At 69.8% G+C, this 113669-nt stretch carries 101 protein-coding genes, 1 tRNA gene and 1 riboswitch (1 of these 103 running past the window's edge); of the genes, 61 read left to right on the plus strand and 41 right to left on the minus strand.

Features of this window, described 5'->3' with window-relative positions:
- Positions 1–124: 124 nt before the first annotated feature.
- Positions 125–634 (minus strand): hypothetical protein, encoded by a 510-nt coding sequence (locus tag G9Q41_RS12140; protein WP_165633290.1) that lies wholly within the window; start codon positions 632–634, stop codon positions 125–127.
- Positions 635–1152: 518 nt separating this feature from the next.
- On the opposite strand from G9Q41_RS12140, the gene G9Q41_RS12145 reads away from it, so the two are divergent.
- The 4 genes from G9Q41_RS12145 to G9Q41_RS12160 are packed head-to-tail and all read left to right on the plus strand — an operon-like array spanning position 1153 to position 5552.
- Positions 1153–2424 carry a helix-turn-helix transcriptional regulator gene (locus G9Q41_RS12145; protein WP_165633291.1) on the plus strand — a complete coding sequence of 424 codons (1272 nt, stop codon included), beginning with the start codon at positions 1153–1155 and terminating at the stop codon, positions 2422–2424.
- A 37-nt stretch (positions 2425–2461) separates the two neighbouring features.
- Positions 2462–3199 carry a toll/interleukin-1 receptor domain-containing protein gene (locus tag G9Q41_RS12150; RefSeq protein ID WP_165633292.1) on the plus strand — a complete coding sequence of 246 codons (738 nt, stop codon included), beginning with the start codon at positions 2462–2464 and terminating at the stop codon, positions 3197–3199.
- Positions 3196–5184, plus strand: a complete 1989-nt coding sequence (locus G9Q41_RS12155) for a hypothetical protein (protein ID WP_165633293.1) — start codon at positions 3196–3198, stop codon at positions 5182–5184. The genes G9Q41_RS12150 and G9Q41_RS12155 overlap by 4 nt, the downstream gene beginning before the upstream one ends.
- Positions 5181–5552, plus strand: coding sequence for a hypothetical protein (locus tag G9Q41_RS12160; RefSeq protein ID WP_165633294.1), 372 nt, complete (start codon positions 5181–5183; stop codon positions 5550–5552). The genes G9Q41_RS12155 and G9Q41_RS12160 overlap by 4 nt, the downstream gene beginning before the upstream one ends.
- Before the next feature lie 151 nt (positions 5553–5703).
- On the opposite strand, the gene G9Q41_RS12165 is transcribed toward G9Q41_RS12160, so the two are convergent.
- Together G9Q41_RS12165 and G9Q41_RS12170 are read right to left on the minus strand one after the other, a co-directional pair.
- Complete coding sequence (locus tag G9Q41_RS12165) at positions 5704–7221, minus strand: glycerol-3-phosphate dehydrogenase/oxidase (protein ID WP_165633295.1); 1518 nt, start codon at positions 7219–7221, stop codon at positions 5704–5706.
- A 3-nt stretch (positions 7222–7224) separates the two neighbouring features.
- Positions 7225–7812 carry a TetR/AcrR family transcriptional regulator gene (locus G9Q41_RS12170; protein WP_165633296.1) on the minus strand — a complete coding sequence of 196 codons (588 nt, stop codon included), beginning with the start codon at positions 7810–7812 and terminating at the stop codon, positions 7225–7227.
- A gap of 17 nt (positions 7813–7829) precedes the next feature.
- On the opposite strand from G9Q41_RS12170, the gene G9Q41_RS12175 reads away from it, so the two are divergent.
- Positions 7830–9440, plus strand: coding sequence for an FAD-binding oxidoreductase (locus tag G9Q41_RS12175; protein WP_165633297.1), 1611 nt, complete (start codon positions 7830–7832; stop codon positions 9438–9440).
- A 93-nt stretch (positions 9441–9533) separates the two neighbouring features.
- Positions 9534–10409 (plus strand): diacylglycerol kinase, encoded by an 876-nt coding sequence (locus G9Q41_RS12180; RefSeq protein ID WP_165633298.1) that lies wholly within the window; start codon positions 9534–9536, stop codon positions 10407–10409.
- Positions 10410–10711: 302 nt separating this feature from the next.
- Here G9Q41_RS12180 and G9Q41_RS12185 read toward each other — a convergent pair whose 3' ends face one another.
- Positions 10712–10975 (minus strand): hypothetical protein, encoded by a 264-nt coding sequence (locus G9Q41_RS12185; protein ID WP_165633299.1) that lies wholly within the window; start codon positions 10973–10975, stop codon positions 10712–10714.
- Positions 10976–11176: 201 nt separating this feature from the next.
- On the opposite strand from G9Q41_RS12185, the gene G9Q41_RS12190 reads away from it, so the two are divergent.
- The 10 genes from G9Q41_RS12190 to G9Q41_RS12235 all read left to right on the plus strand — a co-directional run bounded on the left by G9Q41_RS12190 (position 11177) and on the right by G9Q41_RS12235 (position 19848).
- Complete coding sequence (locus G9Q41_RS12190) at positions 11177–11983, plus strand: helix-turn-helix transcriptional regulator (RefSeq protein WP_347567592.1); 807 nt, start codon at positions 11177–11179, stop codon at positions 11981–11983.
- The gene (locus G9Q41_RS12195) at positions 11976–12164 is read left to right on the plus strand and encodes a DUF397 domain-containing protein (RefSeq protein WP_165633301.1); all 189 of its coding nucleotides are present in this window, start codon (positions 11976–11978) and stop codon (positions 12162–12164) included. The genes G9Q41_RS12190 and G9Q41_RS12195 overlap by 8 nt, the downstream gene beginning before the upstream one ends.
- A gap of 91 nt (positions 12165–12255) precedes the next feature.
- On the plus strand, positions 12256–12660 hold the full coding sequence (locus G9Q41_RS12200) for a hypothetical protein (protein WP_165633302.1): 405 nt from the start codon (positions 12256–12258) through the stop codon (positions 12658–12660).
- Between the two features lie 2 nt (positions 12661–12662).
- Complete coding sequence (locus G9Q41_RS12205; RefSeq protein WP_165633303.1) at positions 12663–13280, plus strand: DUF3558 domain-containing protein; 618 nt, start codon at positions 12663–12665, stop codon at positions 13278–13280.
- On the plus strand, positions 13280–14719 hold the full coding sequence (locus G9Q41_RS22340; RefSeq protein WP_165633304.1) for a PPE domain-containing protein: 1440 nt from the start codon (positions 13280–13282) through the stop codon (positions 14717–14719). The genes G9Q41_RS12205 and G9Q41_RS22340 overlap by 1 nt, the downstream gene beginning before the upstream one ends.
- A 30-nt stretch (positions 14720–14749) precedes the next feature.
- A complete protein-coding gene (locus G9Q41_RS12215; RefSeq protein ID WP_165633305.1) occupies positions 14750–15568 on the plus strand; it encodes an ESX secretion-associated protein EspG in 819 nt (272 codons plus the stop codon).
- A 228-nt stretch (positions 15569–15796) separates the two neighbouring features.
- On the plus strand, positions 15797–16708 hold the full coding sequence (locus G9Q41_RS12220) for a SurA N-terminal domain-containing protein (protein WP_165633306.1): 912 nt from the start codon (positions 15797–15799) through the stop codon (positions 16706–16708).
- A 255-nt stretch (positions 16709–16963) separates the two neighbouring features.
- Complete coding sequence (locus G9Q41_RS12225) at positions 16964–17968, plus strand: MazG family protein (RefSeq protein ID WP_165633307.1); 1005 nt, start codon at positions 16964–16966, stop codon at positions 17966–17968.
- A gap of 148 nt (positions 17969–18116) precedes the next feature.
- Positions 18117–18914 carry a lytic murein transglycosylase gene (locus tag G9Q41_RS12230; RefSeq protein WP_347567579.1) on the plus strand — a complete coding sequence of 266 codons (798 nt, stop codon included), beginning with the start codon at positions 18117–18119 and terminating at the stop codon, positions 18912–18914.
- A gap of 100 nt (positions 18915–19014) precedes the next feature.
- The gene (locus G9Q41_RS12235) at positions 19015–19848 is read left to right on the plus strand and encodes a lytic murein transglycosylase (protein ID WP_165633309.1); all 834 of its coding nucleotides are present in this window, start codon (positions 19015–19017) and stop codon (positions 19846–19848) included.
- A 345-nt stretch (positions 19849–20193) separates the two neighbouring features.
- Here G9Q41_RS12235 and G9Q41_RS12240 read toward each other — a convergent pair whose 3' ends face one another.
- A complete protein-coding gene (locus tag G9Q41_RS12240; RefSeq protein WP_092526501.1) occupies positions 20194–20577 on the minus strand; it encodes a tetratricopeptide repeat protein in 384 nt (127 codons plus the stop codon).
- A gap of 260 nt (positions 20578–20837) precedes the next feature.
- Between G9Q41_RS12240 and eno the strand changes: the two genes are divergently transcribed.
- The 3 genes from eno (at position 20838) to G9Q41_RS12255 (ending at position 23188) form a co-directional block, all read left to right on the plus strand.
- Complete coding sequence (gene eno, locus G9Q41_RS12245) at positions 20838–22124, plus strand: phosphopyruvate hydratase (RefSeq protein WP_092526504.1); 1287 nt, start codon at positions 20838–20840, stop codon at positions 22122–22124.
- A 120-nt stretch (positions 22125–22244) separates the two neighbouring features.
- Complete coding sequence (locus G9Q41_RS22345) at positions 22245–22670, plus strand: septum formation initiator family protein (protein ID WP_092526507.1); 426 nt, start codon at positions 22245–22247, stop codon at positions 22668–22670.
- Entirely contained in the window at positions 22667–23188 is a 522-nt protein-coding gene (locus G9Q41_RS12255; protein ID WP_165633310.1) for a DUF501 domain-containing protein, read from the plus strand. Before G9Q41_RS22345 ends, G9Q41_RS12255 begins: the two co-directional genes overlap by 4 nt.
- A gap of 454 nt (positions 23189–23642) precedes the next feature.
- Here G9Q41_RS12255 and G9Q41_RS12260 read toward each other — a convergent pair whose 3' ends face one another.
- Entirely contained in the window at positions 23643–25307 is a 1665-nt protein-coding gene (locus G9Q41_RS12260; RefSeq protein WP_165633311.1) for an isovaleryl-CoA dehydrogenase, read from the minus strand.
- A gap of 374 nt (positions 25308–25681) precedes the next feature.
- Between G9Q41_RS12260 and G9Q41_RS12265 the strand changes: the two genes are divergently transcribed.
- The 7 genes from G9Q41_RS12265 to G9Q41_RS12295 all read left to right on the plus strand — a co-directional run bounded on the left by G9Q41_RS12265 (position 25682) and on the right by G9Q41_RS12295 (position 34019).
- Positions 25682–26875 (plus strand): lytic murein transglycosylase, encoded by a 1194-nt coding sequence (locus tag G9Q41_RS12265; protein WP_207631265.1) that lies wholly within the window; start codon positions 25682–25684, stop codon positions 26873–26875.
- A 258-nt stretch (positions 26876–27133) separates the two neighbouring features.
- Complete coding sequence (locus G9Q41_RS12270) at positions 27134–28087, plus strand: Ppx/GppA phosphatase family protein (RefSeq protein ID WP_165633312.1); 954 nt, start codon at positions 27134–27136, stop codon at positions 28085–28087.
- Between the two features lie 208 nt (positions 28088–28295).
- Entirely contained in the window at positions 28296–29951 is a 1656-nt protein-coding gene (locus tag G9Q41_RS12275; protein WP_165633313.1) for an ABC transporter substrate-binding protein, read from the plus strand.
- Between the two features lie 80 nt (positions 29952–30031).
- On the plus strand, positions 30032–30958 hold the full coding sequence (locus G9Q41_RS12280; RefSeq protein WP_092526519.1) for an ABC transporter permease: 927 nt from the start codon (positions 30032–30034) through the stop codon (positions 30956–30958).
- Entirely contained in the window at positions 30951–31958 is a 1008-nt protein-coding gene (locus G9Q41_RS12285) for an ABC transporter permease (RefSeq protein ID WP_165633314.1), read from the plus strand. The genes G9Q41_RS12280 and G9Q41_RS12285 overlap by 8 nt, the downstream gene beginning before the upstream one ends.
- Positions 31959–31972: 14 nt before the next feature.
- Positions 31973–32992 (plus strand): ABC transporter ATP-binding protein, encoded by a 1020-nt coding sequence (locus G9Q41_RS12290; protein WP_165633315.1) that lies wholly within the window; start codon positions 31973–31975, stop codon positions 32990–32992.
- Positions 32985–34019 carry a dipeptide ABC transporter ATP-binding protein gene (locus G9Q41_RS12295; RefSeq protein ID WP_165633316.1) on the plus strand — a complete coding sequence of 345 codons (1035 nt, stop codon included), beginning with the start codon at positions 32985–32987 and terminating at the stop codon, positions 34017–34019. Before G9Q41_RS12290 ends, G9Q41_RS12295 begins: the two co-directional genes overlap by 8 nt.
- Positions 34020–34442: 423 nt before the next feature.
- Here G9Q41_RS12295 and G9Q41_RS12300 read toward each other — a convergent pair whose 3' ends face one another.
- The gene (locus tag G9Q41_RS12300; RefSeq protein ID WP_165633317.1) at positions 34443–35921 is read right to left on the minus strand and encodes a peptidase S10; all 1479 of its coding nucleotides are present in this window, start codon (positions 35919–35921) and stop codon (positions 34443–34445) included.
- Positions 35922–36000: 79 nt separating this feature from the next.
- Here G9Q41_RS12300 and G9Q41_RS12305 point away from each other — a divergent pair, with 79 nt between their 5' ends.
- Genes G9Q41_RS12305 through G9Q41_RS12315 form a run of 3 tightly spaced genes read left to right on the plus strand, consistent with a single transcriptional unit; the run spans position 36001 to position 37486 of the window.
- Positions 36001–36768 carry a uracil-DNA glycosylase gene (locus tag G9Q41_RS12305; protein ID WP_165633318.1) on the plus strand — a complete coding sequence of 256 codons (768 nt, stop codon included), beginning with the start codon at positions 36001–36003 and terminating at the stop codon, positions 36766–36768.
- A gap of 32 nt (positions 36769–36800) precedes the next feature.
- On the plus strand, positions 36801–37085 hold the full coding sequence (locus tag G9Q41_RS12310) for a hypothetical protein (protein ID WP_092526536.1): 285 nt from the start codon (positions 36801–36803) through the stop codon (positions 37083–37085).
- Positions 37082–37486 carry a type II toxin-antitoxin system VapC family toxin gene (locus G9Q41_RS12315; protein WP_165633319.1) on the plus strand — a complete coding sequence of 135 codons (405 nt, stop codon included), beginning with the start codon at positions 37082–37084 and terminating at the stop codon, positions 37484–37486. Before G9Q41_RS12310 ends, G9Q41_RS12315 begins: the two co-directional genes overlap by 4 nt.
- A gap of 222 nt (positions 37487–37708) precedes the next feature.
- On the opposite strand, the gene G9Q41_RS12320 is transcribed toward G9Q41_RS12315, so the two are convergent.
- Complete coding sequence (locus G9Q41_RS12320; protein WP_165633320.1) at positions 37709–38149, minus strand: type II toxin-antitoxin system VapC family toxin; 441 nt, start codon at positions 38147–38149, stop codon at positions 37709–37711.
- 668 nt (positions 38150–38817) lie between these two features.
- Between G9Q41_RS12320 and G9Q41_RS12325 the strand changes: the two genes are divergently transcribed.
- The 5 genes from G9Q41_RS12325 to G9Q41_RS12345 all read left to right on the plus strand — a co-directional run bounded on the left by G9Q41_RS12325 (position 38818) and on the right by G9Q41_RS12345 (position 43854).
- Positions 38818–40140: an NAD(P)/FAD-dependent oxidoreductase gene (locus tag G9Q41_RS12325; RefSeq protein ID WP_092526548.1), complete on the plus strand. Its 1323-nt coding sequence runs from the start codon at positions 38818–38820 to the stop codon at positions 40138–40140.
- A gap of 308 nt (positions 40141–40448) precedes the next feature.
- Positions 40449–40522, plus strand: a tRNA-Leu gene (locus G9Q41_RS12330).
- Positions 40523–40740: 218 nt separating this feature from the next.
- Positions 40741–40920, plus strand: a riboswitch (cobalamin riboswitch).
- A 72-nt stretch (positions 40921–40992) separates the two neighbouring features.
- Positions 40993–42018 (plus strand): ABC transporter substrate-binding protein, encoded by a 1026-nt coding sequence (locus G9Q41_RS12335; protein ID WP_165633321.1) that lies wholly within the window; start codon positions 40993–40995, stop codon positions 42016–42018.
- The gene (locus G9Q41_RS12340; RefSeq protein WP_165633322.1) at positions 42015–43052 is read left to right on the plus strand and encodes an iron chelate uptake ABC transporter family permease subunit; all 1038 of its coding nucleotides are present in this window, start codon (positions 42015–42017) and stop codon (positions 43050–43052) included. The genes G9Q41_RS12335 and G9Q41_RS12340 overlap by 4 nt, the downstream gene beginning before the upstream one ends.
- Positions 43053–43074: 22 nt before the next feature.
- Positions 43075–43854, plus strand: coding sequence for an ABC transporter ATP-binding protein (locus G9Q41_RS12345; protein WP_165633323.1), 780 nt, complete (start codon positions 43075–43077; stop codon positions 43852–43854).
- A gap of 105 nt (positions 43855–43959) precedes the next feature.
- Here the strand turns inward: G9Q41_RS12345 and G9Q41_RS12350 are convergent, their stop codons facing one another.
- Positions 43960–44544: an NAD(P)H-dependent oxidoreductase gene (locus tag G9Q41_RS12350; RefSeq protein WP_165633324.1), complete on the minus strand. Its 585-nt coding sequence runs from the start codon at positions 44542–44544 to the stop codon at positions 43960–43962.
- 497 nt (positions 44545–45041) lie between these two features.
- Between G9Q41_RS12350 and yidC the strand changes: the two genes are divergently transcribed.
- Positions 45042–46235, plus strand: a complete 1194-nt coding sequence (yidC, locus tag G9Q41_RS12355; RefSeq protein ID WP_165633325.1) for a membrane protein insertase YidC — start codon at positions 45042–45044, stop codon at positions 46233–46235.
- Positions 46236–46422: 187 nt separating this feature from the next.
- On the plus strand, positions 46423–47214 hold the full coding sequence (locus G9Q41_RS12360; RefSeq protein WP_092526565.1) for a Bax inhibitor-1/YccA family protein: 792 nt from the start codon (positions 46423–46425) through the stop codon (positions 47212–47214).
- 159 nt (positions 47215–47373) lie between these two features.
- On the opposite strand, the gene G9Q41_RS12365 is transcribed toward G9Q41_RS12360, so the two are convergent.
- A complete protein-coding gene (locus G9Q41_RS12365; RefSeq protein ID WP_092526568.1) occupies positions 47374–48594 on the minus strand; it encodes an acetyl-CoA C-acetyltransferase in 1221 nt (406 codons plus the stop codon).
- Positions 48595–48999: 405 nt separating this feature from the next.
- Positions 49000–49911 carry an SGNH/GDSL hydrolase family protein gene (locus G9Q41_RS12370; protein WP_092526571.1) on the minus strand — a complete coding sequence of 304 codons (912 nt, stop codon included), beginning with the start codon at positions 49909–49911 and terminating at the stop codon, positions 49000–49002.
- A 384-nt stretch (positions 49912–50295) separates the two neighbouring features.
- Here G9Q41_RS12370 and G9Q41_RS12375 point away from each other — a divergent pair, with 384 nt between their 5' ends.
- From G9Q41_RS12375 to G9Q41_RS12390, 4 genes are all read left to right on the plus strand, one after another.
- A complete protein-coding gene (locus G9Q41_RS12375; protein WP_092526574.1) occupies positions 50296–51663 on the plus strand; it encodes a cystathionine beta-synthase in 1368 nt (455 codons plus the stop codon).
- A 95-nt stretch (positions 51664–51758) separates the two neighbouring features.
- A complete protein-coding gene (locus G9Q41_RS12380) occupies positions 51759–53126 on the plus strand; it encodes an RDD family protein (RefSeq protein ID WP_165633326.1) in 1368 nt (455 codons plus the stop codon).
- A gap of 175 nt (positions 53127–53301) precedes the next feature.
- On the plus strand, positions 53302–53952 hold the full coding sequence (locus G9Q41_RS12385; protein ID WP_092526579.1) for a hypothetical protein: 651 nt from the start codon (positions 53302–53304) through the stop codon (positions 53950–53952).
- A gap of 126 nt (positions 53953–54078) precedes the next feature.
- The gene (locus tag G9Q41_RS12390) at positions 54079–55218 is read left to right on the plus strand and encodes a cystathionine gamma-synthase (protein WP_092526582.1); all 1140 of its coding nucleotides are present in this window, start codon (positions 54079–54081) and stop codon (positions 55216–55218) included.
- 45 nt (positions 55219–55263) lie between these two features.
- On the opposite strand, the gene G9Q41_RS12395 is transcribed toward G9Q41_RS12390, so the two are convergent.
- Complete coding sequence (locus tag G9Q41_RS12395; protein WP_139186599.1) at positions 55264–55539, minus strand: hypothetical protein; 276 nt, start codon at positions 55537–55539, stop codon at positions 55264–55266.
- 155 nt (positions 55540–55694) lie between these two features.
- Positions 55695–56900 carry a 4-hydroxyphenylpyruvate dioxygenase gene (gene hppD, locus G9Q41_RS12400; protein WP_092528020.1) on the minus strand — a complete coding sequence of 402 codons (1206 nt, stop codon included), beginning with the start codon at positions 56898–56900 and terminating at the stop codon, positions 55695–55697.
- Between the two features lie 164 nt (positions 56901–57064).
- Here hppD and G9Q41_RS12405 point away from each other — a divergent pair, with 164 nt between their 5' ends.
- Positions 57065–57550, plus strand: coding sequence for an Lrp/AsnC family transcriptional regulator (locus G9Q41_RS12405; RefSeq protein WP_092526587.1), 486 nt, complete (start codon positions 57065–57067; stop codon positions 57548–57550).
- A 373-nt stretch (positions 57551–57923) separates the two neighbouring features.
- On the opposite strand, the gene greA is transcribed toward G9Q41_RS12405, so the two are convergent.
- Together greA and G9Q41_RS22350 are read right to left on the minus strand one after the other, a co-directional pair.
- Positions 57924–58412: a transcription elongation factor GreA gene (gene greA / locus G9Q41_RS12410; protein WP_347567580.1), complete on the minus strand. Its 489-nt coding sequence runs from the start codon at positions 58410–58412 to the stop codon at positions 57924–57926.
- Positions 58413–58589: 177 nt separating this feature from the next.
- A complete protein-coding gene (locus tag G9Q41_RS22350; protein WP_165633328.1) occupies positions 58590–59039 on the minus strand; it encodes a DUF4307 domain-containing protein in 450 nt (149 codons plus the stop codon).
- Between the two features lie 181 nt (positions 59040–59220).
- On the opposite strand from G9Q41_RS22350, the gene mca reads away from it, so the two are divergent.
- Complete coding sequence (gene mca / locus G9Q41_RS12420; RefSeq protein WP_092526596.1) at positions 59221–60102, plus strand: mycothiol conjugate amidase Mca; 882 nt, start codon at positions 59221–59223, stop codon at positions 60100–60102.
- Positions 60099–60632 carry a hypothetical protein gene (locus G9Q41_RS21550; RefSeq protein ID WP_207631266.1) on the plus strand — a complete coding sequence of 178 codons (534 nt, stop codon included), beginning with the start codon at positions 60099–60101 and terminating at the stop codon, positions 60630–60632. The genes mca and G9Q41_RS21550 overlap by 4 nt, the downstream gene beginning before the upstream one ends.
- Before the next feature lie 89 nt (positions 60633–60721).
- Here G9Q41_RS21550 and G9Q41_RS12430 read toward each other — a convergent pair whose 3' ends face one another.
- On the minus strand, positions 60722–63385 hold the full coding sequence (locus tag G9Q41_RS12430; protein WP_165633329.1) for a polynucleotide kinase-phosphatase: 2664 nt from the start codon (positions 63383–63385) through the stop codon (positions 60722–60724).
- Positions 63382–64779: a 3' terminal RNA ribose 2'-O-methyltransferase Hen1 gene (locus tag G9Q41_RS12435; RefSeq protein ID WP_242687405.1), complete on the minus strand. Its 1398-nt coding sequence runs from the start codon at positions 64777–64779 to the stop codon at positions 63382–63384. Before G9Q41_RS12435 ends, G9Q41_RS12430 begins: the two co-directional genes overlap by 4 nt.
- A gap of 152 nt (positions 64780–64931) precedes the next feature.
- Here G9Q41_RS12435 and G9Q41_RS12440 point away from each other — a divergent pair, with 152 nt between their 5' ends.
- Together G9Q41_RS12440 and G9Q41_RS22355 are read left to right on the plus strand one after the other, a co-directional pair.
- A complete protein-coding gene (locus G9Q41_RS12440; protein WP_165633330.1) occupies positions 64932–65981 on the plus strand; it encodes an endonuclease/exonuclease/phosphatase family protein in 1050 nt (349 codons plus the stop codon).
- A gap of 136 nt (positions 65982–66117) precedes the next feature.
- Positions 66118–68166, plus strand: coding sequence for a thioredoxin domain-containing protein (locus G9Q41_RS22355; protein WP_165633331.1), 2049 nt, complete (start codon positions 66118–66120; stop codon positions 68164–68166).
- Between the two features lie 142 nt (positions 68167–68308).
- On the opposite strand, the gene G9Q41_RS12450 is transcribed toward G9Q41_RS22355, so the two are convergent.
- Positions 68309–68986 carry a hemolysin III family protein gene (locus tag G9Q41_RS12450; RefSeq protein ID WP_165633332.1) on the minus strand — a complete coding sequence of 226 codons (678 nt, stop codon included), beginning with the start codon at positions 68984–68986 and terminating at the stop codon, positions 68309–68311.
- A gap of 153 nt (positions 68987–69139) precedes the next feature.
- Between G9Q41_RS12450 and G9Q41_RS12455 the strand changes: the two genes are divergently transcribed.
- Positions 69140–69916, plus strand: a complete 777-nt coding sequence (locus G9Q41_RS12455) for an isoprenyl transferase (protein WP_165633333.1) — start codon at positions 69140–69142, stop codon at positions 69914–69916.
- Positions 69917–70088: 172 nt separating this feature from the next.
- On the opposite strand, the gene G9Q41_RS12460 is transcribed toward G9Q41_RS12455, so the two are convergent.
- Positions 70089–70337, minus strand: a complete 249-nt coding sequence (locus G9Q41_RS12460) for a hypothetical protein (protein WP_175455157.1) — start codon at positions 70335–70337, stop codon at positions 70089–70091.
- Between the two features lie 262 nt (positions 70338–70599).
- The gene (locus G9Q41_RS12465; protein WP_017976531.1) at positions 70600–70848 is read right to left on the minus strand and encodes a hypothetical protein; all 249 of its coding nucleotides are present in this window, start codon (positions 70846–70848) and stop codon (positions 70600–70602) included.
- 272 nt (positions 70849–71120) lie between these two features.
- On the opposite strand from G9Q41_RS12465, the gene G9Q41_RS12470 reads away from it, so the two are divergent.
- Together G9Q41_RS12470 and G9Q41_RS12475 are read left to right on the plus strand one after the other, a co-directional pair.
- Positions 71121–72341: a hypothetical protein gene (locus tag G9Q41_RS12470; protein ID WP_347567581.1), complete on the plus strand. Its 1221-nt coding sequence runs from the start codon at positions 71121–71123 to the stop codon at positions 72339–72341.
- A 301-nt stretch (positions 72342–72642) separates the two neighbouring features.
- On the plus strand, positions 72643–74034 hold the full coding sequence (locus tag G9Q41_RS12475) for a PhoH family protein (protein ID WP_092526617.1): 1392 nt from the start codon (positions 72643–72645) through the stop codon (positions 74032–74034).
- Positions 74035–74062: 28 nt separating this feature from the next.
- On the opposite strand, the gene G9Q41_RS12480 is transcribed toward G9Q41_RS12475, so the two are convergent.
- The 3 genes from G9Q41_RS12480 to G9Q41_RS22360 form a co-directional block, all read right to left on the minus strand.
- Positions 74063–74311 carry a DUF397 domain-containing protein gene (locus G9Q41_RS12480; protein WP_092526620.1) on the minus strand — a complete coding sequence of 83 codons (249 nt, stop codon included), beginning with the start codon at positions 74309–74311 and terminating at the stop codon, positions 74063–74065.
- Between the two features lie 284 nt (positions 74312–74595).
- On the minus strand, positions 74596–75888 hold the full coding sequence (locus G9Q41_RS12485; protein WP_092528030.1) for an Nramp family divalent metal transporter: 1293 nt from the start codon (positions 75886–75888) through the stop codon (positions 74596–74598).
- Positions 75889–76220: 332 nt separating this feature from the next.
- A complete protein-coding gene (locus G9Q41_RS22360; protein WP_278250863.1) occupies positions 76221–76349 on the minus strand; it encodes a hypothetical protein in 129 nt (42 codons plus the stop codon).
- Positions 76350–76808: 459 nt separating this feature from the next.
- Here G9Q41_RS22360 and G9Q41_RS22715 point away from each other — a divergent pair, with 459 nt between their 5' ends.
- Complete coding sequence (locus G9Q41_RS22715) at positions 76809–77234, plus strand: hypothetical protein (protein WP_092526623.1); 426 nt, start codon at positions 76809–76811, stop codon at positions 77232–77234.
- Here the strand turns inward: G9Q41_RS22715 and G9Q41_RS12495 are convergent.
- The 5 genes from G9Q41_RS12495 to G9Q41_RS12515 form a co-directional block, all read right to left on the minus strand.
- Positions 77129–78568: a GuaB1 family IMP dehydrogenase-related protein gene (locus G9Q41_RS12495; protein WP_165633334.1), complete on the minus strand. Its 1440-nt coding sequence runs from the start codon at positions 78566–78568 to the stop codon at positions 77129–77131. The genes G9Q41_RS22715 and G9Q41_RS12495 overlap by 106 nt on opposite strands.
- Positions 78569–78673: 105 nt before the next feature.
- Positions 78674–79162, minus strand: a complete 489-nt coding sequence (locus G9Q41_RS12500) for a DUF4288 domain-containing protein (protein ID WP_092526628.1) — start codon at positions 79160–79162, stop codon at positions 78674–78676.
- Between the two features lie 106 nt (positions 79163–79268).
- Positions 79269–80792 carry a GGDEF domain-containing protein gene (locus tag G9Q41_RS12505; RefSeq protein WP_165633335.1) on the minus strand — a complete coding sequence of 508 codons (1524 nt, stop codon included), beginning with the start codon at positions 80790–80792 and terminating at the stop codon, positions 79269–79271.
- A gap of 294 nt (positions 80793–81086) precedes the next feature.
- Positions 81087–82484 (minus strand): class II fumarate hydratase, encoded by a 1398-nt coding sequence (locus G9Q41_RS12510; RefSeq protein WP_092528032.1) that lies wholly within the window; start codon positions 82482–82484, stop codon positions 81087–81089.
- A 634-nt stretch (positions 82485–83118) separates the two neighbouring features.
- Positions 83119–83940 carry a serine protease gene (locus G9Q41_RS12515; protein ID WP_092526634.1) on the minus strand — a complete coding sequence of 274 codons (822 nt, stop codon included), beginning with the start codon at positions 83938–83940 and terminating at the stop codon, positions 83119–83121.
- Positions 83941–84113: 173 nt separating this feature from the next.
- On the opposite strand from G9Q41_RS12515, the gene G9Q41_RS12520 reads away from it, so the two are divergent.
- Positions 84114–85118 (plus strand): NAD(P)/FAD-dependent oxidoreductase, encoded by a 1005-nt coding sequence (locus G9Q41_RS12520; RefSeq protein WP_092526637.1) that lies wholly within the window; start codon positions 84114–84116, stop codon positions 85116–85118.
- Between the two features lie 248 nt (positions 85119–85366).
- Here G9Q41_RS12520 and glpX read toward each other — a convergent pair whose 3' ends face one another.
- On the minus strand, positions 85367–86428 hold the full coding sequence (gene glpX, locus G9Q41_RS12525; RefSeq protein ID WP_092526640.1) for a class II fructose-bisphosphatase: 1062 nt from the start codon (positions 86426–86428) through the stop codon (positions 85367–85369).
- 219 nt (positions 86429–86647) lie between these two features.
- Between glpX and G9Q41_RS12530 the strand changes: the two genes are divergently transcribed.
- Entirely contained in the window at positions 86648–87268 is a 621-nt protein-coding gene (locus tag G9Q41_RS12530) for a DUF4245 domain-containing protein (protein WP_165633336.1), read from the plus strand.
- A 199-nt stretch (positions 87269–87467) separates the two neighbouring features.
- Here G9Q41_RS12530 and G9Q41_RS12535 read toward each other — a convergent pair whose 3' ends face one another.
- From G9Q41_RS12535 to G9Q41_RS12550, 4 genes are all read right to left on the minus strand, one after another.
- Positions 87468–87764 (minus strand): exodeoxyribonuclease VII small subunit, encoded by a 297-nt coding sequence (locus G9Q41_RS12535; RefSeq protein WP_092526648.1) that lies wholly within the window; start codon positions 87762–87764, stop codon positions 87468–87470.
- A gap of 13 nt (positions 87765–87777) precedes the next feature.
- Positions 87778–88209, minus strand: a complete 432-nt coding sequence (locus G9Q41_RS12540) for a hypothetical protein (protein WP_092526651.1) — start codon at positions 88207–88209, stop codon at positions 87778–87780.
- 117 nt (positions 88210–88326) lie between these two features.
- Positions 88327–89559, minus strand: a complete 1233-nt coding sequence (gene xseA / locus G9Q41_RS12545) for an exodeoxyribonuclease VII large subunit (protein WP_092526654.1) — start codon at positions 89557–89559, stop codon at positions 88327–88329.
- Between the two features lie 436 nt (positions 89560–89995).
- Positions 89996–90553: a lipid droplet-associated protein gene (locus tag G9Q41_RS12550; RefSeq protein ID WP_165633337.1), complete on the minus strand. Its 558-nt coding sequence runs from the start codon at positions 90551–90553 to the stop codon at positions 89996–89998.
- Positions 90554–90681: 128 nt separating this feature from the next.
- On the opposite strand from G9Q41_RS12550, the gene G9Q41_RS12555 reads away from it, so the two are divergent.
- The gene (locus G9Q41_RS12555) at positions 90682–91710 is read left to right on the plus strand and encodes a 4-hydroxy-3-methylbut-2-enyl diphosphate reductase (RefSeq protein WP_165633338.1); all 1029 of its coding nucleotides are present in this window, start codon (positions 90682–90684) and stop codon (positions 91708–91710) included.
- 131 nt (positions 91711–91841) lie between these two features.
- Here G9Q41_RS12555 and G9Q41_RS12560 read toward each other — a convergent pair whose 3' ends face one another.
- Positions 91842–92924: a DUF6542 domain-containing protein gene (locus G9Q41_RS12560; RefSeq protein ID WP_165633339.1), complete on the minus strand. Its 1083-nt coding sequence runs from the start codon at positions 92922–92924 to the stop codon at positions 91842–91844.
- 409 nt (positions 92925–93333) lie between these two features.
- Here G9Q41_RS12560 and G9Q41_RS12565 point away from each other — a divergent pair, with 409 nt between their 5' ends.
- On the plus strand, positions 93334–95976 hold the full coding sequence (locus G9Q41_RS12565) for a glycoside hydrolase family 172 protein (RefSeq protein WP_242687406.1): 2643 nt from the start codon (positions 93334–93336) through the stop codon (positions 95974–95976).
- A 106-nt stretch (positions 95977–96082) separates the two neighbouring features.
- Here the strand turns inward: G9Q41_RS12565 and G9Q41_RS12570 are convergent, their stop codons facing one another.
- Positions 96083–97078, minus strand: coding sequence for a LacI family DNA-binding transcriptional regulator (locus G9Q41_RS12570; protein ID WP_165633340.1), 996 nt, complete (start codon positions 97076–97078; stop codon positions 96083–96085).
- A 317-nt stretch (positions 97079–97395) separates the two neighbouring features.
- Between G9Q41_RS12570 and G9Q41_RS12575 the strand changes: the two genes are divergently transcribed.
- Positions 97396–98883 carry an FGGY-family carbohydrate kinase gene (locus G9Q41_RS12575; protein WP_165633341.1) on the plus strand — a complete coding sequence of 496 codons (1488 nt, stop codon included), beginning with the start codon at positions 97396–97398 and terminating at the stop codon, positions 98881–98883.
- A 115-nt stretch (positions 98884–98998) separates the two neighbouring features.
- Here G9Q41_RS12575 and G9Q41_RS12580 read toward each other — a convergent pair whose 3' ends face one another.
- Positions 98999–99928, minus strand: coding sequence for a DNA recombination protein RmuC (locus G9Q41_RS12580; protein ID WP_165633342.1), 930 nt, complete (start codon positions 99926–99928; stop codon positions 98999–99001).
- 146 nt (positions 99929–100074) lie between these two features.
- On the opposite strand from G9Q41_RS12580, the gene G9Q41_RS12585 reads away from it, so the two are divergent.
- The 3 genes from G9Q41_RS12585 to G9Q41_RS12595 all read left to right on the plus strand — a co-directional run bounded on the left by G9Q41_RS12585 (position 100075) and on the right by G9Q41_RS12595 (position 105707).
- Entirely contained in the window at positions 100075–101253 is a 1179-nt protein-coding gene (locus tag G9Q41_RS12585) for an exonuclease SbcCD subunit D (protein ID WP_165633343.1), read from the plus strand.
- Positions 101250–104201, plus strand: coding sequence for an SMC family ATPase (locus tag G9Q41_RS12590; RefSeq protein ID WP_165633344.1), 2952 nt, complete (start codon positions 101250–101252; stop codon positions 104199–104201). Before G9Q41_RS12585 ends, G9Q41_RS12590 begins: the two co-directional genes overlap by 4 nt.
- 159 nt (positions 104202–104360) lie before the next feature.
- A complete protein-coding gene (locus G9Q41_RS12595; protein WP_165633345.1) occupies positions 104361–105707 on the plus strand; it encodes a DUF2252 domain-containing protein in 1347 nt (448 codons plus the stop codon).
- A 224-nt stretch (positions 105708–105931) separates the two neighbouring features.
- Here G9Q41_RS12595 and G9Q41_RS12600 read toward each other — a convergent pair whose 3' ends face one another.
- Together G9Q41_RS12600 and G9Q41_RS12605 are read right to left on the minus strand one after the other, a co-directional pair.
- Positions 105932–106429 carry a methylated-DNA--[protein]-cysteine S-methyltransferase gene (locus G9Q41_RS12600; protein WP_165633346.1) on the minus strand — a complete coding sequence of 166 codons (498 nt, stop codon included), beginning with the start codon at positions 106427–106429 and terminating at the stop codon, positions 105932–105934.
- On the minus strand, positions 106426–107949 hold the full coding sequence (locus G9Q41_RS12605) for an AlkA N-terminal domain-containing protein (protein WP_165633347.1): 1524 nt from the start codon (positions 107947–107949) through the stop codon (positions 106426–106428). Before G9Q41_RS12605 ends, G9Q41_RS12600 begins: the two co-directional genes overlap by 4 nt.
- 179 nt (positions 107950–108128) lie before the next feature.
- On the opposite strand from G9Q41_RS12605, the gene G9Q41_RS12610 reads away from it, so the two are divergent.
- Positions 108129–108335: a hypothetical protein gene (locus G9Q41_RS12610; RefSeq protein WP_165633348.1), complete on the plus strand. Its 207-nt coding sequence runs from the start codon at positions 108129–108131 to the stop codon at positions 108333–108335.
- An 82-nt stretch (positions 108336–108417) separates the two neighbouring features.
- Positions 108418–109497 (plus strand): redox-regulated ATPase YchF, encoded by a 1080-nt coding sequence (gene ychF / locus G9Q41_RS12615; protein WP_165633349.1) that lies wholly within the window; start codon positions 108418–108420, stop codon positions 109495–109497.
- 991 nt (positions 109498–110488) lie between these two features.
- Here the strand turns inward: ychF and G9Q41_RS12620 are convergent.
- The 3 genes from G9Q41_RS12620 to G9Q41_RS12630 all read right to left on the minus strand — a co-directional run bounded on the left by G9Q41_RS12620 (position 110489) and on the right by G9Q41_RS12630 (position 112396).
- The gene (locus G9Q41_RS12620; protein WP_207631267.1) at positions 110489–111526 is read right to left on the minus strand and encodes a methyltransferase; all 1038 of its coding nucleotides are present in this window, start codon (positions 111524–111526) and stop codon (positions 110489–110491) included.
- Positions 111527–111840: 314 nt separating this feature from the next.
- Positions 111841–112032 carry a MerR family DNA-binding transcriptional regulator gene (locus G9Q41_RS12625; protein WP_092526697.1) on the minus strand — a complete coding sequence of 64 codons (192 nt, stop codon included), beginning with the start codon at positions 112030–112032 and terminating at the stop codon, positions 111841–111843.
- A gap of 172 nt (positions 112033–112204) precedes the next feature.
- Positions 112205–112396, minus strand: coding sequence for a helix-turn-helix domain-containing protein (locus G9Q41_RS12630; RefSeq protein ID WP_165633350.1), 192 nt, complete (start codon positions 112394–112396; stop codon positions 112205–112207).
- Between the two features lie 117 nt (positions 112397–112513).
- On the opposite strand from G9Q41_RS12630, the gene G9Q41_RS12635 reads away from it, so the two are divergent.
- Together G9Q41_RS12635 and G9Q41_RS12640 are read left to right on the plus strand one after the other, a co-directional pair.
- Positions 112514–112816: a hypothetical protein gene (locus G9Q41_RS12635; RefSeq protein WP_175455159.1), complete on the plus strand. Its 303-nt coding sequence runs from the start codon at positions 112514–112516 to the stop codon at positions 112814–112816.
- A gap of 144 nt (positions 112817–112960) precedes the next feature.
- A protein-coding gene (locus G9Q41_RS12640) for an AraC family transcriptional regulator (protein WP_165633351.1) crosses the window boundary here: on the plus strand, positions 112961–113669 show its 5' portion. 161 nt of this gene lie beyond the right edge of the window; 709 of the gene's 870 nt are visible here — the first part of the coding sequence; its start codon is at positions 112961–112963; the stop codon falls past the right edge of the window.

The following is a 113669-nucleotide window of genomic DNA, read 5'->3' on the forward strand; positions in this document are numbered from 1 at the left end:
GCAGTCCTGAAACATCTGCAGACCCTGCTGGCGGTCTGGACCGGCGCTTGCCCCACCTGCCACCAACCCCCGCCAGCCAGCTGGAACTTCCCTGACCAGCAACGATTACCCACTTAACAAAGCCCTAATAGTACGTGCCCTCGAAATTCACATCGGCGTAGGCGAGTGAGTCACGCGTGAGCTCCTCCAGGTTGCCGGTTCCCTGGGCGTCCACCAACTTCCGCAGCTCGACCGCGGAATCGACGGTGGGCATCGTCGTCCGGGAGACGGCGACGACCGTCGTGGCACCGTTCCGGGCGGGAACTGTCAGCAGTGTGCGGCGCAGTTTCCGGCACGGATGCTTCGCGAAGAATCCCTTCACTCGCCCGTACGAGTGATCTACGCAGGACTCGGGGTCATCCGAATCCACGGCGGTGAAAGTCGATCCGCCGTGTCGCCAGGTCGAGTGCTCATCCTCCTCGGAAGTGTTCGTTCCTGCCCCGCTTCCGACGAGCACAAGTATGCCCAGCGAAAGCACCACTGTCACGAGAGCCCCAGGCGGCCCCGAGGAAACATCGCCCGAGCCCGGGGAGGACCGGCTGTGCGGGCGCACCTCGGTGCCGTCCTTCTTGGTGTAGCGGCGTACCTGAACCATCCGTGATCCCTGATGTGCTCCGGTCGAGAATTCCGTCTGCTGTGCGGCCGTTTCCCGTTGCCGGTGTCGCCGGGCAACGGGAAACACGTTTTGGGCCCCTGTTGCTCCTCACCGGGGTTCACCACAATCCGGCGATGATCCGGATATCCCCTGAACGGGGCTTTCGCCGGACATTCCGCCGTGGAAGTCGGCTGCGGCGAGCGAAGTGGGGAGTGCGAGTAAGGGATGTGCGGTGTGTGCGTGGTTTCCCCGGGGTCTCCCACGCTCGTGTTGCCGGCGGTGTTCGAAGCGGACCGAGGTCGAGCACGGCGATCGATCGCGCTGGTCTCATCGGGTGACGATCCGCGAATCGCGCCTTTCAAGATCATTCCCTCTCCTAGCGTGCCGTTCGATGTGTCAGCGCGTTCGGTTGGCTGTGAGTTCCGCTCGCACAAGTACAGCGTGTTCGCTCGCGAGAACCGCGAACAGCGGTTGCCCGTTGTCCGTGTTCGTGGGCAACAGGAAACCGGGAGGCAGATGTGAGTGAGCAATGCAGACTGTTCGGCACGGAGCTTCGACGGGCGCGTATCGCAGCTGGGCTCTCCTTGTCCGAATTGGCCGGACGGGTGCACTACAGCAAGGGGTACCTGAGCAAGGTCGAAACCGGCCGCAAGCAACCGCTACCAGCGGTCGCGCGACTCTGCGACAACGAGCTCGGGGCCGGTGGGGAGCTGACCGAGCTGCTTCCGGAGCCCTCGTCCGAAGCGCCACCGCGATCGGAGGAGAACGGTGAGGTGTGGTTTATGGGATCCACCCGGGACGGCACGAGTTTCCGGACCGTGAATCGCCGCGGTCTGCTGGCAGCGGGGGCGGCTTCGGCCGTGTACCTCGGTTCGCGGACGAGCAGTGGCTCGGCGATGGAGGAGAGGTCGCTGGAGACCTTTCGGACGATGTTCGGCCAGTTTCGCGAGCTGGGGCAGACAACCAGCCACGCCGTGGTGCTACCCGCCCTCACCGCGCACGCGCACACCCTGCGTGATCTGGCCGCGTACGCCACTTCCCGAAACCGAGAGGGCATTCTGGCTCTCGGCTCCCGCTACGCCGAGTACGCGGGGTGGATGGCCCAGGAAGCCGGTGAGGAACGAAGAGCCCTGTGGTGGACCGACCGCGCGGTCGAGATGGCGGAGGCCGCAGGAGACCACGGCTCGGCGCACCACACGTGGGTGCGTCACGCGCTGTTCGCGCTCTACCGGAACGACGCGCGGCGGACGATCGAGTTGGCCCAGCAGGCCGGGGACAGTCGTACTCCACCCCGCCTCCGCGCGTCGGCCCTGCAACGCGAGGCGCAGGGACACGCCCTGGCCGGCGATCACGCCTCCTGCATGCGGAGCCTGGATCGTGCGCGTGAGGCGCACAGCGTCGCCGAACCGAACACCGCCCTGGCGCTGGGAACCACGAATCTGGTGGATCCCGTAGCGATGGTGACCGGTTGGTGTCTGCACGATCTCGGGCGTCCTGGTGAGGCGAGTTCGGTGCTGGACCACGAGATCCAACGTGTACCCGTGCACGCCGCGCGTTCCCGAGCCCGTTACGGGGTTCGCCGCGCCCTCTCCCACGCGGCGGCGGGCAATGTCGAGCACGCCTGCGCGATCACCGAGCGGGTGCTCGACACCGTCGACGCGGTCGAGTCGGCGACCGTGACCACCGACCTGCGGCGGCTGGATCGCACGCTCGCCCGGTTCCGCGGGAACCCTTCGGTGAAGGACCTGACCCCGCGCCTGACCCAGTCGCTGCGCGTTCGCACCGGCTGAACGAGAGAACCGATTTCCGTTGTGAAAGGAGAATTCGGTGGCGGACATCTTCGTCAACTACCGCAACGAGGACGGTCACGATGCCGCAGTCGCCGTCGAGCGGGAGCTCTCCCGGCGGTTCGGCGACGAGAAGGTCTTCCGTGCCAGCAAGTCGATTCGGCCCGGTGAGGACTTCCGTGGTGCGTTGACGCGGGGTTCCAGCGGTGCTCGGGTGCTGCTGGTGCTCATCGGCGATCGTTGGCTCTCCATGCGTGACGCGGAGGGCAACGTGCTGCTGGACAAGGAGGAAGACTGGACCCGTGCCGAGATCCTCAACGCGCTGGAGTCCGGTGCCCGGGTGATCCCGGTGATGTGCGGGCGGAGCCTGCCTCGACTCTCCGCCTCCGATCTTCCTCCTGCGCTGACGCCGCTGGCGGACTGCCAGTCGCTGCGCTACGACAGCGGGAACGCCGAGCACGATCTGGCCAAGATCGCCCACGCGCTCGTCGAACTCGTTCCGGGACTCGAGGACCGGACGGTGCGGAAGGAATCGGAGGGGATGGGGACGCACAACTCGGTCAACAACACGACCGCCGAGTGGGTGGTGCAGACCCACGAGTTCCACCAGGGAAACCGAACCAACATCGGAACTGTGCACGGGAGCGTGCACAGCGGCGACGGTACCCAGTACAACAACACTTTCAACGGTGACGGGACCAACTACGTGGCCGGGCCCAACCACGGTGGAATCAGCCAGAACTTCGGCAAGAATAGCGAACGCGAGCGTGACAATTGACCGACATCGACGAGGTATACGGTCACGTGCACACCGGATCGGGGGATCAGTTCATCGAGCCGAAGGTGGTCATGAACTTCCTGCGGGAAACCACCGAGTACATGCGCGAGAGCGGGGTGATCTCGCGAAATGACCTCGGTTGGCTCAAGCGCCTTTTCGTGCCGCCGCAAGGGTTCGGTCTCGCACGGGAACGGTTGAGCGACACCTGGACGGTGCTGCTGCACGGTCCGGTCGGAAGCGGTCGCCGCAGCGCGGCGAAGATGCTGCTGCACGAACTGTCCGACGAGACGAGTTCCTTCGCGGAGTTCACCGAGGAAGCGCTCTCCGCTGAAGCCAAGCTGTTTCCGGACAAGGTCGGTTACGGTCAACGCCTCCTGCTGGACCTCACGCGGAGTGATCCGGACACGTTGAGTGCCCGGCGCCGTGAGCTCCCGGCTCTTCGTGCTGCGCTGGACGAGCAGAAAGCCCGTCTGGTGGTCGTGTTGCCGTACGACGGGAAGGACTGGGCCGATGAGGAGCTGGCCCGGCAGTTCGTCGAGATAGCGCGGCCTTCGGGACACGTGGTACTGCGGAGGCACTTGGAGGAAGCGGGGATCGCGCTCCCCGAAGAGGAGGAGCTCGGCCCGGAGCTGCTCCAGTACTTGACCGGCCCGCTCCGCGACATCGCCAAGCTGGCGAGTCTCGTCGTGCGGGTCGAGAAGGATCATCCCGACTGGTGGGTGTCCGAATGGCTGCACGCGGCCCTGGCGGCGGTCACGGAACGTCGGGAGGAGGCCGCCGAGCAGGTGGCGCGGCACTCGGAGGCCAGGGAGCGCGCGGTGTTGTTCGCCGCCGCGATGTGTTACGAGGCTTCCGCCGACGCGATCTTCTTCGTCGCGCAGAACCTCATGGAGCTGCTGGAGCTGACCGGCCGGGAGGCGCCACGGTTGGAACAACGCGGTCATCGCAGCCAGCTCGAGGATCTCGAGGTCCGGCCGGAGCAGCACGGTGAACGCGTCGGCTTCGCTTCCTTCGCCTACGACAGGGCGCTGCGTTCCCACTTCTGGGAGAACTACCCGGATCTGCGCCCCTGGTTCTGCAAGTGCAGCGAGAACGCGGTTTTCTCCGCATGGCTCAGTCGCCGTGATCGGCGGAACCTCGTGGACCGGTACCTCGAACACGGGCTGGACACCGGGTGTGTCGAGGGAGTTATCCAGACGATCAACAGGTGGAGCGACACCGAACGGAATTCCTCTCCCGCCTACTGGATGCAGTTCGCTGACCAGGCGCTCGTCATCGGCCTCAACGATCAGCGCTATGGAACGCGGTTTCGTCGTCTCGTCTACGACTGGTCCTGTGACGAGAACCTGACCGCTCCGGTCGGACAGCTCCTGGTGCACGTCTGCACCGAGGTTATCGCCCCGGAGTTCCCCGAACAGGCGATAGTGCGACTGCACCAACGAGCCCGCCGGGAAACTGACCCCGCCGAGCCGACCGCGCGACAGGCCTTGCGCGGGATGGCCCTGGCGGACCGCGGCATGCTGCGCCGGATGATCCACAGGTTCGCCACCGAGTTCCGGGAGCCACGGTGGTGGAAAGTGGATCTGGACCTGTTCGTCGAGATGCTCGATCCGGGGTGTCTGCTCGACGACGGCGGGGCGACGAAGCCCCTTGCGGCCGAGTCGGTCGTGCGGTCGGAACTCGTGCTGAGCTGGCGCACCATGATGGACAACCGGCCGGATCTGACCTGGTCGACGGTGCGGTGGTGGTTGGAGGCGGCCGGTCGGTCACCAAGCCGGGATCTTCTGCTGTGGATCCTCGTCGAGGCGGCGGGCCACGAAATCGAGGTGCTCGGCAAGCTTCACGTGACGGCACGCGACTGGAGCCAGGTGTCCGGGGGAGATCCCGGCGTGGCCGCACGTCTGACCCAGCTGATCGATTCCTACCAGGGGATCGACGATGTGGATTACACCGTGGCTTCGAGTGCCGAGGAGGCGAGCCCATGACGAAGGAGAACCGCGTCCTGTTCACCGGCCTGGCAGTGGCCTTCGTGCTTCCGCTCGTGCTCGGCTGGTTGCTCGGCTGGCCGGCCTGGGTGACCGTTCCGCTGCTCGTGATGGTGCTGGTGGGGATCTACCGCAAGCTCGTGTACGGAACTCGCACCGTCGCTGATCAAGTGGGGGCGTTGTTGGACAAGCTCGGCCTCCACCAGGAGAACGCGGTACGCGACATGACCGCGAATCGCCTGGCCAAGTTGATCGAGGCTTCCGGCAACACCGAGGCGGCGGCCGAGGTTCGCAGTCGGTTCGACTCCCCGCGGCCGCACGGCGCGGGTGGTTTGCGACGCACTGCGCACGACGTCTTCTCGAAATGAGGTCTCGCGGTTCGCAGGAGCTCTCGAACGTGAGAGGCGGGTAGTTCGGGAGGATCGGCCGAGTACCCGCCGGACGGCCGCGCTCTGTTCGATGGTGGACACGGTTGGGTCCTCCCACTCATCCCGGGGACGTCCGGCGGGTGCTCCGCCCTCAGCTCAGCGCCTCCCGGGCAGCCGGCAGCGCGGCGGCCCGGTCGCGGGTCACCACCCCGACGCGGGTCCTGCGGTCGAGCAGGTCGTCGACGTCCAGCGCGCCCTCGTGCCGCACCGCGAAGCGCAGCTCGGCGGAGGTGACCGACAGGCCCTCGGCCACCGGTTCCGCCGCCGGATCTCCGGCGGCCTGCTCGAGCACGGCGGTGGCCTCGGTGCCGTACCGTCCGACGAGGCGGCGGGGCGCGGGAACCCGCGACAGCCGCGCCCGCGAGTCCGCCCCCACCAGCGGCAGCCGCTCGGTGCGGCACGGCCCCGCCGGAAGGCCGGAGCGCCGGACGGCCGCGTCCACCGCGTCGGCGGCCATGCGGCGGTAGGTGGTCAGCTTGCCGCCCACCACGCTGAGCACGCCGCCGCTGCCCGGCAGCACCGCGTGGCTCCGGGACAGGTCGGCGCTGCCGCCCGCACCGCCGTCCAGCAGCGGACGCAGCCCCGAGTAGGTGTCGAGCACGTCGGCCGAGCTCAGCGGTTCGGTCAGCACGGTGTTGATCGTCTCCAGCAGGAAGTCCACCTCGTGCGCCGCTGCCTCCGGAACGTCCGGCACCTGCCCCGGCGCCTCCTCGTCGGTAAGTCCGATGTGGACTCTCCCGTCGTCGGCGGGCAGCGCGAAGACGAACCGGTTGGTCGTGCCCGGCACCGGCACCGTCAGCCCCGCTGCGAGCCCGGGCAGCGACTCGGCCGCGACCACCAGGTGCGTCCCCCGGCTGGGGCGCAGCGTGAGCTCGGGGGAGATCTCATCGGCCCAAACTCCGGCCGCGTTGACCACGGCGCGGGCCCGGACGGGGACGGTCTGTCCGCCGAGCCGGTCGCGCAGCACGGCCCCCTGCCCGGTCACCTCCTCCGCGGCGCAGCGGGTGAGCACCCTGGCCCCGTGCCCGGCGGCGGTGCGCGCGACCGCGGTGACCAGCCTGGCGTCGTCGGTGAGCTGTCCGTCCCAGGCCAGCAGTCCGCCGCGCAGCCGCTCGTGCCGAACCGGCGGTGCCATGCGCAGGGTCTCGGCCGCGCCGATCCTGCGGGAACCGGGCAGCGCCGTGGAGCCGGTCCGCGCCGCGAGGCGCAGCGCGTCCCCGGCGAGGAAGCCGGCCCGCACCAGCGCGGCCCGCCGCGCGCTCGTTCCCGGGAGCAGCGGCACCAGCTGCGGCAGCGGGCGCGTCAGGTGCGGCGCGGTGGTGCGCATCAGGACACCGCGCTCCACGGCGCTCTCGTGAGCCACGCCGACGTCGCCGGAGGCCAGGTAGCGCAGTCCACCGTGGACGAGCTTGGAGCTCCACCTGCTGGTCCCGAAGGCCAGGTCGTGCTTCTCGACCAGCACCACCGACAAACCTCTGGACGCGGCGTCGAGCGCCACTCCCGTCCCGGTGATGCCGCCACCCACCACCAGCAGGTCCACCCGCCCGCCGTCGGCCAGTTCGGACAGTTCCCGCTCCCTGCGGGCTGCGTTGAGCGAGGTGTCGCGCACGGTTCACTCCTTCGCGGGGGAATCGGCGGGGCGCAGGTAGCCCTCGAGCAGCGACCGCAGCTGCTCGTCCAGGCGTTCGGCCGGCAGCTGGTCGGCCACGATGCGCGGGGAGAGCACGGCGGACTGCGTGACCAGCAGCAGCATCGCCGCGAGCTCCTCGGGATCGCCGTCGGCGATCGAGCCGTCCCGCTGGCCCTCCCGCACGGCCGCGGCGAACACCTCCAGGATCTCCCGCTGGCTGGTGCCGATCCGGTCGAAGGTGTAGGTGATCAGCAGTTCCGGGTCGGTCTCCAGAATCTTGCGCAGCAGCGGGTGCTCCCGCACGGCCGCGGCGGTGCTCACGATCCGGTCCACGCCGCGCACCCGCGCGTTGCCGCTCGTCCCGGAGTCCGCGGGCAGCAGCGCGCGGAGCTCCCGGGTCAGCAGGTCGGCCGTCAGCGAGCGCACGTCCTGCCAGCGCCGGTAGACGGTCGGCCTGCTCACCCCGGCGCGCCGGGCCACCTCGGTCAGCGTCGTGCGACGCATCCCGACGGCCAGGACGCAGTCGCGCGCCGCGTCCAGGATGGCATCTTCGTTACGACTTGACGTCATCTGTAAAACTGTAGCGCATGTCCGTACCGCACGACCGCATCCCGACCCCGGCGTGGAACGCCTGGGGCAGCGGGGAGGACGCGAGCCCGCTGGACGAGAGCCTGCGCGCGCTGCTGGAGGAGGGACTGGGGGTGCCCCGGCGCGACACTCCCCCGGTCGACGAGAGCGAGGTGCGGCTGCGGGAGTCGGAGCTGCCCGCCGAGGTGCGCTCCGAGCTCGCGGGGATCGTCGGTGCCTCGCGGGTGCGGACCGACGATCACACGCGGCTGCGGCACGCGGGCGGCAAGAGCACCCCGGACCTGCTGAGGCGCCGCTCGGGGGAGGCCGAGGTCGCCGACGCCGTCGTCTTCCCGGGCGAGCACGCGGAAGTCGAGAACGTGCTGCGCTGCTGCTCCCGCCACGGCATCGCCGTGACGGCCTTCGGCGGGGGAACCAGCGTGGTCGGCGGGGTGGAACCGCTTCGCGGTGGGTTCGCCGCCGTCGTCACCCTGGACCTCGCGCGGCTGGACGGCTTGCTGCGGTTGGACACCGAGTCCGGCACGGCGACGTTGCAGGCGGGCCTGCGCGGTCCCGAGGCCGAGGAGCTGCTCGGTGCGCACGGGTACTCGCTCGGCCACTTCCCGCAGAGCTTCGAGTACGCCACCATCGGCGGTTTCGCGGCCACCAGGTCCTCCGGGCAGGCCTCGGCCGGGTACGGGCGGTTCGACGACATGGTCGTCGACCTGAGGGCGGCCACCCCGCGCGGAACCCTCGGGCCGGGCCGGGCGCCCGCCTCGGCAGCGGGGCCGGACCTGCGGCAGCTGCTGCTCGGCTCGGAGGGGACGTTCGGGGTGATCACCGATGTGACGGTGCGGATCCACCCCGTGCCAGCCGAGAAGCACCACGAGGCGTGGTCCTTTCCCGACTTCGGCGCCGGATCGGCCGCCTTGCGCGAGCTCGCGCGGACCGGGGCGCTGCCCACTGTGGCCCGCCTGTCCGACGAGGTGGAGACCGGGCTCAACCTGTCCTCGGAGGAAGTGGGTGGCCCGGCGGCCTCGGACGGCTGCCTGCTGGTCACCACCTACGAGGGCAGCGCCGAGCACGTGGCGGCGCGGCACTCCGAGGCCGCGGAGCTGCTGTGCGCGGCCGGGGGCGCCTCGCTCGGTCCGGAGCCCGCGATCTCCTGGGAGCGGGGCCGGTTCCACGCGCCCCACCTGCGCGACGCGCTGCTGGACGTCAACGCGCTGGCCGAGACCCTGGAGACCGCGACGAGCTGGGCGAACCTGCACGCCACCCACGCCGCGGTGCGGGACGCGCTGACGGAGTCCCTGACCGAGCAGGGGACGCCGCCGCTGGTCATGTGCCACGTCTCGCACGTCTACCCGACCGGGGCCTCGCTGTACTTCACCGTGGCCTGCGCCCGCGGCCGGGAGCCCGTCGAGCAGTGGCGGCGGGCCAAGCGGGCCGCCGCCGAGGCGATCACTGCGGTCGGGGCCACGATCACGCACCACCACGCGGTCGGGCTGGACCACAGGGAGTGGATGACCGCGGAAGTCGGTGACCTCGGCGTGGAGGTGCTGCGCGCGGTCAAGTCCGCCGTGGACCCGGAAGGGGTGCTCAACCCGGGAAAGCTCGTTCCCCCGGAATGACGTTCGGCGGGGCCGGGCGGAGTCACCGCACCGGTGGTCGAGCACACCGAGCAGGTGAGGACAGGTATTGGCACGGTGAACGGGGAGCGGCCGGTGCGCGACATCTCCTTGCTCGTCAATCCGGCCTCCGGTGGGGGACGGGCGCGCGAGACGGCCCGCCGCGCGATCGACTGGTTGCGTCGTGCCGGGGCGGTCGTCGACGAGCTCGTGGGAGGCGACGCCGCCGAGTCGGCCGAGCTGGCCCGTCGAGCCGTGGCGAGCGGTACCGATGCGCTGGTGGCCTGCGGTGGTGACGGGGTCGTGAACCTCGCGCTGCGGGCGGCGGTCGGTACCACTACGCCGATCGGGCTAATCCCGGCGGGAACCGGCAATGACTACGCCCGCATGCTGGGGCTCCACGGCAGTGCCCCGGAGACGGCCGCGCGCGTGGTGCTGGACGGTGGAACCAGGGCGATCGACGCCGCGCGCTGCGGGGACCGCTGGTTCGGAACGGTGCTGGCGGGCGGGTTCGACGCCAGGGTCAACGAGCGCACCAACCGCATGTCCTGGCCGCGCGGCAAGTGGCGCTACAACCTGGCCGTGCTGGCGGAACTGGCCAGGTTGCGGCCGCTGGACTACGCGTTGGAACTGGACGGCGAGCGCAGGCGCACCCGGGCCGTGCTCGTGGCGGTGGGCAACGGTGCGAGCTACGGGGGAGGGATGCGGATCTGCCCGGACGCCGTGCCCGACGACGGGGTGCTCGACGTGACCGTGATCGGGCCGGTCACGGCCGGGCGGCTGGTCCGCGTCCTGCCGACCGTCTACAGCGGAAAGCACGTGGACCACCCCCAGGTGAGCACCTTCAGGGCCCGGAGGGTATCGGTGTCGGTTCCCGGGGTGACCGCCTACGCGGACGGGGAGCCTCTGGCCGGGACGCCGTTGGAGGTGGAGTGCGTCCCGCGCGCGGTCGACGTCCTGGTTCCCGGCTGATCCGATCGACGTCGCGGTTCGAGCCCGCCCGGTGTCGGGGCACCCGCAGCGAGAGCCCGCGAGGGGTCCGGCCACGAAACCGCCTACGCGAACCGAGTTCCCTGAAAGAGCTCCGCCTCGACGCAGGCGCTTACGAGTCTACGCAGGACGATCGACCGCGGGTTCTCTCGTGGTGCTCTCGCGAGGACGGCCCCGACGTTGTGTAGTCGCTACCCGATGTCGGGGCACCCGCAGCGAGAGCCCGCGAGAGGTTCCGCCAGGTGACCCGCCAAGCAACCGGCACCGCCGAGTCGCCAACAAACTCAGAAGTCCCAGATGACTCCGGAGCAGCCCCGCTGCTCGGCGAGCTCGCCGCAGCGGGGGCACTGCCGCTGGATCGCGGCCGTGGTCGGGACGCGGCCCGCCGGGGTCGGGAACGGCAGCCGGATCCAGTGCTGACACAGCGTCGGCACCCACTCGCCAGGCGGGTGCGCTCCGGGGATCACCTCGGTGGCGTGCCGGACGTCGGTGGACAGCCCGACGATCCAGAACACGTCGTCGCGCTCGTCGTACGGATTCGGGAACATGGTCGCCCTTTCGGATCAATTCCAGGTCAGCTCCTTACCGCGGTGAACCTAGATCGCTAAGCTGTGTCTCACGAATTTGAAACAAAGCAGCACAAAACGAACTGAGAAGGTTTTTGTTTCAGCGAGTGACACAGGCGATCCAGTGGAATCGGAGGTGAGAGTGTGAGTGGTACTGCCAAGCTGCGTCAGGTTGGAGTCGGAGTGAAACTGCGCGAACTCCGAGAAAAGAGCGGAATGACCACCCGATCGGTGGCATCTTCACTCGGGGTGTCCCCCTCCTCGGTGAATCGGACGGAGATGGGGCAGCGAATCCCCAATCGCGACGAGATGAACGCACTGTGCGCGCTGTACGGGGTGACGGGTGACGAGAAGGTGCTCCTGGTGGAGAAGGCAGCGACACCGCTGGAAAACACCGCATGGCTGGAGCTGGCATCTCGGGAGCCAGGTGAGATGACCAGCCTGACGGTCCTGGAGCGGGAGGCTCGCAGCATCAAGAACGTCGAGGTCGCGCTGATACCGGGGCTCGCTCAGACACCTGACTACTCGCGCTTGATGATGAGCACTGTCGACGTTCCTGATCAGGACCTCGACCAGCGTGTGGCGGCACGGTTGGGTAGGCAAGCGCTGCTGTCGCGGCGCTGTCCTCCCGAGGTGAGCTTCTTCGTGGACGAAGGAGCGTTGCGACGAACCTTGGGGGACACGAGGGTGATGCGCGAGCAGTTGGAGCATCTGCTGGTGGTTCAACGTCGTGACCGGGTCACGCTGCGCGTCATTCCGCTGGACGCTCGGGCACACCCCGCCATGGACGGTTCGTTCACGCTGTACGAGCTACCGGACGGCGAACTCTACGTCTTCGTGGAGTCCCGCGTCTTCGGTGTTTTCCTCACGGAACCCGCCGATGTGGACCCGTTCGTGGAAGCATGCCGGAAGCTGGAAGAACACGCGTTGGACGAGCCGGGGAGCAACGCGCTGATCGAGGAGATCGTGGAAGGACTGACCGATGAGTGACTTAGCTTGGCGCAAGAGTTCGTACAGCGGATCCGTGCACAACTGCGTGGAGGTGGCGTTGGTCTCGGACGGGGCTCTGGTGCGGGACTCCAAGGCTCCGGAGGAGGCACGTGTCGCGGTGTCGGCGGATCGGTGGCGTCGCTTCCTCGCGCAGGTCAGCGCGGGGCGCTACGACGTCTGAGGCCGTGCGAGGCGAGTTCGGTCGAACCGGGACACGGCGTGCTGATCGTCTGGCAGACTCTGCGTTGTTGGCCCCGACGAGAGGAGACAGCGTGGGAGTCGTACGCGCCTCTATGGCGATGACGGGTGACGGCATGGTGACCAAGCCCGCCGACGCGGAGCGCGCGGTCGCCTCCGGCGCTGCCAGCAGTGTCGGCTACGAGATCGATCGTGAGCAGCTGCCCGAGGCCATCGCAGATCTACGGAAGGCGCTCATGGCTCTGGAGGAGGGTGAGCGGGAAGCCATGCAGCACGAGACCATCACTCCGCCCGGTGGGGATCCGTACAGCCAGCAGGCGGTGAAGGCCATGGGGCCTAAGCTGGTGAACAACTACATGGCTTCCAACCAGCGCGACAAGGCGAACATCGAGGCGATGATCGAGAATCTCGAAGCGGCCATGCGGCGCTACGACGCCGATGACGACGAGGCCGCTCGCCGGTTCAGGGCGGAGGTGTGACGGTGCGAACCAAGCTTGCCCTGACGAGTGCCGCGCTGTCGGCGGTGGCTCTGCTGGCCGGGTGCGGTTCGGGCGCGGGCACCACGGAAACCTCGGAGCAGCCCGCTACGTCTTCCGTGGACATGCACGGTGCTCCCGAGGTGCAGAATCCGCTGGACACCGAGGCGTTCCAGCAGAAGCCGTGCTCGACGTTGAAGCCCGCGCAACTTCGAGGTCTCAAGATGGAGGACACGAAGGGAGAATCCGATGATTCGACCGGTGGTCCCTCATGTACGTGGACGGATCGATTCACAGGGCCTTCAGACTCCACCGTCCAGGTCACTTACATGGTTAACGGGGCTGGCCTGAAGCACGTGTACCAGCAGAAGGACGTTTTCGAGTACTTCCGCGAGTTGTCGCAGATCGAGGGATACCCAGCTGTGGCTGGATCCTCGCTGGCGCCCCAGACCCCTACTCCGGAAGAAGCCGGTAGTTGTGATGTGCACGTTGGCGTTAAGAGCGATTTGGTGGTTCTGACTCAGATCACCCTGGGCGACGATTCGCCGTACCAGAGCGACCCGTGCGGGCGTGCGCGCGACGTGGCGACCGAGGTCGTGAAGACGTTGAAGGCGGGTGCCTGATGGGCTGGGGCATGGACATGGTCAACGACGTCGTGGAGGGCGCCCAGGACGCGGCCAACGCCGTCGTCGACGGGGTGCGGAGCGCCGCCAGCTACACCGCCGAGGGGTTCAACAGCGCCTGCGACTGGGTGCACGACCAGCTGACGCCAGACATCCGCCCGGAGGGCACGGACGGGCACCAGATCTACGTGTGGTTCCACCACGGAGCCGGCACCGGCAGCCTCGACGAGGCGGTGCAGGGCTGGGGCAAGGTCTCCGAGAAGCACTCCGAGGTGTCCGATCACCTGAACTCCGCGATGGGGCGGATGCGTTCCTCCTGGAAGGGCGAGGCCGCCGACTCGGCGGAGAGCTCGGTCCGCCCGCTGCGCGAGGCCGCCGACACGGCCAGCAGCCGTTGCCGGGAAGCGGGCAAGGCGCTGGAGGCGCAGAGCTCCGGCTTCAACGAGAGCAAGAAGAACGTCGTCGACGTGCCTTCCGAGCCGCCGACGATGAACCCGCTGACGGTGACCACCAATCCGACGGGCTACGCGGCCGAGGCCCAGAACTACCAGGCACAGCAACAGCAGAACCAGATGTCGCTGCGCGGATACGGCGACACCACCGGCAGCAACACGGGGGCGGTTCCGTCCTTCGACGGGAGCAAGGAGCCCTCCCAACCCGCGCCGCCCGATGACCGCAAGCCCGGCGACGGCAGCGGCATCGGCGGGTTCGGCGGTGACGGGAGCGGATCCGGCTCCGGCTCGAACGTCGCCCGCCCCGGCGGAACCGGTGCGGGAGGCTACGCGGGCCCGGCCGGAACCGACCAGGCCGGAACCTCCGGCCACACCGGTGGCGGCACCGGCTCCGCAGGCGGCGGCACCGCCGGTGGTGCCCAGGGCAGCGGGAACGGCTTGCCCGGGGGCACGCGATCCGCGTGGTGGTCGCAGCGCGATTCCGTCGACCCGGACCCCTTCGCCGGGGACCAGCGCGGCACGCTCGCGGGCGCCGCGGGCGGTGCCGGACTGGCTGCTGGCGGTGCCGTCCTCGGTGGTGGCTTGCTCGGCGGCAAGGCCGAGGGCGCGGGCATCAGCGGCCGCGGCATCCCCGGTACCGGCACCGGAACCGGAGCTGGAACCGGCACCGGCACGGGCGGTCGCGGGGGCGCCGGTTCGCTGCCCGGTGGTGGGCGCGGCGGTGTCGGCAACGCCCCGTCCGCGCCGAGCGCGACCGGCGCGGGCGTCACCCGCGCGGGCACGGGGGCCGGTGCGCCGATGGGCGGCGCAGCCGGACGCGGCCAGCAGCAGGGCGGCGAGGGCGACGACACGCACGAGCGGCCCGACTGGTTGCTCGACGAGAACGACCCCAACGAGCTGTTCGGCACCTCCGAGCGCACCGCCCCGCCGGTGCTCGGCGCCACCAGCGCCGAGCAGGGCCGATCCGAAGGGGGACAGCAGCAGTGAGCGCGGTGCGGACAGAGCGCGGGAGCGGCCGTGTCCCGGCGGTTTGAACGGATCATCCGGACCCCGGTCCTGCTCGACTACGCCGCCTACGACGTGCTGCACAGCGGCGAGTGCGGTGCGGACGCGCCCAAGCCCGCCGGGCTCGAAGGGCTCTCACCGGGCAGCACGTACCGGGAGCGGGTGCTGCTGATCAAGGACGTGCTCGCCGACCTGCGCGAGCGCGGGCTGGCCAAAGTGGACAACCCGGTTCCGGAGCTGCGCGAGACGATTCGGCTGCTGCACAACCCGCACCGGCGGATCTACGGCTGGTACGGCTTCGTCGAGGACGAGCAGCAGGTGCGGGGCAGCTTCCACCTCGCCGAGTCCGACGACGTGGCCGTGCTGGCGGTGTGGGAGCGCGGGCAGGTGCTGCTCGAACCGGTCCGGGCCGACGACCTGCACTCGGTCGTGGCCAGCCTGCTGCCCGACGCGGCCGAGCCGGTGGCCGAGGAGGAGATCGTGGTGCCCGCCGAGCGGCCCCCGCGCCGCTCGCGTGACGAGGACGCGGAGTCCGCGCTCGACGAGCCCGAGGATCGCGTGGAGCGGGACCCGGTGCAGCGCCGCTACGACCGCGTCGAGCAGCTCACGAGCGGAGGGCAGCACTTCGTGATGCAGCTGGGCAAGGCCCGGCGGGGAGCCTGGGGCGAGGAGAAGGTCAGCGAGTTCCCGCTGAACTACTACTTCGGTCCCGAGGGCGCGGTGCTCTCGGTGCTCAAGCGCCCGAGCGAGGACCCGGAGGGCGAACCGCTGCGGCATCTCGTCCCGGCCACGCCCGCCGCCTTCCGCCAGGAGCTGCGCTCCCTGAGCTGAGGTCCTCGCCCCGGGTGGGTTTTCCAATTTTGCCTAAGATCGGGAAACAGCGGGGCAGGAAGCCGACCGGCCACAGTGGCCCGCAGGGCGAGCGGCTGCCCCGCATCCGGGGGAGCCGCCGGTTCGTGCCGCGTCACGGCGACATCCGGAGGATGGTACGCAACGTGTTCGAGCGTGATCACAACGGGTTTACGGACAAGCCGGGGCTGCTCGTGAGAAAGTGATCCTGTGAGATCCGTCATCGTTCGCCCACGATTGATCGTCGCGTTGCTCGCCGCCGCGCTGCTGACGGGCTGTGGCGCCCAACCCTCCAAGGCGGGCTCGGCCGCCATCGTCGGCGACCACGCCATCCCGGTGAGCACTGTGGAGAGTCGCTTCGACTCGGTGCTGCAGAGCAGGCCGAGGATGCTGGAGCAACTCGAGAGCGAGAACCGCAAGGACGAGCTGGCAAGCAGGATAGCCGCGTTCACGGTGCGGCAGGAGCTGGCCGACCGGGCCGCCCGCAGGCAGAACCTGCGAGTCCCCGAGCAGCGAATCACCGAGTGGATCGAGCGCCAGGGCGGTGCCGAGGCAGCCATGAGCGAGACGATCTTCACCGCTGACCAGGCCCGCTCGGTGGCGAGATCGCTGCTGCTGATGCGCGAACTCGGCAGCGAGCAGCTGCCCAAGGTCTCGGTGCGCTTCGACTACACCAGCGCCACCACCCGCGCGGAGGCCAAGAGCAAGGCCGAACGCATGGCGCGCGGGCCGGAGCAGGCCGCCGAGCTGATCGCCGAGGACAGCGCTTCCGGGAGCCCGGCCGGCGAGGGCAGGGAGCTGCGCGCGGCGAACAACCCGCGAATGGCCGCCAGCACCCCGCTGTTCGCGGCCGAGTCCGGAACTGTGCTGGCGTTCCGCGGGAGCGGGCGCTCCACGAGGTGGATGGTCGCGCGGATCACCGAACGCCGGATCTCGGACGAGCAGGGGCAAACCCCCGCGATGGGCTCGGCCGCGCAGCTCGAGCAGCAGTTCGGAGCCAGGCTGCTCGGTCTGACCGCCCAGCGTACCGGAGTCGAGCTCAGCCCCCGCTACGGAGTGTGGGACCCCGTGGCCGTGACCGCTGTCCCCGAGGAGGAGCAGCGTAGCGGCTTCCGCCTTTAGGGGGTGAGGGTTTCCGGGGCCGGTTTGCTCAGGTGGTCCTGTGGGGGAACCTCAGTCGGCGCCCGGCTGCGGGAGCGCGCCCATCGAGTAGCCACCTACGCCACGGGCGCGCTGTCCTCGCCGGGCACTCGACTGAGAACCCCCGGCGGTGCCGACTGCGTAGGTGGGTGTTTCGGCGCCGGCGGCGCCGAAGAATCCGCCCTGGCAACCCGAGCCGCCGGACCTACTACCCGAGGCGGTGGAAGAATCGTGGGTATGGACGCCGCTCGCCAACAGCCTTCCGTCGTGACCGGTTGTGCCGTCGTGCTCGTCGACAACCGCTTGGGGGACACGATCCCGGCCGAGGCGGTTCCGGTGCTGCGCCGTGCTGCCGCGGTCCACGCGGACAAGGGGCTCACCGACTCCGCCCGCGCGGCCTCGGGAGCAACCGAACCGCCCAGCACCCCCGAGCTGCTGGAGAGGGCGCGGCACGAGGCCGTGGTGCTGATCGCCTCCGAGGAGCACTCGGAGGCGGTCGCGGAGCTGCTCTCGGCCGGGGCCGAGCTGGTGCGCTCCCGGCCGCCGCGCGGAGCCGAGCTGCTCGACGCGGTGACCGTGATGGACAGGTTGCGCTCGCCCGACGGCTGCCCGTGGGACGCGGGCCAGACCCACGAGTCCCTGCGCACCTACCTGGTCGAGGAGACCTACGAGCTGCTGGACGCCCTGGAGCGCCGCGACCGCGCGGCGATGCGCGAGGAGCTGGGGGACGTGCTGCTGCAGGTCCTGTTCCACGCCAGGGTGGCCGCCGAGGACGAGCGGGACCCGTTCGACGTCGACACCGTGGCCGCCGAGCTGGTCAGCAAGCTCGTCTCGCGGCACCCCCACGTCTTCGCGACGGACGCGGCCGTGCACGACGCCGAGTCGCAGCACGCGCGCTGGGAGGAGCTCAAGCAGGCCGAGAAGCAGCGCGAGTCCGCTGTGGACGGTGTCGCGCACGGTCAGCCCGCCGTGGCCCTGGCGGCCAAGCTCGCCCAGCGCGCGCGGCGGGCCGGTGTCCCCGCGGACCTGCTGCCGGGGGGTTCCGGGGTGGGTGCGGAGCTGTTCGCCCTGGCGGCCCGTGCCGAGCACCGCGGCCTGGATCCGGAGGACGAGCTGCGCGCGGTTGCGCTGGCCTTCGACGAGCGGGTCCGCGCCGCCGAGGTGAGCGCGCGGGAGAGCGGAGCGGGGACGAACGGGCTTTCCGCCGAGCTCTGGCGGCGCCACTGGCCGGTGGGGGAGTGATCCCCGGGTCCGGCCGGTTCCCGGTGCTGCCCCGCGCGAAGGGCGCGCGAGGTGCGAACGTGACGTCCGAGTCGATTCGTTCGGCCGAACCCGTCCTGGAGAAGCAGTCGTACGGGCACACTGGGACGAGGTGATGGGAGGTCCGGTCGTGCCACGACAGTGGAAGGCATCCAGACCCTCGATGGGGTTGCTGGCCGGGTTGACGATGTTCGCGGTGCTGGTGTTCCTGGCCAGTGAGCTCAAGGAGGGCGACTCGGGGCGGGAGCGGCTTCCGACGGCCACGGCACCTCCGACGGACGGGGTGCGCCCACCCCAGGTGGACGCGCTGCCGGGAACGGACGCGTTCGAACAGGGGCAGCGCCCCCAGGAGCTGCTGGAGGACTGGGCGGACTCGATGTCCGAGGAGCTCAACATTCCGCTGACGGCGCTGGAGGCCTATGGGTACGCCGAGCTCGCCCTGGAGCGCTCCCGGCCGGAGTGCCGGTTGAGCTGGTCCGTGCTGGCGGGCATAGGCGCGGTCGAGTCCGGGCACGGGCGTTACGGGGGCGCGGATCTGGACAGCACCGGAAGGCCGGACCCGCCGATCAGGGGCGTGGTCCTGGACGGGAGCGAAGGCGTCCGGCTGGTTCGGGACACCGACGGGGGAGAGCTGGACGGCGACAGCACCTACGACCGCGCGGTGGGGCCGCTGCAGTTCATCCCCACCACCTGGCGCACCTGGGGACGCGACGCCGACGCCGACGGGAAGGCGGATCCGGACGACGTGGACGACGCGGCGCTGGCGGCGGCGCACTACCTGTGCTCCTCGAACACCGACCTGCGCGATCCCGAGCAGTTCAGGGACGCGGTGCTGCGCTACAACGCCAGCGGGGACTACGTGCAGCAGGTGCTCGACCACGCCGACGACTACGGCAAGCGCAGCAGGGAGCTCGTGCGCCGGGAGTGAGCGACTCCGCGCGGTGCGGAGACCGAACGCGCGGCGCTCCGCCGGGAAATCGGTCGCGACGGGGGCGAACGGAGCGCAACTGTCGAGTAGCCTGTCGCCGATGGCGAACCAGGGCCCGTTGTCCGCACGTCTCCGCGCCCTCCTCGCGGTGCTGTCCCGCATCGCCCTCGCCGCGAGCGTGCTCGTCGCGGCGGCGCTGGGGGTGGGGCTGGTCGCGGTGCTGGGGGCGCCCGCTTCCGCCCCGCAGGCCGGTCCCGCGCCGGAGGCTCGGGTGGAACCGGCCGAGGTGGAGCCGGGCTCGGCGCCTCCCGGCAGCGGAAGTCCCGAGGCGAAACCGAGCACTGAGGACGGAGCGGAGCAGGGGGCTCCGGTGCGGCAGTGGGCCGACGAGGTGGCGGCGGTGGCCGACGTCCCGGCACGCGCCCTCGTTTCCTACGTTCGGGCGGATCTGGCCATGCGCGACAGGCAGCCCGGCTGCCGGATCGACTGGGCCACCCTGGCCGGGATCGGCAGGGTCGAGTCCGACCACGGTCGCTACGGCGGGCGCAGGCTGGGGGCCGACGCGGTCCCCTCCAGCCCGATCATCGGGGTGCCGCTGGACGGTGGTTCGAAGGTGCGGGAGATAACCGACACCGACGGTGGGGCCCTGGACGGGGATCCGGTGCACGACCGGGCCGTCGGGCCCATGCAGTTCATCCCCTCCACCTGGGCGAGGTGGAGCACCGACGGTGACGGTGACGGAGCCGGGGATCCGCACGACCTGGACGACGCCGCCATGGCCGCCGCGCGCTACCTCTGCGCCGGGGGACGGGACATGCGCACGGGGCAGGGCTGGTGGTCGGGCGTGCTCTCCTACAACAGTTCGGAGTCCTACGCGAAGAAGGTCTTCGCGCTGGCGGAGGACTACGCGGAGGCGGCGAACCGCCGCGAGTGAGCGCGCTGCCGACCGAGGATCCGATAACTCATGACGGAGCTTTGCGTGGGTGGTCGGTTAGCCGGCACGTGAGTCGGCGCCTTGCTGTGTTGGGCCGCTCTTGAGTAGCGACCTACGCGGCGAGCGGCCGGAGACCCGGACCGAAACTCCTGATCGGGGCGTCGCCCCAATGCAGATGCTTTGAGCCTGCGCAGCCCGACCGACCGCGGGTTCTCAGTCTCGGGTCTCGTGAGGAAGGCCCGACGTTGTGTAGGTCGCTACCCGATGTCGGGCCTACCGGAGCGAGACCCCGACTGAGGTTCCGCCACGCAACCACTCGAGCAGACCAAGCTGCCGACCGGCTGCCTAAGATCCAGCGTTCACCCGGGCGATGTGCGCTCGAATCTCGCCGAGTATCTCCTGGTAGGCGGGGTCCGGGTACATCGTGGTGGCCAGGCGCACCTGGGCGTGTGCCTCGTTGAGCCTGCCCTGGCGTTGCAGGGTTCGCCCGAGCACCAGTCGTGCGTAGTGATCCGAGGGGTCCAGTTCGATGACCCGCAGGAACGCCCGCTCGGCGCGGTGGAGCTGCGCCGAGAACAGATACGCGCGCCCGGCGAGTAACTGCACGCTCGGCTTGTCCGCTGCTTCGTCGAGCACCGGACCGAGCGTGCGCAGGGCCTCGAACGGACGCCGTTGCGCCACAAGCTTTTCCGCTTCGCGGAAAGCTTCCACGGTTCCTTCGGTCCTCATGGCCACACCAACGGTACGGTTCGATCCACTGCTACACCATGGTGCGACCGGGTGGCGTGCCACGCCAGGTGTTTCGGACGTCACCGCGGACCGCGGTGGCGCGGGACCGCGAGCCTGCGGCGGGCACGTGGCGCGCCCGGTTAGGCTCGGAGAAGGTCGTCGGGCGTCCTGCCCACCGTGGGTCTCTTCGGTGGCACACCGGTGGGAACGTTGCGGCGGGCTGTGACGTCTTGAGTACACAAAGCTTGTTAGGAGCACAAGTGGCGATCATCGAGCAGGTCGGCGCTCGCGAGATCCTGGATTCGCGTGGCACCCCCACCGTCGAGGTCGAGGTGGCCCTGGACGACGGCACGTTGACCCGTGCCGCCGTGCCGTCGGGCGCGTCCACCGGTGAGCACGAGGCCGTCGAGCTGCGGGACGGCGTGGCCGAGCGCTACGGCGGCAAGGGCGTGGAGAAGGCCGTCGCCGGGGTGCTGGACGAGATCGGTCCGGAACTGATCGGCGTGGAGGCGATCGAGCAGCGGGTGGTCGACCAGAAGCTCGTCGACCTGGACGGCACCCCCACCAAGTCCAGGCTGGGGGCCAACGCGATGCTCGGCGCCTCGCTGGCGGTGGCCAAGGCCGCGGCGGAGTCCACCGGACTCGAGCTGTTCCGCTACGTGGGCGGACCCAACGCCCACGTGCTGCCGGTGCCGATGATGAACATCCTCAACGGTGGTGCGCACGCCGACACGGGCGTGGACATGCAGGAGTTCATGATCGCCCCGATCGGTGCCGACTCGTTCTCGGAGGCTCTGCGCTGGGGCTCGGAGATCTACCAGGCCCTCAAGTCGGTGCTCAAGAGCAAGGGCATGGCCACCGGGCTCGGTGACGAGGGCGGTTTCGCCCCCTCCCTGCCGGACAACCGGCAGGCGCTGGACCTGATCAGCAGCGCCATCGAGAAGGCCGGTTACAAGCCGGGCAGGGACGTCGCGCTCGCGCTCGACGTGGCTGCCACGGAGTTCCACTCCGACGGGGTGTACCAGTTCGAGGGCTCCAAGCGCAGCGCCGAGCAGATGGTCGGCTACTACACCGAGCTGCTGAACTCCTACCCGCTGGTCTCCGTGGAGGACCCGCTCTCCGAGGACGACTGGGACGGCTGGGCCAGGATGACCTCCGAGCTCGGCGAGAAGGTCCAGATCGTCGGTGACGACCTGTTCGTCACCAACCCCGAGCGGCTCGAGGAGGGCATCAACCGCAGGGCCGCCAACGCGCTGCTGGTCAAGGTCAACCAGATCGGCACGCTCTCGGAGACCCTCGACGCGGTGAACCTGGCCAACTCCTGCGGTTACCGCAGTATGCTGAGCCACCGCTCCGGGGAGACCGAGGACACCACCATCGCGGACCTCGCGGTGGCCACCGGCTGCGGCCAGATCAAGACCGGCGCCCCCGCCCGCAGCGAGCGGGTCGCCAAGTACAACCAGCTGCTGCGCATCGAGGAGAACCTCGGTGACGCCGCCCGTTACGCGGGTGAGCTGGCCTTCCCCAGGTTCACTGCGGAGGTGTAACCCATGCCCACCGGGCGACCGCCTGAACGCGATCGGCAACGGCGCGGGGGGAACACGACGCGCCGCGCCCGGGAGTCGGCGCGTGAGCGGCGCCCGAACGGGGGATCGGGAGGCAGAACCGTGTCGCGGCGGTCGGGCAAGAGCACCCGGCCGCCCGCCGGCACCGGTGGTGCGTTCAAACTTTCCTCGACCCGGCGGGCGGCCGTGCTGGCGATTCTCGTCTGCGCCATGGCGCTGAGCGTCTCCGTGCCGTTGCGGACCTATCTCGGTCAGCGCGACGAGCTGGCCGACCTGGAGAGCAGGGAGCACCGGCTGGGCGAGGAGGTGCAGCGGCTCGCCGAGCGCAAGACGGAGCTGTCCGACCCGCAGCGGCTGGAGACGGAGGCGCGCGAGCGGCTCGGCTACGTCCGTCCGGGCGAGACCCCCTACATCGTCGACCTGCCGTCAACGCCACCCGGCGATTCCGGGGACAACAACGGGGACTCGAAGGAGAAACCCTGGTACCAGAAGCTTTGGAAGGCCCTGACCGGAGGGGAGGGGAAGTGACCGTGTCGGGTGTGGAACCGCCCGGTGAACCCACCGCGGACGAGCGCGACCGGGAAGTCGTGCGCAGGCAGCTCGGACGTCCGCCCCGCGGAATGCGGGACGTGGTGACCAGGGACGCCTCGGGAGAGCCGACCGTGGTGCGCACCAGCCCGCGCCTGCCGGACGGGACCCCCTTCCCGACGCTGTACTACCTCACGTCCCCCAGGCTGGTCACCCTGGTGTCCACTCTGGAGTCGGAGGGCGTGATGCGGGAGATGACCGAGCGGCTGTCCACCGACGAGGACCTCGCCGAACGCTACCGGCGGGCGCACCAGCAGTACCTGGCCGAACGGGACGCGCTCGAACCGCTGGGCACCGAGGTGAGCGCCGGGGGGATGCCCGGCAGGGTCAAGTGCCTGCACGTGCACGTGGCCCACTCGCTGGCCAAGGGACCGGGGGTGAACCCGTTCGGCGACGAGGCGCTGGAGACCGTCGCGCGGCGGTGGCCCCAGGACGCCGCCGAACTCTTTCGGTTTTGAATTCCGCCACGGAGCTCTGCTCGGGTGGTTGGTTAGCCGTCACGTGAGTCGGCGCCTTGCTGTGTTGGACCGCTCTTGAGTAGCGACCTACGCGGCGAGCGGCCCGGCCTTGCAATGCATCCGACTCACGCACCGGAGCTTCTCCTCCTGCCCAGGCTCAAAGCACTTATCTTGGGCGGCTCGCTCTGCGTGGCGGTGCGGGTGGCGGAACCTCTCGCGGGCTCTCGCTCCGGGGAGGCCCGACATCGGGTAGCGACCTACACAACGTCGGGCCTTCCTCGCGAGAGCACCACGAGAGAACCCGCGGCGGTGCCGACCTCCTGGGCTCAGAGCGCTTGCGTTGGAGCGATGGACTTCTCGGGGACTCGGTTCGCTCGGGTGGTGGTGAGCGGCTGGCATCGCTCGGAAGACGTCCGGTCGAGCCGCACCGCTGCTCGCGCATCGCTTGGTCGGGTCAGTCGCGTCCTCCGGGAGTGACCCGGTCCAGCAGCTGCCGGGAAGCCACTCCGGAAGTCCCCGGGGTGCTGCCGAGCGCCTCCAGGCGGGTCGCCAGGAAGGTGTCGGAGACCTCCTCCGGGGAGTCGCGCAGCAGCAACCCCGCCTGCACGGTCAGCGTGAGCAGCTCGGCCAGTCTCCTGGCGCGGGCGGGCTGCGGATCGGCGAGCTCCGCGCGCAGCGAGCGCACGGCGCGGTCGTAGCGCTCGTCCCTTCCGGAGGCGAGATCCAGCTCCTCCAGGAGCCGCTCCGCCGCCTCCGGCTGCTTGTGCAGCGCGCGCAACGTGTCCAGCGCGGTCACGTTGCCCGCTCCCTCCCAGACGGACATCAGCGGGGCCTCCCGGTAGAGCCTGGGCAGCCCGGACTCCTCGACGTAGCCGTTCCCGCCGAGGCACTCCAGCGCCTCGGCGATGACGCTCGGGGCCCGCTTGCACACGTAGTACTTCGCCGCGGGCAGCACGATCCGCAGCAGGTCGAGCTCGGCGCGCTGCCCGCGGTGCCCCCCGTCGGCGGCCGCGGCGAGCCGCATCCCGAGCGCGACGGCCGCCTCGGACTCGACGGCGAGCTCGGTGAGCACCGCGCCCATCAACGGCGTCCGATCGAGCCGCTCGCCGAACGCGGAGCGGTGCGCGGCGTGGTGACTCGCCTCGGACAGCGCGATCCTCATGTTGGCCGCCGAGCCGAGCACGCAGTCCATCCTGGTCATCGAGACCATGTCGATGATGCTGCGCACCCCGCGCCCCTCTTCGCCGACCAGCCAGCCGATCGCGCCGGTGTACTCGATCTCGGCCGAGGCGTTGGACTTGTTGCCGAGCTTGTCCTTGAGGCGCTGCAGCCGGATCGCGTTGCGGGTGCCGTCCGGCAGCACCCGGGGGATCAGCAGGCAGCTCAGCCCGCCGGGAGTCTGCGCGAGCGTGAGGAACAGGTCGTTCATCGGGGCCGAGGTGAACCACTTGTGGCCGACCACGCGGTAGCTGCCGTCGGAAAGCGGCTCGGCGGTGGTGCTGTTGGCGCGGACGTCGGAACCGCCCTGCTTCTCGGTCATGGACATGCCCGCCAGCAGCCCGCCCTTCTTCTCCGGGGGCCGCACCCCGAAGTCGTAGTGCGTGGACCGCAGCCCCGGCTCGTAGTGCTCGGCCAGCTCGGGGCTGTGGCGCAGCGCGGGGACCGCGGCGAAGGTCATCGACACGGGACAGCCGTGTCCGGCCTCGGCCTGGGACCATAGGTAGAAGCCAGCCGCGCGGGCGAGATGCTCGCCGGAGGGAGCGTCGGGGGACCAGGGCGAGGCGTGCAGCCCGGAGGAGACCGCCTCGCCCATGAGCCAGTGCCAGGACGGGTGGAACTCGACCTCGTCGACGCGGTGGCCGTAACGGTCGTGGCTGTGCAGCACGGGAGGGTGCGCGTTGGCGAGCCTGCCGTGCTCGCGCGCCTCGGCCGAGCCCGCCCGCCGGGCCAGCGGGCGGAGCGACTCCACCCGGTCCGCCGCGCCCCGCGCGGTCAGCGCCTCCCGCAGCGCGGGGTCGCAGGCCAGCGGGTCGAAGTCGTCCAGCGGGGGCGGCTGGTTGCGCACCTCGTGGGTCCCGGTCTGCACCGGGGCGTGTTCCCGCTCTCCGTCGAGCCTCATGTCGGCAGGGTAGGCCACACCGATTACCGAACAGTAGTGGTAGCGAGCGAAAACGACGTGCCCGGCCGCTTCGCGGGCGGATCGGGCCTGCGCGAATGCTGATCACCGGGCGGTCCGGCCGCTCATGGTGTGCAATCCCGGTGGGAGCCGTTACCGGAGCGATCGGTTAGCCCCGAGCCGCGGGGCCGGAGCCGTGATCCGCGGCGACTACCGGAAGTGCCCGGAAACCCGTGGGGAGGCAGGACTTGGCGCGTCGGAGCAGACCGGCGCCGTGGCGGCGCCGGCCCCAGCAGTCCTGGTGGCCGCGGCCTGCCGGAAGTGATCGTCCCGCGCGCGGAGCGCGGGCACGCCGTGTCTCCCCGGGAGGGACGCTGTTGCTGCTGCTCGGGCTGCTGCTGCCCTTCGTGCTGGTCGGAGGGGCCAACGCCCTGACCGGGGCCTGGTTTGCGAGCAGGAGCGCTCCCGCCGACTCCGGTGCACCCCGGGTAGCTGGGGCGACCGGGCGGGCCACCGAGCGGCAGGAGCCCGGGGTGCGGCTGCTGCGGGACAGCGCCGAGCTGCGCGATCCGAGCTCGGAGAAGTCCGTCGACGTGCCGGACGGCCCGCTCGGGGTGCCGGAGCCGATGCTGCGGGCCTACCGCGGTGCCGCGCGGGAAGTGGGCGGGACCGATCCCTCCTGCGGGCTGCACTGGTCGGTGCTGGCCGCGATCGGCCGGGCCGAGTCCGGGCACGCCCGCTCCGGGCAGGTGGACGAAACGGGCACGACGGCGACCGCGATCCTGGGGCCGCGCCTGGACGGCGGGGAGGACCTGGCGGCCGTGCCGGACACCGATTCGGGCGAGCTGGACGGGGACCCGGTCTGGGACCGCGCGATCGGGCCCATGCAGTTCCTGCCCACCACCTGGAGACGCTACGGCGCCGACGGCGACGGGGACGGGGTGCGCAGTCCCCACAACGCGCACGACGCGGCGCTGGCGGCGGCCCGCTACCTGTGCGACTCGGGGGGCGATCTGAACCGGTCGCGGGAGCTGGCCCGGGCCGTGTTCCGGTACAACCACTCCGAGAGCTACGTGCGCGAGGTGCTCGGCTGGGCCACCGCCTACCGCACGGGGGTGCTGCCCGTGCCCGCGAACCCGGTTCCCGAGGTGGACGAGGTGGCACTGCCCGAGGTGGACACCTCCTCGGGGGGCGAACCCGCGGAGCGCACGGAGGAGGGCGTGGACTCCGGGAGGCCGGGAGGCGAGCGGAAGGATCCCGAGCGCACCGGGGCGGGTCCGGAGTTCCCCCCGCTCTCGCCCGCGCCCGCGCCGACCGGCGATTCGGGACGCGAGTCGTTCCCCCCGCTGGTTCCCGCGCCGTCGCGGGACGGCGGTGCGGAGGGCTCCGCCGGTGCGGAGCGGCCGTCCCGGACGCGGGTTCCGGAAGCGCCCACCGGCGACGGGACCGGCTCCGCGGAGCCGAGCCGGACCTCGCGGGAGCCCGCCCCGACCTCCGAGCCCTCCGGAAACGAGCGCGAGCGGGTATCCTCCGCCCCCGAGCCGTCCGCCCCCGCCGCTCCCGGAGCCTGAGCGCGCAGCCCACCCCCTGACCCCGCCCGCGAAACGTTCTTTCTGGAACGGGTCCAGAGGGAACGTTTCGCGCGAAACCGTCGGATCGGTGGGCAGGCGGGCCGCGGCAGCGGGGAGTCGCTCGAATAGCGTGGTCCGCGACGCGCGGACGCAGCACCGGACGCGTCGCGCCTCCGCCCGCGAGCGGGCGCGGACGGCGGCGCGGACGAGGGGGGCGGCGCGCGGTCGTTTCAGCCGGAACCGAACCAGGAGGACCTGATGCCACGCGTAGCCGCCATCGACTGCGGGACGAACTCGATACGCCTGCTGATCGCCGACGTGACGGTGCGCGACGACGGTACGCGCGGCCTGCGCGACGTGCGGCGCGAGATGCGGATCGTCCGGCTGGGGCAGGGGGTCGACGCCACGGGCAGGCTCTCCGAGGAGGCCCTGGAGCGCACCCGCGCGGCGCTGCACGAGTACGACGAGAGCATCCGGGAGTCCGGCGTCGAGAGCACGCGGATGGTGGCGACCTCGGCGACCAGGGACGCGGCCAACCGCGCGGACTTCTTCGAGATGGTCCGCGAGACCCTCGGGGTCGAGGCCGAGGTCATCACCGGCGAGGAGGAGGCGCGGCTGTCCTTCGTCGGGGCGGTCGGGGACCTGAACCCGGACGACGGGCCGTTCCTGGTGACCGACGTGGGCGGGGGATCGACCGAGCTGGTGCTGGGCAACTGGGACGGCAAGGACGCCGAGATCCTCGGCTCGCACTCCGCTGACGTGGGGTCGGTGCGGCTGACCGAGCGCTGCCTGCACAGCGATCCGCCGACCGCGGAGGAGGTGAGCTCGGCCAACGAGGTGACCAGGCGGACCCTGGACGAGGCCTTCGCTCGGGTGGACGTGTCCGGGGCGCGCCGGTGGGTCGGGGTGGCGGGAACCGTCACCACGCTCTCGGCGATCTCGCTGGGGCTGTCGGAGTACGACCCCGCCGCCATCCACCTCTCGCGGCTGTCGCGGGACGGGGTGGACCGGACCGAGCGCGAGCTGCTGGGGATGGATCACGAGCAGCGTGCCGCGATCGGGCCGATGCACCCGGGGCGGGTGGACGTGATCGGGGGTGGCGCCCTGGTGCTCGGGGTGCTGGCCGCCGAGCTCGCGGAGCGCTCCGGGATCGGTGAGATCACTGTCAGTGAGCACGACATACTGGACGGTATAGCCCTTTCGATCAGCTAATTCCCAAAATGTGGGATACATCATTCCGCTTTTTGGGTGATATCGGAACTGAATCGAGAAAGATTATGACGGCTTTGTGACAGTACATTGTCGTGAACTGTGTTCCCCTTATGTTTACGCTGCACTCATCCGACGACCGAGATCGTCGGCGTGGCGACCTCCTCGCGGTCTCCCCGCGAGAGGTCGCGTAGACAGCGGGAGGAATCAGATGCGCAAGAGACGCATGGTCGCGCCGGCCGCGGCCTCGCTGTCGGTGGCCCTGCTGGCCGCCGGCTGCGGCGGCGGTGGCGGCGGTGTCACCGAGGCAACCGGAACCCTCGAGGACCCGATCACCGTCCAGTGGGGCGAGCCGCAGAGCGAGCTCGTCCCCACCAACAGCAACGACACCTTCGGCAGCCAGGTGTTCAACCCCATGTTCACCGGGCTCGTCGAGTACGACCCGAACACCTTCGAGGCGCGCAACGCGATGGCCAAGTCCATCGAGCGCGCGGACGACAAGAAGACCTACACGGTCGAGCTCAAGGAAGGCTGGAAGTTCCACGACGGCGAGGAGGTCACCGCCGACAACTTCGTCCGGGCCTGGAACTACGCCGCCTACGCCCCGAACGGCCAGCAGCAGGCCAACATGTTCAAGCGGATCCAGGGCTACGACGAGGTCCACCCCGCCGACCCGGACGGCGACGGGCCGAAGAAGCCCCCGGAGCCCAGCGCCGAGAAGATGTCCGGCCTGGAGGTCGTGGACGACCACACCTTCAAGATCACCCTGAAGCAGCCGTTCACCGCCTTCCCCAGCAAGCTCGGCTACCAGACCTTCGTGCCGCTGCCCGAGAGCTTCTTCGAGGACAAGGAGGGCTTCGCCGAGCACCCGATCGGCAACGGGCCCTACAAGTTCGAGAGCCGCTCCCCGAGCCAGAGCCTGACCCTGGCCCGCTACGAGGACTACAAGGGCTCGGACGCGGGCAACGTCGACGCGGTCAAGCTCGTCGTCTACGAGAAGGCCCAGACCGCCTACCAGGACCTCAAGTCGGACAACCTGGACGTGATCAACACGGTTCCGACCTCCGCCCAGGCCGACGGCCGGTGGAAGGAGGAGCTCGGCGATCAGGCCATCTCCAAGGAGCGGATGGGGCTGACCACGCTCAGCCTGCCGCTGTACCAGGAGAAGTTCCAGAACCCGGACCTGCGCAAGGCCATCTCGCTGGCCATCGACCGGAAGCAGATCGTCGAGACGGTCTTCAACGGTTCGGCCACCGCGGCCGACGGCTGGACCGCGCCGAGCATGCCGGGACGCACCGACGGCACCTGCGGGCAGTGGTGCGAGTACGACCCGGCCAAGGCCAAGGAGCACCTGGAGAAGGCGGGCGGCTTCGACGGGCAGATGACCCTGAGCTACAACGCCGACGGCGCGCACAAGCAGTGGATGACTGCCGTGGCGGGCAGCATCCGCGACACCCTGGGCCTCAACGTGACGCTCAACGGTGTGCCCACCTTCAGCACCTTCCAGGACAAGATGGACAACCAGGAGATGAGCGGGCCGTACCGCTACGGCTGGGTCGCCGACTACCCCACGCCGCGCACCTTCCTCAACCCGCTGTACAGCACCAGCGGATCGGCCAACTACACCGGCTACTCGAACGAGAAGTTCGACAGCATGATCGGTGAGGCCGACCAGGCCGCCACGAAGAACGAGGCCAACGAGCTCTACGGCAAGGCCGAGAAGCAGCTCGCCGAGGACATGCCGTCCATCCCGCTGTTCACCCAGACGGTGAAGGGCGCGCGGTCGGAGCGGCTGGCCGAGGGCACGCTGAACACCCGGACCAACATCGCGATCACCAGTCTCAAGGTCGCGGAACCCACCCAATGATCCGGTTTTCGTAGTAGTACCCGGTCCACCACCGCCCCGAGCGGTGGTGGACCGGGTGTGTCCTTGCAGAAGGAGGTTCGGTGGGCCGATACATACTGCGGCGGCTGCTGCAGTTGATTCCGGTTTTCATCGGAACAACGTTCATCATCTACTCGCTGGTCTGGGCGATCCCCGGTAATCCGTTCGCGGGGTTGTGCGGCCCGCGCGGCTGCCCGCCCGCGTTCGTCGACCAGATGACCGAGCAGTACAACCTGGACCAGCCGCTGCCGGTGCAGTACGTCCTCTACCTCGGACAGCTGTTCCAGGGCAACTTCGGGGAGACCTTCAACGGGATCGAGGTCAGCACCCTGATCCAGCAGTCCTATCCGGTCACGCTCAAACTGGCCACCATCGCGCTGGTCTTCGAGGCCGTCATCGGCATCGCGGCGGGGATCCTGACCGCGCTGCGCGGCAAGGGCTTCGTGGACAACCTCGTGCTGGCGGCCACCCTGTTCCTGATCGCCGTCCCGGTGTTCGTCACCGGGTTCGTGATCCAGGTGGTGCTCGGTGTCCAGCTGGAGTGGATCGAGCCGTCGGTGGGCGCCGATCCCGGCATCGGGCAGTTGATCATCCCCGGACTCGTGCTGGGCAGCCTGTCCATGGCCTACATCGCCAGGCTCACCCGCACGGCGATGTTCGAGAACAAGCGGGCCGACTACATCCGCACCGCCAACGCCAAGGGGCTCAAGCCGACCCGGGTCGTTTCGGTGCACATGCTGCGCAACTCGCTGATCCCGGTGATCACCTTCATCGGAACGGACTTCGGTGCGCTGATGGGCGGGGCCATCGTGACCGAGGGCGTGTTCAACATCCACGGCATCGGCGGGCTGGTCTTCAGCGCCATCCAAGGCCAGGAAGGCGTCACCGTGACCGGGGTGGTCACCCTGCTGGTGCTCGTCTACCTGCTGATGAACCTGCTGGTGGACATTCTCTACGCGGCTCTGGACCCGAGGATCCGATATGACTAACCCAGGCGAAGGCCAGCAGAGCACCCTCAGCGCCGGAGGTGCCGCCGAGGGCGCGGAAGAGGTGCGGAACTCCCCGCAGCAGCACGGGGGAGCAGGGGGCGGCGACGCCGAGTCGAAGCCTCAGGAGAAGCAGCGCGGGCTCTGGGGCGACGCCTGGCTCGACCTGCGACGCCGTCCGCTGTTCGTGATCGGCGGGGTGATCGTGCTGCTGCTGGTCGCGATCGCGGCCTTCCCCGGACTGTTCGCGCCGGGCGACCCGAACGCGCAGGACCTCACGCTGGCCCGCGAGAGTCCTTCGGCCGAGGCCTGGTTCGGCTACGACGCCCTGGGCAGGGACATCTACACCAGGGTGATCCACGGTGCCCGCGCGTCCATCGTGGTCGGCGTGCTGTCCACGCTGCTCACCGTGCTCATCGGCTCGCTGGTCGGGCTGGTCGCGGGGTACTTCGGCAACAAGACCGACAGTTTCCTCGCCCGCTTCGCCGAGATCTTCCTGGGGCTGCCGTTCGTGCTCGGCGCGATCGTGATCCTGTCCGTGTTCAACGCCGGGATCGAGGGCTCCCCCGGGATGGTGCGGGTCATGACCCAGGTGATCCTGACCATCGGGGTGCTCGCGTGGCCGATCTCCATGCGCATCATGCGCTCGGCTGCCATCGCGGCCAAGCAGCAGGACTACGTGAAGGCGGCCAAGGCGCTGGGCGCCAGCCACGGCCGGATCATCTTCAAGCACGTGCTGCCCAACTGCGTGGCCCCGGTGATGGTCTACGCGACCATCGCGCTCGGCCAGTACATCGGGCTCGAGGCGACGCTGTCCTACCTGGGACTCGGTCTGCAGGACCCGGTCGTGTCCTGGGGAATGATGATCTCGGATTCCCAGCAGTACATCATCAGCACCCCGCACATGCTGCTGTTCCCCGCCGGCTTCCTGGTGATCACGGTGCTCGCCTTCGTGATGCTCGGTGACGCGGTGCGGGACGCGCTGGACCCGAAACAGAGGTAGTGAGGAGGGCCGCTATGTCGGCTACCGACGACGGCACGGGCGGCTCGCCGAAGCCGCGCCTGCTGGAAGTGCAAGACCTGCACGTGGAGTTCCGCACCCGCGAGGCGACGGCCAACGTGCTCAACGGCGTGGGCTACCACGTCGACGAGGGGGAGACCCTGGCCGTGCTCGGCGAGTCGGGCTCGGGCAAGAGCGTCACCGCCCAGACGGTGATGGGCATCCTGGACACTCCGCCGGGGTTCGTCACCGGGGGCTCGATCCGGTACCGCGGGGAGGAGCTGCTCTCCGCGAAGGAGGAACGTCGCCGTGAACTCCGGGGGGAGAACATGGCGATGATCTTCCAGGACGCGCTGTCCGCGCTCAACCCGGTTTACACCGTGGGGTTCCAGATCGCCGAGCAGTTCCGCTTCCGGCGGGGCATGTCGCGCAAGGACGCCATGGCCAAGGCCGCCGAGATGCTGGACATGGTCAAGATCCCGAACGCCAAGCAGCGGGTGAAGGAGTTCCCGCACCAGTTCTCCGGCGGCATGCGCCAGCGGGCCATGATCGCCATGTCGCTGGCGCTGGACCCGGACCTGCTCATCGCCGACGAGCCGACCACGGCGCTGGACGTCACGGTGCAGGCCCAGATCATGGACCTGCTCGACGAGCTGCGCCGCGAGCGCGACATGGGGCTGATCCTGATCACCCACGACCTGGGCGTGGTCGCCGAGGTCGCCGACCGGATCGCGGTGATGTACGCCGGGCGCGTGGTGGAGGAGTCCGACGCGGAGTCGCTGTACAAGCGCCCCGCGCACCCGTACACCGAGGGGCTGATGGAGTCCATCCCCCGGTTGGACCAGAAGGGGGAGGAGCTGGCGAGCATCAAGGGCCTGCCGCCCAACCTCGCCGACATCCCGCCCGGATGTCCGTTCCACCCGCGCTGCCACCGTGCCGCGGACGAGTGCAGCGAAAAGCTCCCCGAGCTGCGCGAGCTCCGGGCGGGACGCCACAGCGCCTGCCACTTCGCCGAGGAGTTGATCAGCCGTGACTGAGCCGATCCTGCAAGTCCGCAACCTGGTGAAGCACTTTCCGGTGCAGCAGGGAGTGGTGTTCAAGAAGACCATCGGGCACGTGCGCGCGGTGGACGGGGTCTCCTTCGACCTCAACCGGGGCGAGACGCTGGGCGTGGTCGGCGAGTCCGGCTGCGGCAAGTCCACGCTGGCCCAGGTGCTGATGCGGCTGGAGCAGCCGACCAGCGGCAGCGCCCTGTTCGAGGGCGTGGACATGTTCGGCAAGAAGAGCGCGGAGCAGCTGCGCAGCCTGCGCAGGGACATGCAGATCGTGCTGCAGGACCCCTACACCTCGTTGAACCCGCGCAAGACGGTGGGCGACATCGTCGGCGAACCGTTCGAGATCCACCCCGAGGTGGCCCCGAAGGGGGACCGGCAGCGTCGCGTCCAGGAACTGCTGGACATCGTCGGGCTCAACCCGGAGCACGTGCGGCGCTACCCGCACCAGTTCTCCGGTGGGCAGCGCCAGCGCATCGGCATCGCGCGGGCGCTGGCGCTCAAGCCCAAGGTGATCGTCTGCGACGAGCCGGTCTCCGCGCTGGACGTCTCGATCCAGGCGCAGGTCATGAACCTGCTGGGCGAGCTGCAGTCCGAGTTCGGGCTGTCCTACATCTTCATCGCGCACGACCTGGGCGTGGTGCGCCACCTCTCGGACCGGGTGGCGGTGATGTACCTGGGCAAGGTCGTGGAAACGGGCACGGAGGACCAGATCTACGAGCACCCGCAGCACCCGTACACCCAGGCGCTGCTGTCCTCGGTGCCGGTGCCGGACCCCTCACTGCGCAACCGCAGGGAGAGCATCCGGCTGTCCGGCGACGTTCCCAGCCCGGCGAGCCCGCCCTCCGGGTGCCGCTTCCGCACCAGGTGCTGGAAGGCTCGCGACATCTGCGCCGAGCAGGAGCCCGAGCTGGCCGTGCGGCTGGACGGCGGGGAACTCGCCCCGGACGCGGAGCAGGGGCACCCCAGCGCCTGTCACTTCGCCGAGCGCAACGAGCACGTGATCTCCTGACTGGAGAGCTCTCCTCGCTCCGCTGCCGTAGGTGGTTGCGTGGCGGAACCTCGGTCGGCGCCCGGCTGCGGGAGCGCGCCCATCGAGTAGCCACCTACGCCACGGGCGCACTGTCCTCGCCGGGCACTCGACCGAGAACCCGCGGCGGTGCCGACTGCTCGGGCTCACAGCGCTCGCGTTGGACAGCACCCCTTGGCCGGGAGTGTCGGTCCGGGTGCTCTGCGCACTTCCGGGAGAAGGGTCCGTTCCACGCGAGCGCTTTGAGCCCACGCAGGACGAGAAGCTCCGGTGCGTGAGTCGGATGCATTGCAAGGCCGGGCCGCTCGCCGCGTAGGTCGCTACTCAAGAGCGGCCCAACACAGCAAGGCGCCGACTCACGTGCCGGCTAACCGACCACCCTGGTCGGGGGCGTCCCGTGCGCGCTCATCGTGAGACGAACTCGGCTAGATCCGCGGACTGCTTGATGCGCGACGGCTCGTGCACGTACATCATGTGCCCGGCCGGGTAGTAGCGGACCTCGATGTTGTCCCGCAGCTCGCTGGGTATCTCCAGCTGGGCCAGGGTGTGCTCGGCCGCGTAGTACGGCGTCGCACCGTCGGTGTGGCCGCAGCCCACGTGCACCCGCAGGTGCGGGTTGGTGCGCATCGCCTTGGCCAGCTTGTCCGCGGCCGTCACCGACATGCCTTCGAAGTCCGCGTAGGACCAGGGGTGGACCCGCGCGGAGAGCACTTCGTACGGCAGGTCGTTGGCGTAGTCCAGCTCCTGGCGCAGGTAGTGGTTGATCGCGGCGGAGAAGGCCCCGATGAGGCCGGACACGCTGGGGTCGTCGGTGAAGTGCTCGCCGCCCGCGTCCGGTTCCCACCCGGTGAACCGCCCGTCCATCCTGCCCACCGTGAGTCGCCGGTCGCGCAGCAGTTCGGTGAAGAAGCGGACGTGCTCGATGCGCAGGTTCACCCGGTCCACGTAGTCGGTGCTCAGACCGGTCAGCTCCGCGGTGCGGCGCACCGCCTCCTGCCGGTCCTCGGCCGACAGCCTCGCTCCCCTGGACAGGGCCCAGGGGTAGTCCCGCGCGGCGAACTCCTCGGCCTCCTCCAGCACCTCGCGCAGCGGCCGGTCGCCGTGCTTGCCGTGGTAGTGGGCGATGGCGGCGTAGCTCGGAAGGAAGAGGCTGTACGGGAGGTCGTTGCCCTCGGTGAACCGGATGGTGCCCATGTCGAGCACGGCGGAGATGAGCAGCAGGCCGTTGAGGTACATCCCGTGCTTGCTCTGCAGGTGCTCGGCCAGCGCGGCGGCGCGCAGCGTGCCGTAGGACTCGCCGGCCAGGTACTTGGGCGAGAGCCAGCGGCCGTTGCGGGAGGTCCACAGCCGGATCAGTTCGCCAACGGACTCGATGTCGCGCTGGTAGCCGTGGTAGTCACCCGGTTTTCCGCCCTGCACGGCCCTGGAGAACCCGGTGGAGATCGGGTCGATGAACACCAGGTCGCTGTGCGCGAGCAGCGTCTCGGGGTTGTCCGCGAGCCCGTAGGGCGGTGCTGCCGGTTGCCCGGCGTCGCCGGACAGGACCCGCCGGGGGCCGAGCAGTCCCAGGTGCAGGAAGGCGCTGGCCGCGCCGGGGCCGCCGTTGAAGGCGAAGGTGACCGGGCGGTTGCCGTTCGCGGGGGCGTCGGCGATGTAGGAGGTCACGAACATCTCGGCCTTGGCCACGTGCCCGTCGAACTTCCCGTCGGTGAACGACTCCTCGCGCAGCACGTACCGGCCCGTGGTGGCCGTGTACGACAGTCGCTTGCCGTTGGCCGTGATCGTGTGGTGCGTGCTGACCAGGTCATCGGTCGGTTCCGCCGTGGTGGCGCCCGATGGCTGGTTCGTCTCTCCGGTGGTGTCGGTTTCCTCGCTGGCTGCCATGGTTCCGTACCCTAGTCGCATTCCCCGCCGGGACGTGTGGCGTACGCGACCAGGGTGGCGGGTGTGCCACCGTGGGCGGGTGAGCGAGTCCGGATCCGAACTGGTGTCCCGACCGGTCGAGGACCCGGCGGGGGCCGCCTCCGCCAGTTCCTCCATCGCCGATGTCGACGAGGCCGTGACGCGCTGCGTCGCCTGCCCCCGACTGGTGGAGTGGCGCGAGCGGGTCGCCGCGGAGAAGCGCGCGGCGTTCCGCGACCAGCGCTACTGGGGCAGACCGGTCCCCGGCTTCGGGCCCACCGACGCCTCCGTGGCGATAGTCGGGTTGGCACCGGCGGCGCACGGGGCGAACCGCACGGGGCGGATGTTCACCGGGGACCGCTCGGGGGAGTTCCTCTACCGCGCGCTGTTCGACGTGGGGATGGCCTCGGACCCGGTCTCGGAGGCGGTCGGGGATGGGCTGCGGTTGAACGGGGTGCGGATCACGGCCCCGGTGCGGTGCGCTCCGCCGGACAACAAGCCGACCCCGGGCGAGCGGGACAACTGCAGGCCGTGGTTGGCGCGTGAGCTGGAGCTGCTGCGGCCGACGCTGCGGGCGGTGGTGGTGCTGGGGTCCTACGGCTGGCAGTCGCTGCTGCCGGTGCTGGCCGCGGACGGCTGGTCGATCCCGCGGCCGCGGCCGAAGTTCGGGCACGGCGCGGAGCGGACGTTGAGCGGTCGGGAGGGCGGTGAGCTGCACCTGCTGGGCTGCTACCACGTCAGCCAGCAGAACACCTTCACCGGCAGGCTCACCCCCGAGATGCTGCGCGACGTGCTGGAGCGCGCCAAGGACCTGGCTGGGGCGACTTGACCGTCGATGCACTCTGACTGCAAAATGCAGTCATGGCGGTGCTTACGATTCGAGATGTGCCGGACGACGTCAAGGAGGCTCTCGGGAGGGAAGCGCGCGAAAGCGGGCAGTCGTTGCAGGCCTTCCTGCTGGGGGTTTTGCGGCGGCAGGCGGCGTTCAGCCGTAACCGGCAGCTTCTTTCCGAGATTGAACGCGATCTTGCCGAGGGGGGTGGCGCCGATGACGATGCACCGGATGCCGCCACTCTCCTGGGGCAGGCGAGGCCGGATGATCTGGATGGTGGGGCCGATCGCCCCGGGGCGGGTGACGTGGCGTGATCGTTGTTGACGCGTCGGTGCTGGCGAATATGTTGCTCTACGCGGATGAGCGCGGGCGTCGGGCAAGGGCTGTGTTGGGTAGGGATATCGAGTGGGCCGCCCCCGAGCACTGGAAGGCGGAGGTGTTCTCGGTCGTCCGCGGGCTCGCGCTTGGTAGCAAGATCAAGGAAGAGCAGGCCGTCCGAGCGGTTGAGCGCCTTCCGCTGCTCGGCGTCGAGCACGTCTCGATCGACGAGCTTCTCTCCCGGATGTGGCAGCTCCGCGCCGGAATCAGCGGTTATGACGCCGCATACGTGGCGTTGGCGGAGGCACGTGGCATCCCGCTCGTGACCTCGGACGGCCGACTTGCACGCACGGCGACGAGCTACTGCAGAGTGGAGTTCGTATCTTCTGGAGCGTGACGGCTCGGGCCGGGCGGGCGTTCCGCTCAGGTCCCCTGAAACCAGGAACGTCAGCCAGAGGAACGTGCAGACGAAGTTGATGACGCCTGCGATGCTGCGCGACGTGCTGATCGGGGCGCAGGTCCTGGCGTCCGGATGTCCCCGGCGGGGTGCTCTCGTGTGGCAGCTGTGCGTGAGATCGAGCTGGTGGTCCGTCACCGGGGTGATGGATCTTCCCGCGAGCTATGAGCTCCGGGTGGGCCGCTCGCTGTTCCAGGGGTTCACGAGTTCGATTCCGGTGTCCTCGAAGTCCTTGGTGTTGCGCGTGGCCAGAGTGGCTCCCCTGGCACGGCAAATCGCGGCGATCTGGGCATCGGCGAGGGTGATGGGGCGTCCTTGCCGTTCGCGGCCGACGAGCACGTCCCCGTAGTGGCTCGCGGCGATCGAGTCGAACGATTGGACACGGCCGTGGAAGTCGTCGTCGACCACGCTGCGAACCGCTTCACCGAGTGCCGTCTTACGTTGGCCGTCGGGCAAACGGGCTGCTCCGTGGAGCAACTCCGCGACGGTGATCGCCGTGATCGCTACCTCGTCGACGGCGAGGGAGTCCAGCCACTCCAGCACCGACCTGTCCGGATGTGCGCGGAGGAGTTCCGACACGACGTTGGTGTCGAGGGTGATCATGGATCGAATTCGATCGTACGAGGCGGGTCCTTCCGCTCCGGAATGTCGAGCTCCGCGTCAATACCTTCGAACCGAGCGTGGATTCGACTGCCCAGTCCACGGGTGTCCCGACGCGGGGAAAGTACGCAGCGCAGGATCGATCGGACTTCTGCTTCCATGGATCGTCCGTGCTGAGCGGCCTGCACGCGTAGGCGTCCGTGCAGTTCTTCGTCCAGGCCGCGAACAGTGAGTGTCGCCATCGTTGCTCACCCCCTCCTGTGGTGACAGCAATGCTAGCATCTGAACTGCGTCGTGAGCGAGTCGCGACGGAGATCACGGCTCGCGCGTTCGAGCCCCTCCGGGGTTTCCGAGCTCGCCGGGTGGTGATCTGGGCGGCCGCGGGGGCGAACATCGGGTATCGTGAGCGGGGATGACTTCGAGATCGACCCCGGCCGGACGCTCCGCGGTGCCGTAGCCGCACGGCGGGGAAACCGAACGACACCTCCTCCGGGCGGATCGTGCTCGCGCGGGACGCCGCGTGCGCGCCCGCGCCCGTTCCGTGCGCGTGGAGGACGCATCGCTCACGGCTGTGCACGGGCTGTTTTTGTGATCAGGAACACCCGCGAGCGGTGTCACATTTGAGGGGGCCGCCGAGGTGTCGGAGGCCGTATTGGTGTGACCATAGAGGCATGGCTGGTAAATCCGATCCCACCCGGATTCTCATTCTCGGCGGCGGCTACGTCGGCATGTACACCGCGTTGCGCCTGCAGTCCAAGCTCGGCCGCCGTGAGGCTTCGGTGACGGTCGTCGACCCTCAGCCGCACATGACCTACCAGCCCTTCCTACCGGAAGCGGCGGCGGGCAACGTTGAGCCCCGTCACGTGGTAGCGCCGTTGCGACGAGTGTTGAAGCGGTGTCATGTCCTCACCGCACGTGTCACGGAAATCAACAAGGAAAAGCGATCGGTCACTGTGGAGGACGCCGAGGGCATCGCCAGTGACCTGGGCTACGACGTGCTCGTTGTCGCGCTCGGATCGGTCTCGCGCCTGCTGCCGATCCCGGGTCTGCCCGAACAGGGCATCGGGCTCAAGACCGTCGGTGAGGCGATCTATCTGCGCAACCACGTGTTGGCGAAGATGGACGCGGCCGCGAACACCTCCGATCCGGAGCTGCGCAAACGACTGCTGACCTTCACCTTCGTCGGTGGCGGTTACGCGGGTACCGAGGCCCTGGCCGAGCTCGAGGACATGGCCAGGTACGCCACCCGCTACTACGAGTCCATCGAGCGGGACGACATGCGGTGGTCGCTGATCGAGGCGGCGGGCCGCATCATGCCCGAGGTGAGCGAGAAGATGGGCGTCTACACCGTGAAGGCGCTCGAGGACCGCGACATCAAGGTCTACCTGAACACCTTCCTGAAGTCGGTGGAGAACGGTCACGCCGTGCTCTCCGACGGCACCGAGTTCGACACCGACACCCTGGTGTGGAACGCGGGCGTCAAGGCCAACCCCGTGCTGAAGAACAGCGATCTCCCGCTGGACGAGCGGGGCAGGATCAAGGCCACCTCGCACCTGCAGGTCGAGGGCAACCCCGAGATCTGGGCGGCGGGCGACTGCGCGGCGGTGCCCGACCTGTCCAAGACGGAGGAGGACCCCAACGCCACCTGCGCTCCGTCGGCCCAGCACGCGGTTCGTCAGGCGCACCAGCTGGCCAAGAACGTCATCTCCTCGATGCGCGGCCGCAAGACCGGCGAGTACTACCACCGCAACGCGGGGTCGGTCGCCGGGCTCGGGCTCTATAAGGGAGTCGCCGACGTCTACGGCTTCAAGGCCAAGGGAATCATCGCGTGGTTCATGCACCGCACCTACCACGTGAGCAAGATGCCCACCTTCAACAGGAAGGCCAGGATCATCATCGACTGGACCCTCGCGTTCCTGTTCCGCCGCGAGGTCGTCTCGATGGGGCAGATCCAGAATCCGCGGGCGGACTTCAAGCGTGCCGCCTCGAGCTGAGTCCTCCCCGCGCGGGAGCGGAGGCCGTGTGCCGGTTCGCCCGGCGCGCGGCCTCGTGTGTACGGTTTCCCGCACTGCTGACCTTCCGTGGTTACCGGCTGTCACTCGTTCCGCGAGTAGCACCCATCAGTGTGTTTAAATTAGCTCGTATGGAGTAAAGACTCCGTTGCTTTGCACGTGGAGTTACTGCGGTTGCTCCAGATGGCGGTTTCCTCCGCGTTGGAACCAACGGCACGATCGGAACGTCCTAAGGAAGCCAGGTGTGGGCTGGTCGTGACGCGTGTCGTCGGCGACGATTCCAACGGCGAGCCCCCGTAGCCCAATGGGCAGAGGCAGACGACTTAAAATCGTCGTAGTGTCGGTTCGAGTCCGACCGGGGGCACCGCTACTCACCAGTGAGAACGATGAGCGCGAGGACGCCCCGATCACTGCCTCGTCCCAGCGCTCGTCTCAGTCCCCTCCGAAGGGACCCGGTCGACTCCCGATCCGAGCGGTCCGAGCGAGCGGTGCGGCAGCGCTGGGGGACGCGTGCTGCTCGCCGCCGGCGAGTGTGCGTCCGCGCACGTCCGCACTCGACCGGTTCATGGACGAACACCGCGCTGTTAGGCTGTCCGCGCCAGTCAACCCGTGATGGGCCAGGGAATCCGGTGCGAATCCGGAGCTGACGCGCAGCGGTGTGAGGGACGGGCGGAGCAACGGCCACTGGGGACACTCCCGGGAAGGCGCTTTCCGCCCGGAGGATCTCGAGCCCGAAAACCTGCTGGCACCCGCCGAACCGGCGGTTCGCATCCGAACCGGCGGTTCGAATGCCCGCGAGGCTCCGCGCTCGAGCCTTCCGACGGAGAGGAACCTATGCGTGGACCGTCCCGGTCACTGTCGCTGTGCTGTCTCACGCTGCTCACAGCAGGTCTGCTCACCGCCTGCGGCGGTGGATCCCCCGACTCCTCCGGGCGGAGCGCGCCCGGGTACCCGCGAACCGTCGAGAACTGCGGCAGGCAGGTCACCCTCGACGCCCCGCCCGAACGGGCCGTCTCCCTGGACCAGGGATCCACCGAGATCCTGCTCTCCCTCGGCCTGGCCGACCGCGTGGCGGGCACGGCGACCTGGACCGACCCGGTGCTGAAGTCCCTGGAGGAGGCCAACTCCGGGGTCCCCCGGCTCGCCGACGACACCCCCTCCTACGAGCGGGTGCTGGCCGAGGAACCGGACTTCGTCTCGGCCTCGTTCGAGAGCACCGTGAGCCGGGTCGCCTCGCGGGAGAAGTTCGCGCAGCTCGGCGTTCCCACCTACGTGGCCCCCGCGGACTGCGCCAAGAACAACGCCGGGGACGGGGACGGCTCGCGCTCCGAGCAGCTGCGGATGGACCGGATCTACCAGGAGATCGAGGACCTCGCGCGGATGTTCGACGTCGAGCAGCGCGGCGCGGAACTGGTCGACGAGCTGCGGAGCAGGATCACCGCGGCCACCGAGGACATCGATGCCTCCGGAGTGAGCGTGCTCTACTGGTTCGCCAACAAGGAGTCGCCGTACATGGCGGGCTGCTGCGGCGCGCCGGGGATCATCACCGACCGGATCGGCGCGCGGAACGTCTTCGACGACACGCACCAGGAGTGGCCGCAGATCAACTGGGAGACGGTGGCCGAGCGGAATCCGGACGTGCTCGTGCTCGGCGACCTCACCCGCGAGAGCCAAACCGCGGAGGAAGCCGAGCAGAAGATCCGGTTCCTGGAGTCCAACCCGGTCACCAAGCACATGGACGCGGTGCGCAACGAGCGCTACATCGAGCTGAGCGGGGCCGCGATGAACCCGTCGATCCGCACCGTGAACGGAGTGGAGCGGGTGGCCGCCAAGCTGCGCGAGTTCGGTCTCGTCGAATGAGGTCGCCACTCACCCGCTCGGGCGGGGTGGGCACCACGGCCCTCTGGCTGGGCGGGCTGGTCCTGCTGTGCCTGTCCGTGGCCTTCACCATCACGATAGGACCGGCCGACATCGCGGTGCCGAACGTGTGGGCGGTGGTGGCCGACCACCTCGGCCTGGGCGACTCCGGGCTCTCGCTGATCCGCGAGGGGATCATCTGGAACCTGCGGCTGCCCCGGACGGTGCTGGCCGCCGTCTGCGGGGCCGGGCTCGGACTGTGCGGCGTGGTCATGCAGTCCCTGCTGCGCAACCCGCTGGCCGACCCCTACGTGCTGGGGATCTCCTCGGGCGCTTCCACGGGGGCCGTGTCGGTGGTGGTGCTGGGGCTCGGCAGCGGAGTGGCCACGCTCTCGCTCGGAGCTTTCCTCGGTTCGCTGTGCTCGTTCACGCTGGTGCTCGTGCTGAGCCACGTCGTGGGCGGCACGGCCGACCGCGTGATCCTGTCCGGCGTGGCGGCCATGCAGCTGTTCTCGGCGCTGACCTCGTTCGTGGTCATGTCGGCAGGCGACGCCGAGCAGACCCGGAGCGTGCTGTTCTGGTTGCTGGGCTCGCTGTCCGGAACCGGGTGGTTCGACGTGGCCTCGTGCCTGCTCGCGCTGATCGTGGTGCTGCTGGTGTGCCTGGCCAAGGCCACCGCGCTGGACGCGTTCACCTTCGGGCAGGACGCCGCCGCCTCGCTCGGCGTCTCCGTGACCCGCACCAGGACGGTGCTGCTGATCGCGACCGCGTTGCTCACGGCGACCCTGGTCAGCTCGGCGGGCGCGATCGGCTTCGTCGGACTCGTGCTGCCGCACGCCGCTCGGGCCCTGGTCGGATCGGGGCATCGCGGCTTGCTGCCGACCACCGCGCTGGCCGGGGCGATCTTCCTGGTGTGGATCGACACGATCGCGCGCACCGCGCTCGACCCGAAGGAGATCCCGGTGGGGGTGATGACCTCGTTGATCGGTGTTCCCGCCTTCGTGGTCATCCTCTACCGCACCCGCAAGACGAGTTGATCGCGAGAAGGGGGACGGCGCCGTGGGATTGCTCGCCGACCGGGTTTCCTGGCACGTCGGCGGCAGGTTGATCGTCGACGAGGTCAGCCTCGAGCCCGAGCCCGGCTCGACCGTCGGGCTGCTGGGGCCCAACGGCTCCGGCAAGTCGACCCTGTTGCGGCTGCTGTCCGGAGTGCGCGGCGCTTCGTCCGGGGAGGTCCGACTCGACGGCGTGCAGATCGACCGGGTGGGGCGCAGGAACGTCGCCCGCAAGGTCGGACTCGTGGAGCAGCAGGCCGACACCGGGGTGGACATGAACGTGCTCGACGTCGTCCGACTGGGTCGGGTCCCGCACCGGCGTGCCTGGTCGGCGGAGACGGCCGCCGACGAGGAGGCCGTTCGCTCCGCTCTCGAGTACACGGAGCTGTCGGACAAGGCGCGGCGCTCCTGGCACACGCTGTCCGGTGGTGAGCGCCAGCGGGTGCAGATCGCGCGTGCCCTGGCCCAGCAGCCGCGGGAGCTGCTGCTCGACGAGCCGACCAACCACCTGGACATCCGGCACCAGCTCGAACTGCTCGGTCTCGTGGTGCGCATCCCGGTGACCAGCGTGCTGGCGCTGCACGACCTGAACCTGGCCGCCATGTTCTGCGATCAGCTGATCGTGCTGCGGGAGGGCAGGGCGGTGACCTCGGGCAAGCCCTCCGAGGTGCTCACGCCGGAGCTCATAGCCGATGTCTACGACGTGCGGGCCGGGGTCTCCCCGGACGGTCCGGAGGGGCGCCCCGCGGTCCGCTTCTTCCCCGGCAAGCCCTCGGAGCGCTGAGCAGAGCGCCGGGCCCCGCGAGCGGGTGCGGAACGGTTCCACCGGGCGCACCCGCCCGCGATTCAGCCCCTGAGGTCCGCTGCCCCCCCCGCGAGGGCGGCTGGTTCAGCCGAGGTAGGGGCGCTTCTCCTTGGCCTCGACCAGCGCGCGGGCCCACCAGGCCAGGTCCTCGAACATCGTCTTGGCCGCGGTGCTGCTGCCCGCCTGGTCCACCGGAGCACCGTCCTCGTCGAAGGCCGATTGGCCCCCGTGGAAGCTGACCGTGTCGCGCACGGTCGTGGCGCGCACCTCGGCGAAGACCTGACGCAGGTTCTCCACGGCGTGCAGGCCACCGGCGATGCCTCCGTAGGAGACCAGTCCGACGGGCTTGGCGTACCACTCGACCTTGTGGTGGTCGATCACGTTCTTCAGCGCGGCGGGGAAGCTGCGGTTGTACTCGGGGGTGACCACGACGAAGGCGTCTGCTGCGCCGAGCCGCCGCCGCAGCTCCTCGGCCGATCCCCGGCAGCCGGGGATCGGCTCGCCGGTCATGTCGAGGGACAGCCGGAACTCGGCCAGGTCGATCAGGTCGACCTCGAACTGCTCGAACCGTTCTGCTTCGCTCGCGACCCAGCGGCCGACGGTGGGGCCGAAGCGGCCTTGACGGACGCTGCCGATGATCACGGCGAGGCGGAGGGCGTTCGAACTCATGGTGCTCCTTCGTTCTCGGGGAGCCGGTCGGTTCCGGCTGCGGCGACGTGAGTCAAACTAGGACTTCGAGTAAGGTTCAAGTCAACTCTTCGGCGGAGACTTCGCCGGGGAGGGCGTCCGCCCGGTGTCCGCTGTGATCTCCGCGTCCTTCCGGGGTGTCCGCGCTCGGCAGGCCGCGCGTACAATCACGTGGGTGAACAGCGCCGTGCTCTCCGTTTTCGGAGGGGCCCCGCGGGCGACTCCGCATGAGACCTCCCGCGCGGTCCGCTCGTGCGCGCGAGCCCGCTGAGCTCGCGCCGGTCGGACCGGGGGGTTTCGGGAGCCCTTCTCCGGGCGGTCCGGTGTCGCGCGGTCGAGGCGGCTGTGGGGGTTCCCGCGCGTCGTGATCGGATTCGGTCGTGGCACCCTGGCAGGGCTGAGCCCTGCGGTGCGTACGGGGTGCGGTTGTGCAGGTGAAGCCCGGAGGAGCACGCCGGGCGACGACCAGGAGTGAATGAGTGGCGGACTTCTTCGGCTTTATCCTCTACCCGGTGTCGGCCATCCTGTGGTTCTGGCACGCGATCTTCGGCGCGCTGTTCGGGAAGGACCAGGGCATCAGCTGGGTGCTCGCGGTCTTCTTCCTGGTGTTCACCCTGCGCGTCCTGCTGCTCAAGCCCGCGCTGAGCCAGATCCGCGCGGGGCGGAAGATGCAGAAGTTCGCCCCGCAGATGCAGAAGATCCGCGAAAAATACAAGAACGACCGCCAGAAGATGATGCAGGAGATGCAGAAGATGCAGTCCGAGCAGGGGGTCAACCCCCTGGGCGGCTGCCTTCCGGCTCTCGTGCAGATTCCGGTCTTCCTGAGCCTTTTCCACGTGCTGCGGAGCTTCAAGCCGGACGAGGACAGCAACTTCGTGTTCGGCCAGGAGGGCGTCACCTCCTTCATCAACGCCGACATCTTCGGGGCCAAGCTCTCCAACACCATCACCCAGTCCGAGCAGCAGCTGGAGAACTTCGGGACGAGCAGGCCCGAGATGATCGCGGTGGGGATCCCGCTGATGATCGTCGCGTCGGTGGCCACCTTCTTCACGATGCGCATGTCGATGAAGCGGCAGTCGGACGCGGCCATGGCCAATCCCCAGAGCGCGATGATGGGCAAGGTCATGATGTACCTCGCCCCGATCGGCGCGCTGGTCTCCGGCTGGTTCCTGCCGATGGCCGTGCTGTTCTACTGGCTGGCCAACAACGTGTGGACGCTCGGCCAGCAGCACTTCCTCACCAACAAGGTGGATCGCGAGGAGCAGCGCCAGAAGGAGCGCGACCTCGAGGCCAAGAAGGAGGCTCCCCGCCCCAAGCCCGGGCAGAAGCCGAAGCGCTCGGGCGAGTCGGCCACCGCGGTCGAGGGAACCGTCGTGGAGGACTCGCCCCCCGAGGCGTCCGAGAACGGGACGGGCTCCGAGGGCGGTTCCGGCAAGCAGGGGAGTTCTTCCGGTGCCGGGGCGAAGAAGTCCGGTTCCGGAGCCAAGACGAGCTCCGCGGGCAAGTCGAGTTCCGGGGCCAAGTCGAACGGGACGCCGGGCGGCAAGTCGAGCGGTGGTTCGAAGGGCGGCGCCAAGTCCGCGGGTGGTGCCTCCGGAAAGAAGGGGCCGCAGCAGAAGAGCCGTTCCGGCAAGCAGTCCGCGGCGCAGCGGAGCCAGAAGAAACGCCGCTGAATCCGCGTGACGTGGAGCACCTCCTCTGGGGATTTTCGCGCGCTCGCCGGGGCTCTCTCGATCGGTCGGGTGAGGTGGTGGGGGAAATCCTCGAATACGGGTAAAGTGTTTTTTACGTGACATGGAACCGTGCGCGGTTCTCGATCGTTGTAACGGGTGACGGCGCACGCACGCCCGGGAGGATGAGTTGCGCACAAGCAGTAACCCTGCGTTCAAGAACCTGCCCAAGGGTGGGTACGCGAACTTCAACTACGGCCAGCCCCCCGGGGGCTCGTTCGGTGGAGGCGGACAGGCCACTGCCCCCAAGCAGGCCGGACGTCCGCTGACCATCGACGATGTCGTGACCAAGACGGCCACCACGCTGGCGATCACGATCGGTACCGCGGCCGCGACCTACTTCATCGCCGGGCCGCAGGCCATGGCGCTGGCGCTGCCCGCGGCGATCGTCGGATTCGTGCTGGCGCTGGTCAACATCTTCAAGAAGAAGGTCAGCCCCGCGCTGGTGATCGCCTACTCGGCGGTCGAGGGCGTGTTCCTCGGCGGGATCAGCTTCATGTTCGCCGCGATGGTCAATCCAGCCATCATCGTGCAGGCGATAGCGGGCACGATGGGTGTGTTCGCCGCCATGCTGGTGGTCTACAAGACCGGGGCCATCCGGGTGACGCCCAAGTTGACCAAGTGGATCATCGGGGCCGCGGCGGGCGCCTTCACGCTGATGCTGATCAACCTCGTCGCCGGCTTCTTCGTCGAGGGCGGTATCGGCATCAGGGACGGTGGTCCACTGGCCATCGGCTTCAGCCTGCTGTGCATCGGGATCGCCGCGTTCGTCTTCCTGCTGGACTTCGACGCGGCGGACCAGGCCATCAAGAGTGGTGTGGACGCCCAGTACTCCTGGTACATCGCCTTCAGCCTGATGGTCACGCTGATCTGGCTCTACCTGGAGATCCTGCGGTTGCTGTCCTACCTGCAGAACGACTGACCGAACGTCCAGCAGAGCCCTTCCAGGGCGTTCGCTCGTGGGGAGGTCCCGGCGCGGGGCCTCCCCACGAATCGTTGCGTCACAGTTTCGCCGGCGCGTCTCGCCGGGTGGGGCCCGTCGGGAGCACCCCGACGAACCCCACCCGTGCTCGGGCCGGCCTCAGCTGAGCCGTTCCAGGACCATGGCCATGCCCTGTCCGCCGCCGACGCACATCGTCTCCAGACCGAACTGCTTGTCGTGGAACTGCAGCGAGTTCAGCAGCGTGGTGGTGATGCGGGCACCGGTCATCCCGAACGGGTGTCCCACGGCGATCGCCCCGCCGTTGACGTTGAGCCTGTCCAGCGGAACGCCCAGCTCCCGGTAGGAGGGGATCACCTGGGCGGCGAACGCCTCGTTGATCTCGACCAGGTCCATGTCCCCCGCGCTCATGCCGGCCCGGCCGAGCGCCTGGCGGGAGGCCTCGACGGGGCCGAGCCCCATGATCTCCGGTGACAACGCGGAAACCCCGGTGGACACGATCCGGGCCAGCGGCGTGAGCCCGAGCTGCTTCGCCTTGTGGTCGCTCATGACGACCAGGGCCGCGGCCCCGTCGTTGAGCGGGCAGGCGTTGGCAGCGGTGATCCTGCCGTCCGGGCGGAACACGGGCTTGAGCCCGGAGACCGACTCCTTGGTCACGCCCGCGCGTGGGCCGTCGTCGGTGTCGACCACGGAACCGGAGGGAGTGGTGACCGGGGTGATCTCGCGCTGCCAGAACCCGTTGGCGTTGGCCTTCTCCGCCAGGTTCTGCGAGCGGACCCCGAAGTCGTCCATCTCGTCCCTGCTGATGCCCTTGGCCCGCGCCAGGTTCTCGGCGGTCTGCCCCATCGGGATGTAGACGTCGGGCAGCTCGTCGAACTCGCGCGGGTCGGTCCAGTCGTTGGCACCCTGCTCACCGGTTCGCTGCGTGCGCTGCTGAGCCTGGTTGAACAGGGGGTTGGTGGTCTCGGGCCAGGAGTCGGAGTTGCCGTTGGCGAAGCGGGAGACCGCTTCCACGCCCGCGCTGATGAACACGTCGCCCTCGCCCGCCTTGATGGCGTGCATGGCCATCCGGGTGGTTTGCAGGCTGGAGGAGCAGTAGCGGGTGATCGTGGTTCCGGGCAGGTGGTCGTAGCCGAGCAGCACCGAAACCACCCGGCCCATGTTGAAGCCCTGCTCCCCGCCGGGCAGGCCGCAGCCGAGCATCAGGTCGTCGATCTCGCTCGGGTCGAGTTCCGGAACCTTGTCCAGGGCCGCGCGCACCATCTGCGCGCTCAGGTCGTCCGGGCGCATGTCCACCAGCGATCCCTTGCCCGCGCGGCCGATGGGGGAACGCGCTGTTGCGACGATGACTGCTTCGGTCATGACGCGACTCCTTCGTGGTTGCTGCGTCTCGCTCGCTCGGATTCGTGTGGGCGAGCCGGCTCACCTACACGACGAATGTGCTCACCCTAGGTGCTGTGTCGCCGTTGTCGTAGTGACCGCCGTCATAGTAAATCCGTATACCGACCGGATGGTACGCCTGCTCAGGGGTTGTTCGGTTGGATGATCCAGCCCCGAGAGCTCCGACTCCGGACTCGCGGGCTCCTCGAGCGAGTTCGTCGGCCGGCTCGGCACCTCCGGAGCCGGCAGCGCCGAAACTCGTGGACAGGAACTCCAGGAAGAAGGGCACTGTCCAACGCGAGCGCTTACGAGCCTGCGCAGTCGGCCGACCGCGGGAGGTTCCGCCAAGCAAGCAGCCACGCCAGGGGAGAGCGGTGAACAACCCCTTCAAGTATCGGTGCGCCTGCCCCACCTCAGATTCAAGCGGGCGACGAAGCGGCGGGTCGGCCTGCGGGCCTCCACGGCCGCCGATCGCCTGGGCGGGGTGGGCACGGGAGCGCCCTCCCAGGCCCCTATGGCGTCGCACAGCTTCGGCAGCAGCATGTCGGTGGCCATCTCGTAGCCCGCCGCGGAGGGGTGGAAGCGGTCCGGGCCGAACAGCTCGACCGGACGGGTGAGGAACTCGGGGGAGAGCAGGTCCGCCAGCGGGACGGCGTGTCCTCCGACGCGTTCCACGGCACGGCGCTGCTCTCCGGCCAGCCTCAGGCTGTACCTGCCCGCGAGCGAGCGCAGCGGCTGCGGAATGGGCCGGATGGCCCCCAGATCGGGGCATGTTCCCACCACCACGGCCGTGCCCGCCCCGGTCATGGCGCGGACGGCCTCCTCCAGCAGCTGCGCGCTGGTGCGCACCGGCAACCGCGAGGTGACGTCGTTGGCCCCGATCAGCACCAGCGCCAGTCGCGGCGGTTCGCGCAGCACCGCCTCGGTCTGCGGGGTCAGGCTCCGGCTCGTCGAGCCGACGATCGCGTGGGTGCGCAGCCGGATCGGCCGTTCCAGTTCCTCGGCCAGCCCCGTGGCCAGCCGCACCCCGGGCAGTTCGCTGGCCATCTCGACGCCGAGCCCGGCCGCGGAGGAGTCGCCGAGCACGGCGAAGTCCACCGGCGCCTCCGCGGGTTCAGCGAGGGGTCTGCCCGCGGGGAAGTAGGTGCCGTCGGCGCACAGCGGATCATCCGTGCTGAGGCCGATGACGCGGCGGGCGTGCCTGGACTGCCCGTTCAGCAGGCCGTAGGCGACGCCGGACAGCCCGCCGACCGAGGCGGTGCCGACAGCGACCAGCCGCAACAGTCGCACAGCGATCATCGTTGCCTCCTGCGCTCCTCGCGGACGCCACCTGGTGCCGGTTCCCCGAATGGTCGGTCCGCGCGGCCCGCTTCGCACCCGCTCTCGAGCAGGATGCGGGTAGCGGCGAACCGCGCAAACGGTTCCCCGGACAACGTCGCCCGGTTTTCCCAACCGGTTGTGAACCGGAAGTGGAACTTCACGTGACCGTTCGGTTTCCACTCGCGCGGCCGCCGGGGCCTTTCGGCGTGTTGCCGTCAACCCCCGGCGTGAGCGTTCGCGGGCGGGCGGGGAAACTGCCAGTGGGGGAATCAGTCGGAACCGGGGTAAGCACCAGGAAGAACAGTCGTGCACGGGTGCTGCCGGGCTTCGCAACACACACCGAAACGAGGAGAGGGACCCGCGGTGGACTACGTCGAGCACGTGGCCGAACTTGTCGGCGACACGCCGTTGGTGAAGCTGAATTCACTGACGCGCGGACTGGATGCACCGGTGCTGGCCAAGGTCGAGTACTTCAATCCGGGCGGAAGCGTCAAGGACAGGATCGCCGAGCGGATGATCGAAGCCGCGGAGTCCTCCGGGGAGCTGCCTCCCGGCGGCACGATCGTCGAGCCCACCTCGGGCAACACCGGGGTGGGGCTGGCGATGATCGCTCAGCGCAAGGGCTATCGCTGCGTGTTCGTCTGCCCGGACAAGGTCAGCGAGGACAAGCGCAACGTCCTGGAGGCCTACGGCGCGGAGGTCGTGGTCTGCCCCACCGCCGTTCCCCCGGAGCACGAGGACTCCTACTACAGCGTCTCGGACCGGCTGGCGGCCCAGGACGGCTACTGGAAGCCGAACCAGTACAACAACCAGTCCAACCCCGAGTCCCACTACCACTCCACCGGCCCGGAGATCTGGGAGCAGACCCAGGGGCGCGTGACGCACTTCGTCGCCGGGATCGGGACGGGAGGCACGATCTCGGGTGCGGGCCGTTACCTGAAGGAGGTCTCCGACGGCCGGGTCCGCATCGTCGGTGCCGATCCGGAGGGCTCGGTGTACTCCGGTGGCAAGGGGCGGCCCTACCTGGTCGAGGGGGTCGGCGAGGACTTCTGGCCGACGACCTACGACCGGGAGATCTGCGACGAGATCGTTTCCGTTTCGGACGCGGACTCCTTCCGGATGACCCGCGAGCTCGCCCAGCGCGAGGCGCTGCTGGTCGGTGGTTCCTGCGGCATGGCCATCGTGGCCGCGCTGCGCGTCGCCGAGCGCGCCGGGCCGGACGACGTGGTCGTGGCGCTGCTGCCCGACAGCGGGCGCGGCTACCTGACCAAGGTGTTCAACGACTCGTGGATGGCCTCCTACGGGTTCCTCTCGCCCGACCACGGCGGCGGTTCGATCGGGGACGTGCTGACGCGCAAGGACGGCACGATGCCCGAGCTGGTGCACGTCCATCCGAACGAGACGGTCGCCGAGGCCGTGTCGATCCTGCGCGAGTTCTCCGTCTCCCAGATGCCCGTGGTAAACGCGGAACCGCCCATCATGGCGGCCGAGGTGGCCGGGGCGGTCAACGAGCGCGACCTGCTGGACGGGCTGTTCGCCGGGAGGGCCAATCTCGCGGACCGGGTGGAGACGCACATGTCGCCGCCGCTGCCGACCATCGGGGCGGGGGAGGACATCACATCCGCCATGCGGGCGCTGCGGAACGCGGACGGAGCCATGGTGCTGGTGGACGGCAAGCCCGCCGGTGTGGTCACCAGGCAGGACGTTCTCGCGTTCATCGCGGGACGATGAGTTTTTGTTACACGTCGACCCCTGCACGTTACGCGGTCGGATAGCGTAGGCCGTGTACACGCCCAGGTTTACGCCCAAGGGGGTAGGAAAACCCGATGAGCTCCCCACAAACACCCGAAGGTGGTAACCAGGAGCAGCAGCCGGACACGTCCGCGCAGCAGCAGTCCGGCGCTGCCGACACCAATGAGTCCACTCCGGACTCGACGCAGATGATCTCCTCGCGGATGGACCCGCAGCAGTCGCAGGAGTCGGCGGGCGAGCAGCAGGACGACCGCGCTTCCGGCTCCGACTCCACGCAGGTCGTCAACCCCGCGCAGATGGTGCAGCAGGCCGACCAGGCCGCTGCGACGCCCCAGAATCAGCAGGAGGGAGGGGGTGGGGCGACCCAGGTCGTTCCGCCTTCCATGCAGCCACCACAGCAGCCCATGTACGAGCAGCCGGGACTGCAGCAGCCCCAACCCGGGGTGCAGGGTCAGCCGCAGCCGGGAATGCAGCCCCAGCCCGGGATGCAGGGCCAGCCCCAACCGGGGATGCCCGGGCAACCGGGTATGCAGGGACAACCGGGGATGCAGGGACAACCCCAGCCCGGCATGCCCGGTCAGCAGGGGACCCCGAGCGGTGGCTTCCCCGCGCAGCAGCCTCCGGGGCAACCGGGCGGGTACGGTGGTCCGCCCCCGCCGCCTCCGGGGCAGGCTCCGGGCGGTGCCCAGGGAGCGGGGGTCGTCCCGGTCGGTCCGCCCGTCGAGTTCGGGGCCAGGGCGAAGAGCTGGTTGATCGACTACCTGGCGCCCGGTGTGGTGTACAGCATCCTCTACGGAATCGGAATGGTCGTGGGGATGTTCTCTGTCCCAGGCCTCCTCCTCATGCTCCTGGCCAACCTGGTCTTGTTGGCGTTCGTCATCTGGAACAGCGGGTACAAGCAGGGCACCACCGGCCAGTCCCTCGGCAAGGGCGTCGCCAAGACCATGCTGATCAGTGAGCACACCGGGCAGCCGATCGGCTTCGGCAACGCCTTCCTGCGCTACCTCTGCCACATCCTCGACGGGATGCCGCTCGGCATCGGCTTTCTGGCCCCGCTGTGGGAGCCCAAGAAGCAGACCTGGGCGGACAAGATCATGGCTACTGTCGTGGTTCCCGCGGTTCCGGCCGGACCGGGAGGACCTCCCGGACAGCCGCCGATGGGCGGGCAGCCGGGCATGCCCCCGGGGCAGCCCCCCTACGGTCAGCCGCAGCCCGGGATGCAGGGGCAGCCCGGAATGCAGGGGCAGCCGGGGATGCAGGGCCAGCCGCAGCCGGGCCAGCCGATGCCCGGTGGCCAGCCCATGCCCGGTCAGCCCATGCCCGGACAACCTCAGCCCGGTCAGCCCCAGCCCGGGCAACCCTACGGCCAGCCCTACGGACAGCCTTACGGACAGCCCTACGGCCAGCCGGGTGGCTACCCGCAGCAGCCACCGCAGTGGTGACCGGAATCCCCGCAGCAGTGCCGGTGCCCGCCGAGCTCGCTCGCCGTTCGCGAGGCCGCGCGGTGCCGGCCTCCTGAGCACTCCTCCGCGGGCGGGTCCGCGGCCTTCCGCGGTCGCGAGCCCGCCCGCGAGCTCCTCTCACCAGCCGTGATCCCCAGCAGCCGAGGGAAGTGCCGTGCATCCTCCTCAACCGCCCGGTGGTCAGCAGTTCGCCCAGCCCGCTCCGGGACAGCAACCGCACGGGGGGCAGGCCTGGCCCGCCGGGACCGAGCAGACCGGGTCCAGCGGAATCACCTCCTGGGTGGCCGCCCTGCTCGGCTGCTTCGTCGCGCTCGGCACCCAGGTGGGCATGCTGGTGATCCTGCTCAACCGGGCCAGTACGGACCTCCGCGACGTGCTGGCGGCCGTCGGGAGCATCGCGGTGCTGTCGGTTCCCCCGCTCGTGGGCGCCAGCGGCGTCCTCGCCCGCAAGCGCTTCGGCAGGTGGCTGCTGATCGGCGGACTGGTGCTGCCCGTGGTCCTCTACGGGTGGATCACCTACGTGGATCCGCTGCTGTGGCCGCTGTGCTTCTTCGTGGGGTCGCTGGCGGCGATCGCGCTCGCCCTGTCCCCGACCACGGGGAACTACCTGCGCGAGGGGGACCTTCCGGACGCGGCCGCGCAGGCCGCGGCGTACCAGCCCGTCCAGCCCGCTCACGCGATGGGACAGCAGCCCTTCGGTGACTACCAGGGATTTCCGGGCGGGTACGGATACCCGCAGTGGGATCCGCAGTGGAACCCCCGGGGAAGCGGTTACCCGCAGGGGCAGTGGCCGAACCAGCACTGAGCGGGCCTTCCGGTCGAGTCGCCGCCGGACCCGGCGGAGTCCGGATGCTCACCCGGCCAGGGGAGAGCGGAGCGGCCCGCAGAGCCGAGTTCGAGCAGGTGAGTGGCGGACAGTAGAGTCCCCGACATGACCGACGGTTTCGCCACTCGCGCCATCCACGCTGGGCAGCATCCCGACGAATCGACCGGTTCGGTGATCCCGCCCATCCACGCGACGTCCACCTACACCCAGGACGGGGTGGGAAACCAGCGCGCCGGTTACGAGTACTCCCGCACCGGCAACCCGACCCGCACCTCCCTGGAGGAGTGCCTGGCAGCGCTCGAGTCCGGCACTCGCGGACTCGCGTTCTCCTCCGGGATGGCGGCCACCGACGCGGTGCTGCGTTCCGTGCTGCGTCCCGGTGATCACCTGGTCATCCCCGACGACGCCTACGGCGGGACCTTCCGGCTCGTCGACAAGGTGCTGACCGGTTGGGGCGTCGAGTACACCCCGGTGCGCATCTCGGACCCGGACGCCGTCCGGGCCGCGGTGCGCCCGAACACGAAGGTGCTCTGGGTGGAGTCGCCGACCAACCCGCTGCTGAACATCGCTGACCTGGCCGCGCTGGCCGAGGTCGCCGGGGAGACGTCGACGAAGCTGATCGTGGACAACACCTTCGCCTCCCCGTACCTGCAGCAACCGCTGCGACTCGGCGCCGACGTGGTGGTGCACTCGACCACCAAGTACCTGGGCGGGCACTCCGATGTGGTCGGCGGAGCCGTGATCACCTCCGACGAGGAGCTGGCCGACGGCGTGGCCTTCCTGCAGAACACCACCGGAGCGGTTCCCGGGCCCTTCGACGCCTGGCTGACCCTGCGCGGGGTGAAGACCCTTGCGGCGCGGATGGAGCAGCACAGCGCCAACGCGGCCAGGATCGCCGCCGCCCTGCACGAGCACCCGAAGGTGACCCGGGTCTTCTACCCAGGCCACGCCGACCACCCCGGCCACGAGGTCGCGGCAGGGCAGATGCGGCGCTTCGGGGGGATGGTCTCGTTCACCCACGCCGACGGGGAGCAGGCCGCCGTCGACGTCTGCTCGCGCACGCGACTGTTCACGCTGGCCGAGTCGCTCGGCGGGGTGGAGTCGCTGATCGAGCACCCCGGCAGGATGACTCACGCCAGCACGACCGGTTCGCTGCTGCAGGTCCCGTCCGAGCTGGTCCGCGTGTCGGTCGGCCTCGAGGACGTGGACGATCTGCTGGAGGACCTGCTGGCGGCCCTGGAGTAGCGGGTTCGGTGGCGCGGTGTCCGGAAAGCGGGATCCGGACACCGCTCACGAATCCACCTCGGGGGATCGCTGCCCGGAACCGTCGAAGCGGTGGGGCGGGTCCTGCCGGGACGGGGCCTCGTGCTTCGCGCGCACCGGCAGGTCCTCACGGCTGACGCAGCCGTTCACCAGTTCGAGAACTCCGCCGCGCCGCTCGTAGCTGCCTGGGTCCTCGCACCCCGCACCGACCACTGTGAACACCGCTACGGCGCACAGCGCGGTCGCGGTGAGGATGCCCGCCACCAGCGACATCGCTCCTCCAGCGGTGCTCGCTCGCGTCATGAGACCTCCAGGGGCGCCACGGCGGCCTGACCACGCATCCGTGCCGCTGTGAACGACTGTGCGACACCGAGCGTACCCAAAGCGTCCCGGCAGCACCCCGGTCGCGAGCTCTCCCTCACGAGCTCCCCTCGCGCCCCTCCGCGGTTCCGGTGCGCTCAGAGGTTGCCGCGCAGCTCCTGCTCCCGCTCTATGGCCTGGAAGAGCGCCTTGAAGTTGCCGATCCCGAAGCCGAGGGAACCGTGCCTCTCGATGAGTTCGAAGAACATGGTCGGTCGGTCCCCGATGGGCTTGGTGAATATCTGCAGCAGGTAGCCGTCCTCGTCCCTGTCCACGAGGATCCCGTGCTCCTTGAGGGTCTCGATGGAGGTGCGGACCTGCCCGATCCTGGCCCGCAGCTGCGGGTCGTCGTAGTAGGAGGCGGGCACCTCCAGGAACTCGACGCCGGCAGCGCGCATCGCCCGGACGCTACCGATGATGTCGTTGGTGGCCAGGGCGATGTGCTGGCATCCCGCCTGACCGTAGAACTCGAGGAATTCGTCGATCTGCGACTTCTTCCTGCCCACGGCGGGCTCGTTGAGCGGGAACTTGACCCGGTGGTTGCCATTGGCCACGACCTTGCTCATCAGCGCCGAGTACTCGGTGGCTATGTCGTCGCCGACGAACTCCGTCATGTTCACGAACCCCATGACCCTGTTGTAGAAGGCGACCCACTGGTCCATCTCGCCCATGGGGACGTTGCCCACGCAGTGGTCGATCGCCTGGAAGACGCGCTTCGGGGCGCCCTCGGGCTTGCGATACCCGCTCGTCCTGGCGACGTAGCCGGGCAGATAGGGGCCGGAGTACCGGGAGCGGTCGACCAGGCTGTGCCTGGTCTCCCCGTAGGTGGCTATCGCCGCCAACCGGACCGTTCCCCGCTCGTCGGACAGTTCGTGCGGCTCCTCCAGCACGACGGCCCCCTGGGAGCGGGCGTGCTCGAGGCACCTGTCCACATCGGTCACCTCGAGGGAGAGGTCGGACACTCCGTCGCCGTGCGCCCGGTGGTGGTCGGCCAGCGGGCTGTTCGGGTCGACGGCCCCCTTCAGCACGAACCGGGCCGAGCCGGACTCCAGCACGTAGGCCCGGTGGTCCCGGAAGCCGGTTTCCGGTCCCCGGTAGGCGACCAGCCGCATCCCGAGGGCGCTCTGGTAGAAGACCGAGCTCTGCGTGGCGTTGCCCGCGACGAACTCCACCGCGTCCATCGACCTGACGGGGAAGGGGTCCTGGGACGGGTCGTGCTGGACCAGCCCCACGAGCTGCTTCATCTGGTCGAAGGTCACGTCGTCGCGTTCCGCGGTGCTGCTCCGGTTCGTGGCTTCGGTCATGGTCGCCTCCCGCTGCGCTGGGACTCCGTTCCGCATCAGCGTGCGAGCACCGGGCACTCTGCGCAACAGGCGCTTCCGCGGCTGTACAAATTGCTCGATTCGTGCTCGCTTTGCGGGGGAGCGGTTGCTCATCCTGTACTGCCGGAAGATGTTGGGAGCGTGTCATGTCCACCACGGCGGGTGACGGTGTTCTGGACGAGCTCGACGCTCGGCTGCTGCTCCTGCTGTCCGACGAACCCAGACTGGGGGTGTTGGAGTGCTCGCGCAGGCTCGGTGTGGCGCGCGGCACGGTGCAGGCGCGAATGGACCGCATGGTCCGCAAGGGGGTGCTGCGCGGCTTCCCACCGGAACTCGACCTGGCCGCGGTGGGTTACGGGTTGACCGCCTTCGCCGTGCTGGAGATCGCGCAGGGGCGGCGTGGTGTGGTCGCCGAGCAGCTCTCCGCGATCGACGAGGTCTGCGAGGTGCACGCCACGACCGGGCAGGGCGATCTGTTCGTGCGGATGGTCGCGCGGTCCAACGACGACCTGCAACGCGTCATAGATCGGGTGGTGGCCGTGGAGGGGGTGCGGCGCACCTCCACCTCGATAGCGCTGTCCACTCCGGTTCCGCCCCGGGTTCGTCCACTGCTGGAGCGGATGGCCGGGTGATGTTCTCCGCGCGTGCCGCTGCCCGCGCACTCACTTGTCCGCGTGCTCACCGGAGAAGCGGGGCAGGGCGGACGGGCCCGGCACCCGGTTGAACGTTTCGCGCGAAACGTCCAACCGGGTATCCACGAGCAAACGGCGCCTCGGGCCCTCGTCCACGAGCGACGGGGCGCGTCCTCACGCGCGAGGAACGCCCCAGCGGGGCCGGCGAGGCGCATGAGCGCACGTGGCCGCCTCGTGAATCGAACACCGTGATTGGCTGGGGGGCGAGGAGCCGATTAAGAGGGCTCATCGCGGCTTCTTTCGAGGTCACAGTGCCGAAAGCTTCATGCTGAGCCCGCAGCACGACGGAAAAGCCACGACGGAAAAGCCCGGCTCAGCCCTGGAACGGCTCGGCCTTGATCAGGGTCACCTGCATCTTGCCGCCGTTGGGCAGGTCGTACTCGCACACGTCACCCTCCCGGGCGTCCAGGAGAGCCTGGCCGAGCGGCGAGTTCGGCGAGTAGACTTCCATGTCCCCGTGCGCGCCTTCCTCGCGGTTGGCGAGCAGGAACTTCTCCTCCTCGTCCTCACCCTCGAAGCGCACGGTAAGTACCGATCCGGGACGCGCGACGCCCGACTCGGTCGGCACGTCACCGACCTTCGCGTTGCGCAGCAGCTCCTGCAGCTGGCGAACGCGGCTTTCCAACTGGGCCTGTTCCTCGCGAGCGGCGTGATAACCGCCGTTCTCCTTCAGGTCGCCCTCTTCACGAGCTTCGTTGATCTTCGCAGCGATCGCCGGGCGCTCGGCCACGAGCTCGTCCAGCTCACTCTTGAGCCGGTCGTAAGCGTCTTGGGTCAGCCATGTCGCCTGGGTATCGCTCACGGTCACCACTCCTCGTCGACTGTGGCTCCGCACTCCGCGGGCCGCTATCTTCCGCACCCCGAAGAGCTCGGAATGGAAAAACACGGCCCGTGCGGGACCGTGCTGGTAGCGACAATAACACGAAACAGGGCGTGCTGTGAGTGATTTCGTCAGCACCTCCGGCGTGCGGAGGTAACTTCACCCGGATGGCCGTTCGTTCGGATCGAGGTAACGGGGGACATCATAGGAGCAGCCGAAGACCTCCCCGGTGACGGGTGGGGCCGAGGTTTTCAGCACGGTGCGGCGGTAGGTGGTCGGCTGCCCGGCGGGGAGGTAGACCTCGGCCCGTCCGACCTCCTTGCCCGAGTGCCCCCTGGCGCGGACCACGCACTCGGCCGATCGGGTGGGGTCGTCGCGCCGGACCTCCAGGGTGATCCGGACCGATTCGTCACGGACGTCGAAGGTGGCGGCCTTGCCCTCGATGGGGGCGCTGCCGAAGTTGGAGTAGGCGGCCACCGAGGCCCCGATCCCCGCGAGCAGCACCAGCGTGCCCAGCACCCACACGGGCCACCGCCTGCCGCGGCCCTTCCGGGGGGAGCCGTACCTGCCTTCGGGGGGTCCGCCGGGGGTCTCGGATGAACTCGTCACGGTCTTCGCCTCTCGACGTCCTGTCGGATCGCCTGGTCCGGAGCCGAACCTGCCTCCCACCGGTGTCACCGTTCGGGAACAATGGAAGGGCACCTTCGGTTGAGTATCCCTGGGGTGTGCCGCCCGTACTCGGTGGGGGCGGTACAGGTGTCGACAGCCAGACGGGAAGGATTACCGGACAATGGCGGAGAGGCTTCGCCTGATGACTGTGCACGCCCATCCGGACGACGAGTCCAGCAAAGGGGCGGCCAGCACGGCGCGTTACGCCGCAGAGGGAAACGACGTGATGGTCGTCACCTGCACCGGCGGTGAGGCGGGCAGCATTCTGAACCCTGCGATGGATCGGCCGGGTGTGGTCGAGAAGATGCCGGAGATCCGGCGCGAGGAGATGGCCCGCGCGGCCGAGATACTCGGTGTGCAGCACCGGTGGATGGGCTTCGTGGACTCCGGTCTACCCGAGGGAGATCCCCCGCCGCCGCTGCCGGAGGGGTGCTTCGCCCGGCAGCCGCTGGAGGTGCCCACGGCGGAGCTGGTGCGGCTCGTGCGCGAGTTCCGCCCGCACGTGGTGGTTACCTACGACGAGACCGGCGGGTACCCGCATCCCGATCACGTGAAGTGCCACGAGGTGTCCATGGAGGCCTTCGACGCCTCCGGCGACCCCGAGCGCTTCCCGGAGCAGGGGCAGCCGTGGCAGCCGTTGAAGTTGTACTATTGCCACGGTTTCTCGCGCAGGCGCATGGAGCTGTTCCACGATTCGCTGCTCGAGCGCGGCCTCGAGTCGCCCTACGAGGAGTGGCTGCGCAAGTGGGACGGATCCCGTCCGGACCCCTACGAGCGAGTGACCACGCAGATCGAGTGCGCGGACTACTTCGAGGTGCGCGACGAGGCACTGCGGGCCCACGAGACCCAGATCGATCCGAACAGCCGTTGGTTCGCGGTGCCGTTGGACATCCAGCGTTCCGTCTGGCCCACTGAGGACTACGAGCTGGTGCGATCGCTGGTGGACACGACGTTGCCGGAGGACGACTTGTTCGCCGGAGTGCAGGAGCGAGTGCACGCATGACGGTGCTTGGGTATACGGCGGTGCTCGCGACGGGGGCGCGTCCTGCGCTCTCCGCGCTGGCGCAGGACTCCGGACCGGGAGTGGAGAGCGACAACTTCGGCAAGTCCACCCCGTTGGGCTTGTTCCTGGTCCTGGTGCTGCTGATTGCGATCGCCTTCCTGGCCCGCTCGTTGAGCAAGCAGCTGCGCAAGGTGCCGGAGCGGTTCGACGAGCAGCGGGCCGCGGCAGCCGCTCCCACGCGGGTCAGGCGAGCCGAACGCGCCCGTGCCGCTGCGCAGGGCACGGGCGAGTCGGACGAGGGCACCGCCGAACCCGCGGCCACGGAGGAGGCCACCACTTCCGCGGAGTCGGGACGGTCCTCCGAATCCGGGGATTCCGGAGGGGAGCTCTCCGCCCAGGAGACCGCGACGCGGAAGGCCACCACGCAGGACGCCGCCGCGGGCGACTCCGCCGCGGGCGACTCCGCCGCGGGCGACTCCGCCGCGGGCGAGGACTCCGCGGAGTCTCGTGCGCGGGGGCGTGAGGCTTGAGCGGAACTCTCCCGCCGAGCGGTCGCGGGAGTTCCCGCTCACATCCGCGTGGAACGGCCCGCACGGGCGGACCGTTCCGCGCGGAGTGATCACAACCGGGGATCCACCGGGTCCGACTCGAGCGCCAGCACGGCGGATACGCACTCGTGGATTCGCCACAGCGGTTCACCGGCGGCGAGCCGGTCGAGCGCCTCGAGTCCCAGGCCGTGCTCGCGCAGCGCGAGCGATCGTTTCCTGCCCAGGGAGCGCTTCCGCAGCCGCTCCAGGTTGTGCGGCTCGGTGTACTCCGGCCCGTAGACCAGCCGCAGGTACTCCCCGCCCCGCACCTTCACCCCGGGTTGGACCAGCCCGTTCCGGCCGCGCAGCGCGGCCGTGCGCGGTTTGACGACCACGCCCTCCCCGCCCGCGGCGGTCAGTTCCTCCCACCACTCGGTGGCCGCGGCGACAGAACCCGCGTCGTCGATGTCGACCGCGCGTCTCCCGGTCGTGCGGAACAGCCCCGGATCGGCTGCCGCGAGCCGGTCGGCCGTGGCCAGGTGCCACTCCTGCTCGCTGTCGCCGTACGCCCGTCCCTCGCTCGCCAGCACCCGGAACGGCGCGAGCCGCACCCCCTCGATCCCGTCGACCGGGTGGCAGTGCGCGCGGTAGGCCGTGCGGAAGCGCTCGACATCGGCCTGCCTGGACTCGAACCGGGTCCGCAACGCGGCCACGTCGACTCCGCGCCGCTCCGCCTTGCGCAGGCCGCGCAGCGTGCTCCGCAGCGCGCTCTCACCCGCCGTGGCCGGGCCCGCGTACTGCTCGTCGACCAGCCCCGCGGCCTTGGCGTTCCAGGGCAGCAACTCCGCGTCCAGCAGCAACCAGTCGGTGCCCAGCTCTTCCCACAGGCCGGTCCGGCCCACGGCGGCGTGGGCTCGGGCGAGCAGCGCGGCCGAGGTCGGCTCGTCGAAGAACGCCCGTCCGGTGCGGGTGTGGACCACTCCCGGCGTGCCCGCGGGGCGGGGTTCGACCCCGAATCTCTCCCGCGCGGTGCGGTCGTCGCGGCACAGCAGCACCACGGCGCGCGAGCCCATGTGCTTCTCCTGGCACATCAGCTCCCGCACTCCTTGCTTCCGGTAGTCGGCGAAGGCCCGCTCCGGGTGTTCCAGCAGCTCACCCTCGGTCACCGTGGAGCAGGGCGGCATCGTCGGCGGCAGGTACAGCAGCAGCCGGGGGTCGATCGCGAACCTGCTCAGCACCTCCAGGGCGGCGGCGGACTGCTCCGCACCGATCGTCAGCCTGCCGTGGTGGCCGGTGTGCACCACGCGGCGTCCGGACACGTCACCGAGGTCGAGCGTTCCCGGTTCGCGGCGCGGGGTCCGCTCGGCGGGAGCGCGCCGCTCGCTGCTCTCCCGGGCGGCCGGCTCGTGGTTGCGCAGCGGACGTGCCGGTTCGTGGTTGCGCAGCGGACGTGCCGGTTCGCTGTAGACCCGCTCCGCCGGTACCGACACCGTCTCCCGCTCCGGGTAGCGCAGCGCGGTGAGCTCCCCGCCGAACACGCACCCCGTGTCCAGGCACATCGTGTCGTTGATCCACTCGGCGGAGGCCACCGGGGTGTGGCCGTACAGCACCGTCGCCCCGCCCCGGTAGTCCCTGGCCCAGGGGTAGCGCACCGGCAGTCCCCACTCGTCGGTCTCACCGGTGGTTTCGCCGTACATCGCGATCGCGCGCACCCGCCCGGAGGCCCTGCCGTGGTAGCGCTCCGGCAGCCCCGCGTGCGCCACGACCAGGTTCCCGCCGTCCAGCACGTAGTGGGCGGTCAGCCCGTCGCAGAAGTCGCGGGCACGTCGGCGGAAGTCCGCGCCCAGCTCGTCGAGCTGCTCCAGCGTCTCCCGCAGCGCCTCCGAGATCCGCACCTTGCGGCCGTCGAGGGCCTTGACCAGCTTGTGCTCGTGGTTGCCGATGACCGCCAGCGCGTTGCCCGACCCGACCATGCCCATGACCAGCCGGAGGACGCCCGCGCTGTCCGGTCCCCGGTCCACCAGGTCGCCCAGCAGCAGCGCGCGTCTGCCCGCCGGGTGCTCGGCGTCGACCGCGTTCCCGTCGGCATCGCGCCGCAGCCGGTAGCCGAGCTCGCTCAGCAGTGCTTCCAGCTCGACGCGGCAGCCGTGCACGTCGCCGATCACGTCGAACGGTCCGGTGTCGGAGCGGCGGTTGTTCAGCAGTCGGCTCCACCGGAGTTCCGCCGAGTCCGCCTCGGACTCGGAGCGGAGCACGTGCACCCGGCGGAAGCCCTCCCGGCGCAGTCTCTTCAACGAGTGGCGCAGGTCCTTGCGCTGCCGCCGCACCACACCCGGACTCGGGGCCTCCGGGCGCTCGGCGTTGCGCCGGAGGCAGACGCTCTCGGGCATGTCGAGCACCACGGCCACCGGCAGCACGTCGTGCTCCCGGGCGAGCCGGATCAGCGACTCCCTGGCGTGGGTGTGCACGTTCGTGGCGTCCACGACGGTCACCCGGCCCGCAGCCAGCCGCTTGCCCGCGATGTGGTGCAGCACCTCGAAGGCGTCGGCCGTCGCGGCCTGGTCGGTGGGGTCGTCGGCCACCATCGCGCGGCAGTGGTCGCTCGACAGCACCTGGGTTCGCGGGAAGTGCCTGGCGGCGAAGGTGGACTTGCCGGAGCCGGAGGCACCGACGAGCACGATCAGCGCGAGCTCGGGCAGCTCCAGCTCGGTCCCCGCCGAGTCCGCGCTCGCGTCCCCGGTCTCGGTCTCGGTCATGATGTCGTTCCCCCGTCGGAGAGGTCGTCTCGGGTGAACACGGCCAGCTGGGTGGGCTGTCCGAGCCGCTGGTCGGCTTCGCCGACGCCGCTGGAGGTCGCCGTGTATCCGTGGGTGCTCGCGACCCGCCGCGTCCACTCCGCGAACTCGGCGCGGTCGAACTCGAAGCGGTGATCGGGATGGCGCGTCCCGCCGACCAGCTCCGGGAAGTGCGCGTTGTACTCCGAGTTCGGGGTGGTCAGCACCACCAGGGCCGGGCGCGCGTGCCCGAACACCGCGTGTTCCAGCGCGGGCAGCCGCTCCGGGTCGACGTGCTCGATCACTTCCATGAGCACGGCGGCGTCGTAGCCGGTCAGGCCGGAGTCGGTGTAGGTCAGCGCGGACTGGCGGAGTCGGATCCGGCGGTTCTCGCGTTCCGAGCGCCGCTCCAACCGCAGGGTGCGCTCGGCGGCCCGCAGCGCACGGGTGGAGACGTCCACCCCCAGGATCTCGCCGAACTCCGCGTCGTCGAGCAGGTCCCGCAGCAGTTTGCCGTCGCCGCACCCAAGGTCGACCACCGAGCGGGAGCCGGTAGCGCGCAGCACTTCCAGCACGGCGGCCCGGCGCTGCGCGGCCAGCGGGCGCGTCTCGGTGACGTCGTCCTCGTGGTCTGTCCCCGCATCGCCGGTGAGCCGGCGCAGCGCCTCGTCCACCAGCGGTCGCGCGTGCACCAGGTAGCGCCCGCTGATCAGCTCCCGCTCGGGGTGGCTCGCCAGCCAGGCCCCGCCCGCGCGCAGCAGCTTGTCGATCTCGTCCTGGTCGACCCAGTAGTGCTTGGCGTCGTCGAGCACCGGCAGCAGCACGTAGAGCTGGTTCAACGCCGCGGAGACGGTGTGCTCGCCGCGCAACGTGAGCCGCCCGTACCGGGTAGCTCCCCGGTCGGGATCGTGCAGCACCTCGTGCTCGACTTCCCAGCCCAGCGGTTCGAACAGGCGGCGCGGCAGTTCCGGCTCCCGGCCGTGCGGCACGGCGGGCAGCTCGATCCGCAGCGGTACGGCTCGGGTGGCCAGTTCGGGCCGTGCCGCGCAGCGGCCGGCCAGGGCGGTCCGGAACACCTTGCCCAGCGCCACCGCCAGCAGCGAGGAGGCCACGTAGGGGCGGTCGTTGACGTAGGGTCCCAGCGCCCGGGAACCGCCCTGGCGGGCCTGCCGCGCCAGCTCCACCGGATCGGTCTCCAGCAGCAGCGCCGCGGTGCACTCGTACTCGTCGGCGCGCGGGTAGTACACGTGCGCCCTGCCCGCCATCACGTCGAAGGACTGCGCCCGGTCGGGATGCTTGTGCAGCAGGAACCCCAGATCGCTGTCCGGGCCTTCCCCCAGAGTGGTGCTCAACGTCAACAACACGGGCATCAGCATGCCTCGCGATCTCCGCGCCGCGCAGCCGATTTCCGATACGGGGTCGGTCCCTTTTCCCGCTCGGCGTTCGGGCTGCCGTGCACCGCGACGACGGGCGTTGATTCCGCGAATTCGGCACCCGCCTCCGAACCTCGCCCCTTACGATGAGGTCGTTGAAGATCGAGAGCTTTTCCGGGGCCGTTCCCGGTGGTCGGGGCGGAGCGTGGAAACGAAGGCTGCGAACGGCGCTCTACCTGTGCGGGCTCGCCGGGGTGGCTTCGGCGCTGTGGGCGGGCAGTCTCGGGCTCGACCTGTTCAGCCCGTGGGCACAGCTGTCGGCGCTGCGCCCCCAGCTGAACGTGCTGGTCCTGCTGATCGCCGCGGTGCCGCTGTGGCGGCGGCGCTTCGTGATCTCGGCGTTGACGCTGGTCACAGCGCTGGTTTCCACGATCGGGATGTTGTCCCCGACCTGGGGGAGGAGCGGGCCGGTCTCGTCCGGTGCGAGCTCGGTCGGGATAGCGGTCTTCAACGTTTCCGCCGACGGCGCCGACCTGGCCGAGATCGCCCGGGAGATCCGAAGCGCCGACCCGGAGGTGGTCTCACTGCCCGAGGCCTCCAGGGATTACGCCGGAAAGCTGGTCGACAGGCTCACCCGAACGGGGGACGAGTACGCGTACGAGACGGACGCCCCGCTGGTCGGTGACTTCGAGCATCCGGTCCGCAGGCGGACCGGTCCGTACCCCACCTCGCTGCTGGTGAAGCAGGAACTCGAACCGGAGTTCGGCACCGAGAACGTCGCGGGCTCGCTGGGCACGCTCGATGCGAGGATCAACGGTTCGGCGGTGTCCTGGCACGTGGCCGCCGTGCACCCATCGCCGCCGCTTCCGGGGGCGACGTCGGGTTGGTGGTCCAGCCACAGCCTGCTCGGGGAGTACTGCGCCGCGGACGAGCCGTTCGTGCTCGCCGGGGACTTCAACTCCACGCTGAACCAGGGGCCGATGCGGCGACTGACCTCCGGCGGATGCACGGACGTCGGCCGCACCGCGGGTACCGGGTTGAGCACGACCTGGCCGTCCTCCCTGCCGGAGTTCCTCGGGATCACGATCGACCACGTGCTCGTCGGGGGAAGCGAGGTGGCCGCCGCCGACTACCGGACGGTCGACATCAGCGGCACCGACCACAGAGGGCTGATCACCGAAGTGGAGCTGTCGCGGCTGAACTGATCCGGTTCCCGCACGAACCGCGCGGCGGGAGCGCTGTCCGGGTGGGGCCGCGGCCCCACCCGGGTACCCCGTGCGTACGAGCCGCACCGGGGCGACCGGGCGGACAGCGAAGCTTGCAACGTGGGAGGCTGCGAATATGGCAGAGCGGTTAGCGCAGGCGACCAGTCCGTACTTGCTCCAGCACGCCGACAACCCGGTCGACTGGTGGCCGTGGTGTGCCGAGGCGTTCGAGGAGGCCCGGCGCAGGGACGTGCCGGTGCTGCTCTCGGTCGGCTACGCCGCCTGCCACTGGTGCCACGTGATGGCTCACGAGTCGTTCGAGGATCCCGAGATCGCCGAGGTCATGAACGACAACTTCGTCAGCGTGAAGGTGGACCGGGAGGAGCGCCCGGACATCGACGCGGTCTACATCCAGGCCACCCAGGCGATGACCGGTCAGGCCGGCTGGCCGATGACCTGCTTCCTCACCCCGGACGGGGAGCCGTTCCACTGCGGCACCTACTACCCGGCGGCCCCGATGCGCGGGATGCCGTCCTTCCGGCAGCTGCTCGACGCCGTGATCAGCGCGTGGAACGAGCGCACTGAGGAGATCCGGCAGAGCGCCGCGAAGATCGTGCAGCACCTGGAGGGACAGCGCGCGGCTCTTCCCGAGTCGAACGTGGACGACGAGACGCTCGCGGGGGCGGTCACCGGGCTGACCGAGGAGTTCGACGCGAGCCGCGGCGGGTTCGGCGACTCCCCCAAGTTTCCGCCGTCGATGGTGCTGGAGTTCCTGCTGCGCCACCACGAGCGCCGTGGTGAGCAGGGCACCGGACCGCGTGCCTGGGAGATGGCCGAGAGCGTTTGCACCGCCATGGCCAGGGGCGGGATCTACGACCAGCTGGCGGGCGGTTTCTCGCGCTACAGCGTGGACGCGAGCTGGACCGTGCCGCACTTCGAGAAGATGCTCTACGACAACGCGCTGCTGCTGCGTGCCTACGCCCACCTGGCGCGGCGCTGCGCCACCGATGACGTCTCCTGCACCAGCCCGGGACTGGCCGAGCGCGTGGCCGGCGAGACGGCCGATTTCATGGTGCGCGAGCTCGGCACCGCCGAGGGCGGGTTCGCGGCTTCTCTGGACGCCGACACCGACGGCGAGGAGGGGTTGACCTACGTGTGGACCCCGGATCAGTTGCGGGAGGTGCTCGGCGCGGAGGACGGAGCCTGGGCGGCGGAGCTCTTCGGGGTCACCCGGGAGGGGACCTTCGAGCGCGGGGCCTCCACGCTGCGGCTGCCGCGCGATCCCGACGACGCGCAGCGGTGGGACCGGGTGCGCGCGGAGCTGCTGAGCGCGCGGTCCCGGCGCCCGCAGCCGGACCGGGACGACAAGGTGGTGACCGCCTGGAACGGGCTCGCGATCACCGCGCTGGCCGAGGCCGCCACCACCATGGACCGGCCCGACTGGCTGCGTGCCGCGGAGGACGCGGCGCGCTTGCTGGTCGAGACCCATTGGCGGGACGGCAGGCTGGTGCGCAACTCCCGGGCCGGTACCGCCGGGAACGCGGCCGGGGTGCTGGAGGACTACGGCTGCCTCGCCGAGGGGCTGCTCCAGCTGCACCAGGCGGGCGGTTCCCGCCGGTGGTTGGACCTGGCGTGCGAACTGCTGGACACCGCCCTGGAGCTGTTCTCCGACGAGGAGAACCCCGGTGCCTTCCACGACACCGCCGCTGATGCCGAGTCCCTGGTCAACCGTCCCTCGGATCCGACGGACAACGCCAGCCCCTCCGGGGCCGCGGCGGTGACCTCCGCGCTGGTGACGGCTTGTGCGCTCGCCGAGCCGGAACGGGCGCAGCGCTACCGGGCCGCTGCCGAGCGGTCCCTGAACCGGGCCGGTCTGCTCGCGCAACGGGCACCGAGGTTCGCGGGGCACTGGCTCGCCGCCGCGGAGGCGATGCGGCACGGTCCGCTGCAGGTCGCCGTGGCCGGGCCCGAAGGGCCGGGACGAGGGAAGCTGGCAGGTGCGGTTCGGCTGCACGCCCCCGGTGGTGCGGTCACCGTCGTGGGGGAGCCGGACAACGCGGAGGCCCCGCTGCTGGAGGGCAGGGGGACGCTGGAAGGGGAGCCCGCGGCCTACGTCTGCCGCGGCTTCGTCTGCGACCGGCCGGTCGGCACCGTGGAGGAGCTCGTAGCGGCGTTGCACGGGTGACCGGCGCTCGGGTGGTCGACGAGCGCGGTTCGCGCCGGGGCTTTCCCCGGTGCTCCCGGGACCGAAACGCCCCGCTGCGCAGTCGGATCGGCCGCGGGGGTCCGCCAAGTGACCACCCGAGCCAGCCGGGCCGCCGAAGCCCTCAGGAGTACAGGGCGAGCCAGATGGCTATGTGGTGACAGATCGCCGCGGCGGAGACCGCCGAGTGGAAGAACTCGTGGTAGCCGAACACCGCGGGCCACGGATCGGGGCGCCGGGTGGCGTAGCACACCGCCCCTCCCGTGTAGAGCAGCCCGCCGATCACGATCAGCACCAGGGCCGCCACCCCCGCTGTGCTCAGCAGGTCGGGCAGCACGAACACCGCCACCCAGCCGAGGGCGATGTAGACCGGAACCCCGACCCAGCGCGGGGAGTTGGGCCAGGCGAGTTTCAGCACGACCCCGCCGAGCGCGCCGCCCCACACCACGGAGAGCACCACCGCGCCCGTGGTCGGTCGCATGGCCAGCATCGCCAAGGGGGTGTAGGTGCCCGCTATGAACAGGAAGATCATGGAGTGGTCGAGCCGACGCATCCACGTCCGAGCTCCGAGCGTCTTCCAGGTCTTGCGGTGGTACAGCGCGCTGACCCCGAACAGGCCGAGAACGGTCGCGACGTAGACGGAAGCCCCGAGGGCCGCTTTGCCGGAGACGGTGGCGGCGGCCAGGACTATGAGAACGGCACCGGAGGCCAGCGCGCCCAGCGTCGACCAGGCGTGGATCCATCCGCGTAGGCGCGGTTTCACCGGCGCCGAGGACTGTCGGGAAGAGCTAGCCGTAGGCACGGGGCCGAGCCTACGGCAAGGGCGCTGCACTGTCCTCGGCTGCGGGGCCGCCTCCGAGCGAGGGCGCACGGGGCGTCCGGCACGCGTGTTTCTGCGCGGCGACCGTGTGGTCACTTAACGAGTTGCTCCGCTGTCCGCGTAGTCTCTTGAGACGTGGCGCTCAAGGTTCGGCTACGGGAACTTGTCTACTATCTCTACGAATGGCGGTTGCGTCGTCAGCTGGAGGGGGCCCAGCACCCCAGGCACGTCGGCGTGATCCTGGACGGCAATCGCCGTTGGGCCAGAGAGGCCGGCTTGGACGCGGACCACGGCCATCGCGCCGGGGCGCGCAAGATCTCGGACTTTCTCGGCTGGTGCAGGGAGAGCGAGGTGGAGGTTGTCACGCTGTGGTTGTTGTCCACCGACAACCTCGGCCGTGCCAGCAAAGAGGTCGACTCGCTGCTGGAGATCATCGCCGGGGTGGTCGAGGAGATCACCCAGCCGGGCACTCCGTGGCGGGTGCGCGTGGTCGGGGCGATGGATCTGCTTCCGACCGAGATGGCGGCCCGCATCTCGGCAGCGGCGCTGCGTACCGAGAACCGTTCGGGGATGCAGGTCAACGTCGCCGTCGGGTACGGCGGTCGTCAGGAGATCGCGGACGCCGTGCGCAAGCTGCTGCAGCAGCACGCGGATGCGGGAACCACCATCGAGGAACTGGCCGAGTCGCTCGATGTCGACCACATAGCCGAGCACCTGTACACCTCGGGGCAGCCCGATCCGGAGCTGGTGATCAGGACCTCGGGGGAGCAGCGGTTGTCCGGCTTCATGCTGTGGCAGTCGGCGCACTCGGAGTTCTGGTTCTGCGAGACCTACTGGCCCGCTTTCCGCCGGGTGGATTTCCTCCGGGCGTTGCGCAACTTCTCCGCCAGACACCGCCGGTTCGGCGGCTGAGTGCCCTTCCCGGTGCTGCGGGAACTGTGCTGCGGGAGCTGTGCTGCGGGAACTGCTGCGGGCGGGGACGTCACGGACGCGAAAGGGCGGGGTCGAACCGCGGTGTCCGACCCCGCCGCTTCATTCGGAGCCGCCGGGCAGGCCGGCGTCACCCGAGCGTGGTTGCCGTTCGTCAGCCACCCTTGGGGTGGTCGACGACGGGGGCGTTGACGCACTGGCTCTGCTCGGGGGAGAGCACTTCCGCGACCGCGCCGAGCACGGCGACGTCGTTGCCGCACAGCTGGACCGGCACCGCGCTGATGTTGTTGTCGTTGAGGATGTTGATGCCGTCGTTGCCCTTGGTGTCGGCGCTGGCCATGGGGGCCATGGCCATCATTCCGGCGGCGGCGATGCCTGCGGCGGCTGTAGCCTTCTTCAACACTTGAGGTCACTCTCCTTCTACGGACAGGTTCGATATCCGCGAATCACCCGGCAGGCCTCGGTTGTCCTTCAGCGCGGTGAAAGCGGTGGTTTTCGGGAAACCGCTGCCGAAGCTTTCCGGAACCGATGGTTCCCCGATTCGTCGCCGGGGAGCGCATTGTTCCCGTGCGCGGCAGCGGTTTCGATGGAAAACCGGAGTGGAAGTCACCTTTCGGTGCTGTTTCCACTCCGGTCGCTCCGGCCGTGGGGACGACTCTCGGTTGTCAGTCGGCCTTGGGGTGGTCGACGACGGGAGCGTTGACGCACTTGGCGTTGCTCGGGGAGAGGATCGGCACGACCGCGCCGAGCACGGCGACGTCGTTGTTGCACAGCTGGACCGGCAACACGCTCAGGTTGTTGTCGTTGAGGACGTTGATGCCGTCGTTGTCCTTGGTGTCGGCGCTGGCGATGGGAGCCATCGCCATCATCCCGGCGGCGGCGATACCCACAGCGGCTGTAGCCTTCTTCAGCACTTGTTCGCTCCTTGTTGGTCACGGACGATCCGAGCACGGGTCCCCACAGCGAAACCCCAGCAATTCCACAGTGGCCGTGCACACGCAGGAAAACTATCGATCGTCCGAAGGGGAGGAAAGCTGTGTAACACTATTGTGTATAGCTGATCTTTCTTCTCTAAAGGTGTCGACCATGGTTTCGCGTTGCTTGTGAGCTTTTTTCGTAAAAGCTGAGCTGGTTTCCGGGGAATCGACGTATCGCCGCGCACCGCGAGACGGCTTACCCTCCCGACGTGCACCATCGGTCGCTGATCACCGAGTACCTCAAGCTCGGCCTGCGCTTCGGGAGGGTCGCGCCCGGCTTCGTCCACGGCTACACGGGCGCCGCGCGGACGCGCGCCGAGGTCCACGCCGAGCCGCTCCCCGCACCCGCCGAACTGGCCGCCCAGGCCCGCCGCCTGCACCGGCTGGTGCGCTCCAGCGAGCTCGGCGCGCCCCGGCGGGAGTTCCTGCTGGGACAACTCGCCGCGCTGGACTGCGCCGCCCGGGTGCTGGCGGGCGAGCGGATCCCCTTCGGCGCGCGGCTGCGGCTGTACTTCCAGACCGAGGCCGTCACCGGGGACGGGGAGAGCTACGAGCGCGCGCACTCCGAACTCGACGCAGTGCTGCCGCCCGGGGGTTCGCTGGCCGAGCGCATGGCGGAGTTCCGCAGGCGCGACCGCATCCCCCGGCGGCTGGTTCCCGACTGCGTGCGCGCGCTGGCGGAGTCGCTGCGCCTGGAAACCGGGAAGCGCTTCGGGCTGCCCGAGCGCGAGACGGCCACCTACCGGTTCGTCGAGGACGCCTCGTTCAGCGGGCTGCAGCACTGCCTCGGCGACCGGCGCTCGCGGGTGTCCATCAGCCTCGCGGCTCCACACCGGCTGGGCAGTCTGCCCAGGCTGCTCGCGCACGAGGCCTACCCCGGACACCACACCCAGTACTGCCGCGCGGGGTTCCCGGAGCAGGCGATCGCGCTGGCCAACACTCCGCAGTGCGTCGTCGCCGAGGGACTCGCCGAGCTCGGCCTGGACGTGCTGATCGGTCGTGGTTGGGGGAGCTGGGCGCGGAGGGTGCTGTCCGGGATCGGCGGGACTCCGGACGGGGAACTGGCCGAGCGGGTGGACGATGCCGTGCGGAAGCTGGCCGGGGTGCGCCGCGACGCGGCTCTGATGCTGCACGAGCACGGCGCCGATCCGGCGCGGGTGCGGGCGTACCTGCGACACTGGTTGCTGCTCGACGAGGACCGCTGTGAGACCCTGTTCAAGTTGCTGGAGGATCCCCGGGCCGGGGCGTACTCGGTGCTCTACCCCGCCGGGGCGGAACTGGTCGACTCGTGGGTGACGGCCGAGGGGACGGCCGAGGGGACGGCCGGGCGCTCGCGGCGGTACCTGCGACTGCTGGAGGAACCGTTCGCGCCGCGAACCCTGCGGCGGCAACTCGCTGGACAGCGGTCCGGGTCGCACGGGCGCGCCTGACTCCGCGGAACTCGCCGGAAGCGGGGGAAAGGGATTCCGACATTCGGGTGTGCGTTGTGTGGCACTCGGATGACGATCTGTTGAATCACCTGTGTGGCCGCCTGCCAACAGCCGATCGTGCGGGTAGCGTCCGCTGTGACGGGCCGTGTAATTGCGGCCCGTCCGGGGAGGCCCTTCACCCGCGGCCGAGGCCGGAGCGGGCTCCACCCGATTGGCGCCCGGGCCGAAGCCTCTGGTGCAGGGCGGCCCGGCCCGCCAACGAACGGGTGCGAAGGACCGCGCCCGTTAGGGAGTAGCCGTGATGACACGACGTTCCCAGCAAGCGGAGCCCATCGCTGACTTCGGCTCCGCGGATTCCCCCACTCCGAACCGGCCGACCTCCGGAGACCCCGGAGGAGTGGAGGTGCGCAGCTACGTCCTGGACACTTCGGTGCTGCTGTCGGATCCGTGGGCGATAAGCAGGTTCGCAGAGCACAGCGTCGTCCTCCCACTGGTCGTGATCAGTGAGCTGGAGGGCAAGCGGCACCACCCCGAGCTCGGGTGGTTCGCCAGGGAGGCGCTGCGCGGACTCGACGATCTGCGCGTGCGGTACGGTCGGCTGGACGAGCCGGTCCCGGTGGGTGAGTCGGGTGGTCGGCTGCACGTCGAGCTGAACCACTCGGATCCGGCGGTGCTGCCGCCGGGGTTCCGCACCGACTCCAACGACGCCCGCATCCTGGCTTGCGCGCTCAACCTCTCGGCCGACGGCCATCCGGTGACCCTGATCAGCAAGGACATGCCGCTGCGGGTGAAGGCAGCGGCCGTCGCGCTGGACGCGGACGAGTACCGGGCCCAGGACGTGATCTCGACGGGCTGGTCCGGCATGGCCGATCTGGACGTGCCGCCGAACGAGGTGGACACCCTGTTCAAGAACGGTTCGGCCGATTTGGAGGAAGCCAGGGAACTGCCGGTCAACACCGGGCTGCGGTTGCTCGCGGGAACGAAGAACGCCCTGGGGCGCGTCACCGAGGACAAGTCGGTGCGGCTGGTGCGCGGTGAGCGCGAGGCCTTCGGGCTGCACGGCAGGTCCGCCGAGCAGCGAATAGCCCTGGACATCCTGATGGATCCCGAGGTCGGGATCGTCTCGCTGGGTGGCCGTGCCGGAACCGGGAAGTCGGCGCTGGCCCTGTGCGCCGGGCTGGACGCGGTGATGGAGCAGCAGCGGCACCGCAAGGTGATGGTGTTCCGGCCGCTGTACGCCGTGGGCGGGCAGCAGCTCGGCTACCTGCCGGGCAGCGAGGGCGACAAGATGCAGCCCTGGGGCCAGGCGGTTTACGACACGCTGGGCGCGCTCGCGGGGCAGAACGTCATCGACGAGGTCATGGACCGCGAGATGCTCGAAGTGCTGCCGCTGACCCACATCAGGGGACGTTCGCTGCACGACGCGTTCGTCATCGTCGACGAGGCGCAGTCCTTGGAGCGCAACGTGTTGCTCACGGTGCTGTCCAGGTTGGGCTCCAACTCGCGGGTGGTGCTCACCCACGACGTGGCGCAGCGGGACAACCTGCGGGTGGGCAGGCACGACGGCGTGGCCGCCGTGATCGAGAAGCTCAAGGGTCATCCGCTGTTCGCGCACATGACCCTGACCCGTTCGGAGCGCTCACCCGTGGCCGCGCTGGTCACGGAGATGCTGGAGGAGGAGTTCGTGTCCTAAACCGCTGCCTGCCGGGGTGTCTCCAATTCTAGGCAGAACTGGAGACACCCCGCGGGGTGCGCTGGCGCGGTCGGGTCAGCCGTGCCGGGACGTGCCCGCGAACCGCCCGGCACTGATGCCGTCCACGAAGGACCGCCACGCCGGAGAAGGTGTGCACCGCTTCTTCGGGATTCTTGGAGTCGCGGACCTCGGCCCCGGTGGAGGTGAGGCGCACCTCCGCGCAGTTGGCGCTGCCTCCGGAACTGCGACTGCTCTTGATCCAGCCGGTATCGAACATCAGACCTCTTTGAGAGTCCGTTCGAGGAACGCTCGTGATTCGCCGGGAGTGAGCGCGAGCTCGCACAGCTGTCCTTGCCCCGGAGGCGGGATCGGAGTCCGGGATCCTTCCAGTCATGGGCAAAACTGGAAGGATCCCGGATCGTGCTCTCGCACGCGCTCAGCGGAGCGGCGCTGCTCACCAGCCCGCGGGCAACTGCCTTCCCCCGGGCGAAGCTTGGTCTGCAGTGGAATGAACGAGGTCAGTCCAGCGCCGGCCACGATCACCGAAGTACGGCTGCAGTGCTAGAACCAGCCCATGACCGCCTCGATGCTCACCCAGATCGCCAGGGCAGTGGTCAGGACCAGAACGATGTTCTCCGCGACGCTCGCCTTGTGCTCGCCCAAATGGCTCGACTTGTTCACGAGGATCATGAGGCCGATCGCTGTGATCGGCACTACGACGGCCTGCATCCCGGTGACGAAGATCGCCATCTCAACGAACCCGGGCATCCCAGGGATGGACCAGACGATGGGGGAGGTCAGCATGAACAGGCTGAACCACTTGAACCACGGGTCGTCGTCGAATTTGCGCCCGAATCTTTCCCGGCGCTCCGGTCGGATCATGTGCAAACAATCGACTATGATCTTGGGGAAGCCGTTCGCGTATCCGATGACGCTGCTGTACAGAATTCCGAACGCCCCGAGGTAGAAGACGATGGCCCCGAAGCTTCCCAGGTGGAGCGACAGCGCCTTGGAGATGTCCTCCAGGCTGCTGACCTCGATGTTGTTCGGGCTGAGGATCTCGGCGCCGACGACCCAGACCGCCAAGTTGATCACTATGGCGGCGCAAATGCCGAACAGGATGTCGTTGCGCTGGGTCTTCTTGTGGTGCACGCCCTTCCAGTTCTTCTCCTGCACGAAGTAGGGGTACAGAAAGTTGGCCATCGATCCCGCCACCGCGCCGATGAGTGAGAGGGCGACGGCGAACACCCCGAAAGCGCCAGTATTGCTCGGGATGCCGAACCCCACCGTTCCCCGAGCGATCCCGCCCAGGTCGGGAACAGAGTAGATCGCCAGTCCGAGGAAGGCGATCGTCATCAACGTCAAGAGGACCTTGAGCAGGTTCTCGATGGTGCTGTAGACATTGCGGCCGATGACGAACAGGCTGAACAGGACCACCGCGCACGACCACAGGAATGGATGGCCGATGTTGAACACCCAGGAAAGGGCCTCCCCGGCGCCGGTGATCATGTAGGCGTTGAAAAAGTGGCCGCTGACGAGGATGGCAATTCCGATGAACCACGGATAGTACTTGGAAACATCGCTGTATCCCTCGACTATCGTGTTCCCCTTCAGGTTCAGAACTTGGTACCTGCCCATGAGGTTCACGATGACGAATCGAACGACCAGGGAGAGAGCGAGCAGCCACATGAGGTTGTACCCGTAGCTTGAGCCCGACACGGAGGCAGTGACGAGGTCACCGGCTCCCATCATGCTCAGGACTGCCACGATTCCTGGCCCGAACTTTCGGATTCGACCCATGAAGAACTTGTCCGGGGTGTCCACGGCCGTCTTGTTGCCTTCTTCTTGTTCCATCAGCAAAGACCTCGGTAATTCGTGGAATCGTCACTGTTCGGTTCTGAAGGTGTGCGATGACTTCGGTGCTGTCCACCGACGCGGGTGAGATTTGGGGAATCCGCGGTCAACTCGGGGTCATGGAGATCCCCGTTTTCCAGGTGAGCTGTCCCCGCGGTAGGCGCAATTGCCTCCTGCGCGGTGTGCAAATCCCCGGCTGGAATGCGCGTCGACCGCCGGGTCGGTTCGAGACGCGTCCCGGTGCGTGTGGTTACTGTTCGCGGTTCACAGGAACGTGGTGCGGGGGAGCCCGAGCAGTGACGGGCCTGCGTGATGGGGCCCCGCGGGATTCGTCACGCGACGACGCCCCCGCCTCGCCCCGCTCCCTCGGGAGCTCGCGGCGTTGCCCGCTCGATGCGCAGCTGTGCCCGGGCACCGCTGAGGTTGAGCAGCATGCTGCCCATGCTGTCGTGCCCGGTCACCGGGAGTGCGTGCAGATCCCGCGGGGCTTTCGAGACCGCAGCGGTTACCGCCGTTTCGGCCTCGGTCGGGGTGCGGGAGAAGAACTCCCCGGTCCCGCCTGTCGCGAACAGCCCGGCGGCGCTGCATCCGCTCAGCCATCGGACGTTTCCGCGGTGGGAGGATTCGTCGAAGCTCGAATTTTGCCGCGAGTGAGGAACCGGGAACGAGAACAGCCCGGAATTCGGCTCTCGGGCGACTTCGAGCGACTTCGGGCGGTGAGAGGTGGGGCATCGATTCGTCTTCCTCCGGTTGCGAATGTTGGTTGGAGGTGACGCTAGAGTTAACCATCGATGCGTGTCTAACTCAGATTAAGCATCCACCGATGTCTTGAGAGTATCGATGTTTACACTCGCCCAGCTGTTCGATTTCGACGCGGTCGTCGAGCAGGGCAACCTCGGAGGGCCGCGCAGCGGTCGCGCATGACCCGGCCCTCGCTGATTCGGCGGATTCAGCAACTGGAAAAGGAACTGCAGGTCCGGTTGTTCTGGCGGGACAGCCGGACGGTGTGGCGCATTTCGGCAGGCAGGGCGCGCGTTCCTGCCGGACGCGCGCGGGCTGCTCTGCGAGCCGACACGCGGCCCTCTCGGTGCGTGGGGTGGACGTTGGGGACAGGAGACGGGATTCGCCGCGCCCTCGGACGGGTCTCACCTCTCCGCGAGACACGTCGGACCCGGCCTCCGCCCAGTTGTGGGCCAAACCGGGCGGAGGCCGGGGCGCGTGCTCAACGGAGCGGCGCTGCTCACCAGCCGGCGGGAAGCGGCCTTCCCTCGGCGAAGCCCGCTGCGGACTGGATGCCCACGACCGCGCGCTCGTGGAACTCCGCCAGCGAACGCGCCCCCGCGTAGGTGCAGGAGGAGCGCAGCCCGGAGCTGATCCGGTCGAGCAGGTCCTCCACGCCGGGTGCCGTCGGGTCGAGCTTCATCCGCGAGCTGGAGATCCCCTCCTCGAACAACGCCTTGCGCGCCTGGTCGAACCCGCTGTCCGAACGAGTCCGCGCGGTCACCGCGCGCTTGGAGGCCATCCCGAAGGACTCCTTGTAGGCGTTGCCGTGCTCGTCGCGCTGCATGTCGCCGGGGGACTCGTACGTCCCGGCGAACCAGGAGCCCACCATCACCGAGGAGGCACCGGCGGCCAGCGCCAGCGCCACGTCGCGCGGGTGCCGGACACCACCGTCGGCCCAGATCCGCTTGCCCAGCTCACGGGCGGTCTCGGCGCACTCGGCCACTGCCGAGAACTGCGGCCTGCCGACCCCGGTCATCATCCTGGTCGTGCACATCGCACCCGGTCCGACACCGACCTTGATCACGTCGGCCCCGGCCTCGGCGAGGTCCCGCACTCCCTCGGCCGTGACCACGTTGCCCGCCACCACGGGAACGGACGGCGAGATCGAGCGGACAGCGCGCAACGCGGAGATCATCTTCTCCTGGTGGCCGTGCGCGGTGTCGGCCACCAGCATGTCCACTCCGGCTTCGAGCAGTGCCGAGGCCTTGCCCGCCACGTCACCGCTCACGCCGACCGCGGCCGCCACCCGCAGCCTGCCCGCGGAGTCCACGGCCGGGGTGTAGATCTCCGAGCGCAGCGCTCCGCGCCTGGTCATGATCCCCGCGAGCACGCCGTTCTCGTCCGTGGCCAGCGCCACGCCCCGGCCCTGCTGGTGCAGCTTCTCGAAAACCTCGCGCGGCGCGGTGTCCAGCGGCAGCGTGACCGGCTCGCGGTCGGCGACCTCGTCGAGCCGCGCGAACCGGTCCACTCCGGTGCAGGACTGCTCGTCGACGGTGCCCAGCGGGCGGTCCGCGTCGTCGACGATCACGACCGCCCCGTGCGCCCGCTTCGGGAGCAGGTTGAGCGCGTCGGCCACCGCGTCGCCCTCGTGCAGCACGAGCGGGGTGTCCCACACGGTGTGCCGGGACTTCACCCACGAGACGATCTCGGCCACGGCCTCGGGCGCCACGTCCTGCGGAAGCACCACGAGCCCGCCGCGCCGAGCGATCGTCTCGGCCATCCGGCGCCCCGCGACGGCGGTCATGTTGGCGACCACGAGCGGCAGGGTCGTCCCCGAACCGTCCTCGGTCGACAGATCCACGTCGAAGCGCGATTCGACGCCGGAACGTGCCGGGGCGAGGAACACGTCGTCGTAGGTCAGGTCTGTGGTGGGCTGTTGCCCGTTCAAGAACCGCACAACCCCTCAGACTACCCGCGAAAGCCCCTCGGTTCACCGGGCCGGAAAGGGATCGCGGGGGAAGTCACCACGCCGCGCCCCGCCGCGGTCCGGCGCCGGTCGGGCTCAGAGCTCCTCGTCGGCCAGGGTCGGCTCGAAGGAGCTGTACTGGGCGTAGTTCCGGAAGAACCGGCTGTACAGCTCGGAGCCGTCGTCGAAGGTGGCGTCCTCGATCCGCTTGACCTCGACCACGTGCTTGAGGCGCCATGTGACCAGCTCCTGATTCTCGTTGTAGTAGCTGACCTCCTGCTGCTTGCCGTACTCCCTGGCCTTCTCGGAGGCCTCCTCGTCGGAGGAGGCGGTCAGCAGCACGAACGACTCCTCGTACAGCGGCCGGAAGCCCTCCGACTCGGAAGTCGACTCGGTCACCAGCACGGCCACGTAGGGCTCGGGCTCCGAACCGGCGAACACGGAAGCGCGTTCTCCCGAGGCCGCTCCGGCGCCACCGATGTTGATCGAACGGTCGCTCTCCTCGACCAGCTCCTCGGGAAGCTCCACCGGCGGTGGCATGTCGCGGGACTGATCGGCGTCCGGTTCGCTGCCGCGGTTGCTCATGCCCGCCAGTTTCTCACTAGCGAGGTGCCCGCCGGTCGGGCGGTGCCGAGGGGTTCGCCCGGGAACGGGGGATTCGTGACTCGGAGGGGCCCCCGGGCCGGGAGTTCTAGGCCGAACCGGCCAGGCGCCCCTTCCTGCCGAGCATCGCGCGGTCGGCGGACTCCAGGGCGGCGGAGAGCCGCAGCGGTTCGCTCAGCTCGGCCCAGCCGATCGTCACCGACACGGGGGTGCCCGCCACCAGCGCGTCCCAGTCGCCTTCGGCCACGGCCCCGGCGATCCTGGCACCGATCCGGTGGGCGTCGGTCAGGTCGGTGTTCGGGAGCACGGCGACGAACTCGTCCCCTCCGTAGCGCGCGACGAAGTCGCCCTGGCGCAGCGTGCGGGTGAGGATGGCGGCCACCCGCTGCAGCACCAGGTCCCCGGACAGGTGCCCGTAGACCGTGTTGACCTCCTTGAAACCGTCCAGGTCGATGACTCCGACTGCGGCTCGGACCCGGTTCTCGGAGAGTCGTGCCACGTGGCGGTCGAAGTGCCTGCGGTTGGGCAGGCCGGTCAGGGGGTCGGTGAGCGCTTCGGAGGCGTACTGCTCCACGGTCCGGCGCAGCGTCTCGTGGTCGAGCTGGGCCCTGGTCCCGTCCACCAGGCCGTCCCTGAGCTGCCCGCCGTTCCCGGTCGAGATCCTGGTCGCCTCCCGGTCGGCCGCGCGGGCCGCCCGGTGGTCGTCCAGCGCCGCGTGGGCGAGGGCGCGAACGCGGGGGACCTCGGCGGCTCCGAGGGTGTAGGGGTTCACCGAGCGTCCCTCGAGCCGTTCCAGGGCCGCCGCGGGGTGCCCGGTGTGGATGTCGCGGCAGGCCGCGGCGAGCAGTCGCAGGTCCGCGACCTCCCAGCCATGCTCCTCGGCGGTGAGCAGCACCGGATCGATCTCGGCCGGTTCTCCGAGGGCCCGCAACCTGACCGCCGCGTACCCGTAGTAGTGCTGCTCGGCGGGCCAGAGCTGGCGGGGATCGGTGCGCTCGGACCAGGTGTCCAGCACCCGGCGGAGCATGTTGACGCAGGCTTCGGTGTCACCGTGGTGGTCCAGCGAGACCGCCCAGCGGACCCCGACCTCGGGCAGGGCGTGGTCACCGCTGGGCAGTCCGAGGGACTGGGCGGCCCGGTAGCAGCGCTCGGCGATAGGAACCGCCTGAGCGTGGAAACCGACGTACGAGTAGGTCACTGCTAGGTCGTGGCGGGCGGTGACGATCTCCTCGGTCGGCCCGTTCTCGATCTCGATCTCCCGCCCGGACTGGACCAGGTGGCGCACGCAGCGTTCCAGCGATTCGGGAGCGGCGATGATCCCGGCCAGGGCGTGCAGGTGGCCGCGCAGCGCGGGGGCCTGCTCGTTCTCCAGGGCCTCGAACGCCCGGTCCAGCACCGCCGGGCACTCCTCGGTGCGTCCGAGGTTGAACAGCCGCCCCAGCTTGAGGACGAGGGCCCGACTGGCCACGAGCGGATCCCGGGTCTCGGCGGCCACGCCGTCGGCGATCTCGATGGCCCCGGCGTTGTCGCCGTTGCGGGTCAACGAGCGGATCCGCTCGAAGCGGTTCGCGAAATCCGCTCCGGAGTCGACTTCTGTTCCAGGAACCTGCATCACCTGTCCCCGCAGTGTTCGACCGGCGGCAACCGGCTGCCGTCATCTGTGCACGATAGTGCCATGTAGATGTGAAAGTAGTCACGAGCAGCGGATCGCGAGGTGGCGGAGTTCCGCCCGCTCGTCCAGCCCGCCCCCGGGCCGGGTGAGCGAGCGGGGCGGGAAGTCCGGGACCGGGCCGGTGCCCGGTCCCGGCGCGGGGTGCCCCGACCGGGGACCCCGCCGTACCACGACATCCCCGGCCCGGCCCCGAGGAGCGCGCCGCTCGTCCCGACCGCGGAGGCGGAACCGGCCTCAGCGCTCGGCGCGCGCCATGCTCAGCACGTCCAGCGCCGTGTCGAGCTGCTCCTTGGTCAACTTGCCTGCCTCGATGTAGCCGCGCTCCAGCACGACGTCGCGGATGGTCTTGCGCTCCTTCAACGCCTGCTTGGCCACGGAGGCGGCCTCCTCGTAGCCGATGTAGCGGTTGAGCGGGGTGACGATGGAGGGGGAACCCTCGGCGTACTCGCGGGTCTGCTCGGTGTTGACCTCCACGCCCGCGAAGACCTTCTCGGCCAGCAGCCTGGAGACGGCGGCCAGCAGCCGAGCGGACTCGAGCACGTTCCTGGCGATGACCGGCAGGTTCACGTTCAACTGGAAGTTGCCCTGCGAACCGGCGAAGGAGACCGCGGCGTCGTTGCCGACCACCTGGGCGACCACCTGCATCGTCGCCTCGGGGATCACCGGGTTGACCTTGCCGGGCATGATCGAGGAACCGGGCTGCAGGTCCGGCAGCGCCAGCTCGGACAGCCCGGTGCGCGGGCCGGAACCGAGCCAGCGCAGGTCGTTGGCGATCTTGTTGAGGCTCACGCCCGCGGTGCGCAGGTTCCCGGAGGTCTCCACCACGCCGTCCTGGCTGGCCTGGGCCTCGAAGTGGTTGCGCGCCTCGGTCAGCGGCAGCTCGGTCACCCGCGCCAGCTCCGCGGACACCGCTGCTCCGAACCCTTCGGGGGCGTTGAGTCCCGAACCGACGGCCGTGCCGCCGATGGGCAGCTCACCCAGCCTGTCGAGTCCGGCGCGCAGCCGTTCGACCCCGTAGCGCACCTGGGCGGCCCAGGCCCCGGCCTCCTGGCCGAGCGTGATCGGAACCGCGTCCATCAGGTGGGTGCGCCCGGACTTGACGATCTCGTCCCACTCGGAGGCCTTGACCTCGATGGCCGCGGCCAGCTGCTCCAGCGCGGGCACGGTGTCGGTGAGCACCGCCTCGGTGGCCGCCACGTGGATGGTGGTGGGGAAGGTGTCGTTGGAGGACTGCGAGGCGTTGACGTGGTCGTTGGGGTGCACGTCCCGCCCGAGCGAACGCGTGGCGAGGGTGGCGATGACCTCGTTGGCGTTCATGTTCGACGAGGTCCCGGAGCCGGTCTGGAACACGTCGATGGGGAAGTGCTCGTCGTGGTGTCCGGCGGCGACCTCGTCAGCCGCGGCCGCGATGGCCGCGGACATGTCCGAGTCCAGCACCCCCAGCTGGCCGTTGACCCGGGCGGTGGCGGCCTTGAGCAGGCCGAGCGCGCGGATCTGGGCACGTTCCAGCCCGTGCCCGGAGACCGGGAAGTTGTCCACGGCACGCTGGGTCTGCGCGCGGTACAGCGCCTCGGCGGGCACCTGGACCTCGCCCATCGTGTCGTGCTCGGTGCGGTATTGCTGTTCACTCATGTTGAGAGTGTGAACCGTGGGGTCAGGAGTGGTCAGTATGGGTTCGACCACGTTGGGAGAGTCGGCGGTGCCGCTTGCTTGGCGGTGCGGGTGGCGGAACCTCTCGCGGGCTCTCGCTCCGGCGAGGCCCGACATCGGGTAGCGACCTACACAACGTCGGGCCTTCCTCACGAGAGCACCACGAGAGAACCCGCGGCGGTGCCGACTGCTCAGGCTCAAAGCGCTCGCGTTGGGGTGGGGCTTTTTCGGGGACTGGCTTGTCGTAGGTGAGTCTCGTGGGGAGCCTCGGTCGGCGCCCGGCTGCGGGTGTCCCGACATCGGGTAGCCACCTACACAACGTCTCCGGCCGTCCTCGCCGGGCACTCGACTGAGAACCCGCGGCGGTGCTGGTGGGCAGGGCGGGTGTGAGCGGCTGCGCCGCTCGAAGAGCTCCGGCCGTGCAGGGCACCCGACTCACGCACCGGAGCTTCTCGTTCTGCGTGGGCTGAAGCGCTCGCGTTGGGGTGAGGGACTTTTCGACGGGTCGGTTTCGGCGCGGTGAGGTCGTCCGGCACGTGGGGGCGCGGGCACGCCCTCGGCACGCACCCGCTGCGTCCGCTGTGGACGGGAGGTGCGTGCCGCGCGGCGCGTCGGGTCATCCTTGCGTGTGCGAGCGGATCCAGTCGCCGTAGGCGGTGGCGTCGGTGTAGACGGAAGGTGCCGTTCCGCAGGCGGGGATCGGACTGCCGAGCCTGCTGGTGACCCCGATCAGTTTCCGGTCGCCGGGTTCACCGCGCAGCTGCGGCCCTCCGGAATCGCCGAAGCAGGCGTTCGAGAACGGCTTGTCGCTGCTCGTGCACAGCTCGGTGGCCCCGTCGATGGTGCCGAGGCTGCACTGGAGGTCGCTTACCAGTTTGGTGTCCAGCTGCTGGAGCTGTTCGGGCGGTTGGCCGCAGCCGCGGGTGCGGCAGGTGAGGCCCCAACCGATGATGCTGGTGGGGGTGCCCGCCTGGCCGGGCTGCTCCGCGAGCTCGACCGGTTGTTGTTCCACGGACTGGTCCAACTTGACCAGTGCGATGTCGCCCTGCGGTGATTCGGTGGCGTAGTCCGGGTGGGGGACTGCGCTGTCGACGCCGGTGACGGTTCCGCCGGTGGTGTGATCGGAGCTGCCGATGCGCACTTGGAGCTCGTCGGCCGAGACGTCCTGGACGCAGTGGGCCGCCGTGAGCGCCCACTGCTCGTCGATGAGCGAAGCACCGCAGAAGTGCTTGCCGTTCTGCTGCAGGGAGGCCATCCACTCGTACGACTCGTCGGCCTGGTCACCGCCCACGATCATCGTGTTCGGTTCGTCCGGTGCGGGTGTGGCTCCGGCGGCGGGAACAACGGCCAGGGCCATGGCCGCGGCCGCGAATCCGCCCAACAGCGTAGCTGTTTTTCGCACGGTGCTCTCCGTTTCGCTGCCGGTGATCGATTGCACGGCAACGTAGAAGCTTTGTTACTCGCCAGGTACCGCTGAACACCGCACGGATCTCGTCCGTTCGGAGTAGTGGGCGCGCGTGAATGGACGCGCCCTCCTTTCGGTTACGCACGGTGGGGCGGTCGGACTACGCTGGGGGACCGGCGTTCCCGTCGCCCCGTGAGGGGGTATGGATGAGTGGTGAAGCGGTATCGAGCGACCGTCCGGCCGCCGAGGTCGACGTGCTGATCGTCGGTGCGGGGCCGACCGGTCTCTACGCCGCCTACTACGCCGGTTTTCGCGGACTGACCTCGGCCCTGGTCGACTCGCTGCCCGAACCGGGAGGCCAGGTGACCGCCATGTACCCGGAGAAGCGGATTTTCGACGTGGCCGGCTTCCCCGAAGTGCGCGGCAAGGACCTGGTCGGCGCGCTGGTGGAGCAGGCCGGCAGATACGAGCCCACCTACCTGCTCGGGAGGTACGCCACCGAGCTCTCCGAAGTACCGGAGGGATTCGTGGTGGAGCTCGGTGACGGGACCAGCGTGCGCACCGGGGCCGTGCTGGTCACCGCGGGGATCGGGGAGTTCACACCCCGCCCGCTGCCCGCCGCCGACGGCTGGCTCGACAAGGGAGTGGTGCACTTCATCCCCGAGCTGGAGGTGCACAGTGGACGAGACGTCGTCGTGGTCGGAGGCGGGGACTCCGCGTTCGACTGGGCCCTGGCGCTGCACCCCGTGGCGAACAGCGTCACGCTCGTGCACCGCAGGGCGCGCTTCCGCGCCCAGGCCGGGCTGATCCAGGAGGTGGAGCGGCTCGGAGTGCCGATGATCACCGAGGCCGAGGTCTTCGAGATCAGGGGCGACGAGAACGGCGTCCGCGAGGTCGAGCTCGAACTCGGCGACGGCACGCGGCGGGTGCTCACGGCGCAGACCGTCGTCGCCGCGCTCGGATTCACGGCTGACCTGGGGGCGATCGAGCACTGGGGACTGGAGCTGGAGAAGCGCTCCATCAAAGTGGACACCACCATGCGCACCACCAGGAAGGGGATCTACGCGGCCGGCGACATCGCCACCTACCCCGGCAAGGTCAAGCTCATCGCGACCGGCTTCGGGGAAGCGGCCACGGCGATCAACAACATCGCCGTCGAGCTGGACCCCGCGGCCAGGCTGTTTCCCGGGCACTCCACCAACAAGGGGTGAACCGCCGGTTCCTCGAGCCGCTGTCCTCGGCGCTTCCGGGGACATTCTCCGGTGCTGCCCGGGACGGAGAACCCGAAGCACCGGTGCCGTGGTGAGCCCGCCCCGCCCTCGCGGGGCACCCGGCACCGGGGTGGTGGCTGCTCGACGCCGGGCACCCGCTCGCGAACAGAGGGGAGGTCCCGCGGGAGGCCTCGCGGGACGGGACACCCGTTCAGCGGCCGACGGAAGGCCGCGACCGGCCGGAAGGGTCAGGGCAGCAGGCCGTAGCGCGAGGAGGGCGCACCGCTGGTGAAGTCCAGATCCGAGTACTCGCCGAGCTTGCCCAGCTTGTGCGAGCCCTCGATGGAGCGGACCGTGCCGGACTTCGAACGCATCATCAGCGACTGCGTGGTGCACCTGTTCGCCCGGTAGTGGACCCCGCGCAGCAGTGCTCCGTCGGTGATCCCGGTGGCGCAGAAGAAGACGTTGTCGCCGCGCACCAGATCCGAAGTGGTGAGCACCTGCTGCGGGTCGTGCCCGGCCGAGCGGACCTGCTCCCGCTCGGTGTCGTCCTTGGGCCACAGCCTGGTCTGCAGCTCGCCGTCCAGGCACTTCAGGGCGCACGCGGTGATGATCCCCTCCGGGGTGCCGCCGATCCCCATCAACATGTCCACGCCGCTGTCCGGGCGCGCCGCCGCGATGGCGCCGGCCACGTCGCCGTCCGAGATGAACTGGATCCGCGCCCCGGCCTCGCGGACCTCGGAAACCAGCTGGTCGTGGCGCGAGCGGTCCAGGATGCAGACGGTGACGTCCGAGACCTCGATCTGCTTGGCCTTGGCGACCCGGCGGATGTTCTCCGCGACCGGAGCGCTGATGTCGACCACGTCGGCGGCCTCGGGGCCGACCGCGAGCTTTTCCATGTAGAACACGGCCGAGGGGTCGAACATGGCGTTGCGCTCGGCCACGGCGAGCACGGCCAGGGCGTTGGGCATCCCCTTGCTCAGCAGCGTGGTCCCGTCGATCGGGTCGACGGCCACGTCGCAGTCGGGGCCGTTGTGGTTGCCGACCTCCTCGCCGTTGAACAGCATGGGGGCCTCGTCCTTCTCCCCCTCGCCGATCACGACGACACCGCGCATGGCCACGGTGCTGATCAGCTTGCGCATGGCCTCGACGGCCGCGCCGTCACCGGAGTTCTTGTCTCCGCGCCCCACCCAGCGGCCCGCGGCCATGGCCGCGGCCTCGGTCACCCGCACCAGGTCCATCGCCAGGTTGCGGTCGGGAGCCTCGGGGCGGCGAGTCGCTCCGTTCGTTGCGGTCTCGGACGTGTTCATGGCGCCTCCCGTGGGCGAGACTGATTCGCTGCCTCGGTCGTGTCCGGTGAGTCGGTGTGGCGGTGGCCCGTAGCACTGGATCGAGGGCACGGAACGCCACTTCGGATGTCGGGCGGATCTTCGCAGATCCGAATCCTTTCGGTTCCGAAACAGTGGCGCAGCCCACGACGCAGGCCCGCTGCGCGGGTGCGTTACCCGTTCATCAGGCTAGGTGAGAGCATGCGAGGCGTGGCTGAACAGCGCAACCAGGGGTCGGATGACGACCGTTCCGGGGGTTCGCCGGGCGTGGCTCCGCGCAGCGTTCGAGCCATGGTGTTCGCGATGTTGCCGCTGGTGCTCGTGGTGCTGGGCATAGCGGGACTGACGGGACGTTGCTCGGTCAACCCGCTCGGTTCTTCCCTCGACACGGGGACGGCCCCGACCGTCAACGCCTCCCAGGAGTTCGAATCGGCGGCCGCCGGAGTGGACTTCCCCGTGCTGCATCCACATCCCCCGGACGGGTGGCGAGCCAACTCGGCCGACACGGAACAGATCACCCAGCAGGACAGCGCCGTGCGGGTGGGCTGGTTGACCGAGGACACGCACTACGTGCGGCTGTCCCAGTCCAGCGCCCCCGAGGCCGAGCTCGTCTCCTCCGAGACGGAACAGCCGCCGCGTGCCCGCGGGACCGTGCGGGCGGCGGGAGAGCAGTGGGTGGTCTACGAGAGCGTCCGCTCCGAGGTCGCCTGGGTCGGCGAGCGCTCCGGAGTGCGGCTGCTGATCACCGGTAACGGAACCGAGGAGGAGTTCCGGATGATGGCGCGGGCCGCGATCGACGCCCCGGTGGTTCACTCCGGGTGAGAGTTCGGCGGTGCCGGTTGCTCGGGTGGTTGCTCAGCCGGCACGTGAGTCGGCGCCTCGGGAGCGTTGGGCACGCTCTTGAACAGCGACCTGCGCGGCGAGCGGCCCGGCCTTGCAATGCATCCGACTCACGCACCGGAGCTTCTCGTCCTGCTCAGGCTCGTAAGCGCTCGCGTTGGCATGTGAATCCTCCGGTGAGTCACTCCGCGGAGGAGTCGTCCTGCTCCTGCACCGAGGCCAGCGCGCGGTCGACCCGCTCGCGCGCGCCTGCCAGCTGCCGCTCGCACGCGTTGGCCAGGGCCTCGCCGCGCTCCCACAGCGCCAGCGAGTCCTCGAGGGAGAGCCCACCGGCCTCCAGTTTGCGCACCACCTCGGCGAGCTCGTCCCGCGCCTGCTCGTAACCGAGGGCGGCAACGTCTGGATGATCGGAATCGGGGTCGACCCCGTTCGCCGCGGCCGCTTCCTCCCGGGAGTCTTCCCGCTCTTCGTCGGTCACTGGTTCGCTGCTTTCATCGGACGGTTCTTTCCAACTCTCGGCGCACGGACATCACGGCGGTGGCGACGGCCTGGTCATAGCCCACGAAGGCCTCGGCGAACTCCGCCCCGTCACCCTCGCGCACCGCGTCGTTGATCCGCAGCTGCGCTTCGGCGACCCTACGCCGGTACCCGCTTCCCCGCTCGGCCCACCATCCGCTGCCCACGTAGCGCGCCGTCGCCTCGGCCAGGGCGCTGAGCTGACCGGGCAGCGCACGCCGCTCGGGCGGGTCGCACCCACCCAGCAGCGCCGCCCAGCATCCCGCCGCCGCCGTGTCGGCCTCCTCGGCCCTGCGTCGCACCGCGTGGGCGTTCTCCCCGGAAGAAGTCTCCGAGGCGGCGCCCGCCGAGGCGGTCACGGCGACGGTGAGCGGGAGGAAAGTGGGCTGTCGCCCGTGGTTTAGCACCGCACACCTCCATGGGAGCACAAGCTGCTCGGGCGCCGTCGTCGATTCGCGTCGCGCCGCGATGCGGCCTGCTCGCCTGTTTCCGCGGCGGTCGTGCCGCCTGATACGAACAGCGGGTTACTCGTCATCGGTGACGACGGCGTGCACGGCCCCGTCGGTCAGCCGGATCCGCAGGTGCGTCCCGGCGGTGACCTGTTCCGTCGAGTGCAGGACAGACGGGCCGGCGTCCTCGACGCGTTGCACGATCGCGTAACCGCGAGCAAGCGTGGCTGCCGGTCCCAGCGCCGTCAAGCGTGATCTCGTCGCCGCGAGCTCGTGCTGCTCGCCGGTCAGCACCGCCAGCACCGCCCTCCTGGAGCGCTGCCTGAGCGCGTCGACCTGCTCCTGCCTGCGTTGCAGCGGAGCGTGCGGATCGGCGATCGAAGGCCTCGTGCGCAGCGAGTCCAGCACTCGTTGTTCCCGGTCCACCCAGCCGCGCAGCGCCCTCCTGGCCCGCTCCCTGAGCTGGGCGACCTGCTGGCTCTGCTCGGCGACGTCCGGCACGACCCGCTTGCCCGCGCCCGTCGGTGTGGAGCTGCGCACATCTGCGACGTGATCCAGCAGCGGGGAGTCCGGCTCGTGGCCCACAGCGCTCACGACCGGGGTGGTGCAGGCCGCCACCGCGCGGCACAGCGTCTCGTCCGAGAAGGGCAGCAGGTCCTCCACGCTGCCCCCGCCGCGGGCGATCACGATCACGTCCACGTTCGGGTCCGCGTCCAGCTCGGAGAGGACCTCCAGGATCTGCGGGACCGCCGTCGACCCCTGCACGACCACGTTGCGCACCTCGAAGCGCACCGCGGGCCACCGCAGCCGCGCGTTGCTCAGCACGTCGTGCTCGGCTGCCGAGTCCCTGCCGGTGATCAGACCGACCCGGTTCGGCAGGAACGGAAGTGGGCGCTTCCGCTCCGCGTCGAACAGCCCCTCGCCCTTGAGCAACTTGCGGAGCCGCTCTATCCGGGCCAGCAGCTCGCCCACCCCGACCGCTCTGATCTCGTCCACTCGCAGGCTCAGCGTGCCGCGGGCGACGTAGAAGGACGGCTTGCCGTGCACCACGACCCGGCTCCCGTCGGTCAGCGGGGGGTCCATCCCCCGCAGGAGCTTCGCCGGACAGGTCAGGGTCAACGAGACGTCCGCCGAAGGGTCCCGCAGCGTGATGAAGGCGGTGGAGGCGCCGGATCGGGCGGAGACCTGCGTGACCTGCCCCTCGACCCAGATGCTGCCGAGCCGGTTGATCCAGTCCGCGATCTTGCGGGCCACCGTGCGGACCGGCCAGGGCTCCTCGGCGGTTGTGGGGGAATTCAGCTGACTCACTCCTCGGATCGAGGTTTTTCGCTCGGATTGTCGTGGGCGGTGACGTGGCGGAATCTCTCGCGGGCTCTCGCTGCGGGGGCCCGACATCGGGTAGCTACCTGCACGACGTCCCCGGCCGTCCTCGCGAGAGCACCACGAGAGAACCCGCGCCGGTGCGAGTTGCTGGGGTGGCGCGTTTCGGCGCAGGCAGCGCCGAAGAGAGATCCGAGCCGACCAACAACTCGATCGGGGGCATCAGTGAGGTTTTCGGGGGCTACGTGCGCGGTGAGAACCCGGTGCGAAGTCCTGCCCGGGCGGGCGTGGTGCCGATCGCGCGAAACGACGCGTCGGGCGAGCGCGCGAGCCGGGGCCGGCACCGCCGACGGCGCAGCGGGTCCTCCGGCGCGGCCCGCGCCGGGCACGCGCCGTGGTCGAGCGGGGTCGCCGGGGCGGGGCGTTACTCGTCCGCGGCGTCCGAACCCCCCAGGTTGTTGATCCGGTTGGACAGCATCTGGAGGAAGTCGGGGCGCCGCGAGTGCGCGCGCTCGTACCGCAGCAGCCGGTGCAGCTCGGACAGGCTCAGGCGACGTAACTTGCCGCGCAGCTGCGGCAGCGTCATCTCCTCGTAGTCGGGCAGCAGGTCCGAGACGTCGTCCTCGCCGGTGGGTGCGGTCCTCCCGCCCCCGGTCGCCGGGCCCGCCTCCGCCGCGTCGACCGTCTCGCCCGCGGGGTGTTCGGAGGAGGCGGCAGGGGGCTGCGCCCGCTCGGTCCGCTCGTCCTCGTCGAACCTGGCCCACTCCGGCTGCTGCTCGGGCTGTCGGAGCTCGGCCAGCAGGTCGTCGCCCTTGATGGCGAGTTCGGTGACCTGCTGCTGCACGCGCATGGTCAGTTGCAGCGCCTGGCTGGTGACCGTGACCGGAAGGCCGATCAGACAGTCCGGCAGACGACGGGTCTGTTCGACGGCCGTGCTGGCCAGTCCGGCAGCCACCCGGATCGGCAGGGGAAACGATCGCATACCTTCAAGCTTGCCCCACGTACGGACCCGGCGTCATCTCCTCCGAAGGAGAGGACTCACGGTGATGTCCCTCGCCGGGGTGAAGCTCCTTGCTGACCGGTGCTGTCGAGGTCCGTACCCTGTGCGGTATGAGCACCTCGCCGCAGGCTTCCGAGCACACCGAGACCGTCACCGAATCCCCGTCGACGAACAAGCGGGTTCTGCTGGCCAAGCCCCGTGGGTACTGTGCCGGTGTCGATCGTGCGGTGGACACCGTGGAGCGAGTGCTGGACAAGTACGGCCCTCCGGTGTACGTCCGCAAGGAGATCGTGCACAACCAGCACGTGGTGCACAACCTCCGCGAGCGCGGTGTGGTCTTCGTCGAGGACACCGAGGAGGTTCCCGAGGGCTCGCTGCTGGTGTTCTCGGCCCACGGGGTCTCACCGGCCGTCCGCGAGTCCGCGGAGCGGCGCAACCTCCGCACCATCGACGCCACCTGCCCGCTGGTGACGAAGGTGCACAAGGAGGTGAACCGGTTCGCCAGGAAGGACTACGACATCCTGCTGATCGGTCACGAGGGCCACGAGGAAGTGGAAGGCACCTCGGGTGAATCCCCCGACCGGGTTCAGCTCGTGGACAAGCCGGAGGACGTGGACCAGGTCGAGGTGCGTGATCCGTCCAAGGTGGTCTGGCTCTCCCAGACCACGCTCAGCGTGGACGAGACCATGGAACGGGTCGAGCAGCTCCAGGAGCGCTTCCCCGACATGCAGGCCCCGCCGAGCGACGACATCTGCTACGCGACCTCGAACCGCCAGGTGGCGGTCAAGGCGATGGCCGCTGAGTGCGATCTCGTGCTGGTGGTCGGCTCGCAGAACTCCTCGAACTCCAAGCGGCTGGTCGAGGTCGCCCTCCAGTCCGGTGCCAGCGCCGCTTACCTGATCGACTACGCCAGCGACGTCGACGACTCGTGGCTGGAGGGGGTGGAGACCGTCGGCGTGACCAGCGGTGCCTCCGTGCCCGACGTGCTGGTCTTCCAGGTGCTGGACTACCTGCAGGAACGTGGCTGGGGGGACGTCGAGGAGGTCACCACGGCCAACGAGAAGGTTTCCTTCGCCTTGCCGCGGGAACTGCGCAAGGACCTCGACGAGAACCCGAACAACCCCCAGGGAGTGCGTTGATCGGGCTCGCAGCCCGAGCTTCGTAGCACCCGGCTTCCGCGGGTGGCCTTCCGGTCGGAGTGGCTCGCCCACGGCGGTCCGGGGGCACCCGCGGCGAACCGAACGGGCAAGATCCGGCGGGGAAGACCCGGTCAGCCCTCGTCGCGCCGTGGCCGCCGGGGACGGCCCGGGGGTTCGGCACGGCCGCCGCGCTGAGGCGGTTTCGCCGCGCCGCCTCCACCGTCCCGGGAGGGCTGGCCAGGGGCGGCCCTGCCCGGAGGTGCCGAGCGCTTCTCCCGCCCGGGCGGGGGCTTGCCCTCGCCACCACGCGCGGGGTTCGGGGGAGGGGCGTTCTTGCCCGCGCCCGGTTGTTGCTGGGGGCGTTCCCCCCGCCTGCCGCCCTCGCCGGAGGCGCCGGACCGGTTGCGCTCCCCTTCGGCGGGGCGTTGCCCCTGCCGCGCACCGCGGCCGGGGCGGGCGCTCCTGCGCTGGTCACCGGCCCCCTCGCGGGAGGCGTCCCCAGCGGGTTCCCGCCCGCTCCGGGAGCTCTGCTTGTTCGCCGAGCCGCTGCGCTTCTCGGTGGGCTCGCCCTGTTTCCCCCGCTCGCGTCGCTGGGAGGGGGCCCCGGTCTTCCGCGTGGTCCGCTCCGCGTCCACCTCGTCGCGCTGGTCCTCGTCCGGCCGCGGGCTCCTGCGGCCCCTGGTCTTCGGAGCGCCCGCCGATTCGCTCCGCGCGGACTGCGACTTGCTCGTCCTCGAGGCGGTCCCGTCCTTGTTGGAGCGCTCGAGCACGTGAATGCGCAGCAGGCCCGCGAGAAGAACCAGCACGGTGGCCGTCGCCATGGCCGGGAAGCTGTTGATCAGCGGCGTCACCACGGACAGCATCACGTTGCGTCCGCTGTCGCCCGAGTTGAAGCCGGTGCCCGTGACCAGCACGAGCGTGGGGATGGTGACCGCGATGACCAGGGGCGGCTGCACCATCGGGCCGAAGAGGCTGCCGCGACGTACCAGAGCGACCGCGAGCAGACTGCTCACGATGTAGCCCGCGACGAACACGAAGCCCGGTTTCGACTGGACCAAGAGGTCGATCACGATGCACACGCTCGTCAGCACCAGGGGCAGCAGGCACGCCGCCCACCACGAGATGCTGCGCGTGTTGCCGAAGGCGGACCGTTCCGCCCACTGGTTCGAGGGTCCCTCGGCGGTGTGGATCTTGCGCTCGGATGTCGCGGTCACAGGTGTCACCGTAACTGTCGTTCGCGGGGGCAACGACACGTCCACAGTCGAGAGCCCCGTGCGGAGGCGGTGACGCGCGGCAGGAGCGGAGGGCACGTCCCCTTCGTGACCTCTTCGTTATTACTCGCGAGCCAACGGGGCGGGGGTGGCGACCCGGCGCGAGTTGTGACACTTGACACCGCGCGAAGACGGTCGGATCTCCCCGCAGGTGCGCCGTGATCTTGCTGGGAATCCTTCTCACGAGGAACCGGTTCGGCCCGCTCGGAGTTCGGAATTACCCCTGAACGGACGACGTGGTCTTCGGTGCAAAACCGACGATCTCCGTATGACAATTCCTCCGGAAACGAGCCGGTTCTCGACGGTGCACCGCGTCGACGGCCGGGCAAGTCCGGTCCGGGGAGGGGAACAGATGCCAACGGGACCAGTCGCGGTCACGCGTTCGGGGGCGGGCCGTCGTCGCTCCTCCCGACGCGCACCGGGAGTGCTGGCACTCGTCGTGGCCACCGTGGCCGCGACCGTGGCGGCCACGGTCCCCGAAGTCGGTACCCGCCCGGCGCGTGCCGAGCCGGGAACGACGAGCCGCTCCCAGCCTCCCGGGAGCGAGAAGGGCTCCGGGAGCGAGGAGCACTCCGGGGGCAAGGGACCTGTCGGCTGGCGGACCTACCGCGAGCTGGACCGGCTCGGCGCGATCAGGCAGTCGCAGCACAGCGGACAGTACTCCAGCTTCTCCAGGAGCGGCAGCAACGACGACGGCTTCGAGGGGAGCTACTCCTGCCTGCGCACCGACGAGCAGGGGTGCGTCATCGCGGAACGGGCCGGGGCGGGTGAGATCACCTCGATGTGGTTCACCAGACAACCGTGGGGGGACGTGACCGCGACGGGAAACATCCGCATCGAGCTGGACGGCCGCACCGTGCTCGACGCCCCGCTCACGGACGTGGTCAACGGTGAGCTGGGAGCTCCCTTCGTGTGGCCGCTCGTGGGCAACGCCGCGGACACCGCCGGTGGTGCGGTGATCAAGGTCCCCATGCCCTACCGGGAGTCCATGCGCGTGACGGTGGACAACAATCCGCACTTCTACCACGTGGGGTACCGCTCGTTCGCCGACGCGCGCGGGGTCGACACGTTCGACCCTGCGGATCCGGCGCGCGACGTGATCCGCAAGCTCCGCCGGTTCGGCGTGGCCGACCCCAAACCCGAGTCCGGGACGCTGGAGAGCAGGAGGAGCGATTTCTCGCTCGCCCCGGGCGAGACCGTGCGGCTGGATCCGTTCCACGGCCCGGGCAGGATCGACGAGCTGCGGTTGCGGCTCCCGCGGGTCGTGCCAGCACCGCGGGTGGTGGATGACGGACGAGCCTTCGGCTCCGACGGCGGCAGCTCCTTCACGGCGCGGGTGGACCCCGACAACGAGGGAGTGCGGGTGACGCGGCGCTACGACGCCAACGTCGGTGCGCAGGTCGCTCGGCTCCGGGTGAACGGCTCCCCGGCGGGAACCTGGCGCAGCGGACCGGCGCGCCCCGGGAAGTGGGGGACGCAGCGCATCGAGGTGGACGAGGAGCTGACCGCGGGCGAGGAGAAGATCAGGATCTCCAACGAGTTCCGCTCGGCCGCGGTGGACATCAACGAGTTCCGCTACGAGGTGCACAGCAAGGTCGACGGCGAGTGGGTGCGCACGGACGTGCTGGACCTGGGGCCCGGGCACCCGGGGGAGGAACGGGCGCACGACTACCGCATCGACCACGAGGTGGCCCAGCGCGACAGTCTCCACGCGCGGTTGCCCGGCTCGGACGAGCGGGTCGCGGAGTCGGACTCGATCCTGAGGAACACGCGGTTGCGCATCAGCTTCGACGGGCGGACCACTGTGGACGCGCCGATCGGCGAGTTCTTTGGCTCCGGACTGGGCGAGTACGACGTCCGGAGGCTGATGAGCTCGATCGACGCGGGAAAGGGGTGGTACACCTCCTGGTGGCCGATGCCGTTCCGCCACGACGCGACGGTCGAGCTGGTCAACGAGGGGCCGGTGCCCATCGACGAGGGCACGCTCCGGGTCACCACCAGCCCGGACGGGAGCGACCCCGGCAGGAGATCCGGGTACTTCCACGCCACGCACCACGAGGGCCACACCGAACCGGGCTCGGACTGGCAGTTCCTCTCCGCGCGGGGGAGCGGCACCTTCTACGGGGTCACGCACACCATGCGCGGCAGGATCCCGCGGGCGGGTGCCGAATCCGACGGGCAGCCCCGCTCCCTGGCCACCCCGCGTGCCAATCAGCGCAACTACTTGGAGGGTGACGAGCGCTTCTACGTCGACGGTTCGTCCAGCCCGGCCTGGCACGGGACGGGCACGGAGGACTTCTACGAATCGGGCTGGTACTTCCGCGGCGGAGCCACTTTCAACATGCCGCTGGCCGGGAGCCCCGCTCACGAGCACTCCGGGGACGGTTGCCGCTACGACTGCACGGGAGCCTATCGGCTGCTGTTGTCCGACGCCGTTCCGTTCACCGAGGAACTGGTGGCGGGGATGGAGCACGGCCCGGCCAACAACGAGCCCGGGGTCTACAGCTCGACGGCCTACTGGTACGGAGGTCTCGCCCCGCGGAGCGAGCGCACCGACGTCGTCGAACTCGGCGACCGCGCGAGCAGGATCGCGCACCACTACCGGGCCACCGGCGAGACGACCGAACAGCTGACCGCCACCTTCGAGGGCGGGAGGAACCCGGGGCCGCACACCCGTTCCACCACGTCGACCACGGGCGAGATCGGTTTCCGCCTGCGCATCGATCCGAACAATTCCGGAGTGCGGCTGCGCAGGATGAGCGACCAGTTCCACGGTGGCCAGCGGGCCGTGGTTCGCGTGGACGGGCGTCCGGCCGGTACGTGGGCGCAGCCCCTCGGAAACGAGAGCCACCGGTGGCTGGAGGACGGCTTCGACGTCCCGCCCGAGCTGACCAGGGGCAAGAGCTCGATCCGGATCGAACTCAACCCGGTGGAGGACGCCCCGCCGTGGTCGGCCGTGCGGTACTCCGCCTTCTCCCGGCGGACTCCGGAGTGATGCCGCCGGTCTCCTTCGCGGTGGTTCCGCGCGGGGTGTCGTGGCTCCCCGTGAGGGGCTCGCGGGTTTTGGCCCGGATCCGGCGGAGCGAGGCGCGGCAGCGCGTTCAGCGCGGATCGCTGCTGGCCCGCGGAACCAGGTGCGCGGACAGCGTGGTGGTGCTCGGCTCGCCGCGCTCGTTCCCGATGCGGTTCAGCAGCAGTCGCGCGCCCACGGCGCCGATGTCGTAGGCGGGCTGGGCCACCACGGAGAGCGGTGGATCGAGCAGTCGTGCCCAGGGCGCGTCGTCGAAGGCCACCAGTCCCACGTCGCTTCCGGCCCGCACCCCCAGTTCACGCAGGGTTTCCAGCACCCCGAGCGCCATGGCGTTGTTGGCCACGAGCAGCGCGTCGGGCGGCCGGGTGGACTCCAGCAGCGAACGCGCGGCACGTCCGGCCCCCGCGGCCTTGAACTCGCTGCGGCGCACGAGCGAGGAGCAGTCGGGCATCCCGGCCGCGCGCAGCCCGGCGCGGTATCCCGCGAGTCGCTCGTCCGCGGTGGGAACCCCAGCGGGGCCGGTTATGCACCCGAGGCGCCGGTAGCCCTGTGCGGCCAGGTGTTCCGTGGCCTCCCGCGCCGCGGAACCGGTGTCCACCAGGACAGTGTCCCCGGGCGCGTCGGGAAGTGGGCGATCCAGCGCCACGAAGGGGGTCGCGGTGTCGCTGAGCAGCTCTCCGCCCGAGGTGTGTCCGGTCGGGGAGAGCAGTATCCCCGCCACCCGCTCCTCCAGCGCCACGGAGACGTAGGAGCGCTCCTTGTCCGCGTCGTCGTCGGAGTTGCACAGCACCACCGAGTACCCGGCCGCGTGCGCCACGTCCTCCACTCCCCGGGAGATGGCGGTGAAGAACGGGTTCTCCACATCGGATATGACCAGGGCCAGCACGGGGGTCTCCTGTCTTCGCAGGTTTCGCGCAGGCCCGTTCGGCCGGTAGTCGAGTTCCGCCACCGCGGCGAGCACCCGTGCGGCCAGTTCGGAGTCCACTGTGTCCTTGCCGTTCAGGGTCCTGGACACGGTGGCCGTGGACACACCGGCCCGCTCGGCCACCTCGTTGATCGTCGCCACAGCCGTGCTCTCCTTCCCGCGAGCCGTGTTGACACCCCACTCCGACGAGAATAACTTTTGGGAAAACGATTACTCAGCGGTTTTTCCGCTCGGATCGTCGCGGTTGGTCGCCGATCCGGGCCTCGCGCGGGATCGGGAACGGCGCTTCCCGCAGGCGGGCGGAGGCCCGTGCGACGGCGGACCGTCCTCGCGGGGGCACCGCGGGGGAACCGGCGGCGGTGCGCGTTGCCCGGGTGGTCGTTTCGGCGCCGACGCCGGAGGAAGGTCCCGAGCGACGAACTCGACCGGAAGAGCTCCACCGGCGAACGGAGCGCAGGATGGCAGCGGTACTGCTCGGCATCGACATCGGCACGTCCGGTTCGAAGGGAGTGCTGACCACAACCGACGGAAAGGTCCTCGCCAGGGCCGAGCGCGCCCACCGGACGCGGTATCCCCGTCCGGGATGGGTTGAGCACGACCCGGAGGAGATCTGGTGGAACGACTTCCGCGAGCTGGTCACCGAGCTGCTGCCCGCCGCGGAGGGCCACGAGCCGGCCGCTCTGGGGGTGAGCGGCATCGGACCGGTGCTGCTTCCCGCCGACGAGCACGGCACCGCGCTGCGGCCCGCGATCCTGTACGGCGTCGACACCAGGGCCACGGCCGAGATATCCGAGCTGGAGGGCGAGCTGGGGGCGGAGGAGATTCTGCGCCACGGTGGTTCCGCGCTGAGCAGCCAAGCGGTGGGACCGAAGCTCCGCTGGCTGGTCAACAACGAACCCGAGGTGTACCGGCGCACCGCGAAGCTGCTGATGTGCTCCTCGTACCTGGTGCACCGGTTGACCGGGCGCTACGTGCTCGACCACCACTCCGCCAGCCAGTGCGATCCGCTCTACGACCTGCACGGCAGGCGCTGGTTCCCCGAGTGGTCGAGCAGGGTGGCTCCCGGGCTGGAACTGCCCGAGCTCGCCTGGCCGACCGAGGTGGTCGGGCGGGTCGGCGGTGCCGCCGCGGCCGAGACCGGCCTGCCGGAGGGGCTGCCCGTGACCACGGGGACCGTGGACGCGTGGGCCGAGGCCGCCAGCGTGGGGGTGCGGAACCCGGGCGACGTGATGCTGATGTACGGCACCACCATGTTCTTCGTGCAGGTGCTGCGCGAGCCGCTCGCGCACCCCGCGCTGTGGGCCACCTGCGGTGCCTACCCGGACACGTACACGCTGGCCGCGGGGATGGCCACCTCGGGCGCGGTGACCGACTGGTTGCGCGGGCTGTTCGGCTCGGAGTTCTCCGAACTGGTCGCTGCAGCCTCCGAGGTTCCGGCCGGAAGCAGGGGGTTGCTGCTGCTGCCCTACTTCGCGGGGGAGCGCACCCCGGTGTTCGACCCGGACGCCAGGGGGATGCTGTTCGGGCTGACCACTTCGCACGGACGCGCCGAGGTCTACCGCAGCGCTCTCGAGGGGATCGCCTACGGGGTGCGGCACAACCTGGAGGCCATGCGGGACTCCGGGGCGGAGGTGGAACGGCTGGTCGCCGTCGGCGGGGGGACCACGGGTGGACTGTGGACGCGCGTAGTTTCCGACGTCACCGGGATGCCCCAGTCGGTTCCGCGGGAGACGGTGGGCGCGTGCTACGGCGACGCGCTGCTCGCCGGGGTGGCCACCGGGGTGGCGGTCGATCCGGACGGGTGGAACCCGGTGGCGGAGACGGTGGAACCCGACGTCGCCAACGCGGAGCGCTACGACGCCTTCTACCGGCACTACAGGAGCCTGCACGAACGCACCGTCGACACCGCGCACTTCCTCGCCGGGCAGCAGCGCGCCGCTGAGTGAGCGGAACACCGCGCGCCGCCCGGCCGAACGTTTCGCGCGAAACCGTCGTTCTGGAACCGTTCCGGAAAGGACGTTTCGCGCGAAACCGTCACTTCGCGGTGCGCTCGACGACGGGTCACCCGCCCTCCCCGTCCACCGCGATGGACTCCGTCTCCCGCCCGACCCGACCGGTTTCGGTGGAGTCGGACAGCTCGGCCAGCGGTTGGACCGCGCCGCGGAAGTTCTCCAGCGCGTCCAGTTCCCTGCGTCGCGCGGACACGAACCGCTGCAGGTGCGTGCTCGACAGGTTCACCGCCTCCACGGCGGACCCGGCGGCGCGCTGGGCGCGCACCGCCTGGGCGCGGACCCGCTCCATGTCCTCGGAGATGGCCTGCTCCGTGGCCGCGAACATCGCGGCCGAGGCCAGCACGGCGAACCCGGTCGGCCCGCAGAGGAACACCCGTTTGTCCAGCAGCCACGTGAGCAGGTTCGGGTCGGCGTCCAGCGCGGCGACCACGGCCGAGTCCGAGGGGACGAACATGACGGTCCCGTAGATGGCGTCGGCCCAGCGCCGGTAGTCCTTGCCCGCCAGCTCGTTGGCCCGCGCCCTGATGTTCTTGGCGTGCACCCGCAGCGCTTCGTTGCGTTCCTCGGGGTCGTCGGTCTCCACGGCCTCGGCCCACACCGCCAGGCTGGCCTTCGCGTCCACCGGCACGCGCCGTCCCCCGCCCACGGTGAGCACCAGGTCCGGGCGGGCCGCGCCGCCGCCCGCTATGTCGGTCTGCTGGGTGAAGTGCACCCCTTCGCGCAGGCCGAGGGCGGTGGCGGTGCGCACCAGCGCCTGCTCGCCCAGCTCGCCGCGACCGTTGGTCGAGGCGAAGGTGACCTCGTAGCGGCGCAGCTCCGCCTGCTGCTTGGTGCTGCGGGACCGTTCCTCGTCCAGCATCCGCAGCGCTTCGTCCGCGCGGCGCGCGTTGTCGGTGTAGAGCCGCCACATCATCGTGAGAGCCCCCGCGAACAGCAGTATCAGCACCACGACCAGCACCCCGAGAAATCCCGATCCCACGGACGCTCCTCTCGTCTCCTCGCTCCGGCCTTCCCGCCGATCATCTTCGACGTACCGCCTCAGGTGTGCGGGTTCGAGTCCGACACGCGGGTGGAACGGGTGACCGGTCGCCCGGGGCGCCGTCGATCGCCGATAGCGTGCGGACCATGCGCCTGCTGCACACCTCCGACTGGCACATCGGTCGTAGCTTCCACGGGCACGACCTGCTGGACGACCAGTGGCGCGTGCTGTCCGAACTGGCCGAGCTGGTTCGTGCGGAACGCGTGGACGTCGTGCTGGTCTCCGGCGATCTCTACGACCGCTCGGTGCCCTCCGGGGAGGCGGTGCGGCTGTGCGTGGACGTCCTGGAGCGGATCCGCGACGCCGGGGCCAGGCTGGTGGTCACTCCGGGCAACCACGACTCCCCCCAGCGCGTCGGGGCGTTCGCGGAGTTCGCGGCGGCGGGAGGTCTGCACCTGCACACCAGGACGTCCCGGCTGCACGAGCCGACGGTGCTCGAGGACGAGCACGGCCCGGTCGCCTTCTACGGCATCCCGTACCTGGAGCCGGACCCGGCGCGGCAGGTGCTGCGCTCCACCTCGGCACCGGGGGCGGCGGAACAGGACATCGGCCGTGACCACCCCTCCGTGCTCGGGGAGGCCATGAACCGGGTCCGCGCGGAACTGGCGGGCAGGCCCGCGGCGAGGTCGGTGGTGCTCGCCCACGCGTTCGTCACCGGGGGAGAGGCCAGCGATTCCGAGCGCAACATCGCCGTCGGCGGTGTCGATCGCGTTCCCGCCGCGGTGTTCGACGGGGTCGACTACGCGGCCCTGGGGCATCTGCACGGTCCGCAGCGCGTCTCCGAGCTGGTGCGCTACTCGGGAAGCCCGCTGGCCTACTCGTTCTCCGAGGCCGGCCAGCGCAAGTCGGTCTGGTTGGTCGAGCTGGACGCGGAGGGGGTTTCCGAGGTGCGGCGGCACGAGCTGCCCGTCCCGCGCGAGCTGGCCACTGTGGAGGGAACGCTCGAGGGGCTGCTGAACGATCCGGACCACGAGGCGTTCACGGAATGCTACGTTTCCGCCACGGTCACCGACGAGACGCGACCGCAGGACGGCATGCGCAGGTTGCAGCAGCGCTTCCCCCACGCGGTGCACATGGACTGGCAGCCCGCCGGAGGGCGGGCCGGGGCGGCGCTGCGCTACTCGGAGGCGGTGCGCGGCCGGGACGAGCGGCAGATCGTGCGGGACTTCGTGGCCAACTGCCGCGGAGGTGATCCGTCCGAATCGGAGCGTGCTCTGCTGGACCGGGCACTGAGCGACGTGCGTGCCTCGGAGGTGCGGGAATGAGACTGCATCGGCTGGAGATGTCGGCCTTCGGGCCGTTCCGGGACCACCAGGTGGTGGATTTCGACGAGCTCAGCGATGACGGGCTGTTCCTGCTGCACGGCGACACCGGTGCGGGAAAGACCACCGTGCTGGACGCGATCGTGTTCGCCCTGTACGGAGAGGTCCCCGGGGCGCGCAACCAGGCCAAGGCGCTGCGCTGCGACACGGCCGAGCCGACGACCCCCACCCGGGTCTCGCTGGAGCTGAGCGTGCAGGGGCACCGGCTGCGGGTGGAACGCAACCCGGAGTACGAGCGCCCGAAGAAGTCCGGCCAGGGCTCCACGACCGAGAAGGCCAAGGCCACGCTGACCTGGTTGAACGAGCCACCCTCCGGCGAGGTGCGCGAAGGGATCACCCGGCCTGCCGAGGTGCGTCCCACGATCGAGCGGTTGCTCGGCATAGACGCCAAGCAGTTCTGCCACGTCGCGCTGCTGCCGCAGGGGGACTTCGCCCGCTTCCTGCGCGCCGACGCCAAGGAGCGGGGCGACCTGCTGGAGCGGTTGTTCGGGACGCGGCGGTTCTCCGCAGTGGAGAAGTGGTTCAGGGACACGCGTTACGAACGAGGCCGGGAACTGGAGCAGCGGCGCGGCGAGGCCGACCGGCTGCTGGCCCGGCTCGCCCAGGTGGTGGGGGCCGAACCCCCCGAGGAGGACCGGGCCACCTGGTTGGAGGGCGTCGAGAAGAGCTTCAGCCTGGAGAGCGAGCGCGCCCGGCAGGAACTCGACCGGCTGCGACGGCAGCGCGAGCAGGCCGACGACGCTCTGGCCAAGCAGCGGGAACTCGCCGACCGGGTTGAGCGGGTCCGCGCGGCGCGTTCGGAACTGGACGAGCTGGCTGCCGAGTCCGAGCGGCACGAGGCTGCCAGGGTCGAGCTGGAGGCCGCGCGGCGGGCCACCTCGGTGGTCGAAGTCGGCAGGACCGTCGACAGGGCCGCGGCAGCGCTGCGGGACGCGGAGGCGGAGCTGCGGGAGGCCGGGCAGGCCTGCTCCGATGTGGACACCGAATCCGCGGAGGCCCCGGAGCAGCTGCGGGCGCTGGCCGTGCGCTACCGGGAGCGGGCCGCCGTGCTGGAGAGCCTGGAGTCCGCGGCCGAGCAGCAGCGCGGGGATCGGGAACGGATCACCGAGCTGGACGAGCGGATCGCGGCCGACGAGGCCACCGACGCGGAGCTGGCCGAGCAGCTGGGGCAGCTGCCCGCGGCCGTCGAGCGGGCCCGCGCGGAGGTGAACGAGGCCGAGCAGGCCCCCGAGAGGCTCGAGGCGGTGCGCGGCAACCGGGAGGAGCTGGAGGCGGCGTTGCGGGCCGCCCGGGAACTTCCCGCGGCGGAGAACCGCAGCGTCGAGGCGCGGGACCGCGAGCGCCGGGCCGTGGACGACCACCAGGGCGCGCGTGCCGAGCTGCAGCGGATCCGGGAGCTCAGGCTGGCCGGGATGGCCGCCGAGCTGGCCGCGGAGCTGGAAGAGGGGACGGCCTGTCCGGTGTGCGGCGGCACGCGGCACCCCGAACCGGCCGAACCGCACGAGCGGACCGTCGGCGCCGAGGAGGAGCGACTGGCCCGCGAGCGGGAGACAGAGCTTCAGCGGTGGCGCGACGAGCAGCGCGGCCTGGCGGAGGAGGCCGAGCGGGAGTGCGCGCGGCTGCGCGAGCAGGTGGGCGAGCGCACCGAGCAGTGGTTGCGGTCCGAACTGGACAGGGCCACCTCCGAGCGGGATCGGTTGAGCGAGCTGGTCGCCCAGCGCGAGACCAGGGCGGCGCAGCTGGCCGAGCTGGAGACCAGCAGCGAGCGGCTCGGTGAGCGGCGTTCCGAACTGGCCGAGCGGATCGCCGCAGCCCGCTCCTCCCGCGACGCGCTCGCCGAGCAGGTGCGCGAGCGGGAGCAGCGGTTGAGCGAGTCCCGCGGCGAGTTCGACACGGTCACCGCCCGCAGGCAGCACCTGGTGGAACGGGCGGAGCGGGTGGACCGGCTCGCTGCAGCCAAGGGCGACCACGACCGGGCGCTGGCCCGGGAGTCCGAGCAGCGCGCGGAGCTCGCCCGCACCGCGGCGGACAACGGGTTCGAGACCCCTGAGCAGGCCCTGGACGCGCGGCGGGAGCAGCGGCGCGTCCAGGAGCTCGAGGAGTGGCTGGCCGAGGTGGACCGCAGGGAGGCCGCGGCCCGGGCGACGCTGCGGGAGCTGGCCGAGGTGTCCGCCGAGACCGAGGTGGACGTGGCGGCTGCGGCCGAGGCCGCCGACCGGGCCAGGGAGGCCGCCCAGCAGGCGGGCAACACGGTGGCCGACCTCGACCGGCGCGTCGACGAGATCACCGAGCTCGGGCGGCAGCTGCGCGATTCCTGGAAGGAGCTGGAACCGGTCGAGGCGGAGTTCGCCGAGCTGGACGCGCTGACCGACGTGATCAACGGTCAGGGGCAGAACGCGCGCAGGATGACCCTGCGGTCCTACGTGCTCGCCGCGCGGCTGGAGGAGGTCGCCGAGGCGGCCACCCAGCGGCTCGGGCACATGAGCGACGGGCGCTACTCCTTCGTGCACTCCGACGAGCAGGGTCCGCACGGCAAGCGGGGCGGGCTCGACCTGCGGGTGGTCGACGACTACTCGGGGCGCACTCGGTCGACCAAGACCCTGTCCGGGGGCGAGACCTTCCTGGCCTCGCTCGCGCTGGCGCTCGGGCTGGCCGACGTGGTCAGCGCGGAGGCGGGGGGAGCGATGTTGGACACCCTGTTCATCGACGAGGGGTTCGGAACCCTGGACGGGGATACACTCGACCTGGTGATGGACGCGTTGGACGAGTTGCGCGCCGGTGGACGGGTCGTCGGGCTGGTCTCCCACGTCGACGAGCTGCGGCAGCGGATCCCGGTGCGTCTGCGGGTGCGCAAGTCGCGCGGCGGTTCGTCCTTGGCGATCGAGTCGTGACCGCGCGCCTCCGCGGCGCGGTCACGCGCGGACGACCCCGCGGAGGGCGCGGGCGGAGTGGTTCCCGCAGAGCGGGCACTACGGCAACCCGAACGGAAAAGACCTCGACGAACGAGGCAAGCGAGGAGCGCGGCCCCTGGGGTCGGGAAAGGTCGACACATGTCCGAGCTGTCCAACATGCTGGAGGTTCACGATTCGGATGCTCGTCGCGAGCACATCGTGAACACGCTCGTCGACACGTTCTCGGAGCTGATGCGGGACAAGCCCGCCGCTTTCCGCACCAAGTTCCGCAAGATGGCCGCTTCCCCGTTCGCCTTCTACCGGGGCAGCGCCAGCCTGTTCTACTCCGACGTCGCCCGGCTCAGGGATCCGTGGGCCGATGAGCGCACCAGCAGGGTTTGGATCCAGGGGGATCTGCATGCCGAGAACTTCGGCACCTACATGGACAGCGAAGGCGTGCTGATCTTCGACGTCAACGACTTCGACGAGGCGTACCTGGGGCACTTCACCTGGGACCTGCAGCGCTTCGCCGCCAGCATCGCCCTGATCGGCTGGAGCAAGGCGCTGCCGGACGAGGACATCAAGAGGTTCGTCAAGGACGCCACGCGCTCCTACATCGACCAGGTGCGTCGTTTCGTCGAGGGCGGCAACGACGCCGCCTTCTCGCTGAACCTGCGCAACACCGACGGCGCGATCCACGAGGTGCTGCGCCACGCGCGGTTGTACAGCAGGGGTGGCCTGCTGGCTCGGGACACCGAGACCGAGGGCTTCGACCGCCGGTTCCGGGAGGGGCCCGGGGTGCGCAGGCTCGACGAGCAGGAGTACAAGCGCGTGCTCGAGGCCTACGAGCGCTACCTGGAGACGATCCCGCAGGACAAGCGGATGAGCGACATCGCCTACGGGGTCAAGGACGTGGTGGGGCGCAGCGGTTTCGGCATCGGCAGTGCAGGTCTGCCCGCCTACAGCCTGCTGCTCGAGGGCGAGAACGAGGCGCTGGAGAACGACCTGATCCTGTCCATGAAGCAGGCCAACGTGGCCGCTCCCGCCGCCGTGGTGCCCGACGAGCGGATCGCGAACTACTTCCTGCACCACGGTCAGCGCACCGCGCTGTCCCAGCGGGCGCTGCAGGCGCACTCCGACGCGCTGCTCGGCTACACCGAGATCGACGGGGTCGGCTACGTGGTCTCGGAGGTCTCGCCCTACGTCTCCGATCTGGACTGGAGCGAGCTGACCGAGCCGGAGGACATCCTGCCCGTGGTGGACTACCTGGGGCGGGCCGTGGCCAAGGTGCACTGCGTGTCCGACTCCGACTCCGACCAGACGCTGGTCCCGTTCCAGACCGAGGACGCGATCCTGAACGTGGTGGCAGGCCACGAGGAGGAGTTCGCGAACTGGATGTGCGACTTCGCGATGGAGTACGCCGACGTGGTTCGCGACGACTACCGGCTGTTCGTCGAGGCATTTCGGAATGGGGAGATCGGGGGAGTCAGGGCCACCCGCAACTGAGTTCGGCGGAACGTGCCCGGTCCCCTTGCCTGGCGGTGCGGGTGGCGCCGCCGGTGACTCGCAGCGTCCTTCGACGTTGTGTTCTTCTGCGCTGCGGCGCCGGGGAACCCCGGGAACTTTTGGACGTTTCGCGCGAAACGTTCTTTCTGGAGTGGTTCCAGAGTGACCGTTTCGCGCGGAACGTTGCCCGCGTGGAGCTCGGGACGACGAGTGGCCGGGACGGGTCAATTCCTCTCGTGCTCGAGCAGCTGGGCCTTGAGGTCGGTCCCCCAGCGGAACCCGCCGAGCGCGCCGTCGCCGCGCAGCACTCGGTGGCAGGGCACGAACAACGCCGCGGCGTTGTTGGCGCAGGCAGCCGCCGCGGCCCGCGCCGCCTCCGGGCTGCCCGCCAGCGCGGCGCACTCCCGGTAGGTGACGGGTGCCCCCGCCGGGAGCGTGCGCAGCGTCGCCCAGGCGCCCTCCCGGAAGGGGCCGGAGCTCTGCCGCACGGGGATCTCGTCGACGGCGTCCAGCTCACCCGCGTGGTATCGCTCGACCGCCTTGCTCACCGCGCCGAGGTCGAGCGCCTTCCGCGTCTCGGAGGGCCGCAGCGACGCGGCCATCAGGGGCAGCAGTTCGCCCACCTCGGGGGTCCAGCCGGAGGCGAGCACCGCCCCGTCCGCGTCGACGACGGCGGTGAACGGGCCGAGGTGGGTGTCGGTGGTGGAGTGCTGGGCGATCATTTTCGTCCTTCTTCCGCGTTCGCTTCTTCCGGTTTCGGGGGCTCTTCCGAGCCGGGGTGGGGGTGTGTCGCCCCGATCCGCCGCAGGTGCATCGCCGCGTAGGAGCGCCAGGGAGACCACCCGCGGGCGCGCCGGGTCAGCTCGGCCCGTTCCGGGGTGAGACCGAGTCGCGCCGCGCCGCGCAGCAGCACTGGTTCGTCGGGGGTGAGCGAGTCCGGCGAGCCGAGCACCCTGGCGGTGACGTGCTCGGCGGTGACCGGGTCGAGGCCGCCGAGCTCGCGCAGCTCGCCGCGCAGTTCGACGTCGTCCCTGCCCGCGTCGATTCGGAGCTCGTCGGCTGCGATCCGCTCCGCGAGCGCCCGGAGAGCAGTGCCGCCTCCGGGTTGGTGGCTCAGCACCGGCTCGGCGTGCTCGGCCACTTCTTCCGGACGGGGGAACAGCCTCGCCCGGGTGTTCTCCGCGATCCCGCGCACCGGCTCGCCCAGTGCTTCGACGAGCGCGGCCGTGCTGCTGGCGGCCGCTTCCGGCGGGAGTCCGCGGGACAGCACCGCGCGGAGCGCTGTCTCGGGGCCGTCGACGCTGCCGGGGAACCGGATTCCCGGTGCGCGGCGCACTGCTCCGGACAGGGCGGGGTCGGTGCCGAGCACCTCGTCGACGGCGACCGGGTCGCAGTCGAGGTCCAGCAGTCTGCGCAGCCGGGTGACCGCGCTGCCGAGGTCGCGCAGGTCGGTCAGCCGCAGCGTGGCGGCGATGTGCTCCCGCCGCGGGACCAGCTCGGCGCTTCCCGTCCCCCGGGGAAGCCGCAGTGTTCTGCCGTAGTGCGTGCTCGACCCCCACTCGACACCGGGCACGGCCTCGGCGAGCAGGAAGTTCAGCGTCCCCGCTGCGTCGAAGGGCGTTCGCAGCGGCAGCCGCAGGTGCAGCGTCCCCGCGGGGAGCCCGTCCGGGCCGGTGCGGCGGTTGGCCCGGTCGCGCAGCGTCGTGGGGGTGGTGGCGAAGACCTCGCGCACGGTCTCGTTGAACTGGCGCAGGCTCGCGAAACCGGCGGCGTGGGCCACCTCGATGAACTCGAGTCCGGTGGTCTCGATCAGCAGTCGTGCGGTGTGCGCCCGGTGGGCGCGGGCGAGTGCCAGCGGGCTCGCCCCGAGCTCGGCGGTGAGCACCCTGGTCAGGTGCCTGGTGGAGTAGCCGAGGCGAGCGGCCAGGCCGGAGACGCCTTCCCGGTCCACGGTCCCGTCGTCGACCAGGCGCATGGCCCGTCCCGCCAGGTCTGCTCGCAGGTCCCACTCGGGGGAGCCGGGGACGGCGTCGGGCAGGCAGCGCCTGCAGGAGCGGTAGCCGGCCTGCTGCGCGGCGGCCGCGGTCGGGAAGAACTCCACGTTGTCGGGCTTGGGAGTGCGTGCCGGGCAGGAGGGACGGCAGTAGATGCCGGTGCTGCGCACGCCGGTGACGAAGCAGCCGTCGAACCTGGTGTCGCGGGAGGCGACGGCTCGGTGGGCTCGCTCTTCGCTGACCAGCATGAACCCGATACTGCCACTCGCGGGCGGCGCAGCACCGGCGGAAATCGGACACGGCTGTGGTTGCTTTCGCGCTGAGGCGGCGGTTCCGGGACGTGCTGTTCCGGCGGGGAGGTGCTCGCCGGTTCCGGACCGACCACGAGCACGCTGCGTTCGCCGGTGGGGCGGCCTATCTTCGAGTCATGACTCGGGGACTGCGCGCGAGGCGAGTGGCAGGGGCCGTGCTGGCAGCTCTGGCGTTGCTGCTCGGGGCCGCCTGCGAGGACACCGGCGGTGGGGGCGGCGACCAGCAGGAGCAGGAACAGGAGCAGGACGGCGAGCAGCAGGACGGGAATCAGCAGGAGCAGGACGGCGAGCAGCAGCAGGAGCAGGAGAACGGCGGCTACTGAGCGCCCCTCCGGGCGGCGGGCAGCGCGCCGTCGCCCGACCGTCTGACCGAGATCGTGGAGGAGCTCCTAGACTTGGACAGCTGTGAGCCTCACTCTCGGAATCGTCGGGCTGCCCAACGTGGGCAAGTCCACCCTGTTCAACGCGCTGACCCGCAACGAAGCGGTCGCGGCCAACTACCCGTTCGCGACCATCGAACCCAACGTCGGTGTGGTCCCGCTGCCTGACCGGCGGCTGGACGACCTCGCCGAGATGTTCGAGTCCGCCCGCACCGTGCCGGCCACCGTCTCGTTCGTGGACATCGCGGGCATCGTGCAGGGAGCCTCGGAGGGGCAGGGATTGGGCAACCAGTTCCTGGCCAACATCAGGGAGGCCGACGCGATCTGCCAGGTCATTCGCGTGTTCGACGATTCGAACGTGGTTCACGTCGATGGGCAGGTGAATCCGTCCAGCGACATCGAGACGATCAACACCGAGCTGATCCTCGCCGACCTGCAGACCATCGAGAAGGCTCTGCCGCGCCTGGAGAAGGAGGCGCGCACCAAGAAGGAGCGCAAGCCCGCGCTGGACGCGGTCCAGGAGGCCAAGGAGGTCCTGGATTCGGGCCGCACCCTGTTCTCGGCGGGCAAGGGCGGCGAGGTCGCCGAGCTGGCCGAGCTCAACCTGCTGACCACCAAGCCCTTCCTCTACGTGTTCAACTGCGACGAGGGAGTGCTGGCCGACGAGTCCAAGCTCGCCGAGCTGCGCGAGATGGTCGCGCCGGGCGACGCCGTCTTCCTGGACGCCAAGGTGGAGTCGGAGCTGACCGAGCTCGACGAGGAGTCGGCCAGGGAGCTGCTCGAGTCGGTGGGCCAGGAGGAGCCCGGGCTCAACGCGCTGGCCAGGGCCGGTTTCCACACCCTCGGGTTGCAGACCTACCTCACGGCCGGGCCGAAGGAGGCCCGCGCCTGGACGATCCGCCAGGGCGACACCGCCCCGGAGGCGGCCGGTGCCATCCACAGCGACTTCCAGCGCGGCTTCATCAAGGCCGAGATCATCTCGTACGAGGACCTGATGGAGGCCGGCTCCATGAGCGCGGCCAAGTCCGCGGGCAAGGTCCGGCTGGAGGGCAAGGAGTACGTGATGCGCGACGGCGACGTGGTGGAGTTCCGCTTCAACGTCTGATCGTCGACGTTTTCGCTGCTCAGCGGGCTGGTTGTTGTCGTCGTTCGTCGTGCGTTCGTCAGCGGCTTCCGAACACGCCGGTGAGCACCTCGGCGGCAGCGTGCGCGTGCGGTCCGGTGCGGCCGTGGCCATGAGGACGGGCGCAGCTCGTGGCGTCGTAATGCCCGAGTGTCCGCTGTGCGGTCGCAGCTTCGCGGGGCCGAGGCGATCAACCCGCTGGCGCGGAAGTGGCGGGGCAGTGGAGCCGAGCACCTCCACACCCCGCCGCTGGTCCCACGCAGAATCCCCGAATAGCAGGACAGCTGTCTTCTTCGCGCATCGCCTCTCGGAAGGTAGGCTCGGATGCGCACCGCGGTTACCGACTTGAACGCCTCGTGCGGCTGACCGCGCTCCGGCTGATGACAGTGCACGACCTCGGGCATTTCTCGAGTGTTGCGGCCGGATTCGGCCCGCGCGCCGAGAGTGCGGTGCTTTTGGCGGACACGACCGGAAGAAGCATCGTCAGGGCCGTAAAGGGGAAGTGGTGCACCTCGGAGCTGGAGAAATCGTTGTCGTCGCTGCTGTGCTTGCTCTAGCGGTGGGTTCGTTCGTTGTTGCGCTCCACAGCGTGAAGAAGCTTGCAAGTCGCTCGGAGCTCGACAAAAAATCCTGCTTCGGTCCCCACCTGTAGAACTCATCCTGCGAGTGGCGCAATCGTTCTTGCTCCGCCTTCCGCTGCGCCGCCCTCTTGACCCCGCGGAACGATGTCAGGGGTTCGGCAGGGCGTCGAAAACGACCACAGAACGCCGAGAAGCCGAGAACGACGTTCGAGGTTCCGTCTCGCCCTTCGGGAGCGCTCCACCTTCCGCGAGGCCGCCCACCGGCCGAGGTGTGGCCGGTCGCGGTGGGCCAGGACGCGGTGTCCGGGCCCACCGCTTCGCCGGAACCGTGCGGATCGGCAGCGGAACGGACCGGGGCTCGTGCCGCCCGGTCCATGACCGGCTCGGTGGACTCAGTCGGCCGGGGTCGCCTCGAGGATGACGTGCTCCGAGCTGGTCCGCGTCATCTTCGTCCGGGTGAGTCCCGCCGCGGTGAACAGCGCGTCGTACTCGGCGAGCGTGCGTTCCTTGCCGGAGACGACCGCGAGCATGTTCATGTCCATCAGCGGCGCCAGCCCCGGCTCGCCGTGCTCACCGATGAGCAGTTCCACGACGGCCACCCGTCCGCCCTCGTTCAGGCCCGCGCGGCAGTTGCGCAGGATCTGCACGCAGGTCTCGTCCGGCCAGTCGTGCAGGATGAACTTCAGCAGGTGCAGGTCGGCCGCGGGCACGGACTCGAAGAAGTCCCCGGCAACCCCGGTGAACCGGTGGTCGAGCCCCTTCCGGGCCGCGGCCGTCTCGGCGTCCGGCACGACATGGGGAAGGTCGTACACGCTGCCGTGCAGCTGGTCGTCGGTGAGCATGAGCGCGTGCACCAGGCTGCCGCTGGCTCCGCCGACGTCCACGGCGGTCTTGGTTCCCGAGGTGTCGATGAGCTTGGCGGCTTCGTCGATGACCATCGCCGAGAGGTCGTCCATGGCGGTGGTGAACGCCGCGCCCTCCGCGGGGAACTGGGAGTAGTAGTCCCACAGCTCCGGCCCGTGGTACTCCGGTGCCTGCCGCCTGCCCGCGCGGACCGCCTCGGGGAAGTTGCCCCACGGTTCCCAGTGGCCGGGCGAGCCCTGCGCCACCGCCCAGCCCTTGAGCGATCCGTTCACATCGGGCAGCAGGGTGCGCAGCAGGTCGGTGGGGGCGAATTTCGCGTCGTCGGTGAACGCGACCAGGCCGAGCCCGACGCAGGTGCGCAGCAGGCGCCGCGTCGCGTCGACGTCGAGCTCCTTCGCCTCGGCGATCTGCTCCGCCGTCGCGGGGCCCTCGGAGAGGTGTTCCGCGATCGAGTAGGTCGCCACCGTGCGGACGACCTGGGTCACCCAGTGCCCGGTGATCATCGACATCATGCGGGAGTAGTGCTCGTCCGCGGGTAAACCGGCCGAGTCGGAGGCGTGTGTCATCGCACCCCTTTCCTTGTTGATCAAGTGGGAGCACGAGCCTAACCGACTCACGGGGCAGGACCAGAGAAGTTTTCGGATGTTTTTCGCGTCGTAAGCTCCGCGAGTCACGGTTCCGGGAGGGGTGAAGGTGAGTGGGAGCTGACGTGGTGCCGAGCTCCGGCCCGCTCCGGACCACGAGCGGCCGTCAGTCGAGATGCTCCCCGGCGCTCCGCCACGGTCGGGTGAGCAGGTCATCGGAGCGCTGGATCTGCTGGCCGAGGTCCTCGGCAGCGGGCTGATCAGCCTGAGCGGGGCGCGGTGTCCCGCCGCGCCCTTCAGTCCCTGCGGCGGCGCTCGTTGAGTTCGCGGAGCTGGCGTTTCACGTCGTCGAGCTCCCAGCGGTACTGGCCTCCCGGCGTCGTCAGCGCGGGGTCCAGTTGGCCCGTCTTGGCGTAGTGCGTGATCGACCGGTGGGAGATCCCGAGGGCTCGTGCCAGCTCCCCGCTGGTCAGCAGTCGATCGGACATACCTCGAAGGTAGTTCGCTCGATCGGTCGACGCTGCTCGCTTCGCTTGTTTTGCTGGTAAAGCAAGTATATCTTCTTTTGCTACATTTGCTAGTTTTGCCGATTGATGAGGAGGAGGATGAGCAGTGGAATTGGCCGGCCTGCGCACTTCTGAATGCCGGCGCCCGCGCCCTTCAGTCCCTGCGGCGGCGCTCGTTGAGTTCGCGGAGCTGGCGCTTCACGTCGTCGAGGTCCCAGCGGTAGTGCCCGCCCGGGGTCGTCAGCGCGGGGTTCAGCTGACCGGTGCGCGCGTAGTGCGTGATCGACTGGTGGGAGATCCCGAGAGCTTTCGCCAGCTCCCCGCTGGTCAGCAGTCGATCGGACATGCCCCGAAGATAGTTCGCTCGATCGGTCGACGCTTGTCGCTTTAGCGGTTTTGGCAGTTCGGTTAAGGTTAGTTTTTGGTGGTTTTAGCACTTTGAGCACTTTGATGAGGAGGTTCGATGGATTTCGAGAACCCGCACTTCTGGATGCCGGTGCCCGCGCCCGAGGGCAGACGCCACGCCTTCCGGGGCAGGCGGTGGGACGGCTCGCCCGCGCTGGAGAGCGCGTGCGGCTCGACGCTGCCGCTGGCAACCCCCAGCGAGATGGACTGGATCCAGTGCCCGACCTGCTGGTACTGCTGGAACGTCCTGCTGGAGCAGGCCCCCGAACCGGAGGACACCTGCGCGGGCTGCCCGCACGACTCCGGGCGGCGCGGTCCGGAGAGCATCAGGGCCGAGATCGAGCGCTCCGACACCCCGTGACCCCGGTGAGCCGAGCGACACCGCGCAGCCGTCGAGCGCAGTCACCCGGAGCGACCACCGGAGCGACCGACCGGAGCGGACACAGATCGTCGGGTCGGAACCCCCGGGTGGCGCTTAGCTTCGAAGTCGGGAAGGGAGGCCACCGTGCTCGAACACCTCAACGAGGCCATGGAACACATCGAGCGTCACCTCACCGAGGAGGTCGACGTTCGGGAGCCGGCCCGGATCGCGCGCACCTCGGAGCACCACTTCCGGAGGATGTTCTCCGCCCTGGCGGGGATCCCGCTGTCGGAGTACGTGCGCAGGCGCAGGATGACCCTTGCGGCGGGAGCGGTGCTCTCCGGCGAGCGGTCCCTGCTCGACATCGCCGTCGAGCACGGCTACGGGTCCAACGAGGCGTTCGCGCGGGCGTTCCGCTCCGTGCACGGCGTCGGGCCGTCCGAGGCGAGGCGTCACGGTGCCGCCCTTCGATCCCAACCGCGGATGACGTTCCACCTGACCGTCGAAGGGAGCACCCCGATGGAACACCGGATCGTGGAAAAGGACGCCTTCCGGCTGATCGGCCACCGCACCGAGGTCCCGATCGTCCACGAAGGGCACAACAGCGCCATGGCCGACTTCGTCTCGTCGATCGGGTCCGCGGAGCTGAAGCGCCTGGAAGCGCTCTCGGACCAGGAACCGCGCGGCATCGTCTCGGCCGTGGAGCCGCTGGACTCCTCCCGCTCGGAAGGCAGCAGCGTGGACTACCTGCACGGGGTGGTCTCCGGCTCCTCCGCCGCGGAGGACTTGGCCGAGCGACTCGTTCCCGCGGGCAAGTGGGCCGTGTTTCCCACCAGCGGCAAGGCCCCGGAAG

Origin of the sequence: Actinopolyspora sp. BKK2 (genome assembly GCF_011291845.1) — a bacterium.
Classification (GTDB): Bacteria; Actinomycetota; Actinomycetes; order Mycobacteriales; family Pseudonocardiaceae; genus Actinopolyspora; species Actinopolyspora saharensis.

Excerpts from the sequence above, each read along its gene's own strand:
- G9Q41_RS12235 (WP_165633309.1), top strand. The coding sequence starts at position 19,015 with ATGGCGAACCAGGGCCCGTTGTCCGCACGTCTCCGCGCCCTCCTCGCG.
- G9Q41_RS12505 (WP_165633335.1), bottom strand. The coding sequence starts at position 80,792 with ATGCAGGTTCCTGGAACAGAAGTCGACTCCGGAGCGGATTTCGCGAAC.
- G9Q41_RS12175 (WP_165633297.1), top strand. The coding sequence starts at position 7,830 with ATGTCCGTACCGCACGACCGCATCCCGACCCCGGCGTGGAACGCCTGG.
- G9Q41_RS12350 (WP_165633324.1), bottom strand. The coding sequence starts at position 44,544 with ATGAGTTCGAACGCCCTCCGCCTCGCCGTGATCATCGGCAGCGTCCGT.
- G9Q41_RS12565 (WP_242687406.1), top strand. The coding sequence starts at position 93,334 with ATGCCAACGGGACCAGTCGCGGTCACGCGTTCGGGGGCGGGCCGTCGT.
- G9Q41_RS12140 (WP_165633290.1), bottom strand. The coding sequence starts at position 634 with ATGGTTCAGGTACGCCGCTACACCAAGAAGGACGGCACCGAGGTGCGC.
- G9Q41_RS12320 (WP_165633320.1), bottom strand. The coding sequence starts at position 38,149 with ATGATCACCCTCGACACCAACGTCGTGTCGGAACTCCTCCGCGCACAT.
- G9Q41_RS12300 (WP_165633317.1), bottom strand. The coding sequence starts at position 35,921 with ATGGCAGCCAGCGAGGAAACCGACACCACCGGAGAGACGAACCAGCCA.
- G9Q41_RS12225 (WP_165633307.1), top strand. The coding sequence starts at position 16,964 with ATGGACGCCGCTCGCCAACAGCCTTCCGTCGTGACCGGTTGTGCCGTC.
- G9Q41_RS12405 (WP_092526587.1), top strand. The coding sequence starts at position 57,065 with ATGTCCACCACGGCGGGTGACGGTGTTCTGGACGAGCTCGACGCTCGG.
- G9Q41_RS12380 (WP_165633326.1), top strand. The coding sequence starts at position 51,759 with ATGAGCTCCCCACAAACACCCGAAGGTGGTAACCAGGAGCAGCAGCCG.
- G9Q41_RS12170 (WP_165633296.1), bottom strand. The coding sequence starts at position 7,812 with ATGACGTCAAGTCGTAACGAAGATGCCATCCTGGACGCGGCGCGCGAC.
- G9Q41_RS12270 (WP_165633312.1), top strand. The coding sequence starts at position 27,134 with ATGCCACGCGTAGCCGCCATCGACTGCGGGACGAACTCGATACGCCTG.
- G9Q41_RS12575 (WP_165633341.1), top strand. The coding sequence starts at position 97,396 with ATGGCAGCGGTACTGCTCGGCATCGACATCGGCACGTCCGGTTCGAAG.
- G9Q41_RS12160 (WP_165633294.1), top strand. The coding sequence starts at position 5,181 with ATGACGAAGGAGAACCGCGTCCTGTTCACCGGCCTGGCAGTGGCCTTC.
- G9Q41_RS12485 (WP_092528030.1), bottom strand. The coding sequence starts at position 75,888 with ATGGAACAAGAAGAAGGCAACAAGACGGCCGTGGACACCCCGGACAAG.
- G9Q41_RS12510 (WP_092528032.1), bottom strand. The coding sequence starts at position 82,484 with ATGAGTGAACAGCAATACCGCACCGAGCACGACACGATGGGCGAGGTC.
- hppD (WP_092528020.1), bottom strand. The coding sequence starts at position 56,900 with ATGACCGAAGCCACGAACCGGAGCAGCACCGCGGAACGCGACGACGTG.
- G9Q41_RS12290 (WP_165633315.1), top strand. The coding sequence starts at position 31,973 with ATGTCGGCTACCGACGACGGCACGGGCGGCTCGCCGAAGCCGCGCCTG.
- G9Q41_RS12530 (WP_165633336.1), top strand. The coding sequence starts at position 86,648 with ATGCGAGGCGTGGCTGAACAGCGCAACCAGGGGTCGGATGACGACCGT.
- G9Q41_RS21550 (WP_207631266.1), top strand. The coding sequence starts at position 60,099 with ATGACGGTGCTTGGGTATACGGCGGTGCTCGCGACGGGGGCGCGTCCT.
- G9Q41_RS12635 (WP_175455159.1), top strand. The coding sequence starts at position 112,514 with ATGGATTTCGAGAACCCGCACTTCTGGATGCCGGTGCCCGCGCCCGAG.
- G9Q41_RS12395 (WP_139186599.1), bottom strand. The coding sequence starts at position 55,539 with ATGACGCGAGCGAGCACCGCTGGAGGAGCGATGTCGCTGGTGGCGGGC.
- G9Q41_RS12430 (WP_165633329.1), bottom strand. The coding sequence starts at position 63,385 with ATGACCGAGACCGAGACCGGGGACGCGAGCGCGGACTCGGCGGGGACC.
- G9Q41_RS12325 (WP_092526548.1), top strand. The coding sequence starts at position 38,818 with ATGGCTGGTAAATCCGATCCCACCCGGATTCTCATTCTCGGCGGCGGC.
- G9Q41_RS12370 (WP_092526571.1), bottom strand. The coding sequence starts at position 49,911 with ATGATCGCTGTGCGACTGTTGCGGCTGGTCGCTGTCGGCACCGCCTCG.
- G9Q41_RS12590 (WP_165633344.1), top strand. The coding sequence starts at position 101,250 with ATGAGACTGCATCGGCTGGAGATGTCGGCCTTCGGGCCGTTCCGGGAC.
- G9Q41_RS12555 (WP_165633338.1), top strand. The coding sequence starts at position 90,682 with ATGAGCACCTCGCCGCAGGCTTCCGAGCACACCGAGACCGTCACCGAA.
- G9Q41_RS12390 (WP_092526582.1), top strand. The coding sequence starts at position 54,079 with ATGACCGACGGTTTCGCCACTCGCGCCATCCACGCTGGGCAGCATCCC.
- G9Q41_RS12605 (WP_165633347.1), bottom strand. The coding sequence starts at position 107,949 with ATGCTGGTCAGCGAAGAGCGAGCCCACCGAGCCGTCGCCTCCCGCGAC.
- G9Q41_RS12365 (WP_092526568.1), bottom strand. The coding sequence starts at position 48,594 with ATGACCGAAGCAGTCATCGTCGCAACAGCGCGTTCCCCCATCGGCCGC.
- G9Q41_RS12520 (WP_092526637.1), top strand. The coding sequence starts at position 84,114 with ATGAGTGGTGAAGCGGTATCGAGCGACCGTCCGGCCGCCGAGGTCGAC.
- G9Q41_RS12285 (WP_165633314.1), top strand. The coding sequence starts at position 30,951 with ATGACTAACCCAGGCGAAGGCCAGCAGAGCACCCTCAGCGCCGGAGGT.
- G9Q41_RS12195 (WP_165633301.1), top strand. The coding sequence starts at position 11,976 with ATGAGTGACTTAGCTTGGCGCAAGAGTTCGTACAGCGGATCCGTGCAC.
- G9Q41_RS12275 (WP_165633313.1), top strand. The coding sequence starts at position 28,296 with ATGCGCAAGAGACGCATGGTCGCGCCGGCCGCGGCCTCGCTGTCGGTG.
- G9Q41_RS12185 (WP_165633299.1), bottom strand. The coding sequence starts at position 10,975 with ATGTTCCCGAATCCGTACGACGAGCGCGACGACGTGTTCTGGATCGTC.
- G9Q41_RS12630 (WP_165633350.1), bottom strand. The coding sequence starts at position 112,396 with ATGTCCGATCGACTGCTGACCAGCGGGGAGCTGGCGAAAGCTCTCGGG.
- G9Q41_RS12550 (WP_165633337.1), bottom strand. The coding sequence starts at position 90,553 with ATGCGATCGTTTCCCCTGCCGATCCGGGTGGCTGCCGGACTGGCCAGC.
- G9Q41_RS12240 (WP_092526501.1), bottom strand. The coding sequence starts at position 20,577 with ATGAGGACCGAAGGAACCGTGGAAGCTTTCCGCGAAGCGGAAAAGCTT.
- G9Q41_RS12595 (WP_165633345.1), top strand. The coding sequence starts at position 104,361 with ATGTCCGAGCTGTCCAACATGCTGGAGGTTCACGATTCGGATGCTCGT.
- G9Q41_RS12585 (WP_165633343.1), top strand. The coding sequence starts at position 100,075 with ATGCGCCTGCTGCACACCTCCGACTGGCACATCGGTCGTAGCTTCCAC.
- G9Q41_RS12335 (WP_165633321.1), top strand. The coding sequence starts at position 40,993 with ATGCGTGGACCGTCCCGGTCACTGTCGCTGTGCTGTCTCACGCTGCTC.
- glpX (WP_092526640.1), bottom strand. The coding sequence starts at position 86,428 with ATGAACACGTCCGAGACCGCAACGAACGGAGCGACTCGCCGCCCCGAG.
- G9Q41_RS12480 (WP_092526620.1), bottom strand. The coding sequence starts at position 74,311 with ATGTTCGATACCGGCTGGATCAAGAGCAGTCGCAGTTCCGGAGGCAGC.
- G9Q41_RS12625 (WP_092526697.1), bottom strand. The coding sequence starts at position 112,032 with ATGTCCGATCGACTGCTGACCAGCGGGGAGCTGGCACGAGCCCTCGGG.
- G9Q41_RS12500 (WP_092526628.1), bottom strand. The coding sequence starts at position 79,162 with ATGAGCAACCGCGGCAGCGAACCGGACGCCGATCAGTCCCGCGACATG.
- G9Q41_RS12310 (WP_092526536.1), top strand. The coding sequence starts at position 36,801 with ATGGCGGTGCTTACGATTCGAGATGTGCCGGACGACGTCAAGGAGGCT.
- G9Q41_RS22340 (WP_165633304.1), top strand. The coding sequence starts at position 13,280 with ATGGGCTGGGGCATGGACATGGTCAACGACGTCGTGGAGGGCGCCCAG.
- G9Q41_RS12610 (WP_165633348.1), top strand. The coding sequence starts at position 108,129 with ATGACTCGGGGACTGCGCGCGAGGCGAGTGGCAGGGGCCGTGCTGGCA.
- G9Q41_RS12260 (WP_165633311.1), bottom strand. The coding sequence starts at position 25,307 with ATGAGGCTCGACGGAGAGCGGGAACACGCCCCGGTGCAGACCGGGACC.
- G9Q41_RS12475 (WP_092526617.1), top strand. The coding sequence starts at position 72,643 with ATGACACGACGTTCCCAGCAAGCGGAGCCCATCGCTGACTTCGGCTCC.
- G9Q41_RS22715 (WP_092526623.1), top strand. The coding sequence starts at position 76,809 with ATGACCCGGCCCTCGCTGATTCGGCGGATTCAGCAACTGGAAAAGGAA.
- G9Q41_RS22355 (WP_165633331.1), top strand. The coding sequence starts at position 66,118 with ATGGCAGAGCGGTTAGCGCAGGCGACCAGTCCGTACTTGCTCCAGCAC.
- G9Q41_RS12435 (WP_242687405.1), bottom strand. The coding sequence starts at position 64,779 with ATGCTGATGCCCGTGTTGTTGACGTTGAGCACCACTCTGGGGGAAGGC.
- mca (WP_092526596.1), top strand. The coding sequence starts at position 59,221 with ATGGCGGAGAGGCTTCGCCTGATGACTGTGCACGCCCATCCGGACGAC.
- G9Q41_RS12340 (WP_165633322.1), top strand. The coding sequence starts at position 42,015 with ATGAGGTCGCCACTCACCCGCTCGGGCGGGGTGGGCACCACGGCCCTC.
- G9Q41_RS12620 (WP_207631267.1), bottom strand. The coding sequence starts at position 111,526 with ATGACACACGCCTCCGACTCGGCCGGTTTACCCGCGGACGAGCACTAC.
- G9Q41_RS12600 (WP_165633346.1), bottom strand. The coding sequence starts at position 106,429 with ATGATCGCCCAGCACTCCACCACCGACACCCACCTCGGCCCGTTCACC.